The organism is Streptomyces sp. NPDC050147, from assembly GCF_040660195.1.
GTDB lineage: Bacteria > Actinomycetota > Actinomycetes > Streptomycetales > Streptomycetaceae > Streptomyces.
The window spans coordinates 113,798-201,836 of record NZ_JBFALJ010000016.1 but is presented as its reverse complement, the minus strand read 5'-3'; the positions used below and the strand labels follow the sequence as shown (position 1 = coordinate 201,836).

Here is an 88,039-nt window from a genome sequence, read left to right as displayed (position 1 = left end):
CTCCAGGGTGCCGCCGGGCGCGCCGTCGATCTCGGGCATGCCCGAGGTGTGGATCTGCGGCTTGCGGCGTTCCGCACGGCGGAACGCCTGCCCACAACCCCACCCGCGCCTGCCCACGGCACCGTACGGCCGACGGCCCGGCGCTAGGCCTCGGCCTCATCAGGAAGGGCGGGCTGGGGGAACGATCCCGCCGCGCCCCAGCCATACTGAACCCGCACGTCAGAACAGCAGAGCCGCTCCATCGCCGCAGCGGCCGGCACGATCCCCCCGCCTCGCGAGGAGCCTCCCACCATGGCCGAAAGCCCCGCCTACCCCGTAGGCCTCCGCCTCACCGCCCGCCGCACGGTCGTGCTCGGCGGCGGCCAGGTGGCCCAGCGCCGTCTTCCCGCCCTGATCGCGGCGGGCGCCGACATCGTCCTCGTGTCGCCGAGCGCGACACCCTCAGTGGAGGCGATGGCGGACGCGGGAGAGATCACCTGGGAGCGCCGCCCCTACGCGGAGGGCGACCTGAAGGACGCCTGGTACGCCCTCATCGCCACCAGCGACAGCGAGGCCAACACGGCGGCCTCCGCGGAGGCCGAGGCCCGGCGCGTCTGGTGCGTCCGCTCGGACGACGCGGACGCCGCCACCGCCCTGACCCCGGCGACCGGCCGCTCCGAAGGCGTCACGGTCGCCGTCCTCACCACGGACATCCACGGCCGCGACCCCCGCCGCACCGCTGCGATCCGTGACGCGGTCGTCGAGGGCCTGCGCGACGGCACCCTCGTGGCGCCCCACCACCGCACCCGTACCCCGGGCGTCGCCCTGGTCGGCGGCGGACCCGGCGACCCCGACCTCATCACGGTCCGCGGCCGTCGTCTCCTCGCCGAGGCGGACGTGGTCATCGCCGACCGGCTCGGCCCCCGCGACCTGCTCGACGAGCTCCCGCCGCACGTCGAGGTGATCGACGCCGCGAAGATCCCGTACGGCCGTTACATGGCTCAGGAGGCCATCAACAACGCCCTCATCGAGCACGCGAAGCAGGGCAAGTCGGTCGTCCGCCTCAAGGGCGGTGACCCCTTCGTGTTCGGTCGCGGCATGGAAGAGGCCCAGGCGCTCGCGGAAGCAGGCATTCCGTGCACCGTGGTGCCCGGCATCTCCAGCTCGATCTCCGTGCCCGGCGCCGCGGGCATCCCCGTCACGCACCGCGGGGTCGCCCACGAGTTCACGGTGGTCAGCGGCCATGTGGCCCCGGAGGACGAGCGCTCCCTGGTGGATTGGGCGTCGCTCGCCAAGCTGCGCGGCACCCTCGTCGTCCTGATGGGCGTGGACAAGATCGGCAGGATCGCCGAGACGCTCACCGCGCACGGCCGGTCGCCCGAGACCCCCGTCGCCCTGATCCAGGAGGGCACCACCGCGGCCCAGCGCCGCGTGGACGCCACCCTCTCCACCGTCGCCGCCGAGGTCACCGCCCATGAGGTGAAGCCCCCGGCCGTCATCGTCATCGGCGACGTGGTGAACGTGGGCCCGCACAGCCCCGCGTAACCACCCCGAGCCTCTCGTAACCACCGGTAACCCAACCCGCCCCAAGGCGTTGGCACCACACCCAGGACAAGGCAGTATCACCCTGTGGCTGATCTCATCACCATCGACGACCCCGCCGACTCGCGCCTGCGCGACTACACGGGCCTGACCGACGTCGAACTGCGCCGCAGGCGCGAGCCCGCCGAGGGCCTCTTCATCGCCGAGGGCGAGAAGGTGATCAGGCGCGCCAAGCAGGCGGGCTACGAGATGCGCTCGATGCTGCTCTCCGCGAAGTGGGTCGACGTCATGCGGGACGTCATCGACGAGGTCCCCGCCCCGGTGTACGCGGTCAACCCCGACCTGGCCGAACAGGTCACCGGCTATCACGTGCACCGCGGCGCCCTCGCCTCGATGCAGCGCAAGCCGCTGCCGACCTCGGACGAACTCCTTGACCGGGCGCGCCGCGTCGTCGTCATGGAGTCGGTCAACGACCACACCAACATCGGCGCGATCTTCCGCAGCGCCGCCGCCCTGGGCATGGACGCGGTGCTGCTCTCACCGGACTGCGCGGACCCGCTCTACCGCCGCTCGGTGAAGGTCTCCATGGGCGCGGTCTTCTCCGTCCCCTACGCCCGCCTGGAATCCTGGCCCAAGGGCCTGGATGGCGTGCGCGAGGCGGGCTTCAACCTCCTCGCGCTCACCCCGGACGAGAAGGCGAAGACCCTGGACGAGGCGGCACCTCACCGCATGGACCGGGTCGCCCTGATGCTCGGCGCGGAGGGCGAGGGCCTCACCACCAAGGCCCTGATGGCAGCCGACGAGTGGGTCCGCATCCCGATGGCCCACGGCGTCGATTCCCTGAACGTGGGAGCGGCGGCAGCGGTCGCGTTCTACGCCGTGGCGACGGGCCGCCCTCAGCTCTGAGAGCCCGGCCCCGGGTCCGACCGCTGGCTCTGCTGCACGTCGCGCACATCCTGCACGCCGCTGCCACCGAGCCCACGGGCGGGCCCCTGGCATCCCTGGGCGGCCGCGATCCCCAGGGCCACGAGCAGCGTCACGACCACGAAGACGAAGAGCCGCTGGCGCAGCAGCCGCGGATTGGCGGGTCGCCGCGGGCCACCGGAGCGCGTCGTGTTCCGCGGCTGCCCCGGACGCGAGCCGGACCGCGAGGAACTGGACCCGCCCCGCGAGGGGTGGGGCCGTGAGGAACCTGTCCGCGATGAACCCGTGCGCGAGGAACCGGTCCGCGACGGAGTCGGCCGTGAGGAGCTCGGCCGCGGCGGGGGAGTGCCCTGCGGCTGACGCCGCTGGGTGCGCTGGTCCGCGTACTCCGCGGCCATCCGACCCGTCGGCCGGTCCTGGTCCTGCCGGGGCGCGGGCGGTCGCGGGTCCGTCAGGCCCTGTGCCTCGCGGGCCGCGATCTCCTTGAGCCTGAGCGACAGTTGGAGCGTGCTGGGACGCTCCTCGGGGTCCTTGGCGAGGCAGGCCCTGATCAGCGGGGCGAGCGCGTCCGGGACCCCGCCGAGCTGCGCCTCCTCGTGGACGACGCGGTAGAGCATGACCTCGGAACTGCCGTGCCCGAAGGGCGAGTCCGCCATCCCCGCGTACGCCAGCGTGGCGCCGAGGGCGAAGACGTCCGTGGCGGGTGTGACGGCGGCGCCGCGCACCTGCTCGGGCGCGAGGAATCCGGGCGACCCGACGGCGGTGCCCACGTGGGTCAGCGTCGAGGCACCGGTGGCCCAGGCGATGCCGAAGTCGATGATCCGCGGCCCCTTCGGGGACAGCAGAATGTTCGACGGCTTCAGGTCGCGATGCACGACACCGGCTTCGTGTACGGCGACGAGGCCTTCGGCGAGCGCCGAACCGACGACCGCCACGTCGGCCGCGGAGAGCGGCCCCTCGGCGGCGACCTTGTCGTGCAGGGAAGGGCCGGGAACGTACTGCGTGGCGAACCACGGCCGGTCGGCGTCGAGGTCGGCGGCGACGAGCCGCGCGGTACAGCCGCCGCGGATGCGCCGGGCGGCGGAGACCTCGCGCGCGAAGCGCGACCGGAACTCCTCGTCCTCCGCCAGATCGGGCCGGATCACCTTCAGGGCGACGCGCTGCCCTCGCCGGTCCGACCCCAGGTAGACGACCCCCATGCCGCCGGCGCCCAGCCGCCTGTGCAGTCTGAACGAGCCGACGACACGCGGGTCCTCGCGCCGGAGCCGCATCATCGCCATGTCCATCCCCGCTGCCCGGTCCGTTGTCGTGCCACAGCTTACGTTTCCGTGGCCGGGCAGGTGCAGAGGCCGCGCCCTCGCGGCCCGACCGATTGTCAGTGCCGGGTGGGAAACTTGAAGAGTGGTCAGGGCGCTGGGGGAGAGCGGCCGTTGCCAGGGCCGCCGACCCCAACCATCCGTCGCTGAAGGGGGATTGATCCCGTGAAGGGTGATCGCGTGGAGATAGTCGTCGACGCCGGGGACACGACAAGGACGTACGAGGTGGTGGCGAGCCGGGCGGGCCGCCGGGTGGAGACGGCGGTCCGCAGGGGGGTGGTCGAAGTGAGCGAAGTCACCCGTAGCGGGTCAGTCGTGCGGACCGCGCGGTTCATGGCGACGCGCGTCCTGGCTCTGGTCGAGCAGCCCATCCCCCGGGAGGACACATCCGAGCAGGCCGCCCGCCCCCTCCGGGAAGACCCTGAGACCTAGGACCCCGTCTCCACCCCTGGGAGTACATGACCGACGATCGGTCATCCTCGGGGAGGCCCGGCAATCGGTACGAGGGCATGACGCCCCAGGTCCTCGGCGCACCTAGATTTGAGGTCAAGCGGCGGGTGTAGCACTCGTCCCCCGAGGTCAGACACCCGCCGCTGCCACATGCATACAGACTCGGTCAGGAGAGGAACCATGGCGGACACGGCACCGCGGGCAATGATCCGCACGCAAGGACGTAAGGCCTTCGCCACGTTCGGCGTCCGCCCGTCCGGCACGCGCCACCCCTTGGTGGCCACGGCCATGGTTCTTCCTCTGGCGGCCCTGCTGGTGGTCGTCTTCGGCGGCTGGGAAGCAGTGGTCACACAGGCGTCGTCCGTGGGCGTGATGCTGGGGCGCTGAGCGGCGCCCCAGGCCCGGATGAGCGGTCCGGGCGGGGACATCCGGCCAGGAAACCCCGTGGGGACGGGGGTGCGGCGGACGGCACGAGAAATGCCCGCGCAGCTGGGGAGCTGCGCGGGCACTTCTTTGCCTCCGGCGTACGGGAAGCACAGCTCGCCGTGGCTTGGTGCACCGCTGTCACCGGCTTCGCCGAGTCCCTCCTCAAACGCCGGACGGGCTGGAGAGCCGGCCCGCGTACCCTCGCGGAAGCACCGATCGACGTACCCCGGGGGACCCGTGACCGCCTTGCTGCCCGCCCTCACCGCCAAGGTCCGCGCCACAGCCCACCGTACCCCGCGGGCCTGCGCCTGCACCCCCGAAGCCGTCCTGGCGGACCGGGACGACGCCACGGTCGTCCGGCACGGTGGCATCGTCGCCAAGGCGCACGCTCCCGGCACCGACCCCACCGGTCTCGCGGCCCGGCTGAAGGTCGCCGCCGCCCTCCACGGCACCCTCCTCCCTCCGCTCGGCGAGGCGGCGGTGGCGCTCCACGGACGTCTGGTCACCCTCTGGGAGGCCGGCACCCCGGTGGACCGTGACGACCCCGATGCCGCCCCCTGGGAAGCCGCCGCCACCCTCCTCGCCCGCCTGCACGCCACATCCCCGGCCGAACTCCCGCGCGCCCTGCCGGACATGCGCGGCCCCGCGAAGGCCGCCCGTGCGATGGCGCGGATGCGGGCCGCGGGACCGCACCCCGCGGCCGCCCCCGTCGAAGGCGCCTGGGCCACGCTGCCCGCCTGGGCCCGCGCCGAGGCCCCCGCACCCCTCCCCAAGCTCCTGTGCCACGGCGACCTGCATCTGGGCCAGCTGGTCCGCACGGCCGAAGGGCGTTGGCTGCTCATCGACGTCGACGACCTCGGTCTCGGTGACCCGGCCTGGGACCTGGCCCGCCCCGCGGCCTGGTACGCCTGCGGCCTTCTCGCCCCGCAGGAGTGGACCCGCTTCCTCACCGCCTACCGCGCGGCGCGCGGCCCCGCGGTCCCGGCCGACGGCACGGACCCCTGGCCCGCCCTCGACACACCGGCCCGCGCCCTCACGGCACAGACCGCCGCCCTGGCTGTCGCCAAGTCCGTCAAGGAGAACAGGCCCCTCGACGAGATCGAGCTGGCGGTGGTCGACGCCTGTGATCGAATGGGCGCCGTCCCGCCGGAGTTGGCTCCCATCACCACGAAGTAGGGTGCAACCCACCGAAGCCGGGCAGAGATCCGGCGAAGTATTTACCACCGGCGAGGAGTTGAGCCGTCCATGCAGTGTCCCAAGTGCCGTGCACCGATGAACACGTACAACCGCAATGGCGTCCAGATCGAGCAGTGCAGCGGTTGCCGCGGGATATTCCTCGACTACGGCGAGCTCGAAGCCCTGAGCCGGGTCGAGTCCCAGTGGGGTGGCCAGCAGGCCCCGCCCCCGCCGCCCGCCCAGCAGGGCTACCCGGGCGCTCCCGCCCCGCAGGCATATCCGGCCGCCCCTGCCCCACAGGCGTATCCGGCCGCTCCCGCCCCGGCGTGGGGCGCTCCGCAGCACGGCGGCCACCACGGCGGGCACTACGGCCACAACAAGCGCCACAAGAGCTTCGGCCACATGCTCTTCTCCTCCTGACCGGAGGAACGACAAAGCCCCCGGCCGTGGGAACGGCCGGGGGCTTCGTACGGATGGTGCGCGATACTGGGATTGAACCAGTGACCTCTTCCGTGTCAGGGAAGCGCTCTCCCGCTGAGCTAATCGCGCAGGTCAACCTGCGTGTGCTGCGTACTGCGTGCGCGATACTGGGATTGAACCAGTGACCTCTTCCGTGTCAGGGAAGCGCTCTCCCGCTGAGCTAATCGCGCGGGTTCAGACCTCGAGAAGGCGAGCCCTCGAAGATCCAGTGGACGATACTGGGATTGAACCAGTGACCTCTTCCGTGTCAGGGAAGCGCTCTCCCGCTGAGCTAATCGTCCTTGGAGGTGGAGACGGGATTTGAACCCGTGTAGACGGCTTTGCAGGCCGTTGCCTCGCCTCTCGGCCACTCCACCAGGAGTGCGGGGTTTCGGGAAGATCCCCCACTTCCTGCGAGCGGACGACCAGGTTCGAACTGGCGACCTCAACCTTGGCAAGGTTGCGCTCTACCAACTGAGCTACGTCCGCTTGTCTTTCCCGGCCCGCTTGCGCGTCCCGGCGACGTGTTGAACTCTAGCGGATTCCCGGGCCAGTACAAAAACGCGTTTGCGCAGCGTGCTGCGCTGTCACCGGCCCGGGGCGCGACCAGGACACCGGTCATAGACTCACAGGCGTGCACAGCCCCCCTCAGATGCCCTCCCGACCGTCCTTTGGGGCGTCCCTGCCCATGGCGCGCTTCGGCGACCTGCTCGCCACCGGCCTCAGGGACGTGACCAGCGACCCCTCGGCGCTGGAGTCCCATGGGTTCTGGGCCGTCTGCGCGGGCTTCGAGGGCGAACTGGTCTGTGCCCGCTTCGACGACGTGAGGGCGGAGCCGGTTCCCGCGCCGGTGCCGGGCGCATGGCGGGGCCCTGCCGCCGGTGACTGGACGTCGTCGCTCGATCGCGCCGCGTACGTGGACGGTGTACGGCGCGTGCGGGAACACATCGCGGCCGGGGACGTCTATCAGGCGAACCTCTGCCGCGTGCTCTCCGCGCCGGTTCCGGGCGGCACGGAAGGTGCCGGCGCCCCGGACATCGACGCCCTGACCGCGCTCCTCGCGCGTGGGAACCCCGCTCCCTACGCCGGAACGATCCGTCTGCCCGGACACGGCGTCGAGATAGCCACGGCCTCGCCCGAGCTGTTCCTGCGCCGCGCGGGACGTGTCGTGGAGTCGGGGCCGATCAAGGGAACGGGCCGGACCGAGGCGGATCTCCTGGAGAAGGACTACGCCGAGAACGTCATGATCGTGGACCTCGTCCGCAACGACCTCGGGCGGATATGCGTGACCGGCTCCGTGACCGTGCCCGATCTGTGCGTGGTCGAGAAACACCCGGGTCTCGTCCATCTCGTCTCCACCGTCAGGGGCGAGCTCACCGCCGACGCCGGCTGGCCCGAACTCCTCGCCGCCGCCTTCCCGCCCGGCTCCGTCACCGGCGCCCCCAAATCCAGTGCCCTGCGCATCATCGACGCCCTGGAGACCGCGCCCCGCGGTCCGTACTGCGGCGGCATCGGCTGGGTCGACGCCGACCGCGGCACGGGCGAACTGGCCGTCGGCATCCGCACCTTCTGGATCGACCGGGCTCAGGGCGTGCTGCGGTTCGGCACCGGCGCCGGGATCACCTGGGGCTCGGATCCCGAGGGGGAGTGGCGGGAGACCGAACTGAAGGCGGAACGGTTGCTGGCGGTAGCGTCGGGAGCGTACGAAGTGAGTGGAGGGACCTCTCAGTGAAGATCTGGCTCAATGACGGCCTGCAGGACCTCACAACGGCCAGCGTCTCCGTGTTCGACCACGGTCTGACGGTCGGCGACGGAATCTTCGAGACGGTGAAGTCGGTCGAGGGGCGGCCTTTCGCGCTGACCCGGCACCTGGACCGGCTCGCCCGTTCGGCACGCGGCCTCGGGCTGCCGGAGCCGGACCTCGACGAGGTGCGCGCGGCCTGCGCCGCCGTTCTCGAAGTCAACCCGATGCCGCTGGGGCGGCTGCGCATCACGTACACCGGCGGTCTCTCGCCGCTCGGATCGGACCGGGGCGACCAGGGGCCGACGCTGATCGTCGCGCTCGGGGAAGTCCGTAGGCGCCCCGACACGACCGCCGTGATCACGGTGCCGTGGACCCGCAACGAACGCGGCGCCCTGACCGGCCTGAAGACCACCTCGTACGCCGAGAACGTCGTCGCCCTCGCGCGCGCCCACGAACAGGACGCTTCGGAGGCGCTGTTCGCCAACACGGTGGGGCAGCTGTGTGAAGGCACCGGGTCGAACGTCTTCGTCGTGCTCGACGGCGAGATCCATACGCCGCCGGTCGCCTCCGGGTGCCTGGCGGGCATCACGCGCGCGTTGGCCGTCGACTGGACGGGGGCGCGCGAGACCGATCTGCCGCTCGACGTCCTGGACCGCGCCGACGAGGTGTTCCTGACCTCGACGCTCCGCGACGTCCAGGCCGTGCACCGGATCGACGGGCGCGAACTGCCGGGCGCACCCGGACCGGTGACCGCCAAGGCGATGCGGGTCTTCGGCGAGCGTGCGGCGGACGACCTTGATCCGTGAGTGTGCGGGCAACAGCCCGCAAGTGCTTGTCCTCCTGATGACCCGCGAGCCCTAGGGTGGGTACAACTCCACTGATGACCACCACCCTGCGGCCGACCGGGCCGCTTCAGAAGAGCGCTGACGGCGCGAAGTCACGCACGTACGAAGTGCGCGTCAACAGCCGTCCCGTGGGCGGGATAGAACTCGCCACGCATCCCGTGTTCGGGCCCGGTGTCGCCCAGATGCGGGATCTGAGCATCAAGGAGCCCGACCGCAGGCGCGGTCGCGCCACCGTCGCGGTGCTCGCCGCCGAGGAGGTGGCGCGCGGCTGGGGCTGCGAGCGGATCGAGGTGGCCGTGCCCGCCGAGGCCGCGGCGGCCCACCGCCTCGCCGTGTCCCTCGGCTATCTGGAGCGCAACCGCCACATGGTCAAATCCCTGACCGACGCGCCGCCCGCGTTGCCGGCGGACGTCGAGGGGCGGCCGATGACCGAGGACGAGTACGAGGTCTGGCTGGCCCGCGAGAAGGAGGCCTACGCCCAGACCTGGATCGAGCGCGGCGTCCCCGAGGCGGAGGCGCGCGCCAAGTCCGACGCCGACCACGCGGACCACCTGCCGCGGGGCCTCGCCACCCCCGGCACCCGCCTCAGCGTGCTCACCCACGAGGGCACGGCGGTCGGCACCCTGTGGCTGGCGCAGCGCGACGCCGACGCGTTCGTCTTCGACGTCGAGGTCGACGAGGAGTACCGCGGACGCGGCCACGGCCGGTCCCTGATGCTCCTCGCGGAGACCCAGGCCCGCGAGGCGGGCCTCGGCCGTCTGGGCCTCAACGTCTTCGCGGGCAATACACCCGCCCTGCGTCTGTACGAGTCGTTGGGCTACGAACCGGTCATGTACTACGTCTACAAGCAGCTGATCTAGCCGCGTTCCCGCTCTTCTAGGCGTCCTGCCCGGAGGCGGCGAGCAGGCGATCCGCGATCTCCTCGACGCGCTCGCGCAGACCCTCCTGGCTCTTGCCGCCGTCGAGGCGCTCGCCCTCGACGACGTACGTCGGTGTCCCGGTGACGCCGATCGCCTTGCCCTCGGCCTGGTCGGCGTCGACGATCAGGATGTGCCGGCCGTCGACCAGCGCGGTGTCGCATTCCTCCGCGTCCAGGCCCAGTTCCCGCGCGACCTCGACCAGGAAGGGTTCGCCCTCGCGGTCCAGATCCTCGACCCTGCCGAGCACGGCCTCGACGTACGGCCAGCCCTGCCCCTGCTCGAAGGCCTCCTCGGCGGCCTGGGCGGCGGCGAAGGCGTGCTTGTGCTTTTCGAGGGGGAAGTGCCGAAGCCGCAGGTCGACGCGGTCGCCGTAGCGGGCACGGAGCGCGCGGACGTCGTCGAGGGCGGTCCGGCAGTCCGGGCACTGCAGCTCGCACCAGATGTCGATGACGAGGGGGCCGGCGGGGGCCAGGGGGGCAGAGTCGCTCATGGCCCCAGTCTTCCAGCCTCGCGTCCGCCTCCCAACCGGGGCCGGGGACGAGGACCGGAACCTGCGGAGGAGACGCGACCCTGATATGTCCCTGAAGTCCGCTCGGAACGTGGCTTGTGAGAGCCACCCGGTGCAGGATGGACAGGGAAGACAGCGCCAGTCGGAGCCACCGTCTGTGCCCGCATGCCTGGAGGACCGGATGATTGCCGAGACCGTCTGTTCCGCCGTATCCGCGGCCGGCCTCGGCATCGCCGCGATCACGGCCTACCGCAAGCGATTCCTCGCCGCGACGCGCCTTGCCGCCTACTCCCTGGTCCCGGTCGGCCTGGTGATGACCGGCGTCGTCGGATGGCTGGCGGACACCGCCTTCAGCATGAAGGCGTGGGCGGGCTTCGGGGTCCTCGGCGTGGCCTGGCTGCTCTTCATGATCACGCGCGCCGTGGAGCGCCGCTCCGGAGGCACCCGCAAGGAGCGCAAGGCCGCGAAGGCCGCCCAGCGCGACGCGGTGGCCCCCGCGGCGTCCGCGCCCTCCCTGGGCCAGGGCGCCCGCCCGGCCGCCGCCCAGCCTGCGGCCCAGCCGAAGGCCGCCGCGCCCAAGGAGGACTTCAGCGACATCGAGGCCATCCTCAAGAAGCACGGCATCTGAGAGCGGCGGCGCGGCGTCCGGGGCACCAGGGCGCCTGAGCGAGAGGTCCACCCCTTCCACCGGCCCATGAGGCTCCCTCGTTCGAGTGGACGGTGGCGGTGCCGCCCCTGACGAGGCGCGTCGCTGGTGGGCCGGGGATTGGACATGCGGGTCGCCGGAATTTCCCAGGTCACGGAATGCGGCGAACTCCCGCGCCTTCCGGGCGTGTTGGTCATCGACATCCCCGGAACTACGTCATCATCGCCGCGAGATGCTGGACACCGCACAGGGCGATGCCGCCCCGCCGACCGATGAGCGAGCCGCGACGGAAGAGCCCAAGGGCTGTCTCTTCGCGCTCTCCCAGCCACCCCTGATGATCTTCCTGGCGGTGATCGGCGTTCTGATCCTGATGGGTTCGTTGCACGATCTGCTGCGGCTCTAGCGGGCAGCGCCGCCCGCGCGTCGCGGCGGCTCAGCCCGCCGCTTCCTTGCGCCGGGCCCGGTAGGCGGCGACGTGCAGCCGGTTGCCGCAGGTGCGGCTGTCGCAGTAGCGGCGCGAGCGGTTGCGGGAGAGGTCGACGAAGGCGTGCCGGCAGTCCGGGGCCTCGCAGCGCCGCAGCCGCTCCTGCTCGCCAGCGACCACGAAGAACGCCAGCGCCATTCCGCAGTCCGCCGCGAGGTGGTCGGCGATGGAGGCGCCGGGGGCGAAGTAGTGCACGTGCCAGTCGTAGCCGTCGTGGTCGGTGAGCCGGGGCGTGGTGCCCGCCGCCGCGATCAGTTCGTTGATCACCGCCGCCGCGGCCTGCGGTTCGGGCGCCGCGAAGACTTCCTGGAAGCGGCCGCGGATGTGCCGGACCCCGGCCAGGTCGCGCTCCGTGAGTACTCCGACGTCACTTATGTCGTGGCTTCGTACGAACTCGCCCAGGGCTGCCAGGTCCGGGAGCCCCTCCGTGTCGGTGCTCGCCGCGCTCCCGGTGTCCGGCGCGGTGTTCACCAGATCGACCACGGCGTCGAGTGCGCACCGGGTGTCGTGGGTGATCAGCACGATTTCGCTCCCTGGCCTGGGGTAGTGGGTTCTCCCCGCTCGTTGAGAGCTTGGAAGGGTGCCCGCCGATGCTGGCCGATGCTAGCGGCTCCACGACACGACACACCGGCGCCGTCCCCGCGGGAATCCGCGGCGACGGCGCCGGTGTGTCTGCTGTGTGCGGTTGTCGTGCCCGAGCCGTCGCCCCGAGTCGGACGGCGCCGGGCGCTCTCGCGCGGCCTGGAGCTAACTTTCCGCCAGGATGTGCGAGAGCTCCGTATCCAGATCGAAGTGGCGGTGTTCCGTGCCGGGTGGCACGGCCGCGTCGGTTCGCTTCAGGAACGATTCCAGGGCCCGCGCCGGGGCCTCGAGCAGAGCCTCACCCTCGGGGGAGCTCAGGGCGATGCAGACGACGCCCTGACCGTGGCTCCGGGACGGCCAGACTCGGACGTCGCCGGTACCGGTGGGCCGGTGCAGGCCCTCGGCGAGGAGGTCGCGGGCGAACACCCACTCGACGGTTTCCTCGGCTCCGGTGTGGAAGGTGGCGTGCACGGCATAGGGATCGGCCGTGTCATACCGCAGTCCTGCGGGTACAGGCAGTGAGGACTCGCTCGACACAACGAGGCGCAGGTGCAGCTCGCAGCTGACCGTGGTGTTCATAAGCGCCAGGGCCTTTCGCTCAGTGTGCGCTCGGGGATTCGCACGTCGGCGAAATCGACATGCCACCTACGGTGCCGTTGTAAACCCCTCTGAGGGTTTTGGGTGTCTTTAGGTAGCTCGTACGGCGGGTTGTCCGTTCGAGGCGTACAGCCATTCCGGTGACGGGTTTCCGTCCGGTAGGGTTTGGCCGTATGAATACGGGGAGTAACGAGCCGGGGGTTGCCGAAACAATCACCGGCACGAAGGACGAACAGCCGCTCGGTTCGCGCGCGCCGGAGTACATCCAGGCCCGCAAGGCGCTGCACCTCAGCTGGCAGGTGGGCGTGTTCATCGTCGGCCTCGCGGTGGTTGCCGCGGGCATCGTCATGCTGCCGCTGCCGGGCCCCGGCTGGCTGGTGATCTTCGGCGGAATGGCGATCTGGGCGACCGAGTTCGTCTGGGCCCAGCTGGTGCTTCGCTGGACGAAGCGGAAGGTCACCGAGGCGGCGCAGCGCGCGCTCGACCCCAAGGTGCGCCGGCGGAACATCATCCTGACGACCATCGGCCTGGTGATCGTCGCCGTGCTCGTCGCGGTCTATGTCTGGAAGTTCGGCCTCGAGATGCCATGGAAGATCAAGGAGTGACCTCCGGGTGACTCCACGGCGGTCGGAGGCACCCGCTGACATGCGGTAATGTTCTCCGTGCGCCCGGGGCGATTAGCTCAGTGGGAGAGCGCTTCGTTCACACCGAAGAGGTCACTGGTTCGAACCCAGTATCGCCCACCCCGGAACTGCGGCCCGGAGGCTTAAAGCCTCCGGGCCGCAGTCGTATTCGCTCGCTTTTCCTTGCCGCGGAAGGAAATTGATACTCCGTCGGCTGCCGTCCGGGAAAGCGGAGTCAGTGCATTCTGCCGAGAACGTCACGGACCCGGCGTGCGTCGCGCAACCGCTGTTCGTACGTCGCGCCGATCGCGAGGAGCAGAATCCCGGCGAGTGCGGGCAGCAGCCAGCGCGGCAGAGCGTCCACCACTTGGACGATGTAGGGCGCCAGTTCGTGCAAGGCGTCCAGGGCGAGGGCCGTGCCGCCGAGCGTCAGGGGCGCCTGCAGCCGGTGCCGGGCGCCGGCCAGCGTGATCAGCAGGGCCGCGAGGCCGAGGAGCAGGGGACGCTGCCAGTGCGTGTCGCTCCAGGCCGCGACGAGGCTCGGCAGGAGGGTCGCCGCGAGGCCCGGCCCGTACGCCGTCCAGGAGGAGGTCTCCGGGACGCGGCGGCGCCGCAGGGCGCCGATCAGGAGCGCGGGGACGGTGACCGGCAGGGCGTAGGCCTCGGGGGTGCCGACGTCCCAGGCGGCGAGACGGACCCAGCTCGCCAGGAGGAACAGCACCCCGGCCGCGTATCCGACGGGGCGGCGCTCCGTACGGAGGGCGGTGGCCGCGGCGATGAGGCCGCCGAGCGCGAGAGCCAGGGCGAGGGTCGCCGCGTGCCCCGTGGTGAGGACGACCGCGAGCCCGCCCGCGACCGCCCCGGCGATCTCGACCGGCGGTGCCAGCGGGTGGCGTCCGAGCCGCGCCGCGGCGAGGGCGCCGAGCACCGGGACGACGAGCAGCAGGAGCCCCGTGTGCTCCACGCGCAGGTCCAGGGCGGCCCCCGAGGCGCAGGCGAGCGCGGTGGCGTACGTGACGGCCGCGCAGACGGCGGCGGGCGCGACTCCCGGCACAGGCGCCTGACGGCGGGCCGCGAGCACCGCGGCGGTCAGGAAGAGCGCCGTCAGGGCGGCGAGCGTGCCCAGCGTCGCGGAGGTGGTCGCGAGGGCGAGCAGCGCGACGCTCGCCGAGGAGACGACGGCCAGGCTCAGGGAGGTCAGGGTGAGAGCCCTCGACCCGGCACGCACGGCGACGGCAAGCAGAGCCGCGGTCACCGTGATGTGGGCCAAGACCCCCGCCGCATAGGGGAGGGCGAGCGCGGGCGGCAGGACGCATACCGCGGCCCAGGCCATGACCAGGGCAGCTGCCCGCGTCGCGGACGGAGTCGGTGTGGGCGCGGTGGCGGGGCTCCCGCTCGGCGCGGTCGGCGTCGGACCGGGGCGCCCGGTCGTTTCCGTCTCGGGCGGCACGGTCGCCGCCGGCGCGTCGGAGGTCAGGAGCCGGGCCGCCGCGCACAGCACGCCCGCGACGACGGCGAGCACGAGCGAGGCCATCGCCGGGTGGTGTACCGGTAGTTCTTCCAGGAGGACCGCGGCGCCCGCGTCCGACGGCGCCCCCGACCAGACCTTCCCGGCCCAACTGGCGGGCCCGGCGAGCGCGGAGACGAGTGCGGGCACCGTCCACAGCACCGCGAGTGCGTGCACCAGGAGCCCCGCACCGGCGACCCCACGCGCGACCGGTCGCGGCAGTGCGGCGCGGACGACCACCAGAAGCACCACGGCACACGCCAGATGGCCGGGAACCGTCCACGCGGAGGGCAGCGTCTCGCGCAGCACCCCACCGGCCGCTGCCGTCACGAGCAGGCCGCCCGCGAACGCCGCAGCTGTCGCCTGTGAGGGCACGGCGATCAGCCACGCCGCCACCAGCGCGGTCGACGCGGCCAGCATCAGCAGCGCTCCCGCCCGCGCCGCGTCGGGCAGATCCGTCGCCGACCAGGACAGGTAGCCGGCGCCCAGCGCACCCCACAGGCCCGTGACGCAAGCGCCGGCGGCTGCGCTGGCGCGGACGGCCGGGTCGCTCACCCGCAGCGCGACGGCGACATCGAACGCCGCCGTCACCAGGAGCGCCGCCCCCGTCCCGTGATCGCCCGCGTTCGCCGCGAGCGCCCCGAGGAGGAGCGGGAGTTGAGCGGTCGCGACGGCCACCGGCAAGGGCAGCCGCAGCTCGCGGAACGAAAGGCCGTACGCCGTCCACAGCACGGCGAGAACGGCGGACGCGGCAGCCGTGTAGCCGAGGGTGCCGGTCCGCGGCAGGGCGACGGCATGGAGGGCGTACGCGTCCAGGACGGTCAGGGCGAGGCCGAGCGCGGCCACCGTCTCCGCCGTCGAACGCAGCTTCCGGCGCAGCAGCAGCGCGGGCACACCGAGCGCCGTCAGGGTCACGGCCGCGAGGACGGCGCCGCGCCCGCCGATGCCCAGGTGTCCCCAGCTCACCAGCGTGAAGGCGATCGCCGCGATCGTCAGGAGGATGCCGCCCAGGGTGAGCAGCGCGTTCTGTACGTTCGGCGGCGTGGCCTCGGGGGCGCGGACCGGCCGCGGGGGAACGGGCGCGGGTGCCGCGGCCGTCTGGAGGGCGCCCAGGAGCCAGGCGCGGCGTTGCAGCAACTGCGCCCTGCGCGCGTCGAGATGTCGCAGCTCCAGGTCGAGGATCCTGAGCTCCTCGGCCGGGGGCGGAATGTTCGTCATGCCGGGGAGTGTGGTCCCGGACACAGTGAACGGCATCGGTGCGGATACTCAGTACGTACTCAGATCGGCGCCTTACGGGCAGACTCGGTCCATGGACTGGAGTCACTACCGCTTCCGCAGCGTCTGGAAGCTGCCCGCGCCGCCCGCCGACGTGTACGCCGCCCTCGAACGCGCCGAGGACTATCCGGCGTGGTGGCCGCAGGTGCGGGAGGTGACGCCCGTCGACGAGCGCAGCGGCACGGCACGCTTCCGCTCTCTGCTGCCGTACGACCTGTTCGTCACCGCCGAGGAACGGCATCGTGACCCAGCGGCCGGGGTCCTGGAGATCGTGATGACCGGGGACCTGGACGGCTGGGCACGCTGGACCGTCACGGCGGTGCCGGGCGGGACGCGGGCGCTCTACGAGCAGGAAGTGGTGGTGCGCAAACCGCTGATGCGACGACTCGCCGTCCCCGGGAGACCCGTCTTCCTCCTCAACCACGCGTTGATGATGCGCGCGGGCGAACGAGGCCTGAGGGCGTACCTCGGGCGGGGCTGACGCTTCGCGCGCCGGCGGTTTGAAGGAAACCCGTGAAGACCTGTATTGTTCAGTCCGTTCCCGGGCGATTAGCTCAGTGGGAGAGCGCTTCGTTCACACCGAAGAGGTCACTGGTTCGAACCCAGTATCGCCCACCCGGAGAATGCCGGTCCGTCGCTGACGGACCGGTTTTTTCATGCCCTCGGACAGCGGCCGTCGGGCGGTAGTCGTCGGTCAGCAATCGTCGGGCAGTGGTCGCCGGTCGGTAAATCTCAGGCCGCCGCCCGGAGTTCGGGACGCAGCGGCCACGCGGGATCCACCGTCTCCGGCGTACCGCTGCGCGCGAACCAGGCCTGCAGGCCGCGGGCCTGCGCCGCGTGCCACACCGCCTGCAGCGCGTGCAGCTCGGCCGCGGAGAGCCGTTCGAGCCGCGAGGCGAAACGCCGCCCCACGGCGCGTACGACATCCAGCGCGGCCTGCGCGTCGGCCGCCGCGTCGTGCGCCTCGTCCAGCTCCACCGCGTACTGCGCGCACAGATCCGTCAGTGTGCGGCGGCCCTTGCGGTACCGGTCGAGCTGCTTGTCCAGGACCCGTGGATCGAGGACGCACAGCGGTGAGCCCGCCATGTAGTGGCTGAGCGACGACGCGCGGTGCCTGCGCAACTCCCGGTCCAGGATCGTCAGGTCGAAGGGCGCGTTCATGACGACGATGGGCCGGCCCGCCGCGCCCTGTTCCGCAAGCTCCCTGGCTATCTCCTCCATCACCGGCGCGGGCCAGCGGCCGTTGTGCTGCAGATGTTCCTCCGTCAGGCCGTGCACCGCGGTGGCGCTCTCGGGCACCGGAACGCCCGGATTCACCAGCCAGCGAGTGATCCGCGGGCGGGTGCCCGCACCTTGCTGGACGACGACTGCGGCCGACACAATGCGGTCGGTCTCGACGTCGACGCCCGTGGTCTCTGTGTCGAATGCGGCCAAGGGCCCCTCGTACCAGCACGTCATAGTGACGCAACTCCTCGATCATGTCCGGCAGATGGCTTTCCTCCCCTGCCCACACCGGTGATACCCGGGCTGTTTGCGCTGTACGCGGCCCGGAGACAACAGAGGTACAAGGTCTGAGAGTTGACTGGACCCGAGCGGGAATTCACTGGTTCGGAAGGCACGTTGGACATGGCGCTCGCGCAGCCCGAACAGGGTGGGCTGCTGCCCGAGCGGATCGCACCGCCGCGCGGCACACTCGCCACCACCGCCTGTATGGAGACCCTTCAGGTGGGCTATCTGCACGCCGTCGCCGCCGCGGCGGGGTGCTCGCTCTCACAGCCGTTTCCGGACAACGGCATCGACTGGCACGTCAGCCACAGCGCCCCCGGGCACACGGTCGACGACGAAGTCACCATCAAGGTCCAGCTCAAGTGCACGTACCAGATCCCGCCGAACCCTCCGGGCGCCGCCTTCTCCTTCACGCTCGACAACCCGCACCTGGAGAAGCTCGCCCGCACCCCGGTCGCCGTGCACAAGATCCTGGTCGTGATGCTCGTGCCCCGGTCGCAGGACGACTGGCTGCGCGCGGGCCATGACCGGCTCGACCTGCGGCACTGCTGCTACTGGACCAACCTCGCCGGGCACCAGGTGACCGGCCGGCGCAGGACCACCGTCCGCGTCCCGACCTCGCGGATCTTCGACGACAGGGCCCTCTGCGAGATCATGACGCGCGTCGGGACGGGAGGGAGACCCTGATGCACCGCCCGATCGAAGAGCCACTACGCCCCGTTCGTCCGCACCCCGTGGAACCCGCGGTCGGCTGGGCCGGTCCACCGGCCCAGCTGGGTCCCCCCGAGCCCTCGCAGGTCGACCCGGCCGTGCTCGGCGCGCTGCTCGCCCGGCACGGCTGGCGCCGGCGCGGGGGAGCGGCGGGGCGCTACGCCCGTTGGACCCCACCGGGGCCCGGCGGGGGAGGCACGAGCCTGCTCGTGCCGGAGAACAGGGCCTTCCCCGACTGCGAGGACCTGCTCGGCGAGGCGCTCACCGCCCTGGCGCGCAGCGCGTCGCCGTCCGCGCGTGACGTGCTCGTCGGGCTCACCGTGCCCAGCGACGAGATCCGCTGGTGGCGCGATGTCCCGGCGGGCCCGGCGGGCGCCGCGACCTGGACGGCGGAGGAACAACTGCGGTCGGCGGCGCGGCAGATGCTGCTCGCGGGGGCCCTCGCGGCGCGTGGCCGTGCCGGGTACTACGGGGCGCGGCACCGCAGGCCCGCCGCCGCGTCCCTGGAGAACGTCCTGGTCGGTCCCGCTCCCGGCGGGCGGCGGCTCACCGCGTTCGTACCCGTCCTGACCGGGCGGCTGCTTGCCGTGCGGTTGCACCAGGCGCTGTACGCGATCCGCGAAGCCGTCGACTACCAGCGCGCCACCGGTGGCATGGACGCCTTCGACGGCGCGGTCGAGGCGGGCGTCAGCCATGAGCTGACGGAGGCCGTGGTGGCTCTGGTGCGAGGCACGGAAGGGGCAAGGGTCGCCGTGGAGTGGGCGCCGGCCGCCGGGGTGCCCGAGGGGTGCGCCGTCGATGCCGAGCCCGTCGAGTTCTCGCCCGGGGACCTGACGGTGCTCCGAGAGGCGAGCGCCCGCTATCTGCGGGACGAGCCGGCGATGCCGGTGCGGATCACGGGAGCCGTGGTGCGGATGCGACGGCCGGGGCCGCAGGGCGACGGCACGGTGCGGGTCAGGGTGCTCGCGGGCGCGGACGTCCCCCACGTACGCATGACCCTCGACGAGGAGTCGTACCGCATCGCGGGCCATGCCCACCTGGTGGGGCTGCCGATCCGGGTGCACGGGCGGCTGGAGAGCCGGGGTGGGTTCCGGCGGCTCACCGGGGCCTCCGGAGTGGTGCCTGTGCAGGTGGACGAGGGGGACAAGGACCGCCTGATGAAGTCGCTCCAGGAGAATCTCGACTTCTTCGAGGAGGCGTGCGGCGGGGACTAGGGGTGGCTGAGGCGGGGCGCGGCCGGGGCCCGGGGGATAACCGTTTCGCGATGGGCGCCCCCGGCTCGGTACGATTCGTTTCGCGTGCAGGAGCAGATCTGCCGCGACCCCCTTCAGGTAGGAGAAGACCGGTGTCAGACGTCCGTGTGATCATCCAACGCGATTCCGAGCGGGAAGAGCGCGTGGTGACGACGGGCACTACGGCCGCCGAACTCTTCTCCGGTGAGCGCACCATCGTCGCCGCCCGCGTGGCAGGCGAGCTGAAGGACCTCGCGTACGAGGTGAAGGACGGCGAGGAGGTCGAGCCGGTCGAGATCTCCTCCGAGGACGGCCTGAACATCCTGCGCCACTCCACCGCGCACGTGATGGCGCAGGCCGTGCAGGAGCTCTTCCCCGAGGCCAAGCTGGGCATCGGCCCGCCGGTCCAGAACGGCTTCTACTACGACTTCGACGTCGAGAAGCCGTTCACGCCCGAGGACCTCAAGGCCATCGAGAAGAAGATGCAGGAGATCCAGAAGCGCGGCCAGCGCTTCTCGCGCCGCGTCGTCACCGACGAAGCCGCCCGCGAGGAGCTCGCCGACGAGCCGTACAAGCTGGAGCTCATCGGCATCAAGGGTTCCGCCTCCAGTGACGACGGCGCGGACGTCGAGGTGGGCGGCGGCGAGCTGACCATCTACGACAACCTCGACCCGAAGACCGGCGACCTGTGCTGGAAGGACCTCTGCCGCGGTCCCCACCTGCCCACCACCCGCAACATCCCGGCGTTCAAGCTGATGCGCAACGCCGCCGCGTACTGGCGCGGCAGCGAGAAGAACCCGATGCTCCAGCGCATCTACGGCACCGCCTGGCCCACCAAGGACGAGCTCAAGGCCCACCTGGAGTTCCTCGCCGAGGCCGAGAAGCGCGACCACCGCAAGCTCGGCAGCGAGCTGGACCTGTTCTCCATCCCGGAGCAGATCGGCTCGGGCCTCGCGGTCTTCCACCCCAAGGGCGGCATCATCCGCCGGGTCATGGAGGACTATTCGCGGCGCCGCCACGAGGAGGAGGGGTACGAGTTCGTCTACACCCCGCACGCCACGAAGGGGAAGCTCTTCGAGACCTCGGGGCACCTGGACTGGTACGCGGACGGCATGTACCCGCCCATGCAGCTCGACGAGGGCGTGGACTACTACCTCAAGCCCATGAACTGCCCGATGCACAACCTGATCTTCGATGCGCGCGGGCGTTCCTACCGTGAACTGCCGCTGCGCCTCTTCGAGTTCGGCACCGTGTACCGGTACGAGAAGTCGGGCGTCGTGCACGGACTGACCCGTGCCCGCGGCTTCACCCAGGACGACGCGCACATCTACTGCACCAAGGAGCAGATGGCGGACGAGCTCGACACGACGCTCACCTTCGTCCTGAACCTGCTGCGCGACTACGGCCTGACCGACTTCTACCTGGAGCTGTCCACCAAGGACCCGGAGAAGTTCGTCGGCTCGGACGAGGCCTGGGAAGAGGCCACCGAGACGCTGCGCAAGGTCGCCGAGAAGCAGGGCCTCCCGCTGGTCCCGGACCCGGGCGGCGCCGCCTTCTACGGCCCGAAGATCTCCGTGCAGTGCAAGGACGCCATCGGCCGCACCTGGCAGATGTCGACCGTGCAGCTGGACTTCAACCTGCCGGAGCGCTTCAACCTGGAGTACACCTCGCCGGACGGCAGCAAGCAGCGTCCGGTGATGATCCACCGCGCGCTCTTCGGGTCGATCGAGCGGTTCTTCGCGGTGCTCCTCGAGCACTACGCGGGCGCGATGCCGCCGTGGCTCGCCCCGGTCCAGGCCGTGGGCATCCCGGTCGGGGACGCGCACATCCCCTACCTCCAGGAGTTCGCGGCCGAGGCCAAGAAGAAGGGCCTGCGGGTCGAGGTGGACGCCTCCTCCGACCGCATGCAGAAGAAGATCAGGACGCAGCAGAAGCTGAAGGTCCCGTTCATGATCATCGTCGGTGACGACGACATGAACGCGGGCACGATCTCCTTCCGCTACCGCGACGGCTCGCAGGAGAACGGCATCCCGCGCGACCAGGCCCTTGCCAAGCTCCTGGACGTGGTGGAGCGCCGCGAACAGGTGTGACGTGAGTGAGAGGCCCCCGGGACGTTCAGCGTCCCGGGGGCCTCTTCTCGTCCTCCCGCGCGAACACCTGGAGGAGCCACGACGAGAACGCCCCCGTGACCGCGCCGAGCAGCGCGAGACCGCAGATCATCATCCCCACCGCGATCAGGCGCCCCAGCGGCGTCACGGGTGTCTCGTCGCCGTAGCCCACGGTCGCCAGCGTGGCCGACGCCCACCACACGGCGTCGCCGAAGGTACGGATCGTCGCGCCCCGTGCCGTGTGCTCGTGCTGGTAGACGGCGAGCGCCCCGGTGAACCCGAGGAGCAGCGCCGAAAGACCGGCGTACGTGACCACGCGCGCGTGCAGCGCGAGACGCGGCCTCCCGCGCCTGCACTGAACCGCTTCGTAGACGTGCACGACGCGCAGCGGCCGCAGCAGGGGCAGGACGAGGACCAGGGTGTCCAGCCAGTGCGTGCGTACGAAGCGCAATCCCTGCCCGCTCAGCCGCCACCGCGCCGCGTAGTCCACGGCGAACGCGGCCCAGGCCGCGCACAGGACCGCGAGGAAGACGGCGCGCCATGTCGCGGGCAGTCCGGAGGCCAGGACAAGAACCGCGTACGCGGCCAGGTAGAGCAGCGAGGCCACGGCGAGCGGTGCCTCCGTGCGGCTCTCCCAGCGTCCATGAGGGCTGTCATCGGTCATCGACCCAGCTTCGCCGTGCCGCCCCCGGCGGGCGCCCCGCCGACACGCTCCGATCGGAGCAAGTCATATGCTGCACTGCATGACGAGTGAGCCGGAGCAGCAGATCGGAGTGGGGACGCAGGACGCGTTCCAGCGCCTGTGGACGCCCCACCGGATGGCGTACATCCAGGGCGAGAACAAGCCGAGCGGTCCGGGCGCCGACGACGGCTGTCCCTTCTGCACCATCCCGGCCAAATCCGACGAGGACGGCCTGGTCATCGCGCGCGGCGAGCAGGTGTACGCGGTGCTCAACCTCTACCCGTACAACGGCGGCCATCTGATGGTCGTGCCCTACCGTCACGTCGCCGACTACACGGAGCTGACCGCCCCGGAGACGGCCGAGCTCGGTGAGCTGACCAAGCAGGCCATGACCGCGCTGCGCGCCGCGTCCGGCGCGCACGGCTTCAACATCGGCATGAACCAGGGCACCGTGGCGGGCGCCGGCATCGCCGCGCATCTGCACCAGCACGTCGTGCCGCGCTGGGGCGGGGACACGAACTTCATGCCGGTCGTCGGCCACACGAAGATCCTGCCGCAGCTGCTCGCGGACACCCGCAAGATGCTGGCCGACGCCTGGCCCGCCGCGCTCTGAGGCGCCTCATGCGTCGTACACGTCCGCCTTCCTCGGCATCGGGTCCTGGACCGCGCCGCTGAGGAAGCCGGAGCGCGTACCGAACTTCTCCGTGTCCACGCCGTTCTCCTCGAGGACCTTGATGGCCGCCGAGTGCACCACGCGCAGCACGGGGGTGGCCGCGCGCAGCGCGTCGTCGGCCATGAAGCGGTGCCGCCACGGCTTGTCCGCCCAGGCGTGCCGCAGGCCGAAGGGCTCGGGCAGGACCAGCTTCCCGCCGAGGTAGTCCAGGAGCGGCGGATACCACGTGAAGGGGGCGCGCAGCGCGAGGCGTACGACCTCGTCGGCGTCGACCAGCGGCAGCTTGCGCTCCGTGGTCTCCCAGAACTTGATGGGCTTGGCGACCTTCTTGACCTTGGGGTCGGGCTTGCTGGTGAACAGCGAGTGGACCGGGCCGAGCGCGTGTCCTGTGACCTCGATGCGCAGGGTCTCGTGCAGCACGGTCACCGTGATCAGCATCGTGATGACCAACTGGCCGTCCCAGAGCGTGAACTGGACGCCGAGATAGTGCCGGTCACCGCTGCCGAACTGCTGCTCGTTACAGATCCGCTGTATCTCGTGGCCCCGGACCTGGAAGGCCTCGACCTCCGTGCCACCGGGGCGGGAGACCGCCTTGGCGTTCTCCCCGATGGGCGAGACGATCCAGTGCTTTATCGACGGGGTCGGGAAGCCGCCGGTGTGCAGCGGGCCGCGCTCGAGCAGGCGCAGCTGGTCGTGCACGGACCGAATGACATCCCAGCTGCGGAACGGGTGGATCTCCACGCCTTCCTTGCCGGAGACCAGCTCCTCGGCGAGCTGCCAGCTTCCCCAGCGCGTGCCCATGCCCAGTATTCCCTTGGGCCCCGCGTAGAAGACCGAGTTGCTCTGCTGCTCGGCCGACAGACGCGCAAGGCCCTGCCGGAGCTGCTCGGCGGCCGTCTCACCCGGGCTGCCCGGCACCGCCTCGGGGATCTTGGCGCCGATGCCACCGCCGGAGAGCAGGCTCGCCCAGCGGTTACGCAGGTCACGCGCGGTGCGCTCGGCGATCAGCTTGGCCCAGAACCAGCCCGCGACGGGGACGACGACCGCCGCGCGGATGTACCAGCCGAGGAGGCCGCCGATCGGCAGCTTGACGAGGAAGATCACGGCGAGGACGCCCACGGCGACCAGGACGGCCGTCGCGATGGCGCTCGCCCGCTTGTTGTCCCGCTTGACGACCGCCTGCTTGGCCGTGAAGAGCAGCAGCCAGACGAGCAGCCCCGGCAGGAAAAGGAGACCGCACAGCACCATCACGAGGGTGAGCCAGCGGTCGCGCTCCTTGCGGATGTTGTTCGCCGCGAGACAGTGCTCGACGATCGACTGCGGCTCCATGCCGAAGGACTGGATGAGCGGCTTGCGGGCCCCGCCGAGCATCCGTACCTGCACGGCCCGTGCGAACGCCTCACCCAGATTCGGTGCGAAGAGCGACCAAAGGCCTTCCTTCACCTCTGACTTGTGCCACTCGTTGTTGGCGTCGAGTATCTTCGTCGCCTTGTCGTCGCGGTACGCGGCTGACGCGAGGGCGTGGGTCGCCGCCGTCTGTCCTGCGGCCCCGGACAGCGGGACCTGGGCCCCGGGCCTGAAGTCGAATACGTCGTCCGCCACTGCCGCCCCCATCGCCGCAATATCTTCGCTCCTGCGGCTTTTCCCGACTTCCTTGCCCGGCACACCTGTTGATCAGGTCATCAGCGTATCGGTGTGCACCGACATCCGGCAGGGCGCATCCGGTGCACCCTGCCGGAGCCCCTCAACTAGGAGACCTTCTGGGCCTGTTCGCGCATCCTCTCGGAGAGCTGCGGCGGCATGGGTTCGTGGCGTGCGTACGTGCGGCTGAAGCGGGCGGTGCCCTGCGAGAGGGACCTCAGGTCCACGGCGTAACGCCCGATCTCGATCTCGGGCACCTCGGCGCGCACGAGCGTGCGCCCGCCAGGCGCCTGCTCGGTCCCGACCACCCGGCCGCGGCGCCCCGAGAAGTCGCTCATCACCGACCCCACATGTTCGTCGCCGACCAGGACCCGCACCTCGGCCACCGGCTCCAGGAGGTGGATCCCGGCCCCGGCCGCGGCCTCGCGCAGGGCGAGCGCACCCGCCGTCTGGAACGCGGCGTCCGAGGAGTCCACCGAGTGCGCCTTGCCGTCGAGCAGCGTGACGCGTACGTCGATCAGGGGGTATCCGGCGGCCACACCCTTCGCGGCCTGTGCGCGCACGCCCTTCTCGACGGACGGGATGAACTGCCGGGGCACGGCGCCTCCCACGACCTTGTCGACGAACTCGATGCCGCTGCCGCCCGGCAGCGGCTCGACCTCGATCTCGCAGATCGCGAACTGGCCGTGGCCACCGGACTGCTTCACATGACGGCCGCGCCCCGCCGACCTGTCCGCGAACGTCTCCCGGAGGGAGACCTTGTGGGACACCACGTCGACCTGCACGCCGTACCGGCTGCGCAGCCGCTCGAGCGCGACGTCCGCGTGGGCCTCACCCAGGCACCACAGGACCACCTGGTGGGTGTCCTGGTTCTGCTCCAGGCGCATCGTCGGGTCCTCGGCGACCAGCCGCGAGAGACCCTGGGAGAGCTTGTCCTCGTCCGCCTTGCTGTGCGCCTCGATGGCGAGCGGCAGCAGCGGGTCGGGCATGTCCCAGGGCTCCATCAGGAGCGGATCGTCCTTGGCCGAGAGGGTGTCACCCGTCTCGGCGCGGTTCAGCTTGGCGACGCAGGCCAGGTCTCCCGCGATACAGCTGCTGAGCGGGCGCTGCTGCTTGCCGAAGGGGGAGGAGAGCGCGCCGACGCGTTCGTCGACGTCGTGGTCCTCGTGTCCGCGGTCGGCCAGGCCGTGCCCCGAGACGTGCACGGTCTCGTCGGGGCGCAGGGTGCCGGAGAAGACACGTACGAGCGAGACGCGCCCCACGTAGGGGTCGGACGCGGTCTTCACGACCTCGGCGACCAGCGGCCCCTCGGGGTCGCAGGCGACGGCCGGGCGCGCCTTGCCGCCGGGTGTGGTGACGGCGGGCGCCGGGTGCTCGAGGGGGGTGGGGAAGCCGCCCGTGATCAGTTCGAGGAGTTCCACCGTGCCGATGCCCTGACGGGCGCCCTCGGCCGCCGGGGCCGCCGCGAGCACGGGGTGGAAGATGCCGCGCGCCACGGCCCGTTCCAGGTCGTCGACGAGGGTCTTGAAGTCGAGGTCCTCGCCGCTGAGATAGCGGTCCATGAGGGACTCGTCCTCGCTCTCGGCGATGATCCCCTCGATCAGTCTGTTGCGTGCGTCCTCGATGAGCGGGAGCTGCTCCTCGCCCGGCTCGGACTCCTTGCGTTCGCCGGACGCGTAGTCGAAGATCCGCTGCGAGAGCAGCCCGACCAGGCCGGTCACCGGCGCGTGTCCGTCCGGCCCCTGGGCGCCGTGCAGCGGCAGATACAGCGGCAGCACGGCGTCGGGGTCGTCGGCCCCGAAGGCCTCGGCGCAGGTCCGCGTCATCTCGCCGAAGTCGGCGCGGGCCGCCTCCAGGTGGGTCACCACGATGGCCCGCGGCATGCCGACCGCCGCGCACTCCTCCCACACCATGCGGGTCGCGCCGTCCACGCCGTCGGCCGCCGACACCACGAAGAGGGCCGCGTCCGCGGCGCGCAGACCGGCCCGCAACTCGCCCACGAAGTCGGCGTACCCCGGGGTGTCCAGGAGATTTATCTTGTAGCCGCCCCATTCGACGGGGACCAGGGACAGCTGTACGGAGCGCTGTTGCCGGTGCTCGATGTCGTCGTAGTCCGAGACGGCGGTGCCGTCCTCCACACGGCCCGCGCGGTTCACCGCCCCCGCGGTCAGCGCGAGGGCCTCCACCAGAGTCGTCTTGCCCGATCCGCTGTGGCCGACCAGCACCACATTCCGTACGGACGCGGGGTGGTCGGCCGCCGTAGCCCTGCCGGCGGCTCCGGGGTGTGCGTTCGCCTTGTCGCCCATGCCTTGCCTCCCGGTCACGTGCGCGTTGAGGAGGCACAGCCCCCTCGGGGATGCTGGCTGCTCGCGGACAGGCGGGGCCGTGTGCGGGTCGGCTCCGGCGACGACCGCGGTGCTTTCGAGCTTTCCACTCGGGTCACTGTGCGTCCATACGTCGTACGCGATCGTGAGGGGGCGAGCCGGTCTGTGAACGGCGTGACTACGATGGGCCAGCCGGTGGCCAACAGGGCCGCGCGGCTCACCGACCCCCCGGGAAGGCCATGCTGAACAAGTACGCGCGTGCATTCTTCACGCGTGTTCTCACACCGTTCGCCGCGTTTCTCATCCGTCGCGGCGTGAGCCCCGACGCGGTCACGTTCATCGGCACGGCCGGTGTGGTGGCGGGCGCGCTGGTCTTCTTCCCCCGCGGCGAGTTCTTCTGGGGCACGATCGTCATCACGCTCTTCGTGTTCTCCGACCTCGTCGACGGGAACATGGCGCGGCAGCTGGGACGCTCCAGCCGCTGGGGAGCCTTCCTGGACTCGACGCTCGACCGGGTCGCCGACAGTGCGGTCTTCGGCGGCCTCGCGCTCTGGTACGCGGGCTCGGGCGACAACGACATCCTGTGCGCCGTCTCCATCTTCTGCCTGGCCAGCGGCCAGGTGGTCTCGTACACCAAGGCACGGGGCGAGGCGATCGGCCTGCCCGTCGCCGTCAACGGCCTGGTGGAGCGCGCGGAGCGCCTGGTGATCTCACTGGTGGCCGCGGGCCTCGCGGGGCTGCACAAGTTCGGGGTCCCCGGCATCGACGTACTGCTGCCCATCGCCCTGTGGATCGTCGCCGTGGGCAGCCTCGTCACGCTCATCCAGCGCGTCGTCACCGTGCGCAAGGAGGCCGCCGAGGCGGACGCGGCCCCGCAGGCCCCGGCGCAGGGCAGTGAGGCCACGTCGTGAAGGACCGACTGACCGACGCGCTCTACGGAGCCGCCTGGAGCTCGGTCAAGAAGCTCCCGGAACCGGTGGCGGTGCGCCTCGGCCAGACCATCGCCGACGCCGTGTGGAAGCGCCGCGGCAAGGGTGTCCAGCGCCTCGAGGCGAACTACGCGCGCGTGGTGCCCGACGCGAGCCCGGAGCGCCTGCGCGAGCTGTCGAGGGCGGGCATGCGCTCGTACCTGCGCTACTGGATGGAGTCGTTCCGGCTGCCGTCGTGGAGCCGGGAGCGCGTCAAGGCAGGCGTCGACATCAAGGACCTCCACTACCTGACGGACGGCCTCGCCGCCGGCAAGGGTGTCGTGCTGGCCCTTCCGCACCTGGGCAACTGGGACCTGGCGGGCGCGTGGGCCACCATGAAGCTGGAGACGCCGTTCACGACGGTCGCCGAGCGGCTCAAGCCCGAGACGCTGTACGACCGCTTCGTCGCCTACCGCGAGGGCCTGGGCATGGAGGTCCTGCCGCACGAGGGCGGCTCCGCCTTCGGCACCCTGGCGCGCCGGCTGCGCGCGGGCGGCCTGGTCTGCCTCGTCGCGGACCGGGACCTCTCGGCTTCCGGCGTCGAGGTGAAGTTCTTCGGGGACACCGCGCGGATGCCCGCGGGGCCCGCGATGCTCGCGCAACACACGGGGGCGCTGTTCCTGCCTGTCACTCTCTGGTATGACGAGACGCCCGTCATGAAGGGGCGTGTTCACGCCCCCATCGATGTCCCCGAGACAGGTACCCGCACGGAGAAGACGTCTGTCATGACGCAGGCGCTGGCAGACGCCTTCGCCACGGGTATCGCCGACCATCCGGAGGACTGGCACATGCTGCAGCGCTTGTGGCTCGCTGATCTCGACCCCGCGAAGGGGCCCGCCGACGGTTCCGGGCGCCCCGCCGAGGGGACCACGCCGTGAGGATCGGCATCGTCTGCCCCTACTCCTGGGACGTGCCGGGCGGCGTCCAGTTCCACATCCGCGACCTGGCGGAGCATCTGATCCGTCTCGGGCACGAGGTGTCCGTCCTGGCCCCCGCGGACGACGAGACCCCCCTTCCGCCGTACGTCGTCTCGGCGGGCCGAGCCGTTCCCGTGCCGTACAACGGCTCGGTGGCCCGGCTCAACTTCGGCTTCCTGTCGGCCGCGCGGGTGCGCCGCTGGCTGCACGACGGCACGTTCGACGTCATCCACATCCACGAGCCGACCTCACCCTCGCTCGGGCTGCTCGCCTGCTGGGCGGCGCAGGGCCCGATCGTCGCCACCTTCCACACGTCCAACCCGCGCTCGCGGGCGATGATCGCGGCGTATCCGATCCTGCAGCCCGCCCTGGAGAAGATCAGCGCGCGCATCGCGGTGAGCGAGTACGCGCGCCGCACGCTCGTCGAGCACCTGGGCGGCGACGCGGTCGTCATTCCGAACGGCGTCGACGTCGACTTCTTCGCCAAGGTCGAGCCCAAGGCGCAGTGGCAGGGAGACACGATCGGCTTCATCGGCCGTATCGACGAACCGCGCAAGGGTCTTCCGGTGCTGATGAAGGCGCTGCCGAAAATCCTCGCCGAGCGCCCCGACACGCGGCTGCTCGTCGCGGGCCGTGGCGACGAGCACGAGGCCGTCTCCTCGCTGCCCGTCGAGATGCGCGACCGCGTGGAGTTCCTCGGCATGGTCAGCGACGAGGACAAGGCACGGCTGCTGGCCAGCGTCGACGTGTACGTCGCTCCCAACACCGGCGGCGAGAGCTTCGGGATCATCCTCGTCGAGGCGCTTTCGGCGGGCGCACCCGTACTCGCCAGCGATCTGGACGCCTTCGCGCAGGTCCTCGACCACGGCGTCGCGGGCGACCTGTTCACCAACGAGGACGCGGACTCGCTGGCCGCGGGGGCCCTGCGGCTCCTCGGCGACCCCGAGCGCCGCGAGGAACTGCGCGAGCGCGGCAGCAAGCACGTACGCCGCTTCGACTGGTCGACGGTGGGCGCGGACATCCTCTCGGTGTACGAGACGGTGGCGGACGGCGCCGCGGCGGTGGCCGCCGACGAGCGCTCCGGTCTGCGGGCGCGGTTCGGCCTCGCACGGGACTGACCACCCGCGGGGCTCCCTCGCGCGGGTTGCCCGGCGTGGGCCGGGGAGCCCGGCGGTGAACCGGCACCGCCGGTGCGACTAGCCTTCCCCCGGTGACCTCGACACTGATCTGGATCGCGGTAGCCCTCTTCGCGATCGGCCTCTACCTGAGCTGGACCGCGGGCCGCCTCGACCGGCTGCACGCCCGCATCGACGCATCTCGCGCCGCTCTCGACGCCCAGCTGCTGCGCCGGGCGTCGGTCGCCCAGGAGCTGGCCACCTCGGGGGTGCTCGACCCGGCGGCCTCCATCGTGCTCTACGAGGCGGCGCACGCGGCCCGGCAGGCCGAGGAGGAGCACCGTGAGGTCGCCGAGAGCGAGCTCAGCCAGGCGCTGCGCGCGATCTTCGGCGAGACGCAGCAGGTCGAGATGGTGCGCGAGGCGCCAGGCGGCGACGAGGCGGCGTCCGAGCTGGCCGCGGCCGTCCGCAGGGTGCCGATGGCCCGGCGGTTCCACAACGACTCCGTACGCGCGGCACGTGCCCTGCGCAGGCACCGCAAGGTCCGCTGGTTCCATCTCGCGGGGCACGCGCCGTTCCCGATGGCCTTCGAGATGGACGACGAGCCGCCGGTCGCGCTGGCCGACCGTGCGACGACTCAGAACCCCTGATGCGCCGACTCGGACCCCCTGACCGGACAGGCCACCGGGCACGCCGCTGACCAGGGGCGCCCGGGAAAAATGAGCCACCGGTCATCCATTGGCCCTTGCTGTGGACTGGTCGCCAGGAGTTTCCTCGTAGACGCAGGAACCCGTCTTCAGCGAGCGAGGTCAACTCCGTGTCCAGCACCCTCCCCAGCAGCAACCAGTCGCCCGAGACCGGCACCGCGCGCGTCAAGCGCGGCATGGCCGAGCAGCTCAAGGGCGGCGTCATCATGGACGTCGTCAACGCCGAGCAGGCGAAGATAGCCGAGGACGCGGGCGCGGTCGCCGTCATGGCGCTGGAGCGGGTCCCCGCCGACATCCGCAAGGACGGCGGCGTCGCCCGGATGTCCGACCCGAACATGATCGAAGAGATCATCGAGGCCGTCTCCATCCCGGTCATGGCCAAGTCCCGCATCGGCCACTTCGTCGAGGCCCAGGTGCTCCAGTCCCTCGGCGTCGACTACATCGACGAGTCCGAGGTCCTGACCCCGGCCGACGAGGTCAACCACAGCGACAAGTTCGCCTTCACGACCCCGTTCGTGTGTGGCGCCACCAACCTGGGCGAGGCCCTGCGCCGCATCGCCGAGGGCGCGGCCATGATCCGCTCCAAGGGCGAGGCCGGCACCGGCAACGTCGTCGAGGCCGTCCGCCACCTGCGCCAGATCAAGAACGAGATCGCCAAGCTGCGCGGCTTCGACAACAACGAGCTGTACGCCGCGGCCAAGGACCTGCGCGCCCCGTACGAGCTGGTCAAGGAGGTCTCCGAGCTGGGCAAGCTGCCGGTGGTGCTCTTCTCGGCCGGTGGCGTCGCCACCCCCGCCGACGCCGCCCTGATGCGCCAGCTCGGTGCCGAGGGCGTCTTCGTCGGCTCCGGCATCTTCAAGTCGGGCGACCCGGCGGCCCGCGCCGCCGCCATCGTGAAGGCCACCACCTTCTACGACGACCCCAAGATCATCGCGGACGCGTCCCGCAACCTCGGCGAGGCCATGGTCGGCATCAACTGCGACACCCTCCCCGAGGCCGAGCGCTACGCGAACCGTGGCTGGTAAGGCACTACGTAGATGACTGACACCCCTGTAGTCGGCGTCCTGGCACTCCAGGGCGACGTACGGGAGCACTTGGTCGCCCTGGCCACGACGGACGCCGTGGCCAGGCCGGTCAGGCGCCCCGAAGAGCTTGCCGAGGTGGACGGCCTGGTCATCCCCGGCGGCGAGTCCACCACCATCTCCAAGCTGGCCACCTTGTTCGGCCTCGCGGAGCCGCTGCGCGCGCGCGTGCGCGCCGGTATGCCGGTCTACGGCACCTGCGCGGGCATGATCATGCTCGCCGACAAGATCCTCGATCCGCGCTCCGAGCAGGAGACCTTCGGCGGCATCGACATGATCGTGCGCCGCAACGCCTTCGGACGGCAGAACGAGTCCTTCGAGGCGGCCGTCCACATCGCCGGCATCGACGGTGCCCCCGTGGAGGGCGTCTTCATCCGCGCGCCCTGGGTCGAGTCGGTCGGCGCCCGCGTCGAGGTGCTCGCCGAGCACGAGGGACACATCGTCGCCGTGCGTCAGGGCAACGCGCTCGCGACGTCGTTCCACCCCGAGCTGACGGGCGACCACCGCATGCACGAACTGTTCGTGGGGATGGTGCGGGGGACCGCGGCGGCGGCTTCCTAGTAGGATCTCCGCGTTGATACAGAGTTGGGTAACGCGAAGGAGACAGGCAGATGTCCGGCCACTCTAAATGGGCTACGACGAAGCACAAGAAGGCCGTGATTGACGCCAAGCGCGGCAAGCTCTTCGCGAAGATGATCAAGAACATCGAGGTCGCGGCCCGCACGGGCGGCGCCGATGTGTCCGGTAACCCGACCCTCTTCGACGCCATCCAGAAGGCCAAGAAGAGCTCGGTCCCGAACAAGAACATCGACTCCGCGGTCAAGCGCGGCGCCGGTCTCGAAGCCGGTGGCGCCGATTACGAGACGATCATGTACGAGGGTTACGGCCCGAACGGCGTCGCCGTGCTCATCGAGTGCCTCACGGACAACCGCAACCGCGCGGCTTCGGACGTACGCGTCGCGATGACCCGCAACGGCGGCTCCATGGCCGACCCGGGCTCCGTCTCGTACCTCTTCAACCGCAAGGGCGTCGTCATCGTCCCCAAGGGTGAGCTGTCCGAGGACGACGTCCTGGGCGCGGTCCTGGACGCGGGCGCCGAAGAGGTCAACGACCTCGGCGAGTCCTTCGAGGTCCTCTCCGAGGCCACCGACATGGTCGCGGTCCGCACCGCGCTCCAGGAGGCCGGCATCGAGTACGACTCGGCCGACGCCAACTTCGTCCCGACCATGCAGGTCGAGCTGGACGAGGACGGCGCGCGGAAGATCTTCAAGCTGATCGACGCGCTCGAGGACAGCGACGACGTCCAGAACGTCTTCGCCAACTTCGACGTGAGCGACGAGGTCATGGAGAAGGTCGACGCGTAGCGCTGCCGCGAGTTGAGCGGTTTCGGCGGGCCGGGTGGGACACACGTCCACCGGCCCGCCGCTGTTGTCGGTGGCAGCGGATAGCCTGGCTCGAAGTCAAAGATCGCCGCCGCGACGAGGGGAGGGACGCGCATGCGCGTACTGGGGGTGGACCCCGGGCTCACCCGGTGCGGTGTGGGGGTCGTCGACGGAGTCGCCGGACGCCCGCTGACCATGCGCGCGGTCGGCGTCGTCCGTACGCCCGCCGACGCGGAGCTCGGTCACCGTCTGGTCGCCATCGAGCGGGGCATCGAGCAGTGGCTCGACGAGCATGATCCCGAAGTCCTCGCCGTGGAGCGGGTGTTCAGCCAGCACAACGTACGTACGGTCATGGGCACCGCTCAGGCGAGCGCCGTGGCCATGCTCTGCGCGTCCCGCCGCGGCATCCCCGTCGCCCTGCACACGCCGAGTGAGGTCAAGGCCGCCGTCACCGGCAACGGCCGCGCGGACAAGGCCCAGGTCGGCGCGATGGTCACCCGCCTCCTGCGGCTCGACGCACCGCCCAAGCCCGCCGACGCCGCGGACGCACTCGCCCTCGCCATCTGCCACATCTGGCGCGCCCCCGCTCAGAACCGGCTCCAGCAGGCCGTCGCCACCCAGAACCGGCTCCAGCAGGCCGCAGCCCTGCACGCGTCGCGCACCTCCACAGCCCAGTCAGCACAGAAAGGCCGTACCGCATGATCGCCTTCGTCAGCGGCCCCGTCGCCGCCCTCGCCCCCGATGCCGCGGTGGTCGAGGTCGGCGGTGTCGGCATGGCCATCCAGTGCGCACCGAACACGCTCTCCACCCTGCGCATCGGTCAGCAGACCAAGCTCGCCACCTCGCTCGTCGTCCGCGAGGACTCCCTCACCCTGTACGGCTTCGCGGACGACGACGAGCGCCAGACCTTCGAACTCCTGCAGACCGCGAGCGGCGTCGGACCGCGCCTCGCGCTGGCCATGCTCGCCGTGCACAGCCCGGACGCCCTGCGTCGCGCGGTCGCCACCGGTGACGAGAAGGCGCTCACCGCGGTCCCGGGCATCGGCAAGAAGGGCGCCCAGAAGCTGCTCCTGGAGTACAAGGACCGCCTCGGCGAGCCCCTCGGCACGGGTGGCCCCGCCATCGGCACCCCTGTCACCTCCGGCTGGAGCGATCAGCTGCACGCGGCGCTGATCGGCCTCGGGTACGCGTCACGGGAGGCCGACGAAGCCGTCGCCGCCGTCACCCCGCAGGCCGAGGCGTCCGAGAAGCCGCAGGTGGGCCAGCTCCTCAAGGCGGCGCTGCAAACCCTGAACCGCACCCGCTAGCCCTCCGGGCGACCGCACCATCCGGCCACATCCCCTGAACCGCATCGCGAGGCACACCGCATGAACTGGGACGACACGACCGACGAAGCTGCCGGTGCGGCCGAGCGGCTGGTCGGTGCGTCCGCCGACGGCGAGGACCAGGCGGTGGAAGCCGCCCTGCGCCCCAAGGACCTGGGTGAGTTCATCGGCCAGGAAAAGGTGCGCGAGCAGCTCGACCTCGTCCTGCGCGCCGCTCGCGCCCGGGGCGCCACCGCCGACCACGTCCTGCTCTCCGGCGCCCCCGGCCTCGGCAAGACCACCCTCTCGATGATCATCGCGGCCGAGATGGGTGCCCCGATGCGCATCACCAGCGGCCCCGCCATCCAGCACGCGGGCGACCTCGCGGCGATCCTGTCCTCCCTCCAGGAAGGGGAGGTGCTCTTCCTCGACGAGATCCACCGGATGTCCCGGCCCGCCGAGGAGATGCTCTACATGGCGATGGAGGACTTCCGCGTCGACGTGATCGTCGGTAAGGGCCCCGGCGCCACGGCCATCCCGCTGGAGCTGCCGCCCTTCACCATGGTCGGCGCCACCACGAGGGCGGGCCTGCTGCCGCCGCCGCTGCGCGACCGCTTCGGCTTCACCGCGCACATGGAGTTCTACGAACCCGCCGAGCTCGAGCGCGTGATCCACCGCTCCGCGCAGTTGCTCGACGTGGAGATCGACCCGGCCGGAGCCGCCGAGATCGCCGGGCGCTCGCGCGGCACGCCCCGTATCGCCAACCGCCTGCTGCGCCGCGTACGGGACTATGCGCAGGTCAAGGCCGACGGTGTGATCGACAAGGACATCGCGGGCGCCGCCCTGAAGGTCTATGAGGTGGACGGCCGCGGTCTCGATCGCCTCGACCGCGCGGTCCTGGAGGCTTTGCTCAAGCTCTTCGGCGGCGGGCCCGTCGGCCTGTCGACGCTCGCCGTCGCCGTGGGGGAGGAGCGGGAGACGGTCGAGGAGGTCGCCGAGCCCTTCCTGGTACGGGAGGGACTGCTCGCGCGTACCCCCCGCGGCCGGGTCGGGACGCCCGCCGCATGGGCGCATCTCGGCCTTGTTCCGCCACGGCAGGCGGGCGGAATCGGACAAGGGGACCTGTTCGGGGCGTGACGGCGCGCGTACTCGCCCGGTCAGGAACTGCGGTGCCATGCTGAGCGTTGTTCGTTAGGTGCGGACTCGCTTAGACTCCGCCGATGCCGCCCTTGCGGGCGGCGAGCCCACCCCCGTCCATCAGGCCGCTTATCTGCGCGGTCATGCGAAGGAAACTCCGTCCCGTGAATATCGTGACCCTCCTCCCCTTCATCGTGCTCATCGGGGCCATGTTCCTGATGACGCGCTCCGCCAAGAAGAAGCAGCAGGCGGCCGCGCAGATGCGCAATGAGATGCAGCCCGGCACCGGCGTCCGCACGATCGGGGGCATGTACGCCACCGTCAAGGAGGTTCACGACGACGCCGTCCTCCTTGAGGTGGCCCCTGGTGTGCACGCGTTCTACGCGAAGAACTCCGTGGGCGCCGTCCTCGAGGACGACGAGTACAACCGCATCATCCACGGCACGAGTGCCGTGAAGTCGGACGACCCCGTCGTCCCGGACGACGCCTCCTCCCTCACCGAGACCGACGAGCCCGCCGCCGACGCTTCCGACGACTCGCCCATCGACCTCGGCAAGAAGGACGCGGACAGCGCCCCCAAGGCCGACGACGCCGAGCCGAAGAAGACCGACGGCGAGTCCGGCACGAAGTAACCACGACCGGGGTTCGTGGCGCGCGGCCTGCGCGGCCACGGCCCCCGCGGTGCGTGGGTCTCGTGACGGGTCTCGACACCACTTCATGGCCGCCCTCGGCACGTAATGGGGTCCAGGCGGTTGGACAGGGAGAAACGAGAAGGTGGCAGCACCGAAGAAGGGCCGGAGGCAGAGCGGTCAGGGGAGGCCGGGCCGTTCCCTGGTCCTGATCCTCATCGCCATGGTGGCGCTCACCGGGGGAATGTTCCTCTCCGGTCACACCACGCCGCGCCTGGGCATCGACCTCGCGGGCGGTACGAGCATCACGCTCGGCGCCAAGAGCGAGCCCGGCAAGCCCAATGCGGTCAACAAGACCAACATGGACACGGCGGTGGGCATCATCGAGCGCCGTGTCAACGGGCTCGGTGTCTCCGAGGCTGAGGTCCAGACTCAGGGCGACCGCAACATCATCGTCAACATCCCCAAGGGGACGAACCAGAAGCAGGCGCGCGAGCAGGTCGGCACGACCGCTCAGCTCTACTTCCGTCCCGTGATGACGGTGGCGGCCGGAGCGCCGACCCCCGATCCCTCCGCCAGCCCGTCCGAGTCGCCGAAGGCGACCGACAAGGACGGCAAGGGTGACAAGGGTGACGCGGCTGACAAGGACGGCAAGGACACGGCGTCCTCGCCCGGCCCGACGGAGAGCCCTAAGGGCCGTGCCGTCACCGACGCCCTGAAGGCCGACCCCACTCCGTCGCCCAAGGGCTCGGACAAGCCCGAGGGCAGCGACGCCCCGTCGCCGACCCCTTCGGCGGACGCGGCCACGAAGGAGTTGCAGGAGAAGTTCACCGCGCTCGACTGCACCAAGCAGAGCAGCCGGACCAAGGCGACCGAAGGCATCAAGCCGAGCGAACCGATGGCGGCCTGTGGCAAGAACAGCGCCGGCCAGTGGGAGAAGTACGTCCTGGGCCCGGCCGAGGTCGAGGGCAAGGACGTCAAGGACGCCAAGGCCGTGCTCGACCCCGAGCGTGGCATCTGGATCGTCACGATGGACTTCAGCAAGAAGGGCTCCAAGGACTTCGCCGCGACCACCGGCAAGCTGATGAAGCAGAGCGAGCCGCAGAACCAGTTCGCGATCGTTCTCGATGGTGAGGTCGTCTCGGCCCCGCGCGTGACCTCGCAGCTGAGCTCGAACGCCGAGATCAGCGGCAGCTTCACCCAGGAGTCGGCCAAGGACCTGGCGAACATGCTGTCCTACGGCGCCCTGCCGCTCACCTTCCACGAGGACAGCGTCACCACCGTGACCGCGGCGCTCGGCGGCGAGCAGCTGCGCGCCGGTCTGATCGCCGGTGCCATCGGTCTGGCGCTGGTCGTCATCTACCTCGTGGCGTACTACCGAGGCCTGGCCTTCATCGCACTGCTGAGCCTCGTAGCCTCCGGCATCCTCACGTACACGATCATGACCTTGCTCGGTCCTGCCATCGGCTTCGCACTGAACCTGCCGGCGGTGTGTGGTGCGATCGTTGCGATCGGTATCACCGCGGACTCGTTCATCGTGTACTTCGAACGCATCCGGGACGAGATCCGCGAGGGCCGTACGCTGCGCCCCGCCGTCGAGCGGGCCTGGCCGCGTGCCCGGCGCACCATCCTCGTCTCGGACTTCGTGTCCTTCCTCGCCGCCGCGGTGCTGTACGTCGTCACCGTGGGCAAGGTGCAGGGCTTCGCGTTCACGCTCGGTCTGACCACTCTGCTCGACGTCGTGGTGGTCTTCCTCTTCACCAAGCCGCTGATGACGATCATGGCCCGCAAGAAGTTCTTCGCGAGCGGCCACAAGTGGTCCGGGATCGACCCGTCGCGGCTAGGTGCCAAGCCTCCGCTGCGCCGCACCCGCCGTACCCCTGGTCCCGCTGGCTCCGACCCGAAGGAGGCGTGAGATGTCGAAGCTCGGCAACCTCGGCGCCCGGCTCTTCCACGGCGAAGTCGGCTACGACTTCATCGGCAAGCGGAAGATCTGGTACGGCGTCTCTATCCTGATCACCATCACGGCGATCGTCGCTCTGGCCGTCCAAGGCCTCAACATGGGCATCGAGTTCAAGGGTGGCGCGGTCTTCACCACGCCGAAGACCGCGGCCTCGGTCGAGCATGCCCAGGAGTCGGCGGAGGAGGCCTCGGGACACCAGGCCATCGTCCAGAAGCTCGGCAACGACACGATGCGTGTCCAGATCTCGGGCGTGGACACGAACAAGTCCGACCAGATCAAGGAAGAGCTCGCCAAGGACCTCGGCGTCCCGGCGAAGGACATCAATGCGGATCTGGTCGGCCCCAGTTGGGGTGAGCAGATCGCCAACAAGGCCTGGACAGGCCTCGGTGTCTTCCTCGTCCTGTGCGTGATCTATCTGGCGATCGCCTTCGAGTGGCGGATGGCCGCCGCGGCACTGGTCGCCCTGATCCATGACATCACCATCACGGTCGGTATCTACTCCCTGGTCGGCTTCGAGGTCACCCCGGGCACCGTGATCGGTCTGCTGACGATTCTCGGTTACTCGCTCTACGACACGGTCGTCGTCTTCGACTCGCTCAAGGAGCAGGGCAAGGAGGCGGCCAAGCAGACGAGGTTCACCTACAGCGAGATCGCCAACCGGTCGATCAACAGCACCCTGGTGCGTTCCATCAACACCACGGTGGTCGCGCTCCTTCCGGTGGCGGGCCTTCTGTTCATCGGTGGCGGTGCGCTCGGCGCGGGCATGCTGAACGACATCTCGCTGTCGCTCTTCGTGGGTCTCGCGGCCGGAGCGTACTCCTCGATCTTCATCGCCACTCCGCTCGTCGCCGACCTCAAGGAGCGTGAGCCGGCGATGAAGGCCCTGAAGAAGCGGGTGCTCGCCAAGCGGGCGTCTGCCGCTGCCAAGGGCGAGTCGCTGGCCACCGAGGCGCCGCTGCATGACGGTGAAGAGCCGACTGACGACATCCCGGCGGCTGCCGGAGTGGTCGGCGGCCAGCGCGGTAACCAGCAGCAGCCCCGCGGCCGCGGTCGTGGTCGTCCCTCGGGGAAGCGCCGCTGACCGAGCCGGGCCACCGGCTTCGACAGCAGCACCAAAGCACGGGCCCCGCTCCTCCTGTGAGGAGCGGGGCCCGTGCTTTTGTGCTGCTCAGGAGCTGACGAGGCTTACTGCCACTTGAGCAGCGAGAAGCCCTTGATCTTGATCTCGGGATGCGCCGCGACGTTCCCCCAGGGCACGTTCTTGATGAACCCGCTCTTGCCGCAGCCGGCGTTGTACCACTTGGCCACGTACTTCTTCGTCGACTTGTTGTACTTGAAGCCCTTGACCTTGATGCAGGGGGTACCGCGCTCCGCCGCCCAGCGGTAGCGCACCTTCAAGCCCTTGTGCCCCCACAGCGAGCACGGGTCCTTGGACTTCGTCCAGCGGCCCGCGACACCGCCGGCGTTCTGCCAGCCGTTGCAGCTGGCCATGGTCGTGACCGATGCGCTCTTGGTGGTCTTCGCGGTGGTGGCGCCTGCGGGAGACGCCGCCCCGGCGAGCGCGGTCATCGCCACGAGGGGTACGACCCCAGTGGCAATCTTGCGAGAGATATGCACTGTTCCTCCGTTTTAGCCCCGAGAAGGGGCGGTCGCGGATGATCTTGCCATGCGGTCGCTTTTCGGCTCCAGTAACTTGAGCAAAGTCTGAGGTTTGCTCGTTAACTCCGTTTAAAACTGCACTAGTTGCTCGAAGCGGTCCACCAGCCGGAACAGCGGGTGGGCGCGAGCGGGGAGGGGGCATCGTTTTTGCTAAAGTGACTCGCCGCGACGAACAAGACGTTCGAATCCACAACAACGAGGCGGGCAGATGACCCAGGTACAGGAACTTCTGCTCAGTCGTATCCGGGACGTTCCCGATCACCCGGAGCCCGGCGTGATGTTCAAGGACATCACGCCGCTCCTGGCGGACCCGCGGGCCTTCGCCGCGCTGACCGAGGCCCTCGCCGACCTCGCGGTGCGGCACGGCGCCACGAAGATCGTCGGTCTGGAGGCCCGCGGCTTCATCCTGGGCGCCCCGGCCGCGCTGCGCGCCGGGCTCGGCTTCATCCCCGTACGCAAGGCGGGCAAGCTCCCCGGAGCGACGCTCAGCCAGCGTTACGACCTGGAGTACGGCAGCGCAGAGATCGAGGTGCACGCCGAGGACCTCGCCGCCGACGACCGCGTCATGGTCATCGACGACGTCCTGGCGACCGGCGGCACCGCCGAGGCGTCCCTGCGGCTCATCCGCCGTGCGGGCGCCCAGGTCGCCGGTGTGGCGGTTCTGATGGAGCTCGGCTTCCTCGGGGGCCGCGCCAAGCTGGAGACGGCCCTGGAGGGCGCCCCGCTGGAGGCCCTCCTCACCGTCTGAGCAGCCACCACGCACACCTTGAGACGGGCCCGGAGGAATCCGGCGCCCGCCCCAGGTGTTTCTCCAGTAGTGAGCAGTCTCACGGGCTGAAGGGGAGTCGAAGGTCCAGGATCGATACCATGGGTTCTTCGGGGCCTGACCGGGGGACCCGGATCGCGCACAGGGAGCGCCTCTTGCCAGACGAGTCCAAGGCACTCACCGCCGCCAAGGCCGCGGAGCAGGCCAAGAGCGCGGCGGCGGCCTCCGCTGCCGTGCCCGCGAAGAGCACGCCGCCCGCCACGGGCGCGACGCCGGCGAAGCGGGAGAGCACGCCCCCGGGCATCAAGTCCGCGCCGAGCACGCCGGGCGCCGGCGCCGCCCGTGACAGGTCGGCCGCCGATCCTTCGCGCCCCAAGCCCCCCACCGAGGCCCGCGCGGGCAGCACGACGCCCACGCCACGCCCCACCGCCGCCAAGAACGAGCGCTCAGGCTCCTCCAACCGCGTGCGCGCCCGCCTGGCCCGCCTCGGCGTCCAGCGTTCGAACCCGTACAACCCGGTCCTCGAGCCGCTGCTGCGGATAGTGCGCAGCAACGACCCCAAGATCGAGACGGCGACGCTGCGCCAGATCGAGCGCGCCTACCAGGTCGCCGAGCGCTGGCACCGCGGCCAGAAGCGCAAGAGCGGTGATCCGTACATCACGCACCCCCTCGCCGTGACGACCATCCTCGCCGAGCTCGGCATGGACCCGGCCACCCTGATGGCCGGGCTCCTGCACGACACCGTCGAGGACACCGAGTACGGCCTGGACACCCTCAAGCGCGACTTCGGCGACCAGGTCGCCCTGCTCGTCGACGGCGTCACCAAGCTGGACAAGGTCAAGTTCGGTGAGGCCGCCCAGGCCGAGACCGTGCGCAAGATGGTCGTCGCCATGGCCAAGGACCCCCGCGTCCTGGTCATCAAGCTCGCCGACCGCCTGCACAACATGCGCACGATGCGGTATCTCAAGCGCGAGAAGCAGGAGAAGAAGGCCCGCGAGACCCTGGAGATCTACGCTCCGCTGGCGCACCGCCTGGGCATGAACACCATCAAGTGGGAGCTGGAGGACCTCGCCTTCGCGATCCTCTACCCCAAGATGTACGACGAGATCGTCCGCCTCGTCGCCGAGCGCGCCCCCAAGCGCGACGAGTACCTGGCCATAGTGACCGACGAGGTCCAGGCCGATCTGCGCGCCGCCCGCATCAAGGCCACCGTCACCGGCCGCCCGAAGCACTACTACAGCGTCTACCAGAAGATGATCGTGCGAGGCCGCGACTTCGCAGAGATCTATGACCTGGTGGGTATCCGGGTACTCGTCGACACTGTCCGCGACTGTTATGCCGCACTCGGCACCGTCCACGCGCGATGGAATCCGGTCCCCGGCCGGTTCAAGGACTACATCGCGATGCCGAAGTTCAACATGTACCAGTCGCTGCACACGACGGTCATCGGCCCCAACGGCAAGCCCGTGGAGCTCCAGATCCGTACGTTCGACATGCACCGCCGCGCCGAGTACGGCATCGCCGCGCACTGGAAGTACAAGCAGGAGGCCGTCGCCGGCGCCTCGAAGGTGCGCACCGACGTGCCGAGGAAGGCCGGCGGCAAGGACGACCACCTCAACGACATGGCGTGGCTGCGCCAACTCCTCGACTGGCAGAAGGAGACCGAGGACCCCAGCGAGTTCCTGGAGTCGCTGCGCTTCGACCTGTCGCGCAACGAGGTCTTCGTCTTCACGCCGAAGGGCGACGTCATAGCGCTCCCGGCGGGCGCGACGCCGGTCGACTTCTCGTACGCGGTGCACACCGAGGTCGGCCACCGCACCATAGGGGCCCGGGTCAACGGACGGCTCGTGCCGCTCGAATCGACCCTGGACAACGGCGACCTGGTGGAGGTCTTCACCTCCAAGGCGGCGGGCGCGGGCCCGTCCCGCGACTGGCTCGGCTTCGTCAAGTCACCGCGGGCGCGCAACAAGATCCGGGCGTGGTTCTCCAAGGAGCGCCGCGACGAGGCCATCGAGCAGGGCAAGGACGCCATCGCGCGCGCCATGCGCAAGCAGAACCTGCCGATCCAGCGCATCCTCACGGGCGACTCCCTGGTCACCCTCGCGCACGAGATGCGCTACCCCGACATCTCGTCCCTCTACGCGGCGATCGGCGAAGGCCACGTCACCGCGCAGTCCGTCGTGCAGAAGCTCGTCCAGGCGCTCGGCGGCGAGGAGGCCGCCAACGAGGACATCGCCGAGAGCACACCGCCCTCGCGCAGCCGCAGCAAGCGCCGCGCCAACGCCGACCCCGGTGTCGTCGTCAAGGGCGTCGAGGACGTCTGGGTCAAGCTCGCCCGCTGCTGTACACCGGTGCCGGGGGACCCGATCATCGGCTTCGTCACGCGCGGAAGCGGCGTATCGGTCCACCGCAGCGACTGTGTGAACGTCGACTCGCTCTCCCGCGAGCCCGAGCGGATCCTGGAAGTCGAGTGGGCGCCCACCCAGTCGTCGGTCTTCCTGGTCGCCATCCAGGTCGAGGCCCTCGACCGCTCGCGGCTGCTCTCCGACGTGACGCGCATCCTGTCGGACCAGCACGTGAACATCCTGTCCGCGGCCGTCCAGACCTCCCGCGACCGGGTCGCCACCTCGCGCTTCACCTTCGAGATGGGTGATCCCAAGCACCTGGGCCATGTGCTCAAGGCGGTCAGGGGCGTCGAGGGTGTCTACGACGTCTACCGCGTGACGTCGGCGCGCAGGCCCTGACCTTCGTCGCACCCATGGGTCCGCCCCGGCGCTTCAGCGCCGGGGCGGACCCATGGGTGTCGAGACGCCGTGTCAGCCGCCGAACTCGTGCAGACCCTTGAGCGCCTGGTCCAGGAGAGCCTGCCGACCGTCGAGCTCCTTCTGGAGCTTGTCGGCCTTGGCGTTGTTGCCCGCGGCGCGCGCCTTGTCGATCTGCTCGACCAGCTTGTCGACCGCGGCCTGCAGCTGACCGGTCAGGCCCTCGGCCCGAGCGCGTGCCTCAGGGTTCGTCCGGCGCCACTCGACCTCCTCGGTCTCCTGCAGGGCACGCTCCACCGCGTGCATCCGGCCCTCGACCTTCGGGCGCGCGTCACGCGGGACGTGGCCGATGGCCTCCCAGCGCTCGTTGAGCGTACGGAAGGCCGCGCGCGCCGACTTGAGATCCTTGACCGGGACGAGCTTCTCGGCCTCCTCGGCCAGCTCCTCCTTCAGCTTCAGGTTCTCCGTCTGCTCGGCGTCCCGCTCCGCGAAGACCGAGCTGCGCGCCGCGAAGAACACGTCCTGGGCGCCGCGGAAGCGGTTCCACAGATCGTCCTCGTGCTCGCGCTGGGCGCGGCCCGCGGCCTTCCACTCGGTCATCAGGTCGCGGTACCGCGCGGCCGTGGGACCCCAGTCGGTCGAGTTGGAGAGGGCCTCGGCCTCGCCGACCAGCTTCTCCTTGGTCTTGCGGGCCTCCTCGCGCTGAGCGTCCAGCGAGGCGAAGTGGGCCTTGCGCCGCTTGGAGAACGCCGAGCGGGCATGCGAGAAGCGGTGCCACAGCTCGTCGTCCGACTTGCGGTCCAGGCGCGGCAGACCCTTCCAGGTGTCCACCAGGGCGCGAAGACGCTCGCCCGCCGCCCGCCACTGCTCGCTCTGGGCGAGCTCCTCGGCCTCGACGACCAGCGCCTCCTTGGCGTGCCTCGCCTCGTCCGACTGCTTCGCCTTTTGGACCTTGCGCTCTTCACGGCGCTCGTCGACGGTCTCGACGAGCTTGTCCAGGCGCGTGCTCAGGGCGTCCAGATCGCCGACCGCGTGCGCCTCGTCCACCTGCTGGCGCAGGTGGTCGATGGCGGTCATGGCGTCCTTGGCCGACAGGTCGGTCGTCTTCACCCGGCGCTCGAGAAGTCCGATCTCGACGACCAGACCGTCGTACTTGCGCTCGAAGTAGGCGAGGGCCTCGTCAGGAGATCCCGCTTTCCACGAACCGACCTCGCGCTCGCTGCCGTCGGCCTTGCGCACGTACACGGTCCCCGTCTCGTCGACGCGGCCCCACGGGTCGCTGCTCACAGCGCCTCCTCCACATGATGCCTGCGCAGGGCCTCGTGGCCCCCGGCATCGTCCACAGTTTCGTCACCGCCAACATAGGCGACCGGCGGGGCGGCTGTCCGCACCCCGCGCGTCCGAAGTTTGCCTCCCGGCGGTCAGGATTTCGACACGGTCGCCTTGTTGATGACGACCGTCGCGTTCGGGGCGCCGTCGCCCTGGCCGGTGCTCTCGCCGGCGTCGGCAATCTTCTTGAGCACCTTCATCCCGGAATCGGAAATGGTCCCGAACGGTGTGTAGTCGGGCGGGAGCTGACTGTCCTGGTAGACCAGGAAGAACTGGCTGCCGCCGGTGTCGCGGCCCTTCTTCTCCTGGGCGTTGTACTGGTTGGCCATCGCGACCGTACCCGCCGGATACACGTTCCCCTTCAGGCGCTTGTCCTTCAGGTTCTCGTCCGGGATCGAGTAGCCGGGGCCGCCCTCGCCGGTGCCCTTCGGGTCGCCGCACTGCAGGACGTAGATGCCGCCCGCGGTGAGCCGGTGGCACTTGGTGTGGTCGAGGTAGCCCTTGTTCACCAGGAAGTTGAAGGAGTTGACCGTGTGCGGGGCCTTGGCCGCCGACAGGTTCAGGTCGATGTCGCCGCAGGTGGTGGCGAGCTTCATCGCGTAGTCCGCCGACTTGTCGATCGTGAGCTTCGGTTCCTTCTTGAAGCTGAGCGGCTTCACCTTGCCGCTCGCGGGCTTCTCGCAGGGGTCCGCCTTGGTGGTGGGGCTCGCGTTCGCCGTGTTCTCGGACTTCCCGTCGTCCTCGAAGGCTCCCGCCGCGTACGACACCGCGCCACCGGCCACGACCACCGCGAGGGCCGAGGCGATCACCGCGTTGCGCATCCGCGCCCTGCGCTGCGCGGCCTCCCGGCGCTGCTGCTGCCGCAAGAACTTCTCCCGGGCGAGCTGACGCCGCCGCTGATCGTTGCTGACCACCGGGTTCTCTCTCCTCTGTGTGGATGACCGCTTCTGTGTGCCCCGTACCGTATATGGGTTAGCTGTGGAATCGGGAGCGCCGGTAGGCTCTGATCTGCCGCGATCCCGCGCGGTCACCTCCGCCGGACTACGAACGAAGGACGATCGTGCTCATTGCCGGGTTTCCCGCCGGGGCCTGGGGCACCAACTGCTACTTGGTCGCCCCCGCCGCAGGCGAGGAGTGCGTGATCATCGACCCGGGCCACCAGGCCGCCGAGGGAGTCGAGGACGCGCTCAAGAAGCATCGGCTCAAGCCCGTCGCGGTCGTCCTCACCCATGGCCACATCGACCATGTCGCCTCGGTCGTCCCGGTCTGCGGCGCGCACGACGTGCCCGCGTGGATCCACCCCGAGGACCGGTACATGATGAGCGACCCGGAGAAGGCCATAGGCCGTTCCTTCGGCGCGCAGCTGCTCGGCGAGCTGACCGTGGGGGAGCCCTCCGACGTCAAGGAGCTGGCCGACGGCGCTCGGCTGAAGCTCGCCGGTCTGGACTTCTCCGTCGCGCACGCGCCGGGGCATACGAAGGGGTCGGTGACGTTCCAGTTGCCCGAGTCCGCCGAGGTCCCCTCGGTGTTCTTCTCGGGCGACCTGCTCTTCGCCGGCTCCATCGGCCGCACCGACCTGCCCGGCGGATCGCACGACGAGATGCTCGAATCGCTGGCGCGTGTGTGCCTGCCGCTCGACGACTCGACCGTGGTCCTGCCCGGTCACAACGAGCACACGACCATCGGCCGTGAGCGCGCCACCAACCCGTATCTGCGCCAGGTGGCCGCCGGCCTGGGAGCCGACGCTCCCCGACGAGGAATGTGACGAGAGAAAACCCGTGAGCACCTTCAAGGCCCCTAAGGGCACGTACGACCTCCTGCCTCCGGACTCGGCGAAGTACCTGGCGGTGCGCGAGGCCATCGCCGCGCCCCTGCGGAACTCCGGGTACGGCTACGTAGAGACACCCGGGTTTGAAGAGGTCGCGTTGTTCTCGCGCGGTGTCGGCGAGTCCACCGACATCGTCTCCAAGGAGATGTACGCCTTCGAGACCAAGGGCGGCGACCAGCTCGCCCTGCGTCCCGAAGGCACCGCTTCCGTGCTGCGCGCGGCCCTGGAGGCCAACCTGCACAAGGCGGGCAACCTCCCCGTCAAGCTCTGGTACTCCGGCTCGTACTACCGCTACGAGCGCCCGCAGAAGGGCCGCTACCGCCACTTCTCGCAGGTCGGCGCCGAGGCGATCGGCGCCGAGGATCCGGCTCTGGACGCCGAGTTGATCATCCTCGCCGACCAGGCGTACCGCGCCCTGGGCCTGAAGCAGTTCCGCATCCTGCTGAACTCGCTGGGCGACAAGGAGTGCCGCCCCGTCTACCGCGCCGCGCTGCAGGACTTCCTGCGCGGACTCGACCTGGACGAGGAGACACGTCGACGTATCGACATCAACCCGCTGCGGGTCCTGGACGACAAGCGCGCCGACGTCCAGAAGCAGCTGGTCGGCGCCCCGATGCTGCGCGACTACCTGTGCGACGCGTGCAAGGCGTACCACGAGCAGGTGCGCGAGCTGATCACGGCGGCGGGCGTCGCCTTCGAGGACGACGAGAAGCTGGTCCGCGGCCTGGACTACTACACGCGCACGACCTTCGAGTTCGTCCACGACGGCCTCGGCTCACAGTCCGCGGTGGGCGGCGGTGGCCGCTACGACGGCCTGTCCGAGATGATCGGCGGCCCCTCGCTGCCCTCGGTCGGCTGGGCGCTCGGCGTGGACCGTACGGTCCTGGCCCTGGAGGCGGAGGGCGTGGAGCTCGAACTGCCGTCGGCGACCAGTGTGTTCGCGGTGCCGCTGGGCGACGAGGCGCGCCGGGTGCTGTTCTCCAAGGTGACGGAGCTGCGCAGGGCGGGCGTCGCGGCGGACTTCTCGTACGGCGGGAAGGGCCTCAAGGGAGCCATGAAGAACGCCAACCGCAGCGGCGCGCGCTTCACCATCGTCGCCGGTGAGCGGGACCTCGCCGAGGGTGTCGTACAGCTCAAGGACATGGAGTCCGGAGAGCAGGACGCTGTCGCGGTGGATGAGATCGTGGCCGTCCTCAAGGGGAAGCTGGCCTAGCGCCGAACGAAGACGAAGGGCTCCGGGCGCCGTTGCGGCTCCCGGAGCCCTTCGCTGTCCCGGGCGAAACCGAACGCTCCGGGACCTTCGTGCGTACCTCCTTATGTCCATCGAACGGTGGACACCCGCGCGCGTGCGGCACAATGTCCCTGCCCCCAGGCCCCCCAAGCGACGGAACGGCGTGATGAGCAAGACGACCCCGGCAAACGGAAGCCGCCCCTCCGAGCACGATCGCGATCATGGGGGAAGGGACGCGGACGCGCCACGCGGTGTCGGCGGGAGCCGTGCGTTCGCGCTGCTTCTGGTGATCACGGGTGCCGCGGGGCTGCTCGCGGCGTGGGTCATCACGCTGGACAAGTTCAAGCTCCTTCAGGACCCGGACTTCACTCCGGGGTGCAGCCTCAACCCGGTGGTCTCCTGCGGCAACATCATGACGAGCGAGCAGGCGTCGGTCTTCGGGTTCCCGAACCCGATGCTGGGTCTCGCGGCGTACGCGGCCGTGATCTGCGTCGGGATGAGCCTGCTGGGCCGTGCGCGCTTCCCGCGGTGGTACTGGCTGACGCTGAACGCGGGCACGCTCTTCGGCGTCGGCTTCTGCACGTGGCTGCAGTACCAGTCGCTGTACGAGATCAACTCGCTGTGCCTGTGGTGCTGCCTGGCCTGGGTCGCCACGATCATCATGTTCTGGTACGTGACGTCGTTCAACGTGCGCAACGGCTTCCTGCCCGCGCCCTCCTGGCTGCGTACGTTCTTCAGCGAGTTCACCTGGGTCCTTCCGGTGCTGCACATCGGCATCATCGGCATGCTGATCCTCACGCGCTGGTGGGACTTCTGGACCAGCTGACAGCGGCGAAGGCGTTGTCAGTGGGCTGACGTAGGGTTCGAAGCGTGGAGCCCGATCTGTTCACCGCAGCTGCCGAGGACCGCCAGGAGAAGGACCCTTCGACGAGTCCCCTGGCTGTCCGGATGCGCCCGCGCACCCTCGAAGAAGTCGTCGGCCAGCAGCATCTGCTGAAGCAGGGCTCGCCCCTGCGCAGGCTGGTCGGCGAAGGCGGGGGAGGACCGGCGGGACCGTCGTCGGTGTTCCTCTGGGGGCCGCCGGGCATCGGCAAGACGACCCTTGCGTACGTGGTCTCCAAAGCCACGAACAAGCGCTTCGTGGAGCTCTCCGCGATCACCGCGGGCGTGAAGGAAGTACGTGCGGTCATCGAGGGTGCCCGCAGGGCCATGGGCGGTCACGGCAAGGAGACTGTCCTTTTCCTGGACGAGATCCACCGTTTCAGCAAGGCCCAGCAGGACTCCCTGCTGCCCGCCGTCGAGAACCGCTGGGTGACGCTGATCGCGGCGACGACCGAGAACCCGTACTTCTCGATCATCTCCCCGCTCCTGTCCCGCTCCCTCCTCCTCACCCTCGAACCCCTCACCGATGACGACCTGCGCGGTCTGCTGCGCCGGGCGCTCACCGAGGAGCGGGGCCTGGGCGGCGCGGTCGAGCTGCCCGAGGACACCGAGGAGCACCTCCTGCGGATCTCCGGCGGCGACGCCCGGCGCGCGCTCACCGCCCTGGAGGCGGGTGCGGGCTCGGCCCTCGCCAAGGGGGAGAAGGAGATCACCCTCCAGTCCCTGGAGGAGTCGGTCGACCGCGCGGCCGTGAAGTACGACCGTGACGGCGACCAGCACTACGACGTCGCGAGCGCCCTGATCAAGTCCATCCGCGGTTCGGACGTGGACGCGGCTTTGCACTATCTGGCCCGGATGATCGAGGCGGGCGAGGACCCCCGCTTCATCGCCCGCCGCCTGATGATCTCCGCGAGCGAGGACATCGGCCTCGCCGACCCCACGGCGCTGCCCACGGCGGTCGCCGCCGCCCAGGCCGTCGCCATGATCGGCTTCCCGGAGGCCGCGCTCACCCTCAGCCACGCGACGATCGCCCTCGCCCTGGCCCCGAAGTCGAACGCCGCGACGATCGCCATCCAGTCCGCCCAGGCGGACGTCCGCGCGGGCCTCGCCGGCCCCGTCCCGCCCCACCTGCGCGACGGGCACTACAAGGGAGCGGCCAAGCTCGGCCACGCCCAGGGCTACGTCTACCCGCACGACGTGCCGGGCGCGATCGCCGCCCAGCAGTACGCACCGGACGCCGTCGCCGCCAAGCGTTACTACCAACCCACGCGCTACGGCGCCGAGGCGCGGTACGCGGACGTGGTCGAGAGGGTGCGCGAACGGCTCAAGGGCGAGTAGCCCCGCCCGTCGCGGCTCGTCCCCGGCCTGCGGCTGAGGCACCCCCCGTCACCCGGTACACTTGCCCGGAGTGCTGCGTCCCGTGTCCGGTCTCGTACCGGACACCACCAGAACGGGACATCCAGCCGGAGCCCCGGACCTCACCGTCCAGGGATCTCCAGGAGCGTCGCGCACCGTCGAAGGTGTCGCGGGCAGCCCACCACCATCTCGTACTCCGGGAAGCGGTCGGTGGGCCACTCGCGTGCTGCACATAGTGCCCAGACCAGGGAGCGGCTGCCCGCCGGAACCAGAACCACCGGATCCGACGGGTTTCCCAGGCTGCGGATTGCGACCTCCCCTAACCCTGGTGAAGCCGATTTCACATTGAACAGAGAGGTTGGTTCATGCCGAACCAGTCCCGCCCCAAGGTCAAGAAGTCGCGTGCCCTCGGCATCGCGCTGACCCCGAAGGCCGTCAAGTACTTCGAGGCCCGCCCCTACCCGCCGGGCGAGCACGGCCGTGGGCGCAAGCAGAACTCGGACTACAAGGTCCGTCTGCTCGAGAAGCAGCGTCTGCGCGCGCAGTACGACATCAGCGAGAAGCAGATGGCCCGTGCCTACGACCGCGCCAAGAAGGCCGAAGGCAAGACTGGCGAGGCCCTGGTCATCGAGCTCGAGCGCCGCCTCGACGCCCTGATCCTGCGTTCGGGCATCGCCCGCACGATCTACCAGGCCCGTCAGATGGTCAGCCACGGCCACATCGAGGTCAACGGCGGCAAGGTCGACAAGCCGTCGTTCCGCGTCCGTCCCGACGACGTCGTGATGGTCCGCGAGCGCAGCCGCGAGAAGCCGCTGTTCCAGGTCTCCCGTGAGGGCGGCTTCGCCCCCGACGGCGAGATCCCGCGTTACCTCCAGGTCAACCTGAAGGCCCTGGCCTTCCGTCTGGACCGTGACCCGAACCGCAAGGAGATCCCCGTGATCTGCGACGAGCAGCTCGTCGTCGAGTACTACGCCCGCTGACCCGGACGTAGCTCTCCCTGCTTCAGCCCGTCGCCCGCCCTCCCTTCGTGGTGGGGCAGGCGGCGGGTTTTCGCGTTGCTCCCGGGGTCGGTGCCCAGGGCCCGTGACACCGCAGCGTCAGGGGCGAGCCGGGTGCCGACGGCCACGCACTCCTCGTAGCGCGCGTCGCCGAGCTGCTCGCGAGCCTGCCGCTCGCACAGCGCGTGCGGCCCGCCGAAGTTTCCGGAGCCGAACAGCGGAAGGCCCACCGAAGGCCAGATGCGGGACGCGGCGCCCTGCAGGACCGCGGCCTCGGCCGGATCGCCCTCCACCACGGTGAACAGGGCGAGCAGCTCGATCGCGAGCACCGTGCCGAGGAGGTCGTGGAAGGCGTGGTCGAGCGCCAGGCACCGCATGACCAGATCGCGGGCCCGCGCCGCCTCACCGCGCGTCCACGCCGCGAAACCGAGGACATAGAGGGCGTACGCGAGGGTCCAGCGCTCGCCGTGGTCCTCGCAGACCTGGCGTACGTCCTCGCAGAGCTCCACCGCGTCGGCCAGCTCCCCGCGGAAGGCCAGGGCCATCGCCAGCTCGACCTGGCCCATCAGGACGTTGCTGTTCAGTTCGCCGATCTCGCGGTACTGCTCGAGAGCCGAGCGCAGCAAGGTTTCCGCACGCTCCGTGTCGTCGGCGAGGAGCGCGAGGCAGCCGATGCGATGCACGGCGTACGCGGTCGCGATGGCGCTTCCCGTGCGTTCCGCCTCGTCCTTGCACTCCTGCAGCGCAGCCAGCGCCGCGACCGTGTCGCCCTGGAGGACCGCGACGTAACCGAGCACCCACAGCGCCTTGAGCCGGGAATCGTCGTGGTCGCCGTCCAGCTCGAGGGCGCGGTCGAGCCAGTGCCGCCCCTCCGCGAGCCGCCCGCAGCCCACCCAGTAGAACCACAGGCTGCCCGCCAGATACTGGCCCAGATGCGTCTCGTCCGGCTCGGTCAGGCAGTACTCCAGGGCGCCCCGCAAATTGGGCAGTTCGCAGTCGACGAGCTCGGCGACCCGCGCCTGGCGCGGCGAGAACCAGTCGAGCTCGCACCAGGTGGCGAGCCCCATGTACCAGTCGCGGTGCCGACGCCGCATCCGAGCGGCGTCGCCGGTCGCCTCCAGCCACTCGGCGCCGTACGCCCGGACCGTGTCGAGCATGCGATAACGGACGCCCGCCGGCCCTTCCTCGCGGGTCACGACGGACTGCGCGAGCAGTTCGCTCAGTACGTCGAGCACGTCGTCGGCGTGCAGTCCGTTGCCGCTGCAGATGTACTCGACCGCCTCCAGGTCGAAAGGGCCGCAGAACACCGAGAGCCGCGACCACAGCAGGCGCTCGTCCGACGTGCACAGCTCATGGCTCCAGCCGATGGCCGTACGCAGGGTCTGGTGCCGTGGCGGTGCATCGCGCCGCACCCCGGTGAGCAGCGCGAAACGGTCGTCGAGCCGGGCAAGCAGCTGCGCCGGCGACAGTGCCCGCAGCCGCCCCGCCGCCAGCTCCACAGCCAGCGGAATCCCGTCGAGGCGGCGGCAGAGCTCCGTCACGTCGGCTTCGTTCCCCTCGTTCAGGGCGAAACCGGGGAGCCCCGACGCCGCACGGTCGGCGAACAGCGCGGTGGCGTCCTGCGTGGGCAGCGGCGCGAGCGGAAAGATCCGCTCGCCCGCAGTCTCCAGCGGCCGACGGCCCACCGCGAGCACACGGAGCCCGGGGGAGTGGTGCAGCAGATCCCCCACCAGCGAGGCGCACGCCTCCACCAGGTGCTCGAACCCGTCGACGACGAGCAGGACTTCCCGCTCGGCGAGATGGTCGAGCAGCACCTTGCGCGGCGGCCGGCGGGTGTGATCGGTCAGACGCAGCGCGTCGGCGACCGTGTGCTCCACCAGGTCCGGATCCCGGACCCCGGCCAGCTCCACCAGCCAGGCACCGTCGCGCGGCCCGGCCTCGGCGGCGGCCCGGACGGCGAGGCGCGTCTTGCCGACGCCCCCCACACCGGTCACCGTGACCAGCCGTGCCGCCTCCAACATAACCGCGAGAGCGGAGAGTTCGGCGGAGCGTCCGACGAACGCGTTGAGGTCCAGTGGGAGGTTCCCCGGCCTCGGGGACTGCGTGGGGGAGCTGATCCGGTGGTCGCCCCTGCGCTGATCACGTCGCATGAGATACGGAGCGTACCGACGCGTAAGCACTCCGTACAATCACTTCGGGCAACTCCCTTGCTCTTGCACGGTAATGCGGTGCGGAGCCTCGGCCCCGGCGCGATAGGGTCGGGGGACGACTTTTCGATGTTCAGGCCGATGATCAGGGAGCGGTGCACAGTGTCCGGTGGAGAGGTGGCCGGGATCCTCGTGGCCGTCTTCTGGGCGATCCTGGTCTCCTTCCTGGCCGTGGCGCTGGTGAGGCTGGCACAGACGCTCAGGGCGACCACCAAGCTGGTCGCGGAAGTGACCGAGCAGGCCGTCCCGCTCCTCGCGGACGCCTCCGCCGCGGTGCGCTCCGCGCAGACGCAGATCGACCGGGTCGACGCCATCGCGTCGGACGTCCAGGAAGTCACCTCGAACGCGTCGGCGCTCTCCACGACGGTGGCCTCCACCTTCGGCGGGCCCCTCGTCAAGGTCGCGGCGTTCGGTTACGGGGTGCGCAGGGCCCTGGGCCGCAAGGCAGGACCCGAATCAACCAATGTGCCCCCGGCGCCCGCCCGACGTACCGTGATCGTGGGGCGCACGGTGCCCTCCGCGCGGCGGCGGGGCAAGCGGAAGAAGGACTGACGCAGCGATGTTCCGCCGTACGTTCTGGTTCACCGCGGGCGCCGCTGCCGGTGTGTGGGCCACCACCAAGGTCAACCGCAAGATCAAGCAGCTGACCCCCGAAAGCCTCGCGGCGCAGGCCGCGAACAAGGCGGTCGAGGCGGGTCACAGACTCAAGGACTTCGCTCTCGACGTCCGCGACAACATGGCCCAGCGCGAGGCCGAACTGGGCGAGGCCCTGGGCCTCGAAGCCCCGGTCGACGCCGAACTCCCCGGACAGCGCACTGTCGTCGTGGCCATCGAGAACGGCAAGACCAGCAAGACCGACAAGAACAAGCAGGGCAAGTACCTCTCGAAGTCGAAGTACTCGTACAACCGGAATGAGGACCACTGATGGAGTCGGCCGAGATTCGCCGCCGCTGGCTGAGCTTCTTCGAGGAGCGCGGGCACACCGTCGTCCCTTCGGCGTCGCTCATCGCGGACGACCCGACTCTGCTCCTCGTCCCCGCGGGCATGGTGCCCTTCAAGCCCTACTTCCTGGGTGAGGTCAAGCCGCAGTTCTCGCGCGCCACGAGCGTGCAGAAGTGCGTGCGTACGCCCGACATCGAAGAGGTCGGCAAGACCACGCGCCACGGCACGTTCTTCCAGATGTGCGGCAACTTCTCCTTCGGCGACTACTTCAAGGAAGGCGCCATCACGTACGCCTGGGAGCTGCTCACCAGCTCCGTGGCGGACGGTGGCTACGGCCTCGACCCCGAGCGCCTCTGGGTGACGGTCTACCTCGACGACGACGAGGCCGAGACCATCTGGCGCGAGAAGGTGGGCGTCCCCGCCGAGCGCATCCAGCGCCTGGGCAAGAAGGACAACTACTGGTCCATGGGCGTCCCCGGACCCTGCGGCCCCTGCTCCGAGATCAACTACGACCGCGGCCCCGAATTCGGCGTCGAGGGCGGCCCGGCCGTCAACGACGAGCGGTACGTGGAGATCTGGAACCTGGTCTTCATGCAGTACGAGCGCGGCGAGGGTACCTCGAAGGAGGACTTCGAGATCCTCGGCGAGCTGCCCAGCAAGAACATCGACACCGGCCTCGGCCTCGAACGTCTCGCCATGATCCTGCAGGGCGTACAGAACATGTACGAGACCGACACCCTGCGCGTCGTCATGGACAAGGCCACCGAGCTGACCGGCGTCCGCTACGGCGCCGAGCAGGGCTCGGACGTCTCCCTGCGCGTGGTCGCCGACCACATGCGCACGTCCGTGATGCTCATCGGCGACGGCGTCACCCCCGGCAACGAAGGCCGCGGTTACGTCCTGCGCCGCATCATGCGCCGCGCCATCCGCAACATGCGCCTGATGGGCGCCACCGGCCCGGTCGCCCTGGAACTGGTCGACACGGTCATCAAGTCGATGCGCGAGCAGTACCCCGAGCTCCGAACCGACCGCAAGCGCATCGAGACCGTCGCCCTCGCCGAAGAGGCCGCCTTCCTCAAGGCCCTCAAGGGCGGCACGAACATCCTCGACACCGCCGTCACCGAGACCAAGGCCGCAGGCGGCAAGGTCCTCGCCGGCGACAAGGCGTTCCTGCTGCACGACACGTGGGGCTTCCCGATCGACCTCACCCTGGAGATGGCCGCCGAACAGGGCCTGACCGTGGACGAGGACGGCTTCCGGCGTCTGATGAAGGAGCAGCGGGAGCGCGCCAAGGCCGACGCCCAGGCCAAGAAGACCGGCCACGCCGACCTGCACGCCTACCGCGAGATCGCCGACGCCTCCGGCGCCACGGACTTCACCGGCTACACCCTCACCGAGAACGAGGCCGTGATCGTCGGTCTCCTGGCCAACGGCGTCTCGTCCCCCGCCGCCCGCGAGGGCGACGAGGTCGAGGTCGTGCTGGACCGCACCCCCTTCTACGCCGAGGGCGGCGGCCAGATCGCCGACTCCGGCCGGATCCGCCTCGACAGCGGCGCCGTCGTCGAGATCCGTGACGTGCAGAAGCCGGTCCCCGGCGTGCACGTCCACAAGGGTGTCGTCCAGGTCGGCGAGATCACCGTCGGAGACCAGGTCTGGGCCTCGATCGACGTGCACCGCCGCCGTGCCATCGCCCGCGCCCACTCCGCCACGCACCTCACGCACCAGGCGCTGCGCGACGCGCTCGGCCCGACGGCCGCCCAGGCCGGTTCGGAGAACCAGCCGGGCCGCTTCCGCTTCGACTTCGGTTCCCCGTCGGCCGTGCCCACGGCCGTCATGACGGACGTGGAGCAGAAGATCAACGAAGTCCTCGCCCACGAACTCGACGTGCAGGCCGAGGTCATGTCGATCGACGAGGCCAAGAAGCAGGGCGCCATCGCCGAGTTCGGCGAGAAGTACGGCGAGCGGGTCCGCGTCGTCACCATCGGCGACTTCTCCAAGGAGCTGTGCGGCGGCACGCACGTCCACAACACCGCCCAGCTCGGCCTGGTGAAGCTGCTCGGCGAGTCGTCCATCGGCTCCGGCGTGCGCCGCATCGAGGCCCTGGTCGGCGTCGACGCGTACAACTTCCTCGCCAAGGAGCACACGGTCGTCGCCCAGCTCCAGGAGCTGGTCAAGGGCCGTTCCGAGGAGCTGCCCGAGAAGGTCTCCGCCATGCTCGGCAAGCTGAAGGACGCCGAGAAGGAGATTGAGAAGTTCCGCGCGGAGAAGGTCCTGGCGGCCGCCGCCGGTCTCGTCGAATCCGCCAAGGACGTACGAGGCGTCGCCCTGGTCACCGGACAGGTGCCGGACGGCACGGGCGCCGACGACCTGCGCAAGCTGGTTCTCGACGTACGCGGCCGCATCCAGGGCGGCCGCCCGGCCGTGGTGGCTCTCTTCACGACGGCCAACGGCCGCCCGCTGACGGTCATCGCCACCAACGAAGCCGCACGCGAGCGCGGCCTCAAGGCCGGTGACCTCGTCCGTACGGCCGCCAAGACCCTCGGCGGCGGTGGCGGCGGCAAGCCGGACGTCGCCCAGGGCGGCGGCCAGAACGCCGCGGCCATCGGTGACGCCATGGCCGCCGTCGAGCGCCTCGTGGCAGACACAGCCTGATGGACGACTCAGCAGGGGGCATGCGCAGAGGCCGACGTCTGGCCGTCGACGTCGGTGACGCCCGGATCGGGGTCGCCTCGTGCGACCCCGACGGGATCCTCGCCACTCCGGTGGAAACAGTGCCGGGACGCGATGTCCCGGCCGCTCAGCGCCGGTTGAAGCAGCTCGTCGACGAGTACGAACCGATCGAGATCATCGTCGGTCTCCCTCGCTCCCTGAAGGGGGGCGAGGGCCCCGCCGCGGTCAAGGTTCGTGCCTTCACCCAGGACCTCGCGCACCTGGTCGCGCCCATTCCGGTGAGACTTGTAGACGAGAGGATGACCACAGTGACGGCCAGTCAGGGACTGCGTGCCTCGGGCGTGAAGTCCAAAAAGGGCAGGTCTGTCATCGATCAGGCGGCGGCCGTCATCATCCTTCAGCAGGCACTGGAGTCCGAACGGGCGTCAGGTAAAGCTCCGGGCGAGGGCGTCGAAGTGGTCATCTGATCGCGATACGGTAACGTTCCGCGCGATGCGGCGGTGTTCGAACAGCTGCCGCACAGCATCAAGAGGCGGAACGGTTGCCCTCCCACTCAGACGGCGGCCCCGCCTCGCGGCATGTAGGGGATCGATGACTGAGTATGGCCGGGGCCCAGGCTCCGAACCGTGGCATCCCGAGGACCCGTTGTACGGGGACAGCGGATGGGGAGGACAGCAGCCTTCGGGCGGCCAGTCCACCTACGGCGGCCAGGGGCAGTACCACCCTCAGCAGCCGCAGCCCCCTCAGCAGCAGGCGCAGTACGACGACTGGAGCACGGGCCGGCAGCAGGCGTACAGCCAGCAGCAGTACGGCGGGCCCGCCGGCCAGCAGCAGTACAACGGCGCTCCCGAGCAGCAGCAGTACAACGGCGCCCCTGAGCAGCAGCAGTACAACGGCGGCTACGACACCGGCCAGCACGGCCAGGTCCCGTACACCGCCGACCCTGCGGACCCCTACGGCCACCAGCCGGGCGGCTACGGCGCGGAGAGCCCGGACTACTACGGCACTCCCGACGCCTACCCCCCGCCCGAGCCGCCCTCCCGCCGTCGCCCCGAACCCGAGCCGGAGCAGGACTGGGACCCTGGGCCGGATCAGGGCGAGCACGCCTTCTTCTCGGGCGGCGATGACGATGAGGACGAGTACGACGACGATCCGCCGGGGCGCCGCGGTGGCCGCGGGGACCGCAGGGGCGGTCGGGGCGGCAAGAAACCGAAGAAGCGCCGCAACGGCTGCGCCTGCCTGGTCGTGACACTGGTCTTCGCCGGTGGTCTCGGCGGGGTCGGCTATTTCGGCTATCAGTTCTACCAGGACCGTTTCGGTACGTCGCCGGATTACGCGGGCGAGGGCACCGGCGTCGCGACCGTCGACATCCCGAAGGGGGCCGGCGGCTATGTGATCGGCAAGAAGCTGAAGGAAGCCGGGGTCGTCAAGAGCGTAGACGCCTTTGTCTCCGCGCAGGCACAGAACCCCGACGGCAACACAATTCAGGAAGGCGTTTATGTCCTGAAGAAGGAAATGTCGGCCAAGAGTGCGGTCGAATTGATGCTCAGCCCGAAGAGCCGCAATAACCTCATTATTCCTGAGGGCAAGCGGAATTCTTGGGTCTACAAGCAGATCGACACGCGCCTCGAACTCGACAAGGGTACGACCGAGGGCGTCGCCAAGAAGGAATGGAAGTCTCTCGGACTTCCTGACTGGGCGAACACCAACAGGGACATCAAGGACCCGCTGGAAGGCTTCCTCTACCCCTCCAGCTATGCGGTCGCCAAGGGCCAGAAGCCGGAAGCCGTCCTCAAGAAGATGGTCGCCCACGCGTCCGAGAAGTACGACGAGTTGGGCCTCAAGGCCAAGGCCGCGGAGCTGAACCTGAAGGACCCGCTCCAGGTGCTCACGGTGGCGAGCCTGGTCCAGGCCGAAGGCAAGTACAAGCACGACTTCGACAAGGTCGCGACGGTCGTCTACAACCGCCTCAAGCCGAACAACACGGAGACGTACGGACTTCTCGACTTCGACTCCACGGTGAACTACGCCAAGGCCGAAAGCACCCTGGAAACCGGAACGGTCGACGATCTGCGCAAGTTCAACGACCCGTACAACACGTACAAGATCAAGGGCCTGCCTCCCGGGCCGATCGGAAACCCCGGCGACGAGGCGCTCAAGTCCGCGCTCAACCCGGCCAAGGGCAATTGGTATTACTTCGTCTCCATCAATGCGGACAACACGCTGTTCGCGGAGACGAACAAGGAGCACGAGCGCAACCGTCAGAAGTACCTCGAGGAACAGAAGAAGAACTCCGGCTGATGAGCACAGACCGCCGAGCCGCAGTCCTCGGCTCCCCCATCGCCCACTCCCTCTCCCCGGTGCTGCACCGCGCCGCATACGGGGAGCTGGGTCTGGTCGACTGGACGTACGACCTGTTCGACGTCGACGAGGCGGCCCTGCCCGGCTTCCTCAAGGACCTCGGCCCCGAGTGGGCCGGGCTCTCGCTGACGATGCCGCTCAAGCGCGCCGTCATTCCGCTGCTCGACGAGATCAGTGGGACCGCCGCCTCCGTCGAGGCGGTCAATACCGTCGTCTTCACGGACGACGGCCGCCGCGTCGGCGACAACACCGACATCCCCGGCATCGTCGCCGCCCTGCGGGAACGCGGCATCGACCAGGTCGAGTCGGCCGCGATCCTCGGCGCGGGCGCCACCGCGTCGTCCGCCCTGGCCGCGCTCGCGCGGATCTGCACGGGCGAGGTCGTCGCGTACGTACGCAGTCAGGCGCGCGCCGCCGAGATGCGGGAGTGGGGCGAGCGGCTCGGGGTGGAGGTGCGGACGGAGGCCTGGGCTGATGCCGAGCGGGCACTGAGCGCGCCGCTGGTGATCGCCACCACCCCGGCCGGTGCCACCGACGCGTTGTCGGCCGCCGTGCCCGAGCGGCCCGCGACCCTCTTCGACGTCCTGTACGACCCGTGGCCCACCGCTCTGGCGGCCCGCTGGTCGATGTACGGCGGGGCCGTGGTCAGCGGGCTCGACCTTCTCGTGCACCAGGCGGTGCTGCAGGTCGAGCAGATGACCGGGCGCTCGCCGGCGCCGCTGACAGCGATGCGCAAGGCAGGGGAACACGCGCTCGAAGGGCGTTAGGCTCGACCCCGTTCGTGATCGATTGCGGGGGAGTGCGTTGTCATGGCGGCGGTACGTGTGGTGTCCGAGGTGCCTTTGGCCTCGGGCAAGGGGGATCTGTTCGAGGCCTTCGTCAGGGTCCTGCCGTTCAGATTCATGCCCCTTTGGCTTCAGTTGACGGTCCTGGGGGCCATCGTGGCGATCGTCGTCACCGCCTGGAGCATCATGCGCACGCGCAAGATCGCCGCGCGCAGGGCGGCCCGTGAGAAAGCCGATATGACGGCTGACGTGACGGTCGGCGTGAAGCCCGAGGGGTGAGCCGAGCCGTCCGCCTTGTGGACCGGAGGCCAGGCCCCACCCCCCGACGTGGGAGGATCAGGGATGGCGGGCCAGGGCCGCGCACCCGGCCGTGCCACGCAGTTCCAGGCGCGAGCATGAGGAGCACCGTTGAGCAGGTTGCGTTGGCTGACCGCGGGAGAGTCCCACGGACCCGCACTTGTCGCGACGCTGGAGGGTCTTCCCGCCGGCGTGCCGATCACCACGGAGATGGTGGCGGATCACCTGGCCCGGCGGCGCCTTGGCTATGGGCGTGGTGCGCGCATGAAGTTCGAGCGTGACGAGGTCACCTTCCTGGGCGGTGTCCGGCACGGTCTGACCATGGGCTCGCCGGTCGCGGTCATGGTGGGCAACACCGAGTGGCCCAAGTGGGAGCAGGTCATGGCGGCCGACCCGGTCGACCCCGAGGTCCTCGCCGACCTGGCCCGCAACGCGCCGCTGACCCGGCCCCGGCCCGGTCACGCCGACCTGGCGGGCATGCAGAAGTACGGCTTCGACGAGGCCCGGCCGATCCTGGAGCGTGCCTCCGCCCGTGAGACCGCGGCCCGTGTCGCGCTCGGTGCGGTGGCCCGCTCGTACTTGAAGGAGACGGCCGGGATCGAGATCGTCAGTCATGTGACCGAGCTGGCGAGCGCGAAGGCGCCCTACGGCGTCTACCCGACCCCCGCCGACGTCGAGAAGCTCGACGCCGATCCGGTGCGCTGCCTCGACGCGGATGCGAGCAAGGCGATGGTCGCCGAGATCGACCAGGCCCACAAGGACGGCGACACCCTGGGGGGTGTGGTCGAGGTGCTGGCGTACGGCGTGCCGGTGGGGCTTGGCTCGCATGTGCACTGGGACCGGCGGCTCGACGCGCGGCTCGCCGCCGCGCTCATGGGCATCCAGGCCATCAAGGGCGTCGAGGTCGGCGACGGCTTCGACCTCGCGCGTGTGCCGGGTTCCAAGGCGCACGACGAGATCGTCTCCACCGAGGACGGCATCCGGCGCACCTCAGGGCGCTCCGGTGGCACCGAGGGTGGCCTGACCACCGGTGAGCTGCTGCGTGTGCGGGCCGCGATGAAGCCCATCGCGACCGTGCCGCGCGCGCTGGCCACCGTGGATGTCGCCACCGGCGAGGCCACCAAGGCGCACCATCAGCGCTCGGATGTGTGCGCGGTCCCGGCCGCGGGCATCGTCGCCGAGGCGATGGTCGCGCTGACCCTGGCCGACGCCGTCGCCGAGAAGTTCGGCGGCGACAGCGTGCCCGAGACCCGGCGCAACGTCACCTCGTACCTCGACAACCTGCAGATCCGGTGACCGGCCCGCAGATCGTTCTGGTCGGGCCGATGGGCGTGGGCAAGTCGACGGTGGGCGCGCTGCTCGCCGAGCGCCTCGGCACCGTCTACCGGGACACCGACGCCGATATCGTCGCCGCTCAGGGCCGGACGATCGCGGACATCTTCGTGGACGAGGGTGAGCCGCACTTCCGCGACCTGGAGCGGGAGGCCGTGCGTACGGCGCTCGCCGAGCACGAAGGTGTCCTCGCGCTCGGCGGGGGCTCGATCCTCGACGAGTCGACCCGCGCGCTCCTCGCCCCGCACCCCGTCGTCTATCTGTCGATGGACGTCGAGGAGGCGGTCAAACGCACCGGCCTGAACGTCGCGCGCCCGCTGCTCGCGGTCAACCCCCGCAAGCAGTGGCGCGAACTGATGGACGCCCGCCGCCAGTTCTACGCCGAAGTCGCCCGCGCCGTCGTCGCCACCGACGACCGCACCCCCGAAGAGGTAGCCCAAGCGGTCCTCGACGCACTGGAGTTGAAGGAAGCATGACGGAGATGGCTGAGACGTCGGGGCAGACGCCCACCCGTATCCAGGTCGGCGGCACCGCGGGCACCGAGCCGTACGAGGTTCTCGTCGGGCGGCAGCTCCTCGGTGAGCTGCCCGGCCTGATCGGCGAGCGGACCAAGCGCGTCGCGATCATCCACCCCGAGGCGCTCGCCGAGACGGGCGACGCGCTGCGCGAGGACCTGGCGGGACAGGGCTTCGAGGTCGTCGCCGTCCAGGTGCCGAACGCCGAGGAGGCCAAGACCGCCGAGGTCGCCGCGTACTGCTGGAAGGCCCTCGGACAGTCCGGCTTCACCCGCAGCGACATCATCATCGGTGTCGGCGGCGGAGCCACCACGGACCTCGCCGGATTCGTGGCCGCGACCTGGCTGCGCGGGGTCCGCTGGATCGCCGTGCCGACCACCGTGCTCGGCATGGTGGACGCCGCGGTCGGCGGCAAGACCGGCATCAACACCGCCGAGGGCAAGAACCTGGTCGGCTCCTTCCACCCGCCCACGGGCGTGCTGTGCGACCTGGCCGCGCTCGACTCGCTGCCGGTCAACGACTTCGTGTCGGGCCTCGCGGAGATCATCAAGGCCGGTTTCATCGCCGACCCGGTGATCCTCGAACTGATCGAGGAGGACCCCGAGGCGGCGCGCAGCCCTCAGGGACCCCACACCGCCGAGCTGATCGAGCGCTCCATCAAGGTCAAGGCCGAGGTGGTCTCCGGCGACCTCAAGGAGTCGGGCCTGCGCGAGATCCTCAACTACGGCCACACCCTCGCGCACGCCATCGAGAAGAACGAGCGCTACAAGTGGCGGCACGGCGCCGCGGTCTCCGTGGGCATGGCCTTCGCGGCCGAACTCGGCCGCCTCGCGGGCCGCCTCGACGACGAGACCGCCGACCGGCACCGCACCGTCCTGGAGTCTGTCGGCCTGCCCCTGAGTTACCGCTACGACCAGTGGCCCAAGCTCCTGGAGACCATGAAGGTCGACAAGAAGTCCCGCGGTGACCTGCTGCGGTTCATCGTCCTCGACGGCCTCGGCAAGCCGACCGTCCTGGAGGGTCCCGACCCCGCGGTGCTGCTCGCCGCGTACGGCGAAGTCGCCAACTAGCGCTCGAGGAGCGCTGAATCGGCCCGCCGGAACAAGCCACGGGCACCTCGCGGCCTCCCCGGCCGTTCACACAACGTCGGCCGGGGACGGTACCGTTCGGTAACGGGTGGCCCCGGCCGCCGCCCGACCAGCGTCAGTCGCACGAGACGGAGTGGCACCGGATGCAGCACGCAGTGGGGTCGCCGCTGCCGCCGCCCCCTCAGCCGGGGCACGGACCGGCCACCGGCTGGTCCCCGGCCGCACAACACCCGAGCGGTCCGCCGCCGGGTGGAGCGCCGGGCGGTCCACCGCCTCCCGCGCCGGGTTTCGCCGGCGCTCCGCACCCGCCGGGCACGGCTCCCCACCCGCAGGGACCGGCCCCGCACCCGCACGCCCCGGCGCCGCAGCACGTGGCGCCCGGCGCCCCCCAGCACAACCACATCCCGGGAGCCCCCGTGCCCCCGACCCCGGACACCACGGGCCACATCCAGCTTCCGCCGGGCGGCCCCGTCGCCATGCCGAGCCCCCCGCCCGGCACGGCGCAGGCGGACACCGGCGCCACCACGCTGGCCGTCCTGCTGATCGGCCCGGCGGGCGCGGGCAAGACGAGCGTCGCCAAGTTCTGGGCGGAGCACCGCCGGGTGCCCACCGCCCACATCAGCCTCGACGACGTACGCGAATGGGTGCGCTCGGGCTTCGCGGACCCTCAGTCGGGATGGAACGACCACTCCGAGGCGCAGTACCGCCTGGCCCGCCGCACCTGCGGTTTCGCCGCTCGGAACTTCCTGGCCAACGGCATCTCCTGCATCCTCGACGACGCGGTCTTCCCCGACCGCCCGGTCGTCGGCCTCGGCGGCTGGAAGCGCCATGTGGGCCCCGGCCTGCTGCCGGTGGTCCTGCTGCCCGGCCTGGAGATCGTCCTGGAGCGCAACGCCGAGCGCAGCGGCAACCGCCGTCTCACGGACGAGGAAGTGGCCCGCATCCACGGCCGCATGGCCGGCTGGTACGGCTCGGGCCTGCCCATCATCGACAACTCCCAGCTGGACGTGCCCGCCACGGCCCGGGTCCTGGACGACGTCCTGGCCCGCTCCATCGCGAGCCCGCCCCAGTGGTAGGCCCGGCCGCGGTCTGACGCCCCACAAGCCCTCGCATGCTCGGTCGGACGCGCTCGACCGGCCGTCCCGCGCCGCCGCTCATAGGCTCGTCCCATGTCTGAGGTGTACGCGGCCCGCCGTGAGCGGCTGAGGGAGCGTTGTGCCGCGGGCGGCAGCGCGTCGGCGCTGGTGTCCCGTCCCGCCAACGTGCGGTATCTCGCGGGGGCGGCGCCACAGGGTGCCGTGCTCCTGCTGGGCAGCGGCGAGGACCTGCTGCTGTGCTCGAGGCCGCTCGGCGACGAACAAGGCGAGGGGCGGCCCGACGAGGGGCTGCGGGTGCAGCTGCTCGACGCGGTCGGTGGGGACGCCGCCGTCGCGGGGGCCGATCACGCGGCCGCGCGGGGCGCCGATTCACTCGCCGTCGAGGAGCACGACCTCACCGTCGCCCGGCATCGCGCACTGGGCTCCGTCGCGCCGCGGCTGCGGCTCACGGATCTCGGGGGAGCGGTCGAGCAGCTGCGGCTCGTCAAGGACGAGGAGGAGATCTCCTGCCTGCGGATCGGCTCCGAGATCGCCGACCAGGCGCTCGGCGAGCTGCTCGAATCCATTCTCGTGGGGCGTACGGAACGCCATCTGGCCCTGGAGCTGGAGCGCCGCCTCGTCGATCACGGCGCTGACGGGCCCGCTTTCCCGACCTCGGTCGCCGCCGGGCCCAACGCGGGCCGAGGCGGGCACCGGCCGTCGGACCGGCGGGTGGAGGAGGGGGATTTCCTCTCCGTGTGCCTGGGGGCCAGTTATCACGGTTATCGTTGTGAGATCGGGCGCACGTTCGTCATCGGTACGTCTCCCGCGGACTGGCAGATCGAGCTGTACGACCTCGTCTTCGCCGCTCAGCGGGCGGGCAGGGAGGCTCTCACACCGGGCGCCGCCTACCGCGACGTCGACCGCGCGGCACGCCATGTACTGGATTCCGCAGGGTATGCGGAGAGTCTCCCTCCGTTGATGGGACATGGGCTGGGGCTCGAAATCGACGAGGACCCGCAGTTGGCGCCCGCGGCCATGGGTAAACTGGACGCTTGCGTGCCGGTCACCGTCGAACCGGGGGTTCACATCCCGGGACGGGGTGGTGTCCGGATCGATGACACGCTCGTCGTGCGCCCCGAGGCGGACGGCGGACCCGAGCTACTCACCATTACGACCAAGGAGCTGCTCGCGCTCTAGCTTTTTCGAGCTGTGCGCGTGCGCCGGGGTCGTCCACGTCAGTCCAGGAGATTCCGCAACCGTGGCTTCCACGAACGACCTCAAGAACGGCCTGGTGCTCAAGCTCGACGGGGGCCAGCTCTGGTCCGTCGTCGAGTTCCAGCACGTCAAGCCCGGCAAGGGCCCTGCTTTTGTGCGCACCAAGCTCAAGAACGTGATGTCCGGCAAGGTCGTCGACAAGACGTTCAACGCCGGCGTCAAGGTCGACACGGCGACGATCGACAAGCGCGACATGCAGTTCTCCTACATGGACGGCGACTACTTCGTCTTCATGGACATGGAGACGTACGACCAGCTGCACGTCGACCGCAAGTCCGTCGGTGACGCCGCCAACTTCCTGATCGAGGGCTTCACGGCCTCCGTCGCGCAGCACGAGGGCGAAGTCCTCTTCGTCGAGCTGCCGGCCGCCGTCGAGCTGGTCATCCAGGAGACCGAGCCCGGTGTCCAGGGCGACCGCTCCACCGGCGGCACCAAGCCCGCGACGCTGGAGACCGGCCACCAGATCCAGGTGCCGCTCTTCATCACCACCGGCGAGAAGATCAAGGTCGACACCCGCACGAGCGACTACCTCGGCCGGGTGAACAGCTAACCGTGGCTGCTCGTAATACGGCCCGCAAGCGCGCCTTCCAGATCCTTTTCGAGGCCGACCAGCGTGGCGCAGATGTAGTGACGGTCCTCGCGGACTGGGTGCGCCACTCGCGGGCCGATACCCGGCAGCCGCCGGTCAGCGAGTTCACGATGGAACTGGTCGAGGGGTACGCGGGGCACGCGCGCCACATCGACGAGCTGATCTCGCAGTACGCCGTCGGGTGGTCCCTGGACAGGATGCCGGTCGTGGACCGCAACATCCTGCGGCTCGGTGCCTACGAGCTGATCTGGGTCGACGCGACCCCGGACGCCGTGGTGCTCGACGAGTGCGTGCAGCTCGCCAAGGAGTTCTCCACGGACGATTCGCCGTCCTTCGTGAACGGCCTGCTCGGCCGCTTCAAGGACCTGAAGCCGAGTCTGCGCCGCGACGAGGCGTAGAACCGGTCCTCAAAGCCGCTCAGAGGGCCCGCAGCGACGCGCTGCGGGCCCTCTGGCGTACCCGGTGGCCCCACGGGCCCCTGCGGCCTTCTGGGGCTCACGTGTGTGGCACGTACGCACGAAAACGCCGGGGTGGCCGGAACCCGATCGGTTCCGGCCACCCCGGCGGTACGTTTCTGCTCAGGTGTCCCTTGCGGGATCAGACGTCGTCGTGAGCGACGGCGCGGCGCGCGTCCGCGTCCAGGACGCCCCAGCTGATCAGCTGCTCGGTGAGGACCGAGGGCGACTGGTCATAGATCACGGCGAGGGTGCGCAGGTCGTCCTGGCGGATCGAGAGCACCTTGCCGTTGTAGTCACCGCGCTGCGACTGGATCGTGGCGGCGTATCGCTGCAGAGGGCCCGCCTTCTCGGCCGGGACGTGCGCGAGGCGCTCCAGATCGAGCACGAGCTTCGGCGGCGGCTCGGCCGCGCCGCCGGGAGCGGTGCCGGGCAGCAGCTCCTGCACGGGGACGCCGTAGAAATCCGCCAGCTCGGCAAGGCGCTGTACGGTCACGGCGCGGTCGCCGCGTTCGTACGAACCGACCACGACCGCCTTCCAGCGTCCCTGGGACTTTTCCTCGACACCGTGGAGGGAAAGGCCCTGCTGGGTACGGATGGCGCGGAGCTTGGCCCCGAGCTGTTTGGCGTATTCGCTGGACATATAGCTCCCCGGACGAAGAACGGTAACTCACTGTGAGGTTACGCAGCGTTACTTGGGTGCGTCAAGCCGAATGGTCCGTACCGGCACTTCCGAGGGGGTCGTGACCGGCGGCATTGCCGATGCTGGTAGCGTGGATGGCGCAATTTCGACGTCCTTTAAGGTCCGTCCCGTGAGGCGGAGAAGGAGGTCCGTTTCATATGGACTCGAACGACAGTAACGAACCCGATGTCGCGCGCCCCGTGCTCGAAGGCCCGGACATCGCACGGGTGTTGACCCGTATCGCGCACGAGATCGTCGAGCGCGCCAAAGGCGCCGAAGACGTGGTGCTGCTCGGCATTCCCACTCGCGGCGTCTTCCTCGCCCGGCGCCTCGCCGAGAAGCTCGAAGAAATCACCGGACGCACGATCCCGGTTGGCTCACTCGACATCACGATGTACCGCGACGATCTGCGCATGCATCCGCCGCGCGCACTGGCCCGCACCGAGATCCCCGCTGACGGAATCGACGGTCGCCTCGTCGTCCTCGTCGACGACGTGCTCTTCTCCGGTCGCACCATCCGCGCCGCCCTCGACGGTCTGAACGACATCGGGCGCCCGCGCGCGGTGCAGCTCGCCGTCCTCGTCGACCGCGGCCACCGCGAACTCCCGATCCGCGCCGATTACGTCGGCAAGAACCTCCCCACGTCGCTGCGGGAGACGGTCAAGGTCCAGCTCGCCGAGGAGGACGGCCGCGACGCCGTGCTGCTCGGTGCCAAGCCCGCTTCCGCGTAGGACCGGCTTTCCTGCGGGACCCGGGGGGCACACCCCTGCGCGCCCGCATGCCCGCAAACCTCCCCATGACGGAGTAAACCCAGATGATGCGACACCTCATCTCGGCCGCCGACCTCACCCGCGACGACGCCGTTCTCATCCTCGACACCGCCGAGGAGATGGCCCGGGTCGCCGACCGGCCGATCAAGAAGCTGCCCGCCCTGCGCGGCCGCACGATCTGCAATCTGTTCTTCGAGGACTCCACGCGGACCCGGATCTCCTTCGAGGCCGCCGAGAAGCGCCTCTCCGCCGACGTCATCAACTTCGCCGCCAAGGGCTCGAGCGTCTCCAAGGGCGAGTCCCTCAAGGACACCGCCCAGACCCTGGAGGCGATGGGCGTCGACGCCGTCGTCATCCGGCACGGCGCGTCCGGCGCCCCCTACCGCCTCGCCACCTCCGGCTGGATCGACGCCCCGGTGATCAACGCGGGCGACGGCACCCACCAGCACCCCACCCAGGCGCTGCTCGACGCCTTCACCATGCGCCGCCGCCTCGTCGGCCGCGACGCGGGCCTCGGCAAGGACCTGGCCGGCAAGCGCATCACGCTCGTCGGCGACGTCCTGCACAGCCGGGTCGCGCGCTCGAACGTCGACCTCCTGCACACCCTGGGCGCCGAGGTGACCCTGGTCGCCCCGCCCACGCTCGTGCCGGTCGGCGTGGACTCCTGGCCCTGCGACGTGTCGTACGACCTGGACCGGGTGCTCCCCAAGTCCGACGCCGTGATGATGCTGCGCGTGCAGCGCGAGCGCATGAACGCCGCGTTCTTCCCGACCGAGCGCGAATACTCGCGTCGCTACGGCCTGGACGGCCAGCGCATGGCGAAGATGCCCGAGCACGCCATCGTCATGCACCCCGGCCCGATGGTCCGCGGCATGGAGATCACCGCCGAGGTAGCCGACTCCGACCGCTGCACGGTCATCGAGCAGGTCGCCAACGGCGTGCACACCCGGATGGCCGTCCTCTACCTGCTCCTGGGCGGCAACGAACCAGCCGTCACCCACACGCGCCCCACCGCCTCAGAGGAGAAGTAAGACATGAGCAAGACCCTGATCCGTGGTGCGAAGGTCCTCGGCGGCGAGCCCCAGGACGTCCTGATCGACGGCGAGACGATCCTCGAAGTGGGGACCGGCACCGACGCGACCGGCGCCACCGTCGTCGAGGCCGACGGCAAGATCCTGCTGCCCGGCCTCGTCGACCTCCACACCCACCTGCGCGAGCCCGGCCGCGAGGACTCCGAGACCGTCCTGACCGGCACGCAGGCCGCCGCCTCCGGTGGCTACACCGCCGTCTTCGCCATGGCCAACACCTTCCCCGTCGCCGACACCGCCGGAGTCGTCGAGCAGGTCTACCGGCTCGGCCAGGAGGGCGGATACGCGGACGTCCAGCCGATCGGCGCCGTCACCGTCGGCCTTGAGGGCAAGAAGCTCGCAGAGCTCGGCGCCATGCACGAGTCCGCGGCCGGAGTCACCGTCTTCTCCGACGACGGCAAGTGCGTCGACGACGCCGTGATGATGCGCCGCGCGCTGGAGTACGTGAAGGCCTTCGGCGGCGTCGTCGCCCAGCACGCCCAGGAGCCGCGGCTCACCGAGGGCGCCCAGATGAACGAGGGCGTCGTCTCCGCCGAGCTGGGCCTCGGCGGCTGGCCCGCCGTCGCCGAGGAGTCGATCATCGCGCGTGACGTGCTGCTCGCCGAGCACGTCGGCTCGCGGGTGCACATCTGCCACCTGTCGACCGCCGGTTCCGTCGAGATCGTCCGCTGGGCCAAGTCGCGCGGCATCGACGTGACCGCCGAGGTCACCCCGCACCACCTGCTCCTGACCGACGAGATGGTCCGCTCGTACAACCCGGTCTACAAGGTCAACCCGCCGCTGCGCACCGAGCGCGACGTCATGGCGCTGCGCGAGGCCCTCGCCGACGGCACGATCGACATCGTCGCCACCGACCACGCCCCGCACCCGCACGAGGACAAGGACTGCGAGTGGGCCGCGGCCGCCATGGGCATGGTGGGCCTGGAGACCGCGCTCTCCGTCGTCCAGCAGACGATGGTCGAGACGGGCCTGCTCACCTGGGCCGCGGTCGCCGACCGGATGTCCGTCAAGCCCGCCGAGATCGGGCGGGCGAAGGGCCACGGACGCCCCGTCTCGGCAGGTGAGCCCGCCAACCTCACGCTCGTCGATCCGGCTTACCGTGGTGTCGTGGACCCCGCGGGCTTCGCCTCGCGCAGCGGCAACACCCCCTACGAGGGCCGTGAGCTGCCCGGCCGCGTGACGCACACGTGGCTGCGGGGCCGCGCCACGCTCGTCGACGGGAAGCTCGCGTGACATCTCTGATCTCTGCCGCCGCAGGACAAGCCGCTGCCATCGCAGCCGAGAAGAAGTCGGCGGACGTGACGGACTGGGCCGCCCGTGCGGGCTGGGTCGTCGGCCTCCTGCTCTTCATCGCGCTCGTCTACTGGCTGATGCGCGAGGGCTGGAAGTGGCGCGGCACGCTCCAGGGCGACCTGCCGGAGCTCCCTGCCGCGCCGTCCGACCCCGGTCCGGCCAGACTTGAGCTGAGCGGCCGCTACCACGGTTCCACCACGGCGGGCCAGTGGCTGGACCGCATCGTGGCGCACGGCCTCGGTACCCGCAGCCGCGTGGAGCTGACGCTCACGGACGCGGGCCTGGACGTCGTACGCCCTGGAGCGGCCGACTTCTTCATCCCGGCCGCACAGCTGCGCGAGGCCCGCCTCGACAAGGGCATCGCCGGAAAGGTCCTCGCGGAGGGCGGTCTGCTGATCGTCACGTGGGAACACGGCGAGAAGTCGATCGACTCGGGCTTCCGCTCGGACCACGCGGCCGAGCAGGCCGAGTGGGTCGGGGCAATCAACAACATGATCAAGACCAGCACTACGGAAGGCACCGCACGATGACGACCTCCACAAGGGGATCCGCCGTTAGGCAGAAGGCGTCTCCCGCCGTACTCGTCCTGGAGGACGGCCGCATCTTCCGCGGCCGCGCCTACGGGGCCGTGGGGGAGACCTTCGGCGAAGCGGTGTTCTCCACCGGCATGACCGGTTACCAGGAGACCCTCACCGACCCCTCGTACCACCGCCAGGTCGTCGTCATGACGGCCCCGCACGTCGGCAACACGGGCGTGAACGACGAGGACGACGAGTCCGGCCGCATCTGGGTCTCCGGCTACGTCGTGCGTGACCCCGCGCGCGTGCCCTCCAACTGGCGCTCCAAGCGCTCGCTGGACGAGCAGCTCGCCAACCAGGGCGTCGTCGGCATCTCCGGCATCGACACCCGCGCCCTCACCCGCCACCTGCGCGAGCGCGGCGCCATGCGCGTCGGCATCTTCTCCGGCGAGGCTGTCGCGGACGACGCGGCGCTGCTGGCCCGCGTCAAGGAAGCCCCTCAGATGGTGGGCGCCGACCTCTCCGCCGAGGTCGCCACCACCGAGTCGTACGTCGTCCCGGCCATCGGCGAGAAGAAGTTCACCGTGGCCGCGCTCGACCTCGGCATCAAGGGCATGACCCCGCACCGCATGGCCGAGCGCGGCATCGAGGTGCACGTGCTGCCCGCCACCGCGACGCTGGAGGACGTGTACGCGGTCAACCCCGACGGCTTCTTCCTGTCGAACGGCCCCGGCGACCCCTCCACCGTCGACCTGACCGTGGTCAAGGGCGTCCTGGAGCGCAAGACCCCGCTCTTCGGCATCTGCTTCGGCAACCAGATCCTCGGCCGGGCGCTCGGCTTCGGCACGTACAAGCTGAAGTACGGCCACCGCGGCATCAACCAGCCCGTGCAGGACCGCACGACCGGCAAGGTCGAGGTCACCGCGCACAACCACGGCTTCGCCGTCGACGCGCCGCTGGACAAGGTCTCCGACACGCCCTACGGACGCGCCGAGGTCTCCCACGTGTGCCTCAACGACCAGGTGGTGGAGGGGCTCCAGCTCCTCGACCAGCCCGCGTTCAGCGTCCAGTACCACCCCGAAGCCGCCGCCGGCCCGCACGACGCCGCGTACCTCTTCGACCGCTTCGTATCCCTGATGACCGCAGAAGGAGCCCAGCGTGCCTAAGCGCACCGATATCCAGTCCGTCCTGGTCATCGGCTCCGGCCCGATCGTCATCGGCCAGGCAGCGGAGTTCGACTACTCCGGCACCCAGGCGTGCCGCGTCCTCAAGGCCGAGGGCCTGCGCGTCATCCTGGTGAACTCCAACCCGGCGACGATCATGACCGACCCGGAGATCGCCGACGCGACCTACGTCGAGCCGATCACCCCCGAGTTCGTCGAGAAGATCATCGCCAAGGAGCGCCCCGACGCGCTCCTGCCCACCCTCGGCGGCCAGACCGCGCTCAACACCGCGATCTCCATGCACGAGCAGGGCGTCCTGGAGAAGTACGGCGTCGAGCTCATCGGCGCCAACGTCGAGGCGATCAACAAGGGCGAGGACCGCGACCTCTTCAAGGGCGTCGTCGAAGAGGTCAACAAGAAGATCGGGCACGGCGAGTCCGCCCGCTCGTACATCTGCCACTCCATGGACGACGTCCTCAAGGGCGTCGAGGAGCTCGGCGGCTACCCCGTCGTCGTCCGCCCCTCCTTCACCATGGGCGGCGCCGGTTCCGGCTTCGCCCACGACGAGGAGGAGCTGCGCCGCATCGCCGGACAGGGCCTGACGCTCTCGCCGACCACCGAGGTGCTCCTGGAAGAGTCCATCCTCGGCTGGAAGGAGTACGAGCTGGAGCTGATGCGCGACAAGAACGACAACGTCGTGGTCGTCTGCTCCATCGAGAACTTCGACCCGATGGGCGTGCACACCGGCGACTCGATCACCGTCGCGCCCGCGATGACGCTGACCGACCGCGAGTACCAGACCCTGCGTGACGTCGGCATCGCGATCATCCGCGAGGTCGGCGTCGACACCGGCGGCTGCAACATCCAGTTCGCCATCGACCCGACGGACGGCCGGGTCATCGTCATCGAGATGAACCCGCGCGTCTCGCGGTCCTCCGCGCTGGCGTCGAAGGCCACCGGCTTCCCGATCGCGAAGATCGCCGCGAAGCTGGCCGTCGGCTACACGCTGGACGAGATCCCGAACGACATCACCGAGAAGACCCCGGCCTCCTTCGAGCCGACCCTCGACTACGTGGTGGTCAAGGCCCCGCGTTTCGCCTTCGAGAAGTTCCCCTCGGCGGACTCGACCCTGACGACCACCATGAAGTCGGTCGGCGAGGCCATGGCGATCGGCCGCAACTTCACCGAGGCCCTGCAGAAGGCACTGCGCTCCCTGGAGAAGAAGGGCTCGCAGTTCACCTTCGTGGGCGAGCCCGGCGACAAGGCTCTTCTTCTGGAAGAGGCCGTCCGGCCGACCGACGGGCGCATCAACACCGTCATGCAGGCCATCCGCGCGGGCGCCACCCCCGAGGAGGTCTTCGAGTCCACGAAGATCGACCCGTGGTTCGTCGACCAGCTCTTCCTGATCAAGGAGATCGCGGACGAGCTGACCGCCGCCGAGCGCCTGGACGTCGAGCTGCTCGCCGAGGCCAAGCGGCACGGCTTCTCCGACGCCCAGATCGCCGAGATCCGCGGCCTGCGCGAGGACGTCGTCCGCGAGGTGCGCCACGCGCTCGGCGTGCGTCCGGTCTACAAGACGGTCGACACCTGCGCCGCCGAGTTCGCCGCGAAGACGCCATACTTCTACTCCTCGTACGACGAGGAGAACGAGGTCGCCAAGCGCGAGAAGCCCGCGGTCATCATCCTGGGCTCGGGCCCCAACCGCATCGGCCAGGGCATCGAGTTCGACTACTCCTGCGTCCACGCCTCCTTCGCGCTGAGCGACGCGGGCTACGAGACCGTCATGGTCAACTGCAACCCGGAGACGGTCTCGACGGACTACGACACGTCCGACCGCCTCTACTTCGAGCCGCTCACGCTCGAAGACGTCCTGGAGATCGTCCACGTCGAGGCACAGGCAGGGCCGATCGCGGGCGTCATCGTCCAGCTCGGCGGCCAGACCCCGCTGGGCCTCGCGCAGGCGCTCAAGGACAACGGCGTGCCGGTCGTGGGCACCCCGCCCGAGGCCATCCACGCCGCCGAGGACCGCGGCGCCTTCGGGCGCGTGCTCGCACAGGCCGGTCTCCCGGCGCCCAAGCACGGCACCGCCACCACGTTCGCCGAGGCCAAGGCCATCGCCGACGAGATCGGCTACCCCGTCCTCGTACGCCCGTCGTACGTGCTCGGCGGCCGCGGCATGGAGATCGTGTACGACGAGACCCGCCTCTCCGCGTACATCGAGGAGTCGACCGAGATCAGCCCCTCGCGGCCGGTGCTCGTCGACCGCTTCCTCGACGACGCGATCGAGATCGACGTGGACGCGCTCTACGACGGCGAGGAGCTCTACCTCGGCGGCGTCATGGAGCACATCGAGGAGGCCGGCATCCACTCCGGCGACTCGGCGTGCGCGCTGCCCCCGATCACGCTTGGCGGCTACGACATCAAGCGCCTGCGGGCCTCCACGGAGGGCATCGCCAAGGGCGTCGGCGTCCGGGGCCTCATCAACATCCAGTTCGCGATGGCCGGGGACATCCTCTACGTCCTGGAGGCCAACCCGCGTGCCTCGCGCACCGTCCCCTTCACCTCGAAGGCGACCGCGGTGCCGCTGGCCAAGGCCGCCGCGCGCATCTCGCTCGGCGCGACCGTCGCCGAGCTGCGCGCCGAGGGCATGCTCCCGGCGACCGGCGACGGCGGCACGCTGCCGATGGACGCGCCGATCTCGGTCAAGGAAGCCGTCATGCCGTGGAGCCGCTTCCGCGACATCCACGGGCGCGGCGTCGACACCGTCCTCGGCCCGGAGATGCGCTCCACCGGTGAAGTCATGGGCATCGACTCGGTGTTCGGCACGGCGTACGCCAAGTCGCAGGCCGGCGCGTACGGCCCGCTGCCGACCAAGGGCCGCGCCTTCATCTCGGTGGCCAACCGCGACAAGCGCTCGATGATCTTCCCGGCGCGTGAATTGGTCGCGCACGGCTTCGAGTTGCTCGCCACGTCCGGCACGGCCGAGGTGCTCAAGCGCAACGGCATCCACGCCACGGTCGTGCGCAAGCAGAGCGAGGGCGAGGGTCCGAACGGCGAGAAGACGATCGTCCAGCTGATCCACGACGGCGCGGTCGACCTCATCGTCAACACCCCGTACGGCACCGGCGGCCGCCTCGACGGCTACGACATCCGTACGGCGGCGGTCTCCCGCTCCGTGCCGTGCCTGACGACGGTCCAGGCGCTCGCCGCCGCCGTCCAGGGCATCGACGCGCTCAACCACGGGGACGTGGGCGTCCGTTCACTCCAGGAACACGCGGAGCATCTGACCGCGGCCCGCGACTAGCAGCCCACCAGGGGGACACCGATCCGGTGTCCCCCTTCTGCTGAGGACACGTACATGTACAAGCTTTTCTTCCACCTCCTCTTCCAGCGCATGGACCCGGAGCAAGCCCACTACCTGGCCTTCCGCTGGATCCGGCTCGCGGCCCGCGTCCCCGTGCTGCGCACCTTCGTCGCCGCCGTGCTCGCGCCGCGCCACAAGGAGCTGCGCACCGAGGCCCTCGGGCTGCGGATGCACGGTCCCTTCGGTCTCGCGGCGGGCTTCGACAAGAACGCCGTCGCGATCGACGGCATGTCGATGCTGGGCTTCGACCACATCGAGATCGGCACCGTCACGGGGGAGCCGCAGCCCGGCAACCCCAAGAAGCGTCTTTTCCGCCTCGTGCAGGACCGGGCGCTGATCAACCGCATGGGCTTCAACAACGAGGGCTCGGCGGCCGTCGCCGAGCGCCTGGGTGCCCGCAAGGCCGTCTTCAAGACGGTCGTGGGCGTCAACATCGGCAAGACCAAGGTCGTCCCCGAGGAGGAGGCCGCCGCCGACTACGTGAAGTCGACCGAGCGGCTCGCCGCCCACGCCGACTACCTCGTGGTCAACGTGTCGTCCCCGAACACCCCCGGCCTGCGCAACCTTCAGGCGACGGAGTCGCTGCGGCCGCTGCTGACCGCCGTGCGCGAGGCGGCCGACCGCAGCGTCACCGGGCGGCGCGTGCCGCTCCTGGTGAAGATCGCCCCCGACCTCGCGGACGAGGACGTCGACGCGGTAGCCGACCTGGCCGTCGAGCTCGGCCTCGACGGCATCATCGCGACGAACACGACCATCGCGCGCGAAGGCCTCGGTCTGCACTCCGAACCTTCGCTCTACGGAGAGACCGGCGGCCTGTCCGGAGCGCCTCTCAAGGAGCGCTCCCTGGAGGTCCTGCGCCGCCTCTACGCGCGCGTGGGCGACCGCATCACGCTCGTGGGCGTCGGCGGCGTCGAGAACGCCGAGGACGCCTGGCAGCGGATCCTCGCGGGCGCCACACTGGTCCAGGGCTACAGCGCCTTCATCTACGAGGGGCCCTTCTGGGCCCGCGGCATCCACAAGGGCCTCGCCGCCCGCCTGAACACCTCCCCGTACGCCACGCTCGCCGAGGCCGTCGGCGCCGACGTAAGGAAGTCCGCATGAGTGCCCTCGAACCCTTCGGTACGCGCCTGCGCCACGCCATGGACGAGCGTGGACCGCTCTGCGTCGGCATCGACCCGCACGCCTCCCTGCTGTCCGCCTGGGGCCTGAACGACGACGTCGCGGGCCTGGAGCGGTTCACCGGGACCGTCGTCGAGGCGCTCGCCGGGAGCGTCGCGGTGTTCAAGCCGCAGAGCGCGTTCTTCGAGCGCTTCGGTTCGCGCGGCATCGCCGTACTGGAGAAGGCCGTCCAGGAGCTGCGCGCGGCCGGCGCCCTGGTGGTCATGGACGCCAAGCGCGGCGACATCGGCTCGACCATGGCCGCGTACGCGGAGACCTTCCTACACAAGGACTCGCCGCTGTTCAGCGACGCCCTCACGGTCTCGCCCTACCTCGGCTACGGCTCGCTGAAGCCCGCTGTCGACCTGGCGCGCGAGAACGGCACCGGGCTCTTCGTCCTCGCCCTCACCTCCAACCCCGAGGGCGCCGAGGTGCAGCACGCGGTGCGCGAGGACGGCCGCACGATCGGCGCCACGATGCTGGGGCACCTCGCCGCCGAGAACGCAGGCGCCGAGCCCCTGGGGTCCTTCGGTGCCGTCGTCGGCGCCACGCTGGGGGACCTCTCCTCGTACGACCTCGCCGTCAACGGCCCGCTGCTCGCCCCGGGCATCGGGGCGCAGGGAGCCACCCCGGCGGACTTGCCGGGGGTCTTCGGGGACACGGTGCGCAATGTCGTGCCGAGCGTCAGCCGGGGTGTCCTGCGTCACGGTCCCGACGTGGCGGGTCTTCGCGTCGCCGCGAGCCGCTTCGCGGACGAGATCAGGGAGGCCGTCGCCTCGGCCTGAGGGTGTTTTTCCGTCTTCGAAGGACGTGTCCGGCCACGTCCTTGCCTTTCCTTGATGGCTCACCGGGCCAAATCAGGGGTGAAATGCCCGAAATGCACATCTCGACAGAGGCTGACCAGGACTTTTCGACTGTTCTCGCTGACTCTGGCGGCCATGCCCGCTAGTCTCCGACGAGAGCGAACGGGCAAGCGCGTTGCACGTTGCTCACCAGGTGTGGGGCGACTAGGTTCCTCACCGGTCCGTATCCGACAGTTCGACATCCGAGGTGACGTAGGCGTGGCTCTTCCGCCCCTTACCCCTGAACAGCGCGCAGCCGCGCTCGAAAAGGCCGCCGCGGCTCGCCGGGAGCGGGCCGAGGTCAAGAATCGACTCAAGCACTCCGGCGCCTCGCTTCATGAGGTCATCAAGCAGGGCCAGGAGAACGATGTCATCGGCAAGATGAAGGTCTCCGCCCTCCTGGAGTCCCTGCCCGGCGTGGGCAAGGTCCGCGCCAAGCAGATCATGGAGCGTCTTGGCATCTCCGAGAGCCGCCGTGTGCGCGGTCTCGGCTCCAACCAGATCGCCTCCTTGGAGCGTGAGTTCGGCGGTGGCGCTGCCTGACGTTCTCAGGCACTCCTGAGAACCTGGATAATCGCTGCATGGCTGCAACATCCCGGGGGACGACCCCCGTGCCCCCGGACGTACGTCCGCGGCTGACCGTGCTCTCCGGCCCCTCTGGGGTCGGCAAGAGCACGGTCGTCGCGCATATGCGCAAAGAACACCCCGAGGTCTGGCTCTCCGTCTCGGCCACCACCAGGAAGCCGCGCCCCGGCGAGAAGGACGGAGTCCACTACTTCTTCGTCTCCGACGAAGAGATGGACAAGCTGATCGCCAACGGCGAGCTCCTGGAGTGGGCCGAATTCGCGGGCAACCGCTACGGCACCCCGCGAGGCGCCGTCCTCCAGCGCCTGGAGGCGGGCGAGCCCGTACTCCTGGAGATCGATCTGCAGGGCGCGCGCCTGGTCCGCGAGTCGATGTCCGAGGCGCAGCTGGTCTTCCTCGCCCCGCCGAGCTGGGACGAACTGGTCCGCAGGCTCACCGGCCGGGGGACCGAGGCGGCCGAGGTGATCGAGCGCAGGCTCGGAGCGGCGAAGATCGAACTCGCCGCCGAGGCCGAGTTCGATACGACCCTTGTCAATACCTCCGTCGAGGATGTGGCGCGTGAGCTGCTAGCCTTGATGAAAGTTGTTTGATCTTCATCCTCAGTAACCCGGCTTTGATCTTCAGTTTCTCCTCGAAGGTCAATCCCCATCGGAAGGCAGAGAGTGTCCTCTTCCATCACTGCGCCCGAGGGCATCATCAACCCGCCGATTGATGAGCTCCTCGAAGCGACCGACTCGAAGTACAGCCTCGTGATCTACGCGGCCAAGCGCGCGCGCCAGATCAACGCGTACTACTCGCAGCTCGGTGAAGGCCTGCTGGAGTACGTCGGCCCGCTGGTGGACACGCACGTCCACGAGAAGCCGCTCTCCATCGCGCTCCGCGAGATCAACGCGGGTCTGCTGACGTCCGAGGCCATCGAGGGCCCGGCCCAGTAGTCGCCGTTCGTTTTCACAGTTCTTCACCACAGGCCCGGCAGCGCGACTGCCGGGCCTGTGGTGTGTCATGGAGTCGTACGGTCCCTGATGCGGGGATCGCGAGTGCGGGGAGGCACGGTGGGCAAGCCCGAGGTCGTTCTGGGGGTCAGCGGCGGAATCGCCGCGTACAAGGCCTGTGAGCTGCTGCGGCGGCTGACGGAGTCGGGCCATGACGTACGCGTCGTACCGACCGCGTCGGCGCTGCACTTCGTGGGCGAGGCGACCTGGTCGGCGCTGTCCGGGAACCCGGTCTCCACCGAGGTGTGGGACTCCGTCCACGAGGTGCCGCACGTACGGATCGGCCAGTCCGCCGACGTCGTGATCGTCGCCCCCGCGACGGCCGACATGATGGCGAAGGCGGCCCACGGCCTCGCCGACGACCTCCTGACGAACACGCTCCTCACCGCCCGCTGCCCGGTGATCTTCGCGCCCGCCATGCACACGGAGATGTGGGAGCACCCCGCCACGCAGGAGAACGTCGCCACGCTGCGCCGCCGCGGCGCCCTCGTCGTCGAGCCCGCCGTCGGCCGTCTCACCGGCGTGGACACGGGCAAGGGCCGCTTCCCGGACCCCGTGGAGCTCTTCGAGGTCGTACGCCGTGTCCTGGCGCGCGGCGACCTCGCGCAGGACCTCACCGGGCGGCACGTCGTCGTCAGCGCGGGCGGGACGCGCGAGCCGCTCGACCCGGTCCGCTTCCTGGGCAACCGTTCCTCCGGCAAGCAGGGGTACGCGCTGGCCCGCAGCGCCGCGGCGCGGGGCGCCCGCGTCACGCTCGTGTCGGCGAACCCGGCGCTGCCTCAGCCCGCCGGGGTCGACCTCGTGCCCGTGGGCACCGCGATCCAGCTCCGCGAGGCGATGCTGAAGGCCTCGGCGGACGCGGACGCCGTGGTGATGGCGGCGGCCGTGGCCGATTTCCGCCCCGAGACGTACGCGACGGGAAAGATCAAGAAGAAGGACGGCCAGGAGCCCGCGCCGATCACCCTGGTCCGCAACCCCGACATCCTCGCCGAGATCGCGGGGGACCGGCCGCGCCCGGGACAGGTGGTCGTCGGCTTCGCCGCCGAGACGGACGACGTGCTCGCCAACGGCCGCGCCAAACTGGAGCGCAAGGGCTGCGACCTGCTCGTCGTCAACGAAGTCGGCGAGCGCAAGACGTTCGGCTCCGAGGAGAACGAGGCGGTCGTGCTCGGCGCGGACGGCAGCGAGACCCCGGTTCCGTACGGTCCGAAAGAAGCGCTCGCGGACACGGTCTGGGATCTCGTGGCGGAACGCCTGACGACGCCTGCCGAAGAATTCCTGAAAAAATAGGGGTGACCCCCAGAAGAAACCCCTGCCGGAACCACGGGTGAAACAGGGGCGGAAACCGGGCCTCGAATGTCACAATCGCCCCACTGGGCGCCTCAAACCCGGGAAATTCGGGCGCGAGGCCCTCTGGTGGAGAAGGATCGTCGTACCGCACAATGCAGTGCCGCAGGTCACAGCGCTCCCAAGTGGCGAGACACGTGGTCCGGCGGCCGAGTGCGACCGATAAACTGGTCTCGGACGACGCCGGGCGCAGCTCCCGGCCGTCCACCAATGATCAGCCAGCAGCCGCTGCAACCACAGGGAGCGATGTGTCCCGCCGTCTCTTCACCTCGGAGTCTGTGACCGAGGGTCACCCCGACAAGATCGCTGACCAGATCAGCGACACCATTCTCGACGCGCTCCTGCGGGAGGACCCGAAGTCCCGGGTCGCCGTGGAGACGTTGATCACCACCGGCCTGGTGCACGTGGCCGGCGAGGTGACGACCAAGGCGTACGCGCCGATCGCGCAGCTGGTCCGCGACAAGATCCTCGAGATCGGTTACGACTCCTCGAAGAAGGGCTTCGACGGCGCCTCCTGTGGCGTCTCGGTGTCCATCGGCTCGCAGTCCCCCGACATCGCGCAGGGCGTCGACACGGCGTACGAGAAGCGCGTCGAGGGCGATGAGGACGAGCTCGACAAGCAGGGCGCGGGCGACCAAGGCCTGATGTTCGGCTACGCCTGCGACGAGACGCCGGAGCTGATGCCGCTCCCCATCCACCTCGCGCACCGTCTCTCGCGCCGCCTGTCCGAGGTCCGCAAGAACGGGACCATCCCGTACCTGCGCCCCGACGGCAAGACCCAGGTCACCATCGAGTACGACGGCGACAAGGCCGTCCGCCTCGACACCGTCGTGGTCTCCTCGCAGCACGCGTCGGACATCGACCTGGACTCGCTCCTGGCCCCCGACATCCGGGAGTTCGTCGTCGAGGCCGAGCTGAAGGCCCTCCTCGACGACGGCATCAAGCTGGACACGGAGGGATACCGCCTCCTGGTCAACCCGACCGGACGCTTCGAGATCGGCGGCCCGATGGGCGACGCCGGCCTCACCGGCCGCAAGATCATCATCGACACGTACGGTGGCATGGCCCGCCACGGCGGCGGCGCCTTCTCCGGCAAGGACCCGTCCAAGGTCGACCGCAGCGCCGCCTACGCGATGCGCTGGGTCGCCAAGAACGTCGTCGCCGCGGGCCTCGCGGCCCGCTGCGAGGTCCAGGTCGCCTACGCGATCGGCAAGGCCGAGCCGGTGGGCCTGTTCGTGGAGACCTTCGGCACGGCCACGGTCGACACCGACAAGATCGAGTCCGCCATCGCCGAGGTCTTCGACCTGCGCCCGGCCGCGATCATCCGCGACCTCGACCTGCTGCGCCCGATCTACGCGCAGACCGCCGCGTACGGCCACTTCGGCCGCGCGATCCCCGACTTCACGTGGGAGCGCACGGACCGCGTGGACGCGCTGCGGAAGGCCGCGGGGCTGTAAGGCTCCCTCGCCCGACGAGTTCCGACGAAGCCCGGCGCCCCCGGTGGGGCCGCCGGGCTTCGTCGTGCCGTGGCCGATATCGCCGCCCGCGGCCGTGTCAGTGGGGTCTGGTAGGAATGCAGCTGTGAGCAGCGAGAACCAGAAATCTGAGGGGGCGGGCGGGGCCGGGCCTCCCGAGCAGCTTGCGCTCATTCGGGAAGCGGTGCGCAAGGCCGAGGTGCCGCGGGCCAAGCCGCGGACCTGGCGGGGGGCCGCGTTGGCGAAGAGCCTGCCGGTGGCTCGGGTGCTGGTCGACAAGGGAGTGCTGCATCTCGACCGGTACTTCGACTACGCGGTGCCACAGGAGCTGGACGAGCAGGCTCAGCCCGGGGTGCGGGTCCGGGTGCGGTTCGGGGCCGGGGCGCGGAATGTACGCAGTGGGCGGCGCGAGGGCGGGGGGCTGATCGACGGGTTTCTCGTGGAGCGCGTCGCCGAGTCCGACTACTCCGGGCCGCTGGCCGCGCTCGCGCAGGTCGTTTCCCCCGAGCCCGTGCTCGACGGCGATTTGCTCGGGTTGGCGCGCGCTGTGGCCGATCGGTACGCGGGCAGCCTTGCCGATGTGTTGCAGCTGGCCGTGCCGCCGCGGCATGCCCGGGCCGAGGCGCGGGAGACGGGGGAGGCCCTGGCTGCTCCTTCCGCGCCGGACGCGGGGACCTGGCGGCGGTACGGGCATGGGGCGGAGTTCCTGGGGGCGTTGGCCTCCGGGGGTGCCCCCCGGGCCGTGTGGACCGCCCTTCCCGGACCGGAGTGGGCCGAGGAGATCGCCCGGGCCGTGCAGGCGACGCTCGCTTCGGGGCGCGGGGCTCTGGTGGTCGTGCCCGCCGGGCGGCCCGCGGCGAGGGTTGACGCGGCGCTGACCCAGCTGATGGGGGCGGGGCAGCATGCGCTGCTGACCGCTGATGTGGGGCAGGAGCGGCGATATCGGGAGTGGCTCTCCGTGCGGCGCGGTGCCGTGCGGGCCGTCGTGGGCACCCGGGCCGCCATGTTCGCCCCGGTACGCGATCTCGGGCTCGTCGTGATCTGGGATGACGGCGATGCCAGTCACAGCGATGACAACGCTCCCTTCCCGCATGTGCGGGAGGTGCTCGAACTCCGCGCCTCGCGGGACAAGTGCGGCTTCCTGCTGGGGAGTTGGAGTTGCACGGTGGAAGCCGCGCAGCTCGTGGAGAGCGGGTGGGCGGCGCCGTTGGCCGCCGACCGTGAGCAGGTGCGGCAGGCGGCGCCGCTCGTACGGACCGTCGGGGACGGTGACCTGGCCCGGGACGAGGCGGCTCGGGCCGCCCGGCTCCCGACGCTCGCCTGGAACGTCGCGCGGGAGGGGCTGAAGCACGGTCCTGTACTGGTCCAGGTGCCCCGCCGGGGGTACGTGCCCCGGCTCGCCTGCGACAGGTGCCGGGAGCCCGCGCGGTGCCGGCACTGTGCGGGGCCGTTGGAGGCGCGGGACGGTGGCGGGCTGTGGTGCGGCTGGTGCGGGGTGGGGGAAGGCGCCTGGCACTGCGGGGAGTGCGGGGGCTTTCGGCTGCGGGCGCAGGTGGTGGGTGCGCGGCGTACGGCCGAGGAGCTGGGGCGGGCGTTTCCGGCGGTGCCGGTGCGGACCTCGGGGCGGGAGCAGGTCCTCGACACCGTGGCGGGGACTCCGGCGCTGGTGGTGAGCACGCCGGGAGCGGAGCCCGTCGCCGAGGGCGGCTATGCGGCCGCGCTGCTGCTCGACGGCTGGGCCATGCTGGGGCGGCCCGATCTGCGGGCCGGGGAGGACGCGCTGCGGCGATGGATCGGGGCCTCCGCGCTGGTGCGGCCACAGGGGGAGGGCGGGACCGTGGTGGTCGTCGCCGAGCCGACGCTGCGGCCCGTGCAGGCGCTCGTGCGGTGGGACCCCGTGGGCCACGCGGTGCGGGAGCTTTCCGAGCGGGCCGAGTTGGGGTTCCCGCCCGTGTCGCGGATGGCTTCGGTGGCGGGGGCCCCGGAGGTGCTCTCCGAGTTCCTCGCCGCGGCGGAACTGCCGTCGGACGCGGCGGTGTTGGGACCGGTGCCCGTGCCGGACGCGGTTCCAGGACCCGCACGACGGTCCGGGACGGCGCCGGTCGGGGAGCGCTGGGAGCGCGTACTCATTCGGGTGCCGCCGGGCAGCGGAGCCGCGCTCGCCGCGTCGCTGAAGACGGCACAGGCCGCGCGGATGGCGCGGGGCGCCGGGGAGCCTGTGCGGATTCGGGTGGATCCGCTGGATATCGGCTAGGGCGCGTGCCGGGCGTCGCGAGGCCGCTGAGATCCGTCAGAAGGGCCCTGGGCGGGCCGTAGTCATGACGGAGCGGCTGCCTCGTACCGAGGGGGGATCGGTGGGAGACAGCCGCTGGATGGGGAGGGTCAGCCGTTGCGGGGGCCAGGGAAGGCGCCTGGGCGGGGCTCCTCGCGGAGGGCGGGGCTGCCTGCCGTGGGCTGGGTCGGCATCGCGCGTGCCGCGGGGACCGAGGGGAGCGGGGCGCCGACCGGGACCGGGGGCCGGGTGGCCGTGGCGGCGGGGACCGTCTCCGTGGCGCGCTCCGCTTCCGCCGCCGCCTGCGTCGTGGCCCGGCGGGCTCCGTAACGACGGTGCACCGCCTGCTTGGTGACTCCGAGGGCCGAGCCCACCGCGTCCCACGAGAAGCCCAGCGAGCGGTCGAAGTCCACCGCGGCGGTCACCAGTGTCTCGACGCTGTCCCGCAGTTCCTGGGCGAGGCGGACGGTCGGGGCGGGGGCTCGCCCGTACACGACGAAGCCCGCGGAGGGACTGGAGCGGCGCGGGCGGTAGACGTTGCCGAGCTGGGCGGTGAGCGTACGCAGTGCGTCCACCTGCCGGCGGACCCGCTCGATGTCCCGAACCAGGAGGTGCAGGCTGGCCCGTGCCTGGGCGTCGTGGGTTGCGTGGTCGGCCATGAACAAGCCTCTCGAACCGGCGTTGAAAAGGATCGGGCCGCTGTCGCGGCCCGTTGTGGTCAACTCTTTCTTGACCAACGCGCTAGTTCGTTTGGGGTCACGGTGCAGGGGCGTGTGCGCACATGTACAGGGCGCACGGCCGCGCGTACGCCCCCGTGCCGACGGCCGGGCCGCGTGCGGGACGGGAGACGGGCAGCGTGGTGGGAGCGGCGCCCGGGACGAGGCTCCGTACCCACCGCCCCGCGGGGAGCGGCCCGGTGGCGCGGCTCATAGACTGGTGTGCTTCCCGCACCTTCCCGCCCCGAGAGGCCCACAGCCACCGATGAAGCTCGTCTTCGCAGGCACCCCCGAGGTCGCCGTCCCCGCCCTGGACGCCCTGATCGCCTCCGACCGGCACGAGGTGGCCGCCGTCGTCACCCGGCCCGACGCCCCCGCGGGCCGCGGCCGCAGACTCGTCGCGAGCCCCGTCGCCCAGCGTGCGGAGGAGGCCGGCATCGAGGTGCTCAAGCCCGCGAAGCCGCGTGACGAGGAGTTCCTGGCGCGGCTGCGCGAGATCGCGCCCGACTGCTGCCCGGTCGTCGCCTATGGCGCGCTGCTGCCCAAGGCCGCCCTGGACGTCCCGGCCCGCGGCTGGGTCAACCTGCACTTCTCGCTGCTGCCCGCCTGGCGCGGTGCCGCGCCCGTGCAGCACGCCGTGATGGCGGGGGACGAGATCACCGGCGCCTCCACCTTCCTGATCGAGCAGGGGCTCGACTCCGGGCCCGTGTACGGGACCGTCACCGAGGTCGTCCGGTCCACCGACACCAGCGGTGACCTGCTCACCCGCCTCGCCTTCGCGGGCTCCGGACTGCTCTGCGCCACCATGGACGGCATCGAGGACGGCTCCCTGAAGGCCGTGCCGCAGCCCGCCGACGGCATCACCCTCGCGCCGAAGATCACCGTAGAGGACGCCCAGGTGGACTGGTCCGCCCCTGCCCTCCGTGTCGACCGGGTCGTGCGCGGCTGCACCCCGGCCCCCGGCGCCTGGACCGTCTTCCGCGGGGAGCGCCTGAAGCTCATCCAGGCCGCGCTCGTCCCGGACCGCACCGACCTCGCGCCCGGTGAGCTCGGCGCCGCCAAGAACAATGTGTACGTCGGCACCGGCTCGCACGCCGTGGAGCTGCTCTGGGTCCAGCCGCAGGGCAAGAAGCCGATGCGCGGAGCCGACTGGGCGCGCGGGGTGCGGATCGCCCCTGACGAGCGCCTCGGCGCCACCGACGTACGCTGAATCAGTTCGCCCCATCCAATAGCGGAGCACCTTTGAACGACCAGCCCGGCCGGCGTCCCCAGAAACAGGGCAAGCCCGGCAAGCCCCACCGCCGCCCCAAGAAGGACCCCGTCCGTTTCCTCGCGTTCGAGGCGCTGCGGGCCGTGGACGAGCGGGACGCCTACGCGAACCTCGTCCTGCCGCCGCTCCTGCGCAAGGCCCGCGAGAAAGAGGGGCCCGACAAGTTCGACGCGCGTGACGCGGCGCTCGCCACCGAGCTGGTCTACGGGACGCTGCGCAGGCAGGGAACGTACGACGCGATCGTGGCCGCCTGCATCGACCGGCCGCTGCGCGAGGTCGACCCGCCGGTCCTCGATGTCCTGAACATGGGCGTGCACCAGCTGCTCGGCACGCGCATCCCCACGCACGCCGCCGTCTCCGCCTCCGTGGAGCTGGCGCGTGTCGTGCTCGGTGACGGGCGGGCCAAGTTCGTCAACGCCGTGCTGCGCAAGGTCGCCGCCGACGATCTCGACGGCTGGGTGGCGAAGGTCGCACCGCCCTACGACGAGGACGCCGAGGACCATCTCGCCGTCGTCCACTCGCATCCCCGCTGGGTCGTCTCCGCGCTCTGGGACGCTCTCGGCGGCGGCCGTGCGGGCATCGAGGACCTCCTGGAGGCCGACAACGAGCGGCCCGAAGTGACGCTCGTGGCCCGTCCTGGCCGCACCACCGCCGATGAACTCCTCGACGTGGTCGGCGAGGAGTCCGCGCTGCCGGGACGCTGGTCCCCGTACGCCGTGCGGCTCAGCGAAGGCGGCGAGCCCGGGTCCATCGAGGCCGTGCGCGAGGGCCGTGCCGGGGTCCAGGACGAGGGCAGCCAGCTCGTCGCGATCGCACTCGCGAACGCCCCGGTCGAGGGGCGCGACGAGAAGTGGCTCGACGGGTGCGCGGGTCCTGGCGGCAAGGCGGCCATGCTCGCGGGGCTCGCGGCCGGGCGGGGCGCCGCCCTGCTCGCCGCCGAGAAGCAGCCGCACCGGGCCCGCCTCGTCGCGCAGTCGCTGCGGGGCAACCCGGGGCCCTACGAGGTCATCGCGGCCGACGGCACCCGGCCGCCGTGGCAGCCCGGCACCTTCGACCGCGTCCTGATGGACGTCCCCTGTACGGGACTCGGCGCGCTGCGCCGTCGCCCCGAGGCCCGCTGGCGCCGCCGCCCGGAGGACCTGGACGGCTTCGCGCCGCTCCAACGCGGGCTGCTGCGCACCGCGTTGGAGTCCGTGCGGGTCGGGGGCGTCGTCGGTTACGCCACTTGCTCACCGCACCTCGCGGAGACGCGTGCCGTCGTCGACGACGTGCTCAAGCAGCACGGAGGTGCCGAGCTCATCGACGCGCGGCCCCTGATGCCGGGCGTCCCGGCGCTCGGTGACGGACCCGATGTCCAGCTGTGGCCGCACCTGCACGGCACGGACGCGATGTACCTAGCGCTGATCCGGCGGACCGCCTGAGGTCACCGCGGGCGCACGGGCCGCCGGGTCCTTGCTGAGGGCGTGCGGCCACCACACCTTCGGGCCCACGTCCAGGAACAACGCGGTGACCAGGACGGACCGCACGATGAAGGTGTCGAGCAGGACGCCGAGCGCGACCGCGAAGCCGATCTCGGCGAAGGCCACCATCGGGAGCGTGCCGAGCGCGGCGAACGTGCCCGCGAGGACCAGGCCCGCCGACGTGATGACCGCGCCGGTCGCGGCGAGGCCCGTCAGCACGCCCGCACGGGTGCCCTGTCGACCCGCTTCCTCACGGATGCGGGTCGACAGGAAGATGTTGTAGTCGATGCCGAGCGCCACCAGGAACACGAAGACGAAGAGCGGGAAGTCCGTGGACTCGCCCGCGTAGTCGAAGAGGTGGCGGAAGGCGAGCGCGCTGATGCCGAGCGCGGCGGAGAAGGAGAGCACCACCGTCGCGATCAGGAGCAGCGGCGCGATCAGGGCGCGCAGCAGCACGGCGAGGATCAGCAGGACGACCAGGAGGACGAGCGGGATCACCAGCTTGTTGTCGTGGGCCGTCGCGCGGTCCATGTCCAGGAGGGCCGCCGTGCCGC

Annotated in this window: 83 protein-coding genes and 7 tRNA genes (1 of these 90 only partly in view); 69 read left to right on the top strand and 21 right to left on the bottom strand. The window is 70.4% G+C overall.

The window, feature by feature from the left end; genetic code table 11:
• The first annotated feature begins 291 nt into the window (after positions 1 to 291).
• Together cobA and AB0I94_RS24650 are read left to right on the top strand one after the other, a co-directional pair.
• Entirely contained in the window at positions 292 to 1,524 is a 1,233-nt protein-coding gene (gene cobA / locus AB0I94_RS24655; RefSeq protein WP_363311780.1) for a uroporphyrinogen-III C-methyltransferase, read from the top strand.
• Positions 1,525 to 1,608: 84 nt separating this feature from the next.
• Positions 1,609 to 2,427 (top strand): RNA methyltransferase, encoded by an 819-nt coding sequence (locus AB0I94_RS24650; protein WP_363311779.1) that lies wholly within the window; start codon positions 1,609 to 1,611, stop codon positions 2,425 to 2,427.
• On the opposite strand, the gene AB0I94_RS24645 is transcribed toward AB0I94_RS24650, so the two are convergent.
• Entirely contained in the window at positions 2,418 to 3,731 is a 1,314-nt protein-coding gene (locus AB0I94_RS24645) for a serine/threonine-protein kinase (protein ID WP_363311778.1), read from the bottom strand. The genes AB0I94_RS24650 and AB0I94_RS24645 overlap by 10 nt on opposite strands.
• A 195-nt stretch (positions 3,732 to 3,926) precedes the next feature.
• On the opposite strand from AB0I94_RS24645, the gene AB0I94_RS24640 reads away from it, so the two are divergent.
• The 4 genes from AB0I94_RS24640 to AB0I94_RS24625 all read left to right on the top strand — a co-directional run bounded on the left by AB0I94_RS24640 (position 3,927) and on the right by AB0I94_RS24625 (position 6,233).
• Positions 3,927 to 4,193, top strand: a complete 267-nt coding sequence (locus AB0I94_RS24640) for a hypothetical protein (protein ID WP_363210965.1) — start codon at positions 3,927 to 3,929, stop codon at positions 4,191 to 4,193.
• 198 nt (positions 4,194 to 4,391) lie between these two features.
• Positions 4,392 to 4,598, top strand: coding sequence for a hypothetical protein (locus tag AB0I94_RS24635; protein WP_160503827.1), 207 nt, complete (start codon positions 4,392 to 4,394; stop codon positions 4,596 to 4,598).
• Between the two features lie 276 nt (positions 4,599 to 4,874).
• On the top strand, positions 4,875 to 5,813 hold the full coding sequence (locus AB0I94_RS24630) for an aminoglycoside phosphotransferase family protein (RefSeq protein WP_363311777.1): 939 nt from the start codon (positions 4,875 to 4,877) through the stop codon (positions 5,811 to 5,813).
• Between the two features lie 69 nt (positions 5,814 to 5,882).
• Positions 5,883 to 6,233: a zf-TFIIB domain-containing protein gene (locus tag AB0I94_RS24625; RefSeq protein WP_363311776.1), complete on the top strand. Its 351-nt coding sequence runs from the start codon at positions 5,883 to 5,885 to the stop codon at positions 6,231 to 6,233.
• A gap of 54 nt (positions 6,234 to 6,287) precedes the next feature.
• Here AB0I94_RS24625 and AB0I94_RS24620 read toward each other — a convergent pair.
• The 5 genes from AB0I94_RS24620 to AB0I94_RS24600 form a co-directional block, all read right to left on the bottom strand.
• A tRNA-Val gene (locus tag AB0I94_RS24620) sits at positions 6,288 to 6,362 on the bottom strand.
• 29 nt (positions 6,363 to 6,391) lie between these two features.
• Positions 6,392 to 6,463: transfer RNA gene (locus AB0I94_RS24615), tRNA-Val, on the bottom strand.
• 39 nt (positions 6,464 to 6,502) lie between these two features.
• A tRNA-Val gene (locus AB0I94_RS24610) sits at positions 6,503 to 6,574 on the bottom strand.
• Between the two features lies 1 nt (position 6,575).
• Positions 6,576 to 6,649 (bottom strand) — tRNA-Cys (locus AB0I94_RS24605).
• 39 nt (positions 6,650 to 6,688) lie between these two features.
• A tRNA-Gly gene (locus AB0I94_RS24600) sits at positions 6,689 to 6,761 on the bottom strand.
• Positions 6,762 to 6,924: 163 nt separating this feature from the next.
• Between AB0I94_RS24600 and AB0I94_RS24595 the strand changes: the two genes are divergently transcribed.
• From AB0I94_RS24595 to AB0I94_RS24585, 3 genes are all read left to right on the top strand, one after another.
• The gene (locus tag AB0I94_RS24595) at positions 6,925 to 8,004 is read left to right on the top strand and encodes a chorismate-binding protein (protein WP_363311793.1); all 1,080 of its coding nucleotides are present in this window, start codon (positions 6,925 to 6,927) and stop codon (positions 8,002 to 8,004) included.
• Positions 8,001 to 8,822 (top strand): aminodeoxychorismate lyase, encoded by an 822-nt coding sequence (locus AB0I94_RS24590; RefSeq protein WP_363311775.1) that lies wholly within the window; start codon positions 8,001 to 8,003, stop codon positions 8,820 to 8,822. Before AB0I94_RS24595 ends, AB0I94_RS24590 begins: the two co-directional genes overlap by 4 nt.
• Before the next feature lie 74 nt (positions 8,823 to 8,896).
• Positions 8,897 to 9,721, top strand: a complete 825-nt coding sequence (locus tag AB0I94_RS24585; RefSeq protein ID WP_363311774.1) for a GNAT family N-acetyltransferase — start codon at positions 8,897 to 8,899, stop codon at positions 9,719 to 9,721.
• 16 nt (positions 9,722 to 9,737) lie between these two features.
• Here AB0I94_RS24585 and AB0I94_RS24580 read toward each other — a convergent pair whose 3' ends face one another.
• Positions 9,738 to 10,271, bottom strand: coding sequence for a DsbA family protein (locus AB0I94_RS24580; RefSeq protein ID WP_363311773.1), 534 nt, complete (start codon positions 10,269 to 10,271; stop codon positions 9,738 to 9,740).
• A 199-nt stretch (positions 10,272 to 10,470) separates the two neighbouring features.
• Between AB0I94_RS24580 and AB0I94_RS24575 the strand changes: the two genes are divergently transcribed.
• Positions 10,471 to 10,917, top strand: coding sequence for a hypothetical protein (locus AB0I94_RS24575; RefSeq protein WP_363311771.1), 447 nt, complete (start codon positions 10,471 to 10,473; stop codon positions 10,915 to 10,917).
• A gap of 250 nt (positions 10,918 to 11,167) precedes the next feature.
• Entirely contained in the window at positions 11,168 to 11,338 is a 171-nt protein-coding gene (locus tag AB0I94_RS24570; RefSeq protein WP_361834430.1) for a hypothetical protein, read from the top strand.
• A 30-nt stretch (positions 11,339 to 11,368) separates the two neighbouring features.
• Here AB0I94_RS24570 and AB0I94_RS24565 read toward each other — a convergent pair whose 3' ends face one another.
• Positions 11,369 to 11,941 (bottom strand): CGNR zinc finger domain-containing protein, encoded by a 573-nt coding sequence (locus AB0I94_RS24565; protein ID WP_363311770.1) that lies wholly within the window; start codon positions 11,939 to 11,941, stop codon positions 11,369 to 11,371.
• 225 nt (positions 11,942 to 12,166) lie between these two features.
• Positions 12,167 to 12,580 carry an SsgA family sporulation/cell division regulator gene (locus AB0I94_RS24560; RefSeq protein WP_003959770.1) on the bottom strand — a complete coding sequence of 138 codons (414 nt, stop codon included), beginning with the start codon at positions 12,578 to 12,580 and terminating at the stop codon, positions 12,167 to 12,169.
• A 191-nt stretch (positions 12,581 to 12,771) separates the two neighbouring features.
• Here AB0I94_RS24560 and AB0I94_RS24555 point away from each other — a divergent pair, with 191 nt between their 5' ends.
• Together AB0I94_RS24555 and AB0I94_RS24550 are read left to right on the top strand one after the other, a co-directional pair.
• On the top strand, positions 12,772 to 13,203 hold the full coding sequence (locus AB0I94_RS24555; protein WP_363311792.1) for a TIGR02611 family protein: 432 nt from the start codon (positions 12,772 to 12,774) through the stop codon (positions 13,201 to 13,203).
• Positions 13,204 to 13,269: 66 nt separating this feature from the next.
• A tRNA-Val gene (locus AB0I94_RS24550) sits at positions 13,270 to 13,341 on the top strand.
• 115 nt (positions 13,342 to 13,456) lie between these two features.
• On the opposite strand, the gene AB0I94_RS24545 is transcribed toward AB0I94_RS24550, so the two are convergent.
• The gene (locus AB0I94_RS24545; RefSeq protein ID WP_363311769.1) at positions 13,457 to 15,946 is read right to left on the bottom strand and encodes a hypothetical protein; all 2,490 of its coding nucleotides are present in this window, start codon (positions 15,944 to 15,946) and stop codon (positions 13,457 to 13,459) included.
• A gap of 91 nt (positions 15,947 to 16,037) precedes the next feature.
• Between AB0I94_RS24545 and AB0I94_RS24540 the strand changes: the two genes are divergently transcribed.
• Together AB0I94_RS24540 and AB0I94_RS24535 are read left to right on the top strand one after the other, a co-directional pair.
• On the top strand, positions 16,038 to 16,484 hold the full coding sequence (locus AB0I94_RS24540) for an SRPBCC family protein (protein ID WP_363311768.1): 447 nt from the start codon (positions 16,038 to 16,040) through the stop codon (positions 16,482 to 16,484).
• Between the two features lie 62 nt (positions 16,485 to 16,546).
• A tRNA-Val gene (locus tag AB0I94_RS24535) sits at positions 16,547 to 16,618 on the top strand.
• Between the two features lie 117 nt (positions 16,619 to 16,735).
• On the opposite strand, the gene AB0I94_RS24530 is transcribed toward AB0I94_RS24535, so the two are convergent.
• Positions 16,736 to 17,461 (bottom strand): 3'-5' exonuclease, encoded by a 726-nt coding sequence (locus tag AB0I94_RS24530; protein ID WP_363311767.1) that lies wholly within the window; start codon positions 17,459 to 17,461, stop codon positions 16,736 to 16,738.
• A gap of 168 nt (positions 17,462 to 17,629) precedes the next feature.
• On the opposite strand from AB0I94_RS24530, the gene AB0I94_RS24525 reads away from it, so the two are divergent.
• The 3 genes from AB0I94_RS24525 (at position 17,630) to thrS (ending at position 21,542) form a co-directional block, all read left to right on the top strand.
• Positions 17,630 to 18,196: a DUF4365 domain-containing protein gene (locus tag AB0I94_RS24525; RefSeq protein WP_363311766.1), complete on the top strand. Its 567-nt coding sequence runs from the start codon at positions 17,630 to 17,632 to the stop codon at positions 18,194 to 18,196.
• Positions 18,193 to 19,434 carry a hypothetical protein gene (locus AB0I94_RS24520; RefSeq protein ID WP_363311791.1) on the top strand — a complete coding sequence of 414 codons (1,242 nt, stop codon included), beginning with the start codon at positions 18,193 to 18,195 and terminating at the stop codon, positions 19,432 to 19,434. The genes AB0I94_RS24525 and AB0I94_RS24520 overlap by 4 nt, the downstream gene beginning before the upstream one ends.
• A 131-nt stretch (positions 19,435 to 19,565) precedes the next feature.
• Complete coding sequence (gene thrS, locus AB0I94_RS24515; protein ID WP_363311765.1) at positions 19,566 to 21,542, top strand: threonine--tRNA ligase; 1,977 nt, start codon at positions 19,566 to 19,568, stop codon at positions 21,540 to 21,542.
• A gap of 25 nt (positions 21,543 to 21,567) precedes the next feature.
• Here the strand turns inward: thrS and AB0I94_RS24510 are convergent, their stop codons facing one another.
• The gene (locus tag AB0I94_RS24510; RefSeq protein ID WP_363311764.1) at positions 21,568 to 22,224 is read right to left on the bottom strand and encodes a potassium channel family protein; all 657 of its coding nucleotides are present in this window, start codon (positions 22,222 to 22,224) and stop codon (positions 21,568 to 21,570) included.
• A gap of 67 nt (positions 22,225 to 22,291) precedes the next feature.
• Between AB0I94_RS24510 and AB0I94_RS24505 the strand changes: the two genes are divergently transcribed.
• Positions 22,292 to 22,855 (top strand): HIT domain-containing protein, encoded by a 564-nt coding sequence (locus AB0I94_RS24505; RefSeq protein ID WP_363311763.1) that lies wholly within the window; start codon positions 22,292 to 22,294, stop codon positions 22,853 to 22,855.
• A 6-nt stretch (positions 22,856 to 22,861) separates the two neighbouring features.
• Here the strand turns inward: AB0I94_RS24505 and AB0I94_RS24500 are convergent, their stop codons facing one another.
• Both AB0I94_RS24500 and AB0I94_RS24495 read right to left on the bottom strand, forming a co-directional pair.
• Positions 22,862 to 24,529, bottom strand: a complete 1,668-nt coding sequence (locus AB0I94_RS24500) for a hypothetical protein (protein ID WP_363311762.1) — start codon at positions 24,527 to 24,529, stop codon at positions 22,862 to 22,864.
• Positions 24,530 to 24,663: 134 nt separating this feature from the next.
• Positions 24,664 to 26,862 carry an elongation factor G-like protein EF-G2 gene (locus AB0I94_RS24495; RefSeq protein ID WP_363311761.1) on the bottom strand — a complete coding sequence of 733 codons (2,199 nt, stop codon included), beginning with the start codon at positions 26,860 to 26,862 and terminating at the stop codon, positions 24,664 to 24,666.
• Positions 26,863 to 27,119: 257 nt separating this feature from the next.
• Between AB0I94_RS24495 and pgsA the strand changes: the two genes are divergently transcribed.
• The 13 genes from pgsA (at position 27,120) to secF (ending at position 39,165) form a co-directional block, all read left to right on the top strand.
• Complete coding sequence (gene pgsA, locus AB0I94_RS24490; RefSeq protein WP_363311760.1) at positions 27,120 to 27,791, top strand: phosphatidylinositol phosphate synthase; 672 nt, start codon at positions 27,120 to 27,122, stop codon at positions 27,789 to 27,791.
• Positions 27,788 to 28,726: a phosphatidylinositol mannoside acyltransferase gene (locus AB0I94_RS24485; protein ID WP_363311759.1), complete on the top strand. Its 939-nt coding sequence runs from the start codon at positions 27,788 to 27,790 to the stop codon at positions 28,724 to 28,726. The genes pgsA and AB0I94_RS24485 overlap by 4 nt, the downstream gene beginning before the upstream one ends.
• The gene (locus tag AB0I94_RS24480; protein ID WP_363311758.1) at positions 28,723 to 29,883 is read left to right on the top strand and encodes a glycosyltransferase family 4 protein; all 1,161 of its coding nucleotides are present in this window, start codon (positions 28,723 to 28,725) and stop codon (positions 29,881 to 29,883) included. Before AB0I94_RS24485 ends, AB0I94_RS24480 begins: the two co-directional genes overlap by 4 nt.
• 92 nt (positions 29,884 to 29,975) lie before the next feature.
• A complete protein-coding gene (locus AB0I94_RS24475) occupies positions 29,976 to 30,530 on the top strand; it encodes a hypothetical protein (RefSeq protein WP_363311757.1) in 555 nt (184 codons plus the stop codon).
• A gap of 167 nt (positions 30,531 to 30,697) precedes the next feature.
• Complete coding sequence (gene pdxS / locus AB0I94_RS24470) at positions 30,698 to 31,612, top strand: pyridoxal 5'-phosphate synthase lyase subunit PdxS (RefSeq protein WP_160503800.1); 915 nt, start codon at positions 30,698 to 30,700, stop codon at positions 31,610 to 31,612.
• A gap of 12 nt (positions 31,613 to 31,624) precedes the next feature.
• Positions 31,625 to 32,230 carry a pyridoxal 5'-phosphate synthase glutaminase subunit PdxT gene (gene pdxT / locus AB0I94_RS24465; protein WP_363311755.1) on the top strand — a complete coding sequence of 202 codons (606 nt, stop codon included), beginning with the start codon at positions 31,625 to 31,627 and terminating at the stop codon, positions 32,228 to 32,230.
• A 50-nt stretch (positions 32,231 to 32,280) separates the two neighbouring features.
• On the top strand, positions 32,281 to 33,033 hold the full coding sequence (locus tag AB0I94_RS24460) for a YebC/PmpR family DNA-binding transcriptional regulator (protein WP_363210989.1): 753 nt from the start codon (positions 32,281 to 32,283) through the stop codon (positions 33,031 to 33,033).
• Between the two features lie 132 nt (positions 33,034 to 33,165).
• A complete protein-coding gene (gene ruvC, locus AB0I94_RS24455; protein ID WP_363311754.1) occupies positions 33,166 to 33,753 on the top strand; it encodes a crossover junction endodeoxyribonuclease RuvC in 588 nt (195 codons plus the stop codon).
• Entirely contained in the window at positions 33,750 to 34,358 is a 609-nt protein-coding gene (gene ruvA / locus AB0I94_RS24450) for a Holliday junction branch migration protein RuvA (protein ID WP_363311753.1), read from the top strand. The genes ruvC and ruvA overlap by 4 nt, the downstream gene beginning before the upstream one ends.
• Positions 34,359 to 34,418: 60 nt before the next feature.
• Positions 34,419 to 35,492, top strand: coding sequence for a Holliday junction branch migration DNA helicase RuvB (gene ruvB, locus AB0I94_RS24445; protein WP_363311752.1), 1,074 nt, complete (start codon positions 34,419 to 34,421; stop codon positions 35,490 to 35,492).
• Positions 35,493 to 35,656: 164 nt separating this feature from the next.
• The gene (yajC, locus tag AB0I94_RS24440) at positions 35,657 to 36,124 is read left to right on the top strand and encodes a preprotein translocase subunit YajC (RefSeq protein ID WP_363311751.1); all 468 of its coding nucleotides are present in this window, start codon (positions 35,657 to 35,659) and stop codon (positions 36,122 to 36,124) included.
• A gap of 142 nt (positions 36,125 to 36,266) precedes the next feature.
• Entirely contained in the window at positions 36,267 to 38,036 is a 1,770-nt protein-coding gene (secD, locus tag AB0I94_RS24435) for a protein translocase subunit SecD (RefSeq protein WP_363311750.1), read from the top strand.
• 1 nt (position 38,037) lies between these two features.
• Complete coding sequence (gene secF, locus AB0I94_RS24430; RefSeq protein ID WP_363311749.1) at positions 38,038 to 39,165, top strand: protein translocase subunit SecF; 1,128 nt, start codon at positions 38,038 to 38,040, stop codon at positions 39,163 to 39,165.
• Between the two features lie 104 nt (positions 39,166 to 39,269).
• Here secF and AB0I94_RS24425 read toward each other — a convergent pair whose 3' ends face one another.
• The gene (locus AB0I94_RS24425) at positions 39,270 to 39,653 is read right to left on the bottom strand and encodes a hypothetical protein (RefSeq protein WP_363311748.1); all 384 of its coding nucleotides are present in this window, start codon (positions 39,651 to 39,653) and stop codon (positions 39,270 to 39,272) included.
• Between the two features lie 298 nt (positions 39,654 to 39,951).
• Here AB0I94_RS24425 and AB0I94_RS24420 point away from each other — a divergent pair, with 298 nt between their 5' ends.
• Positions 39,952 to 40,491, top strand: coding sequence for an adenine phosphoribosyltransferase (locus AB0I94_RS24420; RefSeq protein WP_363311747.1), 540 nt, complete (start codon positions 39,952 to 39,954; stop codon positions 40,489 to 40,491).
• 173 nt (positions 40,492 to 40,664) lie between these two features.
• Positions 40,665 to 43,253: a RelA/SpoT family protein gene (locus AB0I94_RS24415; RefSeq protein ID WP_363311746.1), complete on the top strand. Its 2,589-nt coding sequence runs from the start codon at positions 40,665 to 40,667 to the stop codon at positions 43,251 to 43,253.
• A 72-nt stretch (positions 43,254 to 43,325) separates the two neighbouring features.
• Here the strand turns inward: AB0I94_RS24415 and AB0I94_RS24410 are convergent, their stop codons facing one another.
• Together AB0I94_RS24410 and AB0I94_RS24405 are read right to left on the bottom strand one after the other, a co-directional pair.
• Positions 43,326 to 44,558: a DUF349 domain-containing protein gene (locus AB0I94_RS24410; protein WP_363311745.1), complete on the bottom strand. Its 1,233-nt coding sequence runs from the start codon at positions 44,556 to 44,558 to the stop codon at positions 43,326 to 43,328.
• 134 nt (positions 44,559 to 44,692) lie between these two features.
• On the bottom strand, positions 44,693 to 45,514 hold the full coding sequence (locus AB0I94_RS24405; protein WP_363311744.1) for a peptidylprolyl isomerase: 822 nt from the start codon (positions 45,512 to 45,514) through the stop codon (positions 44,693 to 44,695).
• 146 nt (positions 45,515 to 45,660) lie between these two features.
• On the opposite strand from AB0I94_RS24405, the gene AB0I94_RS24400 reads away from it, so the two are divergent.
• From AB0I94_RS24400 to rpsD, 5 genes are all read left to right on the top strand, one after another.
• The gene (locus tag AB0I94_RS24400; RefSeq protein WP_363311743.1) at positions 45,661 to 46,365 is read left to right on the top strand and encodes an MBL fold metallo-hydrolase; all 705 of its coding nucleotides are present in this window, start codon (positions 45,661 to 45,663) and stop codon (positions 46,363 to 46,365) included.
• Between the two features lie 13 nt (positions 46,366 to 46,378).
• A complete protein-coding gene (gene hisS, locus AB0I94_RS24395) occupies positions 46,379 to 47,641 on the top strand; it encodes a histidine--tRNA ligase (protein WP_363311742.1) in 1,263 nt (420 codons plus the stop codon).
• Between the two features lie 184 nt (positions 47,642 to 47,825).
• Positions 47,826 to 48,485: a vitamin K epoxide reductase family protein gene (locus AB0I94_RS24390; protein ID WP_363311741.1), complete on the top strand. Its 660-nt coding sequence runs from the start codon at positions 47,826 to 47,828 to the stop codon at positions 48,483 to 48,485.
• 44 nt (positions 48,486 to 48,529) lie between these two features.
• Complete coding sequence (locus AB0I94_RS24385; protein ID WP_361834509.1) at positions 48,530 to 49,879, top strand: replication-associated recombination protein A; 1,350 nt, start codon at positions 48,530 to 48,532, stop codon at positions 49,877 to 49,879.
• 383 nt (positions 49,880 to 50,262) lie between these two features.
• Positions 50,263 to 50,877, top strand: a complete 615-nt coding sequence (gene rpsD, locus AB0I94_RS24380; RefSeq protein WP_160503779.1) for a 30S ribosomal protein S4 — start codon at positions 50,263 to 50,265, stop codon at positions 50,875 to 50,877.
• Here rpsD and AB0I94_RS24375 read toward each other — a convergent pair.
• Complete coding sequence (locus tag AB0I94_RS24375) at positions 50,865 to 53,045, bottom strand: regulator (protein ID WP_363311740.1); 2,181 nt, start codon at positions 53,043 to 53,045, stop codon at positions 50,865 to 50,867. The two genes, rpsD and AB0I94_RS24375, sit on opposite strands and share 13 nt — an antisense overlap.
• Positions 53,046 to 53,183: 138 nt before the next feature.
• Here AB0I94_RS24375 and AB0I94_RS24370 point away from each other — a divergent pair, with 138 nt between their 5' ends.
• The 14 genes from AB0I94_RS24370 to nusB all read left to right on the top strand — a co-directional run bounded on the left by AB0I94_RS24370 (position 53,184) and on the right by nusB (position 66,433).
• A complete protein-coding gene (locus AB0I94_RS24370; protein ID WP_363311739.1) occupies positions 53,184 to 53,654 on the top strand; it encodes a DUF948 domain-containing protein in 471 nt (156 codons plus the stop codon).
• A gap of 7 nt (positions 53,655 to 53,661) precedes the next feature.
• Complete coding sequence (locus AB0I94_RS24365; RefSeq protein ID WP_363311738.1) at positions 53,662 to 54,027, top strand: DUF6167 family protein; 366 nt, start codon at positions 53,662 to 53,664, stop codon at positions 54,025 to 54,027.
• Positions 54,027 to 56,696: an alanine--tRNA ligase gene (gene alaS / locus AB0I94_RS24360; protein ID WP_363311737.1), complete on the top strand. Its 2,670-nt coding sequence runs from the start codon at positions 54,027 to 54,029 to the stop codon at positions 56,694 to 56,696. Before AB0I94_RS24365 ends, alaS begins: the two co-directional genes overlap by 1 nt.
• Before the next feature lie 20 nt (positions 56,697 to 56,716).
• On the top strand, positions 56,717 to 57,181 hold the full coding sequence (gene ruvX, locus AB0I94_RS24355) for a Holliday junction resolvase RuvX (protein ID WP_363311790.1): 465 nt from the start codon (positions 56,717 to 56,719) through the stop codon (positions 57,179 to 57,181).
• Between the two features lie 124 nt (positions 57,182 to 57,305).
• Positions 57,306 to 59,015 (top strand): endolytic transglycosylase MltG, encoded by a 1,710-nt coding sequence (mltG, locus tag AB0I94_RS24350; protein ID WP_363311736.1) that lies wholly within the window; start codon positions 57,306 to 57,308, stop codon positions 59,013 to 59,015.
• Positions 59,015 to 59,842 (top strand): shikimate dehydrogenase, encoded by an 828-nt coding sequence (locus tag AB0I94_RS24345; protein ID WP_363311735.1) that lies wholly within the window; start codon positions 59,015 to 59,017, stop codon positions 59,840 to 59,842. Before mltG ends, AB0I94_RS24345 begins: the two co-directional genes overlap by 1 nt.
• Positions 59,843 to 59,884: 42 nt before the next feature.
• Positions 59,885 to 60,139, top strand: a complete 255-nt coding sequence (locus AB0I94_RS24340; protein WP_363311734.1) for a hypothetical protein — start codon at positions 59,885 to 59,887, stop codon at positions 60,137 to 60,139.
• Positions 60,140 to 60,268: 129 nt separating this feature from the next.
• Positions 60,269 to 61,453, top strand: coding sequence for a chorismate synthase (gene aroC / locus AB0I94_RS24335; protein ID WP_363311733.1), 1,185 nt, complete (start codon positions 60,269 to 60,271; stop codon positions 61,451 to 61,453).
• Positions 61,450 to 61,965, top strand: coding sequence for a shikimate kinase (locus AB0I94_RS24330; RefSeq protein ID WP_363311732.1), 516 nt, complete (start codon positions 61,450 to 61,452; stop codon positions 61,963 to 61,965). Before aroC ends, AB0I94_RS24330 begins: the two co-directional genes overlap by 4 nt.
• A 5-nt stretch (positions 61,966 to 61,970) precedes the next feature.
• The gene (gene aroB, locus AB0I94_RS24325) at positions 61,971 to 63,074 is read left to right on the top strand and encodes a 3-dehydroquinate synthase (RefSeq protein ID WP_363311789.1); all 1,104 of its coding nucleotides are present in this window, start codon (positions 61,971 to 61,973) and stop codon (positions 63,072 to 63,074) included.
• 161 nt (positions 63,075 to 63,235) lie between these two features.
• Positions 63,236 to 64,168 (top strand): Pro-rich N-terminal domain-containing protein, encoded by a 933-nt coding sequence (locus tag AB0I94_RS24320; RefSeq protein ID WP_363311731.1) that lies wholly within the window; start codon positions 63,236 to 63,238, stop codon positions 64,166 to 64,168.
• 93 nt (positions 64,169 to 64,261) lie between these two features.
• Positions 64,262 to 65,368, top strand: coding sequence for an aminopeptidase P family protein (locus AB0I94_RS24315; protein WP_363311730.1), 1,107 nt, complete (start codon positions 64,262 to 64,264; stop codon positions 65,366 to 65,368).
• A 61-nt stretch (positions 65,369 to 65,429) separates the two neighbouring features.
• Positions 65,430 to 65,996 (top strand): elongation factor P, encoded by a 567-nt coding sequence (efp, locus tag AB0I94_RS24310; RefSeq protein WP_160503769.1) that lies wholly within the window; start codon positions 65,430 to 65,432, stop codon positions 65,994 to 65,996.
• A 2-nt stretch (positions 65,997 to 65,998) separates the two neighbouring features.
• Entirely contained in the window at positions 65,999 to 66,433 is a 435-nt protein-coding gene (gene nusB, locus AB0I94_RS24305; RefSeq protein WP_363311729.1) for a transcription antitermination factor NusB, read from the top strand.
• 199 nt (positions 66,434 to 66,632) lie between these two features.
• On the opposite strand, the gene bldD is transcribed toward nusB, so the two are convergent.
• Positions 66,633 to 67,133: a transcriptional regulator BldD gene (gene bldD, locus AB0I94_RS24300; protein WP_135330908.1), complete on the bottom strand. Its 501-nt coding sequence runs from the start codon at positions 67,131 to 67,133 to the stop codon at positions 66,633 to 66,635.
• 197 nt (positions 67,134 to 67,330) lie between these two features.
• Here bldD and pyrR point away from each other — a divergent pair, with 197 nt between their 5' ends.
• The 14 genes from pyrR to AB0I94_RS24230 all read left to right on the top strand — a co-directional run bounded on the left by pyrR (position 67,331) and on the right by AB0I94_RS24230 (position 84,021).
• Positions 67,331 to 67,903, top strand: coding sequence for a bifunctional pyr operon transcriptional regulator/uracil phosphoribosyltransferase PyrR (pyrR, locus tag AB0I94_RS24295; RefSeq protein ID WP_363311728.1), 573 nt, complete (start codon positions 67,331 to 67,333; stop codon positions 67,901 to 67,903).
• An 83-nt stretch (positions 67,904 to 67,986) separates the two neighbouring features.
• Positions 67,987 to 68,973 (top strand): aspartate carbamoyltransferase catalytic subunit, encoded by a 987-nt coding sequence (locus tag AB0I94_RS24290; protein WP_363311727.1) that lies wholly within the window; start codon positions 67,987 to 67,989, stop codon positions 68,971 to 68,973.
• Between the two features lie 3 nt (positions 68,974 to 68,976).
• The gene (locus AB0I94_RS24285) at positions 68,977 to 70,263 is read left to right on the top strand and encodes a dihydroorotase (RefSeq protein ID WP_363311726.1); all 1,287 of its coding nucleotides are present in this window, start codon (positions 68,977 to 68,979) and stop codon (positions 70,261 to 70,263) included.
• Positions 70,260 to 70,853, top strand: coding sequence for a hypothetical protein (locus tag AB0I94_RS24280; protein WP_363311724.1), 594 nt, complete (start codon positions 70,260 to 70,262; stop codon positions 70,851 to 70,853). The genes AB0I94_RS24285 and AB0I94_RS24280 overlap by 4 nt, the downstream gene beginning before the upstream one ends.
• Positions 70,850 to 72,007, top strand: a complete 1,158-nt coding sequence (gene carA / locus AB0I94_RS24275; protein WP_363311723.1) for a glutamine-hydrolyzing carbamoyl-phosphate synthase small subunit — start codon at positions 70,850 to 70,852, stop codon at positions 72,005 to 72,007. Before AB0I94_RS24280 ends, carA begins: the two co-directional genes overlap by 4 nt.
• Positions 72,000 to 75,308 carry a carbamoyl-phosphate synthase large subunit gene (gene carB, locus AB0I94_RS24270; protein ID WP_363311722.1) on the top strand — a complete coding sequence of 1,103 codons (3,309 nt, stop codon included), beginning with the start codon at positions 72,000 to 72,002 and terminating at the stop codon, positions 75,306 to 75,308. The genes carA and carB overlap by 8 nt, the downstream gene beginning before the upstream one ends.
• A 54-nt stretch (positions 75,309 to 75,362) precedes the next feature.
• A complete protein-coding gene (locus AB0I94_RS24265) occupies positions 75,363 to 76,469 on the top strand; it encodes a quinone-dependent dihydroorotate dehydrogenase (RefSeq protein ID WP_363311721.1) in 1,107 nt (368 codons plus the stop codon).
• Positions 76,466 to 77,311, top strand: coding sequence for an orotidine-5'-phosphate decarboxylase (gene pyrF, locus AB0I94_RS24260; RefSeq protein WP_363311720.1), 846 nt, complete (start codon positions 76,466 to 76,468; stop codon positions 77,309 to 77,311). The genes AB0I94_RS24265 and pyrF overlap by 4 nt, the downstream gene beginning before the upstream one ends.
• A gap of 276 nt (positions 77,312 to 77,587) precedes the next feature.
• The gene (locus tag AB0I94_RS24255; protein ID WP_005319887.1) at positions 77,588 to 77,911 is read left to right on the top strand and encodes an integration host factor; all 324 of its coding nucleotides are present in this window, start codon (positions 77,588 to 77,590) and stop codon (positions 77,909 to 77,911) included.
• Between the two features lie 38 nt (positions 77,912 to 77,949).
• A complete protein-coding gene (gene gmk / locus AB0I94_RS24250) occupies positions 77,950 to 78,543 on the top strand; it encodes a guanylate kinase (protein ID WP_363311718.1) in 594 nt (197 codons plus the stop codon).
• 72 nt (positions 78,544 to 78,615) lie between these two features.
• Positions 78,616 to 78,888 carry a DNA-directed RNA polymerase subunit omega gene (gene rpoZ, locus AB0I94_RS24245; RefSeq protein ID WP_005319902.1) on the top strand — a complete coding sequence of 91 codons (273 nt, stop codon included), beginning with the start codon at positions 78,616 to 78,618 and terminating at the stop codon, positions 78,886 to 78,888.
• 117 nt (positions 78,889 to 79,005) lie between these two features.
• Entirely contained in the window at positions 79,006 to 80,235 is a 1,230-nt protein-coding gene (coaBC, locus tag AB0I94_RS24240; RefSeq protein WP_363311717.1) for a bifunctional phosphopantothenoylcysteine decarboxylase/phosphopantothenate--cysteine ligase CoaBC, read from the top strand.
• 305 nt (positions 80,236 to 80,540) lie between these two features.
• Positions 80,541 to 81,749 carry a methionine adenosyltransferase gene (gene metK / locus AB0I94_RS24235; protein ID WP_363311716.1) on the top strand — a complete coding sequence of 403 codons (1,209 nt, stop codon included), beginning with the start codon at positions 80,541 to 80,543 and terminating at the stop codon, positions 81,747 to 81,749.
• 124 nt (positions 81,750 to 81,873) lie between these two features.
• Entirely contained in the window at positions 81,874 to 84,021 is a 2,148-nt protein-coding gene (locus tag AB0I94_RS24230) for a primosomal protein N' (RefSeq protein WP_363311715.1), read from the top strand.
• Positions 84,022 to 84,149: 128 nt separating this feature from the next.
• On the opposite strand, the gene AB0I94_RS24225 is transcribed toward AB0I94_RS24230, so the two are convergent.
• On the bottom strand, positions 84,150 to 84,698 hold the full coding sequence (locus AB0I94_RS24225; RefSeq protein ID WP_363311714.1) for a hypothetical protein: 549 nt from the start codon (positions 84,696 to 84,698) through the stop codon (positions 84,150 to 84,152).
• Between the two features lie 322 nt (positions 84,699 to 85,020).
• Between AB0I94_RS24225 and fmt the strand changes: the two genes are divergently transcribed.
• Positions 85,021 to 85,965 carry a methionyl-tRNA formyltransferase gene (gene fmt, locus AB0I94_RS24220; RefSeq protein WP_363311713.1) on the top strand — a complete coding sequence of 315 codons (945 nt, stop codon included), beginning with the start codon at positions 85,021 to 85,023 and terminating at the stop codon, positions 85,963 to 85,965.
• A 32-nt stretch (positions 85,966 to 85,997) separates the two neighbouring features.
• The gene (locus tag AB0I94_RS24215) at positions 85,998 to 87,446 is read left to right on the top strand and encodes a transcription antitermination factor NusB (protein ID WP_363311712.1); all 1,449 of its coding nucleotides are present in this window, start codon (positions 85,998 to 86,000) and stop codon (positions 87,444 to 87,446) included.
• Here AB0I94_RS24215 and AB0I94_RS24210 read toward each other — a convergent pair.
• A protein-coding gene (locus AB0I94_RS24210; RefSeq protein ID WP_363311711.1) for an MMPL family transporter crosses the window boundary here: on the bottom strand, positions 87,420 to 88,039 show its final stretch. The gene runs 1,582 nt beyond the window's last position; 620 of the gene's 2,202 nt are visible here — the last part of the coding sequence; the start codon falls outside the window, past its right edge; it ends in the stop codon at positions 87,420 to 87,422. The two genes, AB0I94_RS24215 and AB0I94_RS24210, sit on opposite strands and share 27 nt — an antisense overlap.

What these genes read in the sequence shown, in the direction of transcription:
- AB0I94_RS24645 (WP_363311778.1), bottom strand. Translation starts at nt 3,731, where the DNA reads ATGGACATGGCGATGATGCGGCTCCGGCGCGAGGACCCGCGTGTCGTC.
- AB0I94_RS24225 (WP_363311714.1), bottom strand. Translation starts at nt 84,698, where the DNA reads ATGGCCGACCACGCAACCCACGACGCCCAGGCACGGGCCAGCCTGCAC.
- AB0I94_RS24390 (WP_363311741.1), top strand. Translation starts at nt 47,826, where the DNA reads ATGAGCAAGACGACCCCGGCAAACGGAAGCCGCCCCTCCGAGCACGAT.
- pgsA (WP_363311760.1), top strand. Translation starts at nt 27,120, where the DNA reads ATGCTGAACAAGTACGCGCGTGCATTCTTCACGCGTGTTCTCACACCG.
- carA (WP_363311723.1), top strand. Translation starts at nt 70,850, where the DNA reads ATGACGACCTCCACAAGGGGATCCGCCGTTAGGCAGAAGGCGTCTCCC.
- AB0I94_RS24625 (WP_363311776.1), top strand. Translation starts at nt 5,883, where the DNA reads ATGCAGTGTCCCAAGTGCCGTGCACCGATGAACACGTACAACCGCAAT.
- AB0I94_RS24575 (WP_363311771.1), top strand. Translation starts at nt 10,471, where the DNA reads ATGATTGCCGAGACCGTCTGTTCCGCCGTATCCGCGGCCGGCCTCGGC.
- cobA (WP_363311780.1), top strand. Translation starts at nt 292, where the DNA reads ATGGCCGAAAGCCCCGCCTACCCCGTAGGCCTCCGCCTCACCGCCCGC.
- pyrR (WP_363311728.1), top strand. Translation starts at nt 67,331, where the DNA reads ATGGACTCGAACGACAGTAACGAACCCGATGTCGCGCGCCCCGTGCTC.
- AB0I94_RS24425 (WP_363311748.1), bottom strand. Translation starts at nt 39,653, where the DNA reads ATGACCGCGCTCGCCGGGGCGGCGTCTCCCGCAGGCGCCACCACCGCG.
- pdxT (WP_363311755.1), top strand. Translation starts at nt 31,625, where the DNA reads ATGACTGACACCCCTGTAGTCGGCGTCCTGGCACTCCAGGGCGACGTA.
- AB0I94_RS24545 (WP_363311769.1), bottom strand. Translation starts at nt 15,946, where the DNA reads ATGACGAACATTCCGCCCCCGGCCGAGGAGCTCAGGATCCTCGACCTG.
- AB0I94_RS24580 (WP_363311773.1), bottom strand. Translation starts at nt 10,271, where the DNA reads ATGAGCGACTCTGCCCCCCTGGCCCCCGCCGGCCCCCTCGTCATCGAC.
- alaS (WP_363311737.1), top strand. Translation starts at nt 54,027, where the DNA reads ATGGAGTCGGCCGAGATTCGCCGCCGCTGGCTGAGCTTCTTCGAGGAG.
- AB0I94_RS24635 (WP_160503827.1), top strand. Translation starts at nt 4,392, where the DNA reads ATGGCGGACACGGCACCGCGGGCAATGATCCGCACGCAAGGACGTAAG.
- AB0I94_RS24560 (WP_003959770.1), bottom strand. Translation starts at nt 12,580, where the DNA reads ATGAACACCACGGTCAGCTGCGAGCTGCACCTGCGCCTCGTTGTGTCG.
- AB0I94_RS24370 (WP_363311739.1), top strand. Translation starts at nt 53,184, where the DNA reads ATGATCAGGGAGCGGTGCACAGTGTCCGGTGGAGAGGTGGCCGGGATC.
- AB0I94_RS24585 (WP_363311774.1), top strand. Translation starts at nt 8,897, where the DNA reads ATGACCACCACCCTGCGGCCGACCGGGCCGCTTCAGAAGAGCGCTGAC.
- ruvA (WP_363311753.1), top strand. Translation starts at nt 33,750, where the DNA reads ATGATCGCCTTCGTCAGCGGCCCCGTCGCCGCCCTCGCCCCCGATGCC.
- AB0I94_RS24375 (WP_363311740.1), bottom strand. Translation starts at nt 53,045, where the DNA reads ATGCGACGTGATCAGCGCAGGGGCGACCACCGGATCAGCTCCCCCACG.
- AB0I94_RS24345 (WP_363311735.1), top strand. Translation starts at nt 59,015, where the DNA reads ATGAGCACAGACCGCCGAGCCGCAGTCCTCGGCTCCCCCATCGCCCAC.
- mltG (WP_363311736.1), top strand. Translation starts at nt 57,306, where the DNA reads ATGACTGAGTATGGCCGGGGCCCAGGCTCCGAACCGTGGCATCCCGAG.
- AB0I94_RS24495 (WP_363311761.1), bottom strand. Translation starts at nt 26,862, where the DNA reads ATGGGCGACAAGGCGAACGCACACCCCGGAGCCGCCGGCAGGGCTACG.
- AB0I94_RS24265 (WP_363311721.1), top strand. Translation starts at nt 75,363, where the DNA reads ATGTACAAGCTTTTCTTCCACCTCCTCTTCCAGCGCATGGACCCGGAG.
- rpsD (WP_160503779.1), top strand. Translation starts at nt 50,263, where the DNA reads ATGCCGAACCAGTCCCGCCCCAAGGTCAAGAAGTCGCGTGCCCTCGGC.
- ruvB (WP_363311752.1), top strand. Translation starts at nt 34,419, where the DNA reads ATGAACTGGGACGACACGACCGACGAAGCTGCCGGTGCGGCCGAGCGG.
- AB0I94_RS24530 (WP_363311767.1), bottom strand. Translation starts at nt 17,461, where the DNA reads ATGACGTGCTGGTACGAGGGGCCCTTGGCCGCATTCGACACAGAGACC.
- aroB (WP_363311789.1), top strand. Translation starts at nt 61,971, where the DNA reads ATGGCTGAGACGTCGGGGCAGACGCCCACCCGTATCCAGGTCGGCGGC.
- AB0I94_RS24595 (WP_363311793.1), top strand. Translation starts at nt 6,925, where the DNA reads ATGCCCTCCCGACCGTCCTTTGGGGCGTCCCTGCCCATGGCGCGCTTC.
- AB0I94_RS24570 (WP_361834430.1), top strand. Translation starts at nt 11,168, where the DNA reads ATGCTGGACACCGCACAGGGCGATGCCGCCCCGCCGACCGATGAGCGA.
- AB0I94_RS24500 (WP_363311762.1), bottom strand. Translation starts at nt 24,529, where the DNA reads ATGGGGGCGGCAGTGGCGGACGACGTATTCGACTTCAGGCCCGGGGCC.
- AB0I94_RS24315 (WP_363311730.1), top strand. Translation starts at nt 64,262, where the DNA reads ATGTCTGAGGTGTACGCGGCCCGCCGTGAGCGGCTGAGGGAGCGTTGT.
- AB0I94_RS24510 (WP_363311764.1), bottom strand. Translation starts at nt 22,224, where the DNA reads ATGACCGATGACAGCCCTCATGGACGCTGGGAGAGCCGCACGGAGGCA.
- AB0I94_RS24525 (WP_363311766.1), top strand. Translation starts at nt 17,630, where the DNA reads ATGGCGCTCGCGCAGCCCGAACAGGGTGGGCTGCTGCCCGAGCGGATC.
- bldD (WP_135330908.1), bottom strand. Translation starts at nt 67,133, where the DNA reads ATGTCCAGCGAATACGCCAAACAGCTCGGGGCCAAGCTCCGCGCCATC.
- AB0I94_RS24290 (WP_363311727.1), top strand. Translation starts at nt 67,987, where the DNA reads ATGATGCGACACCTCATCTCGGCCGCCGACCTCACCCGCGACGACGCC.
- pyrF (WP_363311720.1), top strand. Translation starts at nt 76,466, where the DNA reads ATGAGTGCCCTCGAACCCTTCGGTACGCGCCTGCGCCACGCCATGGAC.
- AB0I94_RS24340 (WP_363311734.1), top strand. Translation starts at nt 59,885, where the DNA reads ATGGCGGCGGTACGTGTGGTGTCCGAGGTGCCTTTGGCCTCGGGCAAG.
- AB0I94_RS24320 (WP_363311731.1), top strand. Translation starts at nt 63,236, where the DNA reads ATGCAGCACGCAGTGGGGTCGCCGCTGCCGCCGCCCCCTCAGCCGGGG.
- AB0I94_RS24365 (WP_363311738.1), top strand. Translation starts at nt 53,662, where the DNA reads ATGTTCCGCCGTACGTTCTGGTTCACCGCGGGCGCCGCTGCCGGTGTG.
- gmk (WP_363311718.1), top strand. Translation starts at nt 77,950, where the DNA reads ATGGCTGCAACATCCCGGGGGACGACCCCCGTGCCCCCGGACGTACGT.
- fmt (WP_363311713.1), top strand. Translation starts at nt 85,021, where the DNA reads ATGAAGCTCGTCTTCGCAGGCACCCCCGAGGTCGCCGTCCCCGCCCTG.
- AB0I94_RS24420 (WP_363311747.1), top strand. Translation starts at nt 39,952, where the DNA reads ATGACCCAGGTACAGGAACTTCTGCTCAGTCGTATCCGGGACGTTCCC.
- AB0I94_RS24460 (WP_363210989.1), top strand. Translation starts at nt 32,281, where the DNA reads ATGTCCGGCCACTCTAAATGGGCTACGACGAAGCACAAGAAGGCCGTG.
- AB0I94_RS24505 (WP_363311763.1), top strand. Translation starts at nt 22,292, where the DNA reads ATGCTGCACTGCATGACGAGTGAGCCGGAGCAGCAGATCGGAGTGGGG.
- AB0I94_RS24540 (WP_363311768.1), top strand. Translation starts at nt 16,038, where the DNA reads ATGGACTGGAGTCACTACCGCTTCCGCAGCGTCTGGAAGCTGCCCGCG.
- ruvX (WP_363311790.1), top strand. Translation starts at nt 56,717, where the DNA reads ATGCGCAGAGGCCGACGTCTGGCCGTCGACGTCGGTGACGCCCGGATC.
- ruvC (WP_363311754.1), top strand. Translation starts at nt 33,166, where the DNA reads ATGCGCGTACTGGGGGTGGACCCCGGGCTCACCCGGTGCGGTGTGGGG.
- secF (WP_363311749.1), top strand. Translation starts at nt 38,038, where the DNA reads ATGTCGAAGCTCGGCAACCTCGGCGCCCGGCTCTTCCACGGCGAAGTC.
- AB0I94_RS24555 (WP_363311792.1), top strand. Translation starts at nt 12,772, where the DNA reads ATGAATACGGGGAGTAACGAGCCGGGGGTTGCCGAAACAATCACCGGC.
- AB0I94_RS24285 (WP_363311726.1), top strand. Translation starts at nt 68,977, where the DNA reads ATGAGCAAGACCCTGATCCGTGGTGCGAAGGTCCTCGGCGGCGAGCCC.